An 83,362-nucleotide genomic window follows, 5' to 3' on the forward strand; every position below is an offset into this window, starting at 1 on the left:
TGCTCTGCCAGGCCGAATGGCCGTCGCCGGCCTATGCGGACGACGCGGCCGCCGACGAGATCAACTGGCTCGTCGAGCTCGTCTCCGGCATCCGCTCGGTGCGCGCCGAGATGAACGTGCCGCCGGCCGCGACCGCCCCGCTGGTCGTCGTCGGTGCCAACGCGCTGACGCGGAAGCGGCTGGAGACGCACGACGCGGCGGTGCGCAGGCTCGCCCGCGTCGACGCGATCCGCCTGGAGGACGCGGCGCCGAAGGGGGCGGCGCAGATCGTCGTCGGCGAGGCGACCGTCTGCCTGCCGCTCGGCAGCCTCATCGATCTCGCCGCCGAGAAGGCGCGCCTCGAGAAGGCGATCGAGAAGGCGAAGGCCGAGGCCGACCGTATCGAGGGCAAGCTCGCGAACGAGCGGTTCGTCGCCAATGCCAAGCCGGAGGTGGTCGAGGCCGAGCGCGAGCGCTTCGCCGAGCTCTCGCAGCAGCTCACGAGCCTCGCCGTCGCGCTGGCGCGGGTGAGCGAAGCCGGCTGACGGGGCCGCAGGCAAGACGATCGAAGCCGCGCCGGCCTCCGGCGCGGTTTTTTTGTCCGCGTCCCCGGAGAGTGGGTGTCCGCCGCTCACGAAATCTTAACCACGAGCAGGGAAACATGATGCGGTGCGGAGAGGTGCCGGGCGGCACCGGGAGGGTCGATGATCACCGCGATTTTCAGGACCGGAATGATGACCGCCATGGCCTTGACGGCGGTGGCCGGAGCGGCGCAGGCCGGCGGCTTCAGCCGCGGCGAGGCGGACACCGACATCCTCTACGAGGACGGCGCGGCGGCCTTCCGCATGAAGTCCACCTTCGTCGCCCCGCAACGCAGCTTCGAGACGATCAACGGCGTCTCCTCCACCGACGGCGACCACCTCGACGGCTACTTCGTGCCGAGCGTCGGCGTAATGGCGCGCATGTCGGACAATTTCGCCTGCGCCGGCACCTACACGCAGCCCTTCGGCGCCTCGGCGGACTACGGACCGCAGGCGCAGGCGGCGGACGCGGCCGCCTCGCCCACGGGCAATGCCACGATCGGCGCGAGCTTCACGACCCATGAATACGGCCTCACCTGCGCGGTGCGGACGGACCTGGAGAGCGGCCGCTTCACCTTCCTCGGCGGGGTGTTCCTGCAGAGCTTCGACTACACGGAAGTCTCGCGGCTCGGCACGCTGCGCCTGAAGGACGACAGCGAGCTCGGCTACCGGCTCGGCGCGGCCTACGAGATTCCCGACATCGCGCTGCGCGCCGAGCTGCTCTACCGCTCCGAGGTCCGCCACGAGGGCGACGGCGGCTTCACCGTCAGCGCCGCCGGCGCGCCGGTGCTGAGCGCCATCACCGGCACGGTCGTCCCGGCCGGGCTGGAGCTGCCGGCCGTCGGCGCCGGAACGCTGCCGCAGTCGGTGGAGCTCAGCCTGCAGAGCGGCATCGCCCCCGGCTGGCTCGCCTTCGGCTCCGTCAAGTGGACGGACTGGAGCGTCCTGCCGACGCTCGACTACACGATCACCGGCCTCGGCCCGCTGGTGAAGAACTTCCGTTTCCGCGACGGCTGGACGGTCACCGGCGGCATCGGCCACACCTTCACCGACACGATCTCCGGCGCCGTCAGCCTGACCTGGGACCGCGGCGTCGGCACGGGCGCCGACATCATGACGGACACCTGGACCGTCGGCATCGGCACCGCGATAAAGGCCGGCCCCGGCGAGTTTCGCGTCGGCGGCGCGGTGAGCTATCTGACCTCGGGCAGCCAGACGGCCGGCCCGACGCTTGCCGATTACAACGCCACGGTCGGCGGCGATTTCGCCTACGGCGCGAACCTCTCCTATCTCGTCAAGTTCTGAACGGCGACAGCCGCGGGCAAACGGGGTCCGCCGTCATGGCGGGCCCCGTTTCGGTCGGTGCCCGCCCGCCGCGCGGCCATGCGGATGGGGAAAGCCCGACGGCTGCGCAAGACCTGTGACGGAATCGCAACAGATTTTTTCCACGCGTTTGCTACACAGCCCGGGAAGCGACGATATGTCCATTTCCCGCCACAAACGGGGCGCAGCGATAGGGGCATCAAGACGCGTGGAACCGCGCCCGAAGGAAACGATGAGCCAGCCCATGTCAACGACGCCGGACCTGCCGGGACATCGCACGCGCCCCGTGCGGCTTTCCCGATCCGGCACGGGACGGACGGCCCGGCGCGGAATTGAAGAAGTGATGCCCAGGTCCGAGTTGTTGCCGATGAAAGTCATGGTATTGGGGCTTTGCCTGTCGCTCTCCTGCGGGATGGCGACCGCGGCCCTCGCATTCGATCCCCAGTCCGGCGTCAGCAAGGAAAGCGGCCCCTTCGATCTCTTCAAGTTCGGCTTCTTCTCCTACAAGGAAGGCCGCAAGAACGACGCCGTCGAGGCCTACCGCTACGCCGCCGAGAAGGGCCATACCGGCTCGCGCTGGGCGCTCGCCAACATGTATGCCGACGGCGACGGCGTGCCGGAAAACGACCTGGAAGCCTTCAAGATCTACAGCGACATCGCGCGCGCCGGCGTCGAGCCGGGCTCGGAGGACACCGGCTATTTCGCCAATGCGCTGATCGCGCTCGCGAGCTACTACCGCCGCGGCATTCCCGACAGTCCGGTCAAGGTCGACCTCAACCAGGCGCGCCAGCTCTATTTCCAGGCGGCCTCCGCCTTCGGCATTCCCGAGGCGCAGTTCCAGCTCGCCCGCATGATGCTGACCGGCGAGGGCGGCAATGTCAGCGTCCACCAGGCGAAGAAGTGGCTGAACCGCGCGCGCAACAACGGGCACGCCGGCGCCATGGGCCTGTTCGGCAGCATCCTCTTCCAGGAGGGCCAGACCGCCCGCGGCCTCGCCTTCATGACCGCCGCGCTCGACCACTGCGCGCCGAAGGACCGCGAATGGCTGCAGGCCATGCAGGAGGAAGCCTTCTCCGTCGCCAGCGAGGAGGATCGCCGCACCGGCGTCGCGCTCGCGCAGAACATCCGCTTCAATCCGGACGAGTAGGGGCGGCCGCCCCTCATCCCCCAGCCGGGACCTTCTCCCCGCAAGCGGAGAGAAGGGGGAATGCGACCGCGGCATCCGTTCCTTGCCCCGCTTGCGGGGAGAGGATGCCGGCAGGCAGGTGACGGGCCGCTCCTACGCCGCGAAGTCGAAGACGCCGACCACGGGCACGTGGTCGGAGGGCTTTTCCCAGTTGCGCACGTGCTTTTCGACGGCCGTCGAGATGAGCCGGTCTGAGGCTTCCGCCGAGAGCATCAGGTGGTCGATGCGGATGCCCTTGTTCTTCGGCCAGCAGCCGGCCTGGTAGTCCCAGAACGTATAGAGCGGCACGGCGTCCGTGGTGGCGCGCACGGCGTCCGTGAGGCCGAGGTTCTCCAGCCGGCGGAAGGCCTGCCGCGTCTCGGGCAGGAAGAGCGCGTCGCCCTCCCAGGCCCTGACGTCGAAGCAGTCGTGCGGCTCGGGGATGACGTTGTAGTCGCCGGCGAGCACCAGGGGCTCCTCCAGCGCCAGCCGGTCCTCGGCGAAGGCCAAGAGCCGGTCCATCCAGGCGAGCTTGTAGGGATATTTCACCGGATCGCCCGGCGGGTTGCCGTTCGGAAGATAGATCGAGCAGACGCGGATCGCGCCGCCGTCCACGGAGAAGACGCCCTCGATGAAGCGGGCCTGCTCGTCCTCGCCGTTGCCGGGAAGGCCGCGGCTGATCTCGTCGGGGCGGATCTTCGAGAGCAGCGCCACGCCGTTGAAGCCCTTCTGGCCGTGCGTCTCTACGTGATAGCCGAGCGCCTCGATCTCCAGCCGCGGGAAACCCTCGTCGAGCGTCTTGATCTCCTGCAGCGCGACGATGTCCGGGACCGATTCCGTCAGCCAGGCGAGGAGGTTGTCGATGCGGGCGCGCACGCCGTTGATGTTCCAGGTGGCGATCTTGATCGGCATGCGGTCCCCGTGAGCGTGCGGTTCAGGTCAGATGGAGAAGCTGGTGCCGCAGCCGCAGCTCGCAATCGCGTTCGGATTGCGGATCTGGAAGGACTGGCCGAGCAGGTTGTCGACGAAGTCGATCTCCGAGCCGTCCATGTAGACGAGCGAGAGCTGGTCGATCAGCACGCGGGCGTCGCCCTTCTCCAGCACGAGGTCGTCGTCCTGCCGGTCGGAGACGAGGTCGAACTTGTAGGAGAAGCCGGAGCAGCCGCCGCCCTCGACGGAGACGCGCAGCGCCTGCTTGTCCGGATCGGCGCCGAGGATCGAGGCGATGCGGCGGGCGGCCGCGTCGGAAATGGTGATGGACGTGTCGGTCATGTCTGCCTCCTTCCGGGTCGGTGCCCGGAGAGAATCGCCGGTCTCGCGGCGGCGGCGGACAAGCCGCCCGCCGGTCCGCCGCAGGTGGAGGGGTTGTCGTAAGCAGGTGAAAAGACTTGCATTCCCCGTTCGCCTTGCAGCCGGACTTGCCGCTGTGCACACTATAGGTATGAAGGCAGCGAGGCCGCGTCAATGGGCGGCGTGAAGACGGAGACGGAATGACCCTGGACAGACATGCGCTCGGCTTCGGCGCCGGACAGCGCGCGCTCTATGCCTCCGATCCCTGGGCGAGCCGCGGCCGGCTCTTCCCCGAGGCCGAGAGCCCGACGCGCTCCGACTTCCAGCGCGACCGCGACCGCATCGTCCATACCACCGCCTTCCGGCGCCTGAAGCACAAGACGCAGGTCTTCATCGCCGCCGAGGGCGACCATTACCGCACGCGCCTCACGCACACGATCGAGGTGGCGCAGATCGCCCGCGCGCTCGCCCGCGCCCTCAAGCTCGACGAGGATCTCGCCGAAGGCGTGGCGCTGGTGCACGATTTCGGCCATACGCCCTTCGGCCATACCGGCGAGGACGCGCTGCACGAGGTGCTGGAGCCCTTCGGCGGCTTCGACCATAACGCCCAGTCGCTGCGCATCGTCACCAAGCTGGAGCGCCGCTACGCCGATTTCGACGGGCTGAACCTCACCTGGGAGAGCCTCGAAGGCCTCGTCAAGCACAACGGCCCGCTGATCTCGCCTTCGGGCGAGGGCACGCGCGGCCTCGTGCCGCGTCCGATCCTCGACTATTGCGCGATCCACGATCTCGAAATCGGCAGCTTCGCGAGCCTGGAAGCCCAGGTGGCGGCGATCGCCGACGACATCGCCTACAACACCCACGACATCGACGACGGCCTGCGCTCCGGCTATCTCACCTTCGAGATGCTGGAGGAGATCCCCTTCCTCGCGCGGCTGATGGCGGAGGTGCGCGCGCGCTATCCCGGCCTCGAACCCTCGCGCTTCACCCACGAGATCATGCGCCGGCAGATCACCGCCATGGTCGAGGACGTGATCGGCTATGCGCAGCGGGCGATCCGCGACGTGCAGCCGGAAAGCGCCGACGACGTGCGCCGCGCCGGCCGGCCGCTCGCCACCTTCTCCGAGGAGATGGCCGTCACCGACCGTGCGATCAAGGCGATGCTCTTCGCGCACATCTACCGCCACCCGGAGGTGATGCGCGTGCGCGCCAACGCCGCCTCGATCCTCACCGACCTCTACCATGCCTATATGGACGACCCGCTGCTCATGCAGGGTCACTACTGGGTGGACCGGATCGCCGGCATGCCGGAATCGGCCCGCGCCCGCCATGTCGGCGACTATCTCGCCGGCATGACCGACAACTACGCCATCAGCACCCACCGCCGTCTGTTTGACCACACCCCGGAATTGCGATAGTCAGCCGCCGACCCGAACTTCTTCACGTCGAGGCCCCTTGCGGCCCGGCGCGGACGGATGGAACGAGATGAACCTTTTTACAGACTTCGACAACAGAATCAAAAACGTGCTCGAAGGACTTGAGATCGTCCGTGAAAAGCGGGCCGAGCTCGATTTCGGCCGGATCAGCGTCGAGCCGCCGCGCGACGCGAGCCACGGCGACGTCGCGACCAACGCCGCCATGGTGCTCGCCAAGCCGCTCGGCCTCAATCCGCGCGCGCTCGCCGACCTGATCGTCGCCGAGCTGGCGAAGGACCCGGAAGTGGCCGACGTCGGCGTCGCCGGCCCGGGCTTCATCAACGTGCGCCTCTCCGTCGCCTACTGGCAGAAGCTGCTTGCCGCCATGCTGACGGCCGGCGCGGACTACGGCCGCGGCGCGCTCGGCGCCGGCCGCAAGGTCAATGTCGAATACGTCTCGGCCAACCCGACCGGGCCGATGCATGTCGGCCATTGCCGCGGCGCCGTCGTCGGCGACGCGCTCGCCAACCTGCTCGCCTTCGCCGGCTACGACGTGACGAAGGAATACTACATCAACGACGCCGGCTCGCAGATCGACGTGCTGGCGCGCTCCGTCTTCCTGCGCTACCGCGAGGCGTTGGGCGAGACGATCGGCGACATCCCGCCGGGCCTCTATCCGGGCGACTATCTGGTCCCGGTCGGCAAGGCGCTCGCCGACGAATACGGCACGAGCCTGCGCGGCATGTCCGAGGCGCAATGGCTGCCGATCGTCCGGGACAAGGCGATCGACGCGATGATGGCGATGATCCGCGAGGACCTCGCCGCCCTCAACGTCAGGCACGACGTCTTCTTCTCCGAGCGCTCGCTGCATGCCGGAAACGGCGCGCCGATCCGCACCGCCATCAACGACCTGACCTTCAAGGGCCATGTCTACAAGGGCGTGCTGCCGCCGCCGAAGGGCCAGCTTCCGGAAGACTGGGAGGACCGCGAGCAGACGCTGTTCCGCTCGACCGAGGTCGGCGACGACATCGACCGGCCGCTGATCAAGTCGGACGGCTCCTACACCTATTTCGCCGCCGACGTCGCCTATTTCAAGGACAAGTTCGACCGCGGCTTCGACGAGATGATCTACGTGCTCGGCGCCGACCACGGCGGCTACGTCAAGCGGCTGGAGGCGGTCGCCCGCGCGATCTCGGAAGGCCGGTCGAAGCTCACCGTGCTGCTCTGCCAGCTCGTGAAGCTCTACCGCAACGGCGAGCCGGTGAAGATGTCGAAGCGCTCCGGCGACTTCGTCACGCTGCGCGACGTGGTGGACGAGGTCGGCCGCGATCCGGTCCGCTTCATGATGCTCTACCGCAAGAACAGCGAGCCGCTCGACTTCGACTTCGCCAAGGTGACGGAGCAGTCGAAGGACAATCCGGTCTTCTACGTGCAGTATGCGCATGCGCGCTGCATGTCGGTGTTCCGCCAGGCGGCGGAGGCCTTCCCGGGCCTCGATGTCGCCGCGCTCGACCTTGCCGGCGCCGTCGAGGGCAACATCGCCGATCCGAGCGAGTTGCAGCTTCTGGCGAAACTGGCAGAATATCCGCGGATGATCGAGGCGTCGGCGGCGGCGCAGGAGCCGCATCGCATCGCGTTTTACCTCTATGATCTTGCCAGTGCATTCCATGCGCACTGGAACAAGGGCAAGGAACAGCCGGAATTACGGTTTGTTAACGATAAAAATAGAGAATTAAGCATTGCCAGACTTGGGCTGGTGCATGCTGTCGCTTCCGTTCTCAAGTCGGGCCTGGCCATTACAGGCACCGCAGCCCCGGACGAGATGCGATAACGTCACCATTTGCCCACAATAAGCTGGCAAACGCGTCTTTGTAGCTTGTGAGTGGGAAGCAGTATGGCAGACAAGAACTTCGCGCGAAGCGGCGCCGCCGGCAATGACTTTCTGGCGGACGACGATCCGTTGAGCGAGCTTGCCCGTCTGGTCGGCTACGAGCCGCGTCCGGTCCAGCCCGTCGTAACCCCGCTCGTCGAGCCGGTCCAGCCGGTCGAGCGGCACGCCAATCCGGTCCTCGCGCTCGAGGACGAGCTGATGCGCGCCTTCGAGCAGTACGACGCCCCGCGCCGCCGTGCCGCCGTCGAGCCCGTGCTGCCGCCGGAGCCGGAAAACCGTCCCGTCGAGCCCGTCTTCGAGGCGCCCGCGCCGGAAGCCGAGGATCGCGATGCCGTGCTCGACGCCGTGCCGGACCGCGACGAGGCCCATGCGCCGGCGCTCTCCCGTGAATATGAAGAGGACTATCGCGAGCGCGCGCCGGAATACGATACGGGCCTGCTGCTTGCCGACGAGGTCGAGGGCGTCGCGGACGAGGTGCCCGCCGTCGATCCCGTGCCGGTGTCCGAGCCCTTGGGCCGCCATATCGAGCCCGCGTTCGAGGCGTTCGCGCCGGAAGTCGACCATCGCGATGCTGACGCGGCGCCGGGCTATGGCGAGGCCCATGCGCCGGCGCGCTCCCATGAACATGAAGAGGACTATCGCGAGCCGGCACCGGAATACGATGCGGGCCTGCTGCTTGCCGACGAGGTCGAGGGCGCCGTGGACGAGGTGCCCGCCGTCGATCCCGTGCCGGTGTCCGAACCCGTGGGCCGCCACGCCGAGCCCGTCTTCGAGGCGTTCGCGCCGGAAGTCGAACATCGTGATGCCGTCCTCGACACGGTGCCGGGCTATGACGAGGCCTATGTGCCGGCGCTGTCCCGTGACGACGAAGAGAATTATCGCGAGCCGGCGCCGGAATACGATGCGGGCCCGCTGCTTGCCGACGAGGTCGAGAGCGTCGCGGACGAGGTGCCCGCCGTCGATCCCCTGCCGGTGTCCGAACCCGTGGGCCGCCACGCCGAGCCCGCGTTCGAGGCGTTCGCGCCGGAAGTCGAACATCGCGATGCTGATGCGGCGCCGGGCTATGACGAGGCCTATGCGCCGGCGCTCTCCCGTGAACATGAAGAGGACTATCGCGAGCGTGCGCCGGAATACGATGCGGGCCTGCTGCTTGCCGACGAGGTCGAAAGCGCCGTGGACGAGGTGCCCGCCGTCGAGGCCGGGCATCCCGGGCACGCCTTCGCCGAACGGCTGGAGCCGCGCTTCGAGGTGTCCGAGCCGCTGGTGGAGACCGTCGAGGACGAGGTTCCGTCTCTCGGAGCCGCGCAGGAGCCGGTCTTCCTCGGCCTGCAGCCGGCCGACGACGGGGTGCCGGATATCGGCGCCGATCTGGAGCGCGAGCTGGAGCTGTCGATCGGCGAGGGCTTTGCCGCGGCGATGACGCCCGGGCCGGACGTGCCGGCGGGCGAGGCCGCGTGGCTCGACGAGCCGCCGGCCGATGCGGAGCCCTTCCTCGCCGCGGAGCCGGCCTATGCCGAGGCCGCGCCGCAGTTCCTCGCCGAATTGCCGCGCGAGGCGCCGGAGGAGCATGCCCGCGCCAGGGCGGAGGCCGAGGCGCAGTGGCAGGCCGACGCCGAGCCCGCTTTCGAGCCGGAGCCCGCCTATGCCGTCGAGACCGTCGCCAGGGGCGGCGGCTACGACCACGACGAGCTGCTGGCCGAGGTCGAGCGCTTCCCCGTTCCCGAGGCCCGTTCGCCGCTTTCGGGCGTGACGCCGGTCGCCGACGCCACGCTGCGCGCCGCCTCGATCTTCAGCCGCGCCACGCCGGTGGTACACCGCGAGCCGGTGCGCCGCGAGCCGGAGGCGGAGCCCGTCGTCGCCGGGGCGCCCGAGCCGGCCGAGGCCGAGCCGGAGATCGATTTCGACAATTTCGAGCTCGATCTCGCCGACATCGACCTGGACCTGGATCCGGCCGAGCTGATGGTGGATCCCTTCCCGCAGGCCGCCGAGGCCGAGGCGCCGGTGGAGGAGGAGAAGCCGGCGCCCGTCGTCGCCGTTCCCGTCTCGACCTATACCGCCCCGCAGCCCGTGGCGGCCGAGACCGCCGACGGCGCGCTGCCCTTCGATCCGACGATGATCGCCGAGACCGACGAGGGCGTCACGCCCGTCACGGAACTCGACGTGCCGCAGCTTCCCGTTATCGAGAAGGAGAAGCCGCCGGTCCACCACGCCGACTACGACTTCGACATCGACGCCGAGATGGCGCAGCTCTTCGCCGCGCCGGACGGCAAGCCCGCCGAGGATGCGGCCTCCGCGGCCCATCCGGCGGCGCACATCGCCGAGGTCGACGATTTCGAGCGCGCGCTGGAAGAGGATTTCCGCCGCTCCCTGAGCGAGCCCGAGCGCATGGCCATCCCGGTCGATCCGGGTCCGGCCGACGGCCTCTACGCCGGCGACGGCTATGACGAGGTGCCTCCGGCGGCCCGCCGCGGCCTGCTGATCGCCGCCTCGCTCGCCGGCCTCCTGCTTGTCGGCGGTGGCGGCGTCTATGCCTGGATGTCCCTTGGCGGCGGCGTCGTCGGCTCCGGCGAGCCGCGCGTCATCCTCGCCGACAAGGAACCGGTGAAGATCGTGCCCGAGGAGAAGGGCGGCAAGACCGTTCCCAACCAGGACAAGGCCGTCTACGACCGCGTCGCCGGCAACACCGACGCCACGCCGCAGCAGGACCAGCTCGTCACCACGACGGAGGAGCCGGTGGACGTCGTCCAGCGGACGCTGACGCCGGAGACGCTGCCCTTCGACGGTCCGGCCGAGGACGACGGCCCCGTGGCGGAGGACGACGAGGGCCGCCTGCTTCCGGGCGTCGACGAGCCCGCGACGGCCGGGGCCGAGGACGGACGCACGCCGCTCGTCTCGCCGCGCAAGGTCAAGACGATGATCGTCAAGCCGGACGGCACGCTCGTCGCCCGCGAGGTGGACGCGCCGGAAACCGAGGTCGCAGCGGCCGAAGCCGCCCCCATCGACGCCAAGGCGACCGCCACGACGGCAGGTGCCGCCGCGGAAGCGGTGGCGACGGTCGACGAGACCGCGCGGCTGGCGGCCGACGCCGACGCGTCGCTGCGTGCGGAACAGGAGGCCGCCGAGGCGGAACCGCGCTCGGCGCTCGCCGAGGTCGCCGACATCGAGGTCGAGGACACCGCGCCGGTGCGCGTCGTCAAGACGACCACCGTCGGCAAGACAGACGGCAAGGCGCCGGTTCCGGAGACGCGGCCGGTCGACCAGCCCGTCACCGTCGTCGGCACGGTCACCGAGAACGGCAATCTCGCCGCCACGCCCGCGGCGGACGCCACGCCGACGGCGACGTCCGGCGAGACGCAGGTCGCCGCCGTCAGCCCCGGCGGCTACGTGGTCCAGATCGCCTCGCTTCCCTCCGAGGCGGAAGCGCAGAAGAGCTACAACACGCTGTCGGCCAAGTTCGCGAGCGTCATCGGCGGTCGCGGCGTGGATATCCGCAAGGCGGAGATTCCGAACAAGGGCACCTATTACCGCGTGCGCATCCCGGCCGGCTCCCGCGAGGAGGCGAATTCGCTCTGCAACCGCTACAAGAGCGCGGGCGGAAGCTGCCTCGTCACCCGCTGAGAAACGGGCTATAGCATCACGGGGAGGCGCGGGCTGCGGTCCGCGCCTCTTTTCCATCTGCCGCCGTCCCCACCGTCCCCGAACCGCTGTGTTTTCCATGACCCATTCGAAATCCTTCATTTCCGGCTGCAAGGGCCTGCGGCTCACCGAAGACGAGAAGGCCTTCTTCCGCGCCGAGCGGCCCTGGGGCTTCATCCTTTTCGGCCGCAACATCGGCGAGCCGGCGCAGGTGGCGGAGCTGACCGCCGAGATGCGCGACTGCGTCGGCGGCGACGGCAACGTGCCGGTGCTAATCGACCAGGAGGGCGGGCGCGTGCAGCGCATCAAGCCGCCGCACACGCAGCAGTACCCGAATGCCGCGGCGCTCGGCGCCATCTGGCGCGCCGACGAGGCGAGGGGGCTCCGCGCCGCCTGGCTGATGTCGCGCCTCCATGCCTTCGATCTCCTGCGCCTCGGCATCAACGTCGACTGCCTGCCGGTGCTCGACGTCGCCGTGCCGGGCGTGCACGACGTCATCGGCAACCGCGCCTACGGGCAGGACCCGGAGATCGTCTCGGCGATGGGCAAGGCGGCGGCGGAGGGTCTCAAGGCCGGCGGCCTGCTGCCGGTGATGAAGCACATGCCCGGCCACGGCCGCACCATGGTCGATTCGCACCACGACCTGCCGGTCGTCCATGCCTCCCGTGACGAACTGGAGGCCTGCGACTTCGTGCCCTTCCGGCGCATGAGGGACGAGCTGATGGCGATGTCCGCCCATATCGTCTTCACGGCCATCGACGCCGACAACCCGGCGACGACCTCGGCAAAAGTGGTGCGGGAGATCATCCGCGGCCATATCGGCTTCGACGGCCTGCTGATGTCGGACGACGTGTCGATGAACGCGCTTGCGGGCGACATGGCGGAAAGAACGAAGGGCATAGTTGCCGCCGGCCTCGACATGGTGTTGCATTGCCATGGCATCATGGAGGAAATGAAGGCGGTGGCGGAGAACGTGCCCGTGCTTGCGGGCGACAGCCTCCGACGGGCCGAGGCCGTGCGGGCCGGCTTCGGGGCGCCGGACGGCGCGGACGAACGGGCGCTGCGCGAGGAGTTCGATGCGATGATCGCGGTGGCATGAGAGAAGGATGGACGTGACGGGACCGGGTCCGAAGCCGCAGAAGAGGCCGCGCGCCGCAGGGGCTCCGCTTGGGGCGCCGATGGACGGCCTGTGGCAGGAGGACGCCGGGGAGCGGGCGAGCCACGAGGAAAGCCTCGTCGTCGACCTCGCCGGCTTCGAAGGCCCGCTCGACCTTCTCCTGCATCTCGCCCGCACGCAGAAGGTCGATCTCACCCGCATCTCCGTGCTGGCGCTCGCCGAGCAGTATCTGCAGTTCATCGACAGCGCTCGGCGCATCCGCATCGAGCTTGCCGCCGACTACCTCGTCATGGCGGCCTGGCTCGCCTATCTGAAGTCGCGCCTGCTCATCCCGAAACAGGCGAAGGACGACGGGCCGTCGGGCGAGGAGATGGCGGCGAGCCTCGCCTTCCGCCTGAAGCGGCTGGAGGCGATGCGCGACGCCGCCACGCGCCTCGTCAACCGCAACCGGCTCGGGCGCGACGTCTTCGTGCGCGGCATGCCCGAGCACATCCCGACCGAGCGCCATTCCGCCTTCGAGGCCTCGCTCTACGATCTGGTCAGCGCCTATGCGGCGCTGCGCCAGCGCCAGGCGATCACCCAGGTGACGATCGAGAAGCGCACCGTCTGGTCGCTTGCCGACGCGCGCGAGATCCTCGCCCATCTGATCGGCGGCGGCTTCGACGACTGGACGGCGCTCGACCGCTTCCTGCTGCGCTATCTCACCGACCCGGCCGAGCGCACGACGGCGATCGCCAGCGCCTTCGCCGCGACGCTGGAGCTGGTGCGCGAGGGGCGGCTGGAACTCAGGCAGGACGGCGCCTTCCAGCCGATCTACCTGCGCCGCGGCCCGCGGCCGGAGGGCGACGGTGACTGAGACGGTGGACGACAGCCTGCTGCCCGAGGCGACGGGCGAGACGGTGGCCGAGGCGCGCCGCATGCGCGAGGCGCTGCGCATCGCCGAAGCCCTCGTCTTCGCCTCCGCCGGGCCGGTGTCGGAGAGCTATATCGCCGACCGCCTGCCGCGCGGCGTCGAGGCGCATGCGGTGATGCGGCAGTTGCGGGCGCTCTATGCCGGGCGCGGCGTCAACCTCGTGCAGGTCCACGACCACTGGGCCTTCCGCACGGCGCCGGACCTCTCCTTCGTCATCCGCACCGACGAGATGGAGGTGCGCAAGCTCTCGCGCGCCCAGCTCGAGGTGCTGGCCATCATCGCCTATCACCAGCCCGTCACCCGCGCCGAGATCGAGGACATCCGCGGCGTGCAGACCTCCAAGGGCACGCTCGACGTGCTGATGGAGGCGGGCTGGGTGCGTTTCCGCGGCCGCCGGCGCTCGCCGGGCCGGCCCGTGACCTTCGGCACGACGCGCGATTTCCTCGACCATTTCGGCCTGGAGGAGCTGCGCGACCTGCCGGGGCTGGAGGAGCTGAAGGGCGCCGGCCTGCTGTCCGGCCGCATCCCCCCCGGCTTCCAGGTGCCGCTGCCGCTCGGCGAGGACGAGCTTGCCGAGGACGAGGACCCGATCACCCAGCTCGACCTGGAGGAGCTCGGACTCTTGACACCGGGCGGAAAAGAGGACGAATAGGCGAAGGTTATAGAGCCTTACCGCTTTTCCCCGAATCGCGAAAAAGCTCTATCGCATTGGTTCTACGCAATTCCGGACGCGAAACAGCTACGCGCCTTCACCGGAATTGCCCTGGGAAACTTCGCATGGCTTCGGACCCCTCGGGCTCCAACGGTATCGGGACGAGACGGGCACCGGCCGCCACCTTCGCGGCGCGGCTGACCTTCGAGGACGTCCATCACAGCTACCACAGCAGGGAAACGATCCGCGGCATCACGCTGACGGCCGAGCCGGGCGAGGTGCTGTGCCTGCTCGGCCCCTCCGGCTCCGGCAAGACGACGCTGCTCAGGATCGCCGCCGGCATCGAGGCGCAGACCGCGGGCCGGGTGCTGCTCGACGACCGCGAGATCGCCGGCCCCGCCGTCTTCCTGCCGCCGGAGCGGCGCGGCGTCGGGCTGATGTTCCAGGATTTCGCGCTCTTCCCGCATCTTTCGGTGCTCGACAACGTGCGCTTCGGCCTGACGGCGCTGCCGCGCGCGGAAGCCGAGGCCGAGGCGAACGTCGCGCTCGAACGGGTCGGCCTTGCCCATTACGCGCAGAAGTTCCCGCACCAGCTTTCCGGCGGCGAGCAGCAGCGGGTGGCGCTCGCCCGCGCGCTCGCGCCGCGCCCCTCGGTGCTCCTGATGGACGAGCCCTTCTCCGGCCTCGATTCGCGCCTCAAGGATTCGATCCGTGCCGACACGCTGACGATCCTGCGCCAGTCGCGCGCAAGCGCCATCGTCGTGACGCACGACGCCGAGGAGGCGATGCGCATGGGCGACCGGATCGCGCTGCTGCGCGACGGCCGGCTCGTGCAGGTCGGCACGGCGGAGGAACTCTATCTCAACCCGACGGATATCTTCACCGCCGCCTTCTTCTCCGAGATCAACGAGTTTCCCGGCCGCGTGCGCGGCGGCGTCGTGGAGACGCCGCTCGGCAATGTCGACGGCCGGCGCTTTGCCGACGGCGAGACGGTGCGCGTCGCGGTCCGCCTGTCGGGATTGAGGGTGCTGGAGGAGGGCGGAGCGATGCCCGCGCGCATATTGTCGCGTCGTTTCCTCGGTGTTGTCGAACTTTTGAACCTGGCGATACCCGGTACGGATCAACCGGTTAGGGCGCGCGTGCGGGCCGATCTGCTAGCTCATGGATTGCGCGACGTCACGCTTTCGGTTAACGAGCGCGACATACTGGTATTTGAAAAAGACGACCGAACGTCTTAAATCGGGGAAACAGTCCTCGTAAGGAGCAAGGTAATGGGTTCTTTCAGCATCTGGCATTGGCTGATCGTTCTGGTGGTGGTGCTGCTGCTGTTCGGCCGCGGCAAGATCCCCGAGCTGATGGGCGATGTCGCCAAGGGCATCAAGAGTTTCAAGAAGGGCATGACCGACGACGAGGCCGCCGCCGACAAGGCGAAGACGGTCGATCACAAGGCCGACGAGGTCAAGTGACCGGCATCGGGCCGCGGACGGCCGTCCGCTGTCGTTTCTGCGGCCATTGAGGACAGTACCCCATGCTGGATGTCGGCTGGACCGAAATACTCGTCATCGCGATCGTGCTGATCGTGGTCGTGGGCCCGAAGGATCTACCGCAGATGCTGCGCACCTTCGGCCGCATGGTCACGAAGATGCGCGGCATGGCCGGCGAGTTCCGCCAGCAGTTCGACGAGGCGCTGCGCGAGGCCGATCTCGACGACGTCCGCAAGACGATCAGCGACGCGCAGAAGCTCAATCCGCTGAACACGATCCGCGACGCGGTCAATCCGCTGCGCCAGGCCGGCAACGAGATCAAGGCCGACCTCGACAAGGCGACCCGCGAGGTCACGGCCGCCGGCGCCAAGCCGGTTGCCGCGTCTGAGGCGGCTCCGTCCGAGCCGCTCGCCGTGCCGTCCGAGGCGCCGAAGCCGGCCTCCGCCGAGCCGGTCGCCGCCGCACCGCTGAAGACTGGCGCCGTTTCGAAGACGGAGAAGCCGGCCGACAAGGCCGCCAGGGCCCCGCGCAAGACGGCGTCCGCGACGAAGGCCAAGGCTGAGAAGGCCGCCGACAAGCCCGCCAGGAAGGCCGCCCCGGCCAAGGCGAAGGCCGCATCCAGGACCAAGAAGGACGAGGCATGAGCGGCGACATCGAAGACAAGCCCCAGCCGCTGATCGAGCATCTGATCGAGCTGCGCCGCCGGCTGATGTGGGCGATCGCCGCCTTTTTCGTCGCCTTCCTCGTCTGCTTCTATTTCGCCAAGCAGCTCTTCAACCTGCTCGTGCTGCCCTTCAAGTGGGCGGTGAGCTGGGCGGGCCTCGAGCACCGCAACGTCGAGCTGATCTATACGGCGCCGCAGGAATTCTTCTTCACGCAGATCAAGGTCGCCATGTTCGGCGCGCTCGTCATCGCCTTCCCGGTGATCGCCCAGCAGATCTACAAGTTCGTCGCCCCCGGTCTCTACAAGAACGAGCGCGCCGCCTTCCTGCCCTTCCTCATCGCCTCGCCGATCCTGTTTTTGATCGGCGCCGCACTCGTCTATTTCTTCTTCACGCCGATGGTGATGTGGTTCTTCCTCGCCATGGAGCAGGGGGGCGGCGAGGGGCAGGTGGCGATCCAGCTTTTGCCGAAGGTCTCCGAATATCTCGGCCTGATCATGTCGCTGATCTTCGCCTTCGGCCTCGTCTTCCAGCTTCCGGTCGTCTCCTCGCTGCTGGTGCGCGCCGGCTTCATCGATACGCAGGCCCTCGTCAACAAGCGCAAGTACGCGATCGTTATCGCCTTCGTGGTGGCCGCCGTGCTGACGCCGCCCGATCCGGTCTCCCAGATCGGCCTTGCGCTGCCGGCCATCCTTCTCTACGAGATTTCCATATTTACGGCCCGACTCATCGAACGGCAGCGGGCAGCCGCCGCGAAAGCACTGGATGCGGAAAGCGGGGCGGGCGAGGCCGACAAGGCATAGTCCTTGGGCGTTGCCGCAGGCGCTGCCGGGCGTGACTGGCTCCCGACAACCCGACGCCTGGAACGACAATGCTTGACATCAAATGGATCCGCGACAACGCCGACGCCCTCGACGCCGCGCTGGAGAAGCGCGGCGCGGGCCCGCTCGCAGGAACGCTGATCGACCTCGACGAGAGGCGCCGCGCCGTCATCCAGAAGGCGCAGGACATGCAGTCGCGCCGCAACGCCGCCTCCAGGGAGATCGGCGCGGCGATGGCGGCGAAGAATTTCGGGCTCGCCGAGAAGCTGAAGGCCGAGGTCGCCGAGATCAAGACCCTGCTCCCCGCGGCGGAAGAGGAGGAGCGCCAGGTCACCGCCGAGCTCAACGACGCGCTGTCGCGCATCCCCAACATCCCGCTCGACGACGTGCCGTTCGGCCGCGACGAGGCGGACAATGTCGAGGCGCGCAGGGTCGGCGAGAAGCCCGCCTGGAACCACAGGCCGCTGGAGCACTACGAGATCGGCGAGGCGCTCGGCTGGATGGATTTCGAGGCGGCGGCGAAGATCGCCGGCAGCCGCTTCACGGTGCTGAAGGGCCAGCTCGCGCGGCTGGAGCGCGCGCTCGGCCAGTTCATGATCGACCTGCACACGGGCGAGCACGGCTACACGGAAGTACACGCGCCGCTGCTCGTGCGCGACGACGCAATGTACGGTACCGGACAGTTGCCGAAATTCTCCGAGGACCTGTTCCGCACCACCGACGGCCGCTGGCTGATCCCGACGGCGGAGGTCTCGCTCACCAACCTCGTGCGCGAAGAAATCCTCGACCAGGAGAAGCTGCCGCTGCGCTTCGTAGCACTCACGCCCTGCTTCCGCTCGGAGGCAGGCTCGGCGGGGCGCGACACGCGCGGCATGCTGCGCCAGCACCAGTTCATGAAGTGCGAGCTCGTCTCGATCACCGATGCGGAGAGCTCGATCGCCGAGCACGAGCGCATGACGGCCTGCGCCGAGGAGGTGCTGAAGCGCCTCGGCCTGCACTACCGTGTCGTGACGCTCTGCACCGGCGACATGGGTTTTGGCGCACGAAAAACCTATGATATCGAGGTCTGGCTGCCGGGGCAGGACACCTATCGCGAGATCTCCTCCTGCTCGGTCTGCGGCGACTTCCAGGCGCGGCGCATGAACGCGCGCTACCGCGGCAAGGACGACAAGGCGACGACCTTCGTGCACACGCTGAACGGCTCGGGCGTGGCCGTCGGCCGCGCGCTGATCGCCGTCATGGAGAACTACCTCAACGCCGACGGCACGGTCACCGTGCCCGACGCGCTCGCCCCCTACATGGGCGGCTTGAAGACGATCGGAAAGGCCGGCTGATGCGCATCCTCCTCACCAACGACGACGGCATCCATGCGGAGGGCCTGGCGATCCTCGAGCGGATCGCCCGCTCGCTGACGGACGACGTGTGGATCGTCGCGCCCGAGACCGACCAGAGCGGCCTTGCCCATTCGCTGACGCTCTCCGAGCCGCTTCGGCTGCGCAAGGTGGCCGACAAGCATTTCGCGCTGCGCGGCACGCCGACCGACTGCGTCATCATGGGCGTGCGCGAGGTGCTGGACGTCAAGCCGGACCTCGTGCTCTCCGGCGTCAATGCCGGCGCCAACATGGCCGACGACGTCACCTATTCCGGCACGATCGCCGGCGCCATCGAGGGCACGCTGCAGGGCATCAAGTCGATCGCGCTCAGCCAGGCCTTCAGCCATGCCGGCGGCCGCACCGTGCCGTGGGAGGTGGTGGAGAGCTTCGCGCCAAAGCTCATCGAGCAGCTCATCGACGTGGAGCTGCCGGACGGCACCTTCTTCAACCTCAACTTCCCGAACTGCTCGCCGTCGGAGCTGCAGGGCATCGAGGTGACCGGCCAGGGCAAGCTCGACTTCGGGCTGACCATCGACGAGCGCCAGGACGGCCGCGGCTTTCCCTATTACTGGCTGCGTTTCGGCGAGCGGCACGGCGACTTCCGCGCCGGCACGGACATCCACGCGCTGAAGAACAACCGCATTTCCGTGACGCCGCTGAAGCTCGATCTCACGGACTATACCGTGCTCGACCGGGTGAAGCGCGTCCTGATCGGCGAGGGCGACGATTGACCGGACGGGTGATCGAGAAGGAGGGCTTTGCCGCGCTGGCGCTGCGCCTGCGGGGCGAGGGCATCAGCGATCTCGAGCTCCTGACGGCCGTCGAGCAGACGCCGCGCACGCTGTTCGTGCCGCCGCAGTTTTCCGGCGACGCCTATTCGAGCCGGCTCTTGCCGCTCGACTGCGGCGCCTTCATGGAGGGTATCGACCTTGCCGTGCGCCTCCTCTACATCCTGAACCTCAAGTCCGGCCAGCGCGTGCTGGAGGTCGGCACCGGCAGCGGCTTCACCGCCGCCGTCATGGGCCGTCTCACCGAGCGCGTGCTGACGATCGACCGCTATCGCACCCTCGTCTCCGGCGCCCAGCAGGCGATCGAGAAGGCGGGGCTTCGCAACGTCGTCGTCCGCCAGGTCGACGGCTCGAACGGGATGACGGGCGAGGGGACCTTCGACCGCATCCTCGTCACCGCCGCCTTTCCCGCGCTGCCGCGCTTCTTCGCCGAACAGCTCGTCTCCGGCGGCATGCTCGTCGCCCCCGTCATGGTGAGCGAGACGGAATGCCGGATGCTGAAGCTCGTCAAGACCGGCAGCCGCTTCGACCGTGAGGACCTGTTCACGGTCCCCTATCTGCCGATCGTCCCGCACGTCGCCCAGGCGATCTGAGTCTCTCCGATTCCCTTTTCCGGCCGCATTCGCCCGCCCGCGGGGCGGGAGACGATTCCCGCCGCCTGATTTTCCGCGGGAATCCAGCGCGTTAACCTTTCGTTAACCGACGCAAGCCTCGCGCAAGCTTCGCGGCGTAGGCCCGGAGGCGAAGCAGGGTGTTTTCCACGCAGAGCGGCGGTTCTCAAGGGTTTCGGGCCGGCCGTTCCGATGGAGAGGGGAATGTACGTCTCGAACAGGATCGCCAGCAGCTCCACCAGCGACAGCCTTGCCTACCTGGCGACGCGCGCCGCCGGGAAGGCCGTGGAGGAAGCGGCGGACGCCGACACCGCCGCGCATCTTGCCGGCGGCAGCTCCGATCCCTCCGCCCATGTCTCGCTTTCCGTCGAGGCGCTCCTGGTGCTGAGCGGCGTGCGCGAGGAGGAGACGGCGGCGCTGCCGGCGCTCTCGGAGGCCGAGCGCAACAACCGCGACACCGAGGCGCTGGAGCGGCGGGAATACGACGCCTTCCGCCACTATCTCGACCAGGGCGACGAGAAGAACTATTATCGCGCCTACATCGAATATTTCGACAGCATGCCGCCGCAGGACCAGCGCAGCCCGCGCTATGCGGGAACGCGCGAGAACGCCGTGGCGGCGCTGCGCACCATCGCCTACAACGAGCGGGTGGCCGACATGGTCGCGCCGGAAGCCGCGGAAGCGGCGCGCCGCGCCACCCCGGTCTCCGCCGTCTTCCAGCCGAGCCGGCAGGATTACGAGAACGCCGCGCGCGTCGGCGCCCGGATATCGCGCGCCACCAGCATGTACTCGCTCGGCTTCTGATCCCGCTCAGGCGGGGCTGCATGGTTATCAATTCGCCAAAAACCGCGCACGGATAGCCCGCCCTTAACCGGGCGGTAACTCTAACGCGCTTTAATCGATCCACATCAGTAGCGTACCGAGTGGGTTGGGTCATGCGTAAGAGTGTATCGCCGGGTTTTGGTAGGACGGCTCTCCGCCTGTGTGCGGCGGCTCTGCTGGCTAGCGTGGCGACCGGGTGCAGTTCGGACGTGTCGCGCTTCGGCGGGCTCTTCTCCGGCTCCGACAACATCACCACCAATTCGATCCCGCGCCGCTCGCTCCTCGGCGGCGATCCGGTTCCGCGCGGCGACGTCGGCAACGGCGGCGGCTACGCCACGGCCGGACGCGCGGTCGACCAGCCGTTCCCCGGCGAGGGCGCGGTCTCGCACGATCCGATCGACACGGCCGCCAATGGCGGCTCCGGCACGCGGCTCGCCACCACGCCGATGCGCGTGCAGCGGGGTGACCTCGGCGATCCGACGCAGTCGGGCGGGCTCGGCGAGCGCGAGACCGCCCTTGCGCAGCCGCTGCCCGAGCGCAGGGCGGGCGCCGAATCCGGCGCCGACCAGCTCGTCACCGGAACGGTCGGCAAGTCGAAGGGCGGCTGGTCCACCAACAACGCGCCGGTCGTCATGCTGCGCCAGGGCGAGAGCGTGAAGACGCTCGCCAACCGCTACGGCGTGCCGGAGAAGGAGATCCTCGCCGCCAACGGCCTGAAGCGCGCCTCCGACGCCGAGCCCGGCCAGAAGATCGTCATCCCGACCTTCTCGACCACCGGCAGCGTCGCCAAGGCCTCGACCGACAGCACGATCACGGCCGACGGAAAGCTTCCCGTCCCCGAGCGCAAGTCCGAGGACAAGGTCGCCATCCTGCCCGGCTCCTCGAGCCGCGACAAGGCGAAGGCCGAGAACGGCGGCAGCGCCTCGAACGTCGCCGACGCCGGCGAGGGCAAGAAGAAGGCCGACGGTCCGCTCTACGAGGTGCAGCCGGGCGATTCGCTCGCCCGCATCGCCGGCAAGACCGGCGTGTCGGTCGACGCGCTCAAGAAGGCGAACGGGCTGGAGACCGCCTCCATCCGCATCGGCCAGAAGCTGACGATCCCCGCCGGCGGCGGCGTCGAGGGCACGGCCGACCGGACCGTGACCGCCTCCGTCCCCGCCCGCGCCACGCAGAAGGACGCCGACGAGAAGAAGCCCGAAAGCTACAAGGCGCCCGTCAGGACCGTCTCGGTCTCCGAGGCGACGGCGAAATCCGACGTCACCGACGAGGCGCCCGAATCGACCGGCATCGGCAAGTACCGCTGGCCCGTGCGCGGCGCGGTCATCGCCGGCTACGGCGCCAATGTCGAGGGCAACCGCAACGACGGCATCGACATCTCCGTGCCCGAGGGCACGCCGATCAAGGCGGCTGAGAACGGCGTCGTCATCTATTCGGGCAGCAGCCTGAAGGAGCTCGGCAACGCGGTGCTCGTGCGCCACGACGACGGCACCGTCACCGTCTACGGCCATGCCGGCGAGCTCAACGTCCAGCGTGGCCAGAAGGTGCAGCGCGGCCAGACCGTCGCCACCTCCGGCATGAGCGGCAACGCGACGCGGCCGAAGGTCCACTTCGAGGTGCGCAAGAACGCCACCCCGGTCAACCCGATGACCTTCCTGGAATAGGCGGGCGACAACGCCATCCTTTTGACGGGCCCCGGCAAACCGGGGCCTTTGTCATTTCACCAGCGGCTTGCCGAGCCGGCCGGCGAGGTCCTGGATGAACTGCCAGGCGACGCGGCCGGAGCGCGAGCCGCGGGTCGTCGCCCATTCCAGCGCCTCGGCGTGAAGCTGTTCCTCCGGCATGCCCAGCCCGAAATGGCGCGCATAGCCGTCGATCATCTCCAGATAGTCCTTCTGGCTGCACTTGTAGAAGCCGAGCCAGAGGCCGAAGCGGTCGGACAGCGAGACCTTCTCCTCGACCGCCTCCGACGGGTTGATCGCGGTCGACTGCTCGTTCTCCATCATGTCGCGCGGCAGGAGGTGGCGGCGGTTGGAGGTGGCGTAGAGCAGCACGTTGTCCGGCCGGCCCTCGACGCCGCCGTCGAGCGCCGCCTTCAGCGACTTGTAGGACGTGTCGTCGTGGTCGAAGGAGAGGTCGTCGCAGAAGACGATGACCGGGAAGGGCGCTTCCTTGAGGATCTCCATCAACACCGGCAGCGTGGCGATGTCCTCGCGGTGCACCTCGACCAGCTTCAGGTCGCTTCCCGTCTCGCGCGCGGCGAGCTGGTGCACGGATTTCACCAGCGACGATTTGCCCATGCCGCGCGCGCCCCACAGAAGCACGTTGTTGGCCGGCAGTCCGCGCGCGAAGCGCACCGTGTTGTCGACGAGGATGTCGCGCACGTGGTCGACGCCGCGGATGAGGCCGATGTCGATGCGGTTCGGCCGGCGGACCGGCTGGAGGTGCTGGCGGGCGGGCGCCCAGACGAAGCAGTCCGCCGCATCCCAGTCGTTGACGGCGGGGGCGGGGCCGGCGATGCGCTCGACGGCGGCATTCAGGCGGGCGATTTCGGCGAGCAACAGCTTGACGTGGTCTTCCTGCACGGTTCTTCTCCTCATGCGCTTCCGCCGGGTAGCATGGGCGGCACGGAGCGAAAAGGGTAAAGCGCCCGAAAAACCGGGATGCCGCCGTCGCGCGTGTTGCATTCGGCCCCTGCTTGCCTATATTCCGGCAACCGAATGGACCCCTCGGGGACCGAAAGATCCAAGACGTCAAGGAGTAGACGATGTTCATAACCGAGGCTTTCGCGCAGACGGCCGCACCCGGCGGGGCAGCGGGCGGCGCCGACATTCTGATGTCGATCCTGCCGTTCCTGCTGATCTTCGTGGTGATGTATTTCCTCATCATCCGCCCGCAGCGCGCCGCCATGAAGCGCCGCGAAGAGCTTCTGAAGAACATCCGCCGCGGCGATCAGGTCGTCGTCTCCGGCATCGTCGGCAAGGTGACGAAGGTCGTCGACGACAGCGAGCTGGAAGTGGAGATCGCCGAGGGCACCCGCGTGCGCGTGGTGCGCGGCGGCGTTAGCGAGGTCCGCGTCAAGGGCGAGCCCGTCAAGGAGTGACGCTCCGCCTGCCGCCCGGCCGGGGTTCCGGCCTGGCGGCGCGACTGGTTTTTCAGGGCAATTCCAGCAGAACTGTGTAGCGGAATTGCGCAGGAGCTCTAGACGAGACCGCGATGCAACGATCCGCCCGCTGGAAAACCGTCCTGATCTGGCTCGTCCTTGCGGCGAGCCTTCTTGCGGTCCTGCCGAGCCTGCTGCCGGCCTCCGTCGCCGCCGGCCTGCCGGCCTGGATCGGCGCGCACCGGCTCGTGCCGGGCCTCGATCTCACCGGCGGATCGCGCCTCACGCTCGACGTCTCGCGCAGCGAGGTGGAGGCCGAGCGCCTGCGCGCCGCCGTCGAGACCGTCGCGGCGGCGCTGCGGGCCGCCCGCATCCCCTATGCCGACCTCAGCGGCTCGGGCACCGCCGTCGAGGTCGCCGTCACGGCGGCCGACGGCATGGCGGCCGCCCGCGAGGCGCTCTCCGCGACCGGCCTCGGCGCCGTCACGGAGGCGGAGGGCGCGCGCCTGCGCATCGTGCTGCCGGACGCCGCCACCGACCTCGCCGTCGTCGAGGCCGCCGCGCTTTCCGTCGATGCGGTGCGCCGGCGGCTCGCGAGCCTCGCCATCGCGAACCTCCGCGTCGAGCGCGACGACAGCGGCCGCATCTCGGTCTCCATGCCCGGCCTCAGCGATCCGCAGCGCGTCAAGGACCTTCTCGCCCAGCCCGGCCGGCTCTCCGCCCGCCTCGTCGACACCAGCGTCCCGGTCAACACGGCGATCGAGGACGGCGCACCCGAGGGCAGCGAGATCCTCTATACGGCCGGCGAGCCCCCCGTCGGCTATCTCCTGCGCCGCGAGGCGCTCTTCACCGTGGCGGACGTCGCCGCGGCGGAACCCGCCGCCAACGACGAGCCGCGCGTCGACTTCCGCCTGACGCCGGAGGCGACCGCGCGCCTTGCCGCCTTCACCCGCGGCAACACCGGCCGGGCGATCGCCATCGTCCTCGACGACCAGATCATCTCGATCACCGACATCCAGCGCGTCGTCAGCGACGGCGCGGGATCCATCGCCGGCGATTTCGACGCCGAGGGAGCGGGCAACCTCGCCCGCCTCGTGGCGAGCGGGCCGCTCCCCGCGCCGCTGACGATCATCGAGGAGCGTTCGATCGAGCCGGTGCTCGGCACGGCCTCGAAGGGCGCGGTGATCGGCGCGGTCGTGGCCGCCGTCGTCGCCGTCGTCGCCTTCATCACGCTGTTCTATGGCCTGCTCGGGATCATCGTGGCGCTGTCGCTCGTCTTCAACGTCGTCGTCACCTTCGCGGTGCTGGCGCTCGTCGGCGCGCCGGTGTCGCTGTCGATGATCGCCGGCGTCGTGCTGACGGTCGGCGTGGCGGTGGATGCGAGCGTGCTGGTCTTCGAGCGCATCCGCGAGGAGGTGAAGGAGGGCCGCACGCTCGGCGAGGCGGTCGACGTCGGCTTCGCCCGCGCGCGCGCCACCGTCTTCGACGCCTCGGCGACGATGCTGATCGCCGTCGCCGTGCTGCTCCTCCTGTCGGCCGCGCCCGTGCGCGCCTTCGCGCTCGCCGTCGGCATCGGCCTCGTCGCGACGCTGTTCTCGACCTTCGGGCCGACGCAGGCGATGGTGCGCCGCTGGCTCGGCGAGAGCACGGCGCGCCACATGCCGAAGGGCGTGCACACCGCCGTCTTCGACCGGCTGAACCTGCGCTTCATGGCCGCCCGCAACGTCGTCTTCCTGCTGACCGCCGTCTTCTCGCTGGCGATCGCCGGCCTGCTCGTCTCGGGCAAGCTGAAGCTCGGCATCGATTTCACCGGCGGCGCGGCGCTGGAAGTGCAGGCGAAGAGCGGCCGGGCGGATCGCGCGGGCATCGAGGCGCAGCTGACCGAGGCCGGCCTCGACGTGCTCGATGTCGCCCGCCACGGCAACGCCTCGCGCGCGCTGGTGCGCCTCGCCGCCCAGGACCAGGGCGAGAATGCCGAGCAGACGGCGGTGCTCGTCGCCCGCGGCGAGCTGGAGGCGGAATACGACCTGCGGCGGGTCGAGGTGGTCGGCCCGGCGATCTCCGGCGAGCTGATCCATTCGGCGACGCTCGGGCTCCTGTTCGGCCTCGTGGCGCTCGTCGCCTATATCTGGATACGCTTCGAGTGGCATTTCGCCATCGGCGCGGTCATCGCGCTCGCGCACGACGTCTTCTTCACGCTGGGCTTCCTCGCCGTGGCGAAGATCGAATTCAACATCGCCGCGGTCGCGGCCCTGCTCACCATCGCCGGCTACTCGCTGAACGACACGATGGTGGTCTACGACCGTATCCGCGAGAACCTCCGGCAGTTCCGCCGGATGCCGCTGCCGATCCTGATCGACGACGCGATCAACCGCACGCTGTCGCGCACGGTGCTGACCTCGGCGACGACGCTGATCGCGCTCGCGGCACTCGCCGCATTCGGCGGCGAGGCGATCCGCACCTTCGCGCTGACGCTGCTCTTCGGGGTGGCGATCGGCACGATCTCCTCTATCTACATTGCCGGACCGATCCTCATCCTGTTCCGGCTCAGGCCGGAGCGCTACCGCCCGGGCAAGGGCAAGACGGAGGCATCCGAGGCGCATGGCTAACGGCATAGAAATGCGCGAGGCGCACTTTCCGGGGCGCGCGCCGATCGACGCCTACGGCAACGGCGGCTTCCGATTCGCCGACATGTCGCATCGCGGCTCCATCCTCTGCCTGCCCTCCGGCATCCACGGATGGGACAAGCAGGAGGGCACGCCGCTCTCGCTTTCCGATCTTTCGCGCGTGCTCGCCGAGGCCGAGGAGATCGAGGTGCTGCTGGTCGGGACGGGAACGGAGATCCGCCCGCTGTCCGCCGAGATCCGCACGGCGCTGCGCGCACGGCGGGTGAGCTCGGACCCGATGAGCACGGGCGCTGCCGTGCGCACATTCAACGTCATGCTCGCCGAGAACAGGGCGGTCGCCGCCGCCCTCATCGCCGTGTGAGAGGGAAGGCGGGCCGGCACGGTGAGCGACGACACGGATGCCCACGAGACGCACTGCCTGGCGGTGCTGCGCGAGACCGATCGCGACCGCTATCTCGCCTGTCTGCTCTCGCCGGCGGACAGGCGCGGGAGCCTCGCCGCGCTCTACGCCTTCCACGCCGAGATCGCCCGGGTCCGCGACCTCGTGCACGAGGCGCTGCCCGGCGAAATCCGCCTGCAATGGTGGCGCGAGGTGCTGGAAGGCGGGCGCCGCAGCGAGGCGATGGCCCATCCGCTCGCCGCCGCCCTTCTCGCCTGCGTCGAGACGCACCGGCTGCCCGTCGCCGTGCTGACGGACATGATCGAGGCGCGCATCTTCGATCTCTACGACGACCCGATGGAAAGCCGCACCGCGCTGGAAGGCTATGCCGGCGAGACGGCCTCCGCGCTGATCCAGCTTGCAAGCCTCGTGCTCGATCCCGGCCATGCGCCGCAATCGGCGGCGGCCGCGGGCCATGCCGGCGTGGCGCAGACCGTGGCCGGCGTGCTGATGCTGCTGCCGATCCACCGCCGGCGCGGCCAGGTCTACCTGCCCGCCGACCTGCTCTCGGCGACGGGGCTGTCTTCCGAGGCGCTGCTTGCCGGCAGCGACCGCGCGGCGGCCGCCCGCGCCGTCGAGGCCTTCGCCGGGCTCGGCCGCGAGCACCTCGCCAGGGCGCGCGCGGCGGGCGGCGTCTCGCCCGACAACCTGCCGGCCTTCCTGCCGGTCTCGCTCGTCGAGCCGGTGCTGAAGCGTGCCGAGAAGGCCGGTGCGGACGCACTCGACCGGCCCCTGCTGCCGCCGCAGTGGCGCCGGCAATGGTGGATGTGGCGGGCGCTCCGGCGCGGCCGCTTCTGACGCCACGCAAAACTGGCGCAAGCCTAGTGGGCTAGAGCCGTTCGGACGTCGCCCGTGGAGAGATTCGCGCAATGCTCTGGACCATCACCGCCCTCTGCCTGCTGCTCGCCGGCCTGATCTTCCGCCAGAGCTTCCGCCGTGACGAGAAGGCGGACGCCGCCGAGGACACCGGGCTTGCCATCCTGGAGTTCGGCCGCGCCTTTCCCGACGAGGCCATCCGCCAGGTGATCGCCACGGCGGACGGGCGCACGGTCTTCCTCAGGCTGCACGACGGCAAGGCGGGCTGCATGCACGCGCACGGCCATCATTTCGCCTGCCACCTGATCGAGCCCGGCACGGTGCGCGTGGAAAGCCGCGGCAACGCGCGGCTCGCCATCGCCTTCGCCAACGACGCCTTCGAGGGCGGCACCTTCACCTTCCGCAGCGAGGGCGATGCCGCGGAGGTCTCGCTCTGGCTGCTCGGCAGCTTCCTGCCGAGGAGCGCGGGCGGCGAGCCGCGGGCGAACGGCGGGGCGTCCTAGCAGACCTCAGAGGCCGAGCCAGCGGGCGCAGTCGGCAAGCGCGCGCGCGGCCGTCGCCTGCTTCTTGGCGAGCGCCTTGTCCTTGCCGCGGAAGCGCTTCAGGCCTTCGGGCCGGACGAGCGCGCCCGGCTCCAGCGGCGGGAACAGGCCGAAATTGACGTTCATCGGCTGGAAGGAGCGCTTGCCCGGCTCGTCGTCGGAAACGATGTGGCCGCCGGTGATGTGGCCGAGCAGCGCGCCGAAGGCGGTGGTCTCCGGCGGCAGCGACGGCGTCTCTCCGCGCCGCTCGGCGGCGGCGAAGCGGCCGGCGAGCAGGCCGATGCTGGCGCTTTCGACATAGCCCTCGCAGCCGGTGATCTGGCCGGCGAAGCGCAGGCCCGGCCGGCCCTTCAGCGTCAGCGACCGGTCGAGCAGCACCGGCGAATTGATGTAGGTGTTGCGGTGCAGGCCGCCGAGCCGGGCGAATTCGGCGTTCTCCAGGCCCGGGATGAGGCGGAAGATCTCCGCCTGCGCGCCGTATTTCAGCTTCGTCTGGAAGCCGACCATGTTGTAGAGCGTGCCGAGCGCATTGTCCTGGCGGAGCTGCACGACGGCATAGGGCTTGACCGACGGGTTGTGCGCGTTGGTGAGGCCCATCGGCTTCATCGGCCCGTGGCGCAGCGTCTCGCGGCCGCGCTCGGCCATCACCTCGATCGGCAGGCAGCCGTCGAAATAGGGCGTGCCTTCCCATTCCTTGAAGCCGGTCGTGTCGCCGGCGACGAGCGCGTCGATGAAGGCGTTGTACGCGGCCTCGTCCATCGGGCAGTTGATGTAGTCCTTGCCCGTGCCGCCCGGCCCGACCTTGTCGTAGCGCGACTGGTACCAGCAGATATCCATGTCGATGCTGTGGGTGTGGACGATGGGCGCGATCGCGTCGAAGAAGGCGAGCTGGTCGGCGCCCGTGCGCGCCTGGATGGCGGCGGCGAGCGACGGGGCGGTCAGCGGGCCGGTGGCGACGATCGCCTGGTCCCAGTCGTCCGGCGGCAGGCCGGTCACTTCCTCGCGCACGACCGCGATCAGCGGATGGGCCGCGATCGCCGCGGTGACGGCGGCGGAAAAGCCCTCGCGGTCGACGGCGAGCGCACCGCCGGCCGGCACCTGGTTGGCATCCGCCGCCCGCATGATCAGCGAGCCGGCGAGCCGCATCTCCGCATGCAGCACGCCGACGGCGTTGCTGGTCGCGTCGTCGGAGCGGAAGGAGTTGGAGCAGACGAGCTCGGCAAGGCCGTCCGTCTTGTGGGCATCCGTGCCGCGCACGCCGCGCATCTCGTGCAGGACGACGGGCAGGCCGCTTTCGGCGATCTGCCAGGCGGCTTCCGAGCCCGCGAGCCCGCCGCCGACGACATGGATGGGAGAGGGGAAGGAGGTCTTCGTCATGGCCGGTTCGTTAGCACGGCGCCTTGCGGCTTTCCATCGCCGCGAATCAAAAACGGCACCGGATGGTGCCGTTTGAAGCGTTCCTCGCGCATTGCCGTTTCCGGCCGCAGCGTCGGAAATCCGGTCTGCTTAGCGGAAGGAACGGGCAGCGATGTCGCGGATGTCGTAGCGGGTCAGGCCGATGTCCGAGAGCGTGTGGTTCGACAGGTTGCCGAGTTCGTTCAGGGTGCGGCGGTAGCTGATCCAGTTCTTGGCGATGCGGATGGGGTTCATGACATACTCTCCTCGATGATCTCGTCCGTGGCGTCCTCGCCCCGGCTGTTGATATCTGTCTACACGAAACCCTCTTCATGTTGCAGTGCAAAGAAGATGCATCTGCCATGCATTTGTGCATGACCGCGATCAAGGAACGGGCAGATGCCCGCGACAGCGCACGAAAGGACAAAAAAGCGCCTTTTGCCAGGAACTTGGCCGCGGAGCGGCGCGATGCCCGCCAGGGCCGCGGCGGCGGCCATGCGATGCAACATAAATCGGTCCCGGCCGCGCAAAAAGAAACGCCTCCCGGGAGACCCGGAAGGCGTTTGGGAAAGACCCGGAAGGGCCGTTCGGCTTACTTGACGGCGTTGCGGGCGACGTAGGGAATGTCGCTGCGGCCGATGCCGAGGTCGTTGAGTTCGCGGTCCGACATGCGGCCGAGTTCGTTGACGGTCTGGCGGTACTTGCGCCAGTTGTTGAAAGAGCGAGCCAGGTTCATGTTCATACCCCTTTCCTGCTGTGGCGGTCGGCGGCCGCTGCGCGGCGCCGCCCCTCGATTTCATGGTGACAATATATGCTGCGCTGCGAAAAATTACAGCGATATTGCCGTATGGCGACTATGCGTTTTGTGCATGTCAAGCGGAAATTTCGGCAAAATCCTGGCGAATTTGCGGGCAGGTCGCCATAAAGCCGTCGTGCTGGCGGCGAAGGCGTTGCCGGACGAAAAAGCGACGCCCGCCGGGGGAGGAGGTCCGGCGTGCGTCGCTGGTCTCGATCGGCGGTCCGGGAGGAGAAGCGATCGCCGACCTGGTCGGGGACGTGGGGAGGAGGAGATCGTCGCCCGACCGATGCGCTCCATATAGGGGGATGAGCGGCGGGGCGGTAGGGGACGGGCGGCATGGCAAGCATGCGGATATTGCATATGTCGTCCCGCCGACTCCGCAGGGATGCCCAAGGAATAGGCTTGCCCTGACGGATAGGGCGGCGGAAGCGGGGAAACCGGCGGCGCTTTCCGAATCCGCCATGCGGAAAACAATGACGCCCGCCGGGGGAGGAGATCCGGCGGGCGTCACTAAAGATGATTGGCAACCGGGAGGAGGAGTGTTGCCAATCGTATCGGAACGGCGTTGGGAGGAGGAGTACGCCGCTCCGAATTCCGTCGATCTCCTTGCGGCGACCGGGTCTTGCGGCATCATGCCGGGCGTTCGACCAATTCCGCCTTGTCGTTCGTCCTGTCGCTGAACCGATACGCTGCGCCGGGACGTTCGAGCCGGATCAATCCCGATCCGATGCTTGCAATATAGGCCGGAAGGCCGCTTTTGTGCAGTGCAATAAAAGCATGGAAGGTATGCGTCCCATGCATGCGCCGCTCGTCGCGTCCAGCCTGCTGCATTGCGTCAAAAATGACATGGATTTCTTTATTTCCCGTTAAGCTCCGCGTCGTTGGCGATTTTCGCCGGCTGGCGAATTTCCGCCGGCCCTGTATCGTCTCAATCCGGCAGGCGCGGATTCGTTCGCGCGACGGCGGCAAGGAACGGAGCGGCGCGGATGTACAGGGGACGGCTGGAGCGGGACCTGAGGCACTGGACGGCGGCGGGGCTTCTCGACGCGCCGACGGCCGCGCGCCTCCTGAAGGAATACGATTCGCGCGAAAGCGCCTTCAGCGTCGGGCGCGTGCTGATGATCATCGCGGCACTTCTCGTCTCCGCCGCGATCCTCCTGCTCGTCGCGTCGAACTGGGAGGCGATCCCGCGCCTTGCCCGGCTCGTCGGCATCGTCGGGCTGATCTGGGGCGCCTATCTCGCCGGCGGCCTGCTCCTGGCGCGCGGGGCGGGGCGGCTGGCGGCGGCCTTCCTGGTGATCGGCACGCTCGCCTTCGGCGGCGCCATCGCGCTCGTCGGGCAGATGTACCATCTTTCGGGCGACGCCACGCAGGCCATGCTGGTGTGGTTCGCCGGCGCCGTGGCGGCGGCCCTGCTCTTCCGCTCCGGCGCCGTGACGACGATCGCCGCCTTCCTCGCCTTCGCCGTCGCCGGCAACGAATGGACCCAGTCCGGCACCGACGAGGCCCTGCTCGTCTGGCTGATGCCGGCGATGGCGCTCGTCGTCGTCCTGCTCGTGCGCTATACGGGGGCCGAGCGCACCCGCCATCTCGCCTACCTGCTGCTCGTCGCCTGGCTCGGCCTCCTCTACGGCGAATACGAGCGTCCGGCGACGGCCGTCGCGATCGCCGCCGCCGGGGCCGCCGGCTACCTGCTCGCCGCCCTGCCGCAGTCGCCGCTCCGGGCGCTCGCGCGGAGCGCGGGTGCGGCGCCCGCCTTCTATTCCTATCTCGTCCTGCTGCTCGGCCTCCTCCTGCTGCACGCCGAATACGACGATGCCGGCGGCCGGCTTTTGCTCGGCGTCGTCACGCTCGCCGCGGCGATCGGCGGCATCGCGCTCTCCGGCCGCGAGAACGGCGCGGTGCGCTACCTCGGCTATCTCGCCTTCGCCGCCGAGACGCTCTATCTCGCCTCCGAGACGATCGGCTCGATCCTCGGCACCTCCGGCTTCTTCCTCGTCTCCGGCCTCGTCGTCGCGCTGATCGCCTGGGCCGTGATCGCGCTGGAGCGACGGTTTTCCGCACGCAACGCCGGGGAGGGAGCATGACCATGGCCAGGACCTTGCTGCGCATCCCGCCGCTTCTCGCCGCCATCCTCGTCGCCGTGCTGCAGACGGCGGTGATCGGCTACATGGTGGAAAGCCGCGCCTCGATCCTGCGCAGCGGCGCCGACATCCGCCTGAAGACGATGCCGGTCGACCCGCGCGACCTCCTGCGCGGCGACTACGTCACGCTTTCCTATCCGATCTCCGCGATCCCGGGCGCGATCGTCGCCGGCGCGGCGCCGGGGCAGGGCGAGCGCGTGCGCATGGCGGTGCGGCTGAAGCCGGGGCCGGACGGCCTCTGGACGGCGAGCGAGGCGAGCTTCGGCACGCTGCAGCCGCAGGAGGGCAGCGTCGTCCTGCGGACGCTGCCGTTCCAGTACTACCCGGGCTTCGAGGGCGCGCTGCCGGAGACGATCTTCGTCTCCTACGGCATCGAGCGCTACTACGTGCCGGAAGGCGAGGGCAGGGTGCTGGAGGAGGCGCGCAACCAGCAGGAGCTGGAGGTCGAGGCCCGCGTCTCGCCCGCCGGCACGCCGCAGATCGCCCGCATCCTGCTGCGCGGCGAGCCGGTCTACGACGAACCTCTCTATTGAGGCGCAAGAGGGCGGCAAAGCCCGCATTTTCCCTTTGATCCGCGCCGAACGGATGATATAGAGACGCCGCGCTCGGACGGCGCCGGAGGATCGCGGCCATGCCGCCCCGGCAGGCGGTTCCTGAGACGCGGGTATGGTGAAATTGGTAGACACGCCAGATTTAGGTTCTGGTGCCGCAAGGCGTGGGAGTTCAAGTCTCTCTACCCGCACCAGAGCCACGACAGCGGGGGACAGGAGGGTTCCGCGCGGCGTGGAATATGTTGAGAGCGCCATTTTGCTTGCCAAAAGGCCACCGAATTCAGTAAAGCCACTGCCGGCAAAGGACCCCGGCGGGGTGCTCGCCATAGAACCGGCCGGCCGGTTGAGCACCGCCAACTCGAAATTGAAGGTTTGAACATGCAGGTTATCGAAACGCTCGCTGAAGGGCTGAAGCGCGAAATCAAGGTCGTCATCCCGGCCAAGGACATGGAAGCTCAGATGAACGAGCGCCTCGAAGAGGCCAAGGGCCGTGTCCGCATCAACGGCTTCCGCCCGGGCAAGGTGCCCTTCGCGCATCTGAAGAAGATGTACGGCAAGTCCATCATGGCCGAGCTCGTCAACGAGATCATCCGCGACCGGCCGTCGGCGATCCTCACCGAGCGCGGCGAGAAGTCGGCGACCCAGCCCGAGATCGCGATGACCGAGGACCAGGCGGAAGCGGAGAAGATCCTCTCCGCCGAGGCCGATTTCGAGTTCACCCTGTCCTACGAGGTCATCCCGGCGATCGAGCTGAAGGACGCCTCCGGCATCGCCGTCACCCGCGAGGTCGTCGAGATCGACGACAAGGAAGTCGACGAGCAGATCCTCAGGATCGCCGAGAGCGCCCGTTCCTACGAGGCCAAGAAGGGCAAGGCCGCCGAGGGCGACCGCGTCACCATGGACTACCTCGGCAAGGTCGACGGCGAGCCCTTCGACGGCGGCAAGGACGAGGACGCCCAGCTCGTCATCGGCTCCAACCGCTTCATCCCCGGTTTCGAGGAGCAGCTGGTCGGCCTCAAGGCCGGCGACGAGAAGGTCATCACCGTGACCTTCCCGGCCGACTATCCGGCGACGAACCTCGCCGGCAAGGAAGCGACCTTCGACATCACCGTCAAGGAAGTCGCCGCCCCCGCCGACGTCGAGATCAACGACGAGCTCGCCGGGAAGCTCGGCCTCGAATCGGCCGACAAGCTGCGCGAGATCGTCCGCGGCCAGATCGAGAGCCAGTACGGCTCCGTCACCCGCCAGAAGGTCAAGCGGCAGATCCTCGACCAGCTCGACGAGCTCTACAAGTTCGACACGCCCGAGCGCCTGGTCGACGCCGAGTTCGAGAACATCTGGCGCCAGATCAACACCGACCTGCAGCAGTCCGGCAAGACCTTCGCCGACGAGGACACGACGGAAGAGGAAGCCCGCGAGGAATACCGCAAGCTCGCCGAGCGCCGCGTCCGCCTCGGCCTCGTGCTCTCCGAGATCGGCGAGAAGGCCGGCGTCCAGGTGAGCGACGAGGAGATGCAGCGCTCGCTGTTCGAGCAGTTGCGCCAGTTCCCGGGCCAGGAAAAGCAGATCCTCGAATATTTCCAGAAGACCCCGGGTGCGGCCGCCTCGCTGCGCGCGCCGATCTTCGAGGAAAAGGTCGTCGATCACCTGCTGAGCGAGATCAAGGTGACGGACAAGACCGTCTCGAAGGAAGAGCTGCTGGCCGACGACGACGCCGAGGGCGCCGTCAAGACCGAAGCCAAGAAGGCCGCCCCGAAGAAGAAGGCCGCCGCCAAGGCCGAGGCCGCCGAAGGCGAGGAAGCCGCCGCTCCGAAGAAGAAGGCCGCCTCCAAGAAGAAGGCCGCCGAGGGCGACGCCGAGTAATCGACGCATCGGGTTGAGAAATGAAAAAACCGCTCGCAGCGCAGGCTGCGGGCGGTTTTGCTTTTGAGGGCTGTGTGGCTACCCCCCTCTGGTCTGCCGGCCAGAGGGGGGTGAACGGCACCCAACGGCCTCACCCCTTCTGCGACATGTCTCCCATGCGGTTCCAGGCGTCGAGGCCGGCGATCTTGTAGGCTTCGGCAAGCGTCGGGTAGTTGAAGGTGTTCTCGACGAAATATTCGACCGTACCCTTGAGGTTCAGCACCGCCTGGCCGATATGGACCAGCTCGGTCGCCCCTTCGCCGACGATGTGCACGCCGAGCAGGCGCCGCGTCTTCAGCGAGAAGATCATCTTCAGAAGCCCCGAATCGAGGCCCATGATGTGGCCGCGCGAGGTCTCGCGGAAGCGGGCGATGCCGCATTCGTAGGGGATGCCGCGCTCCTTGACCTCCTCCTCCGTCAGCCCGCAGGTGGAAATCTCCGGCACGGCGTAGATGCCGTAGGGGAAATATTTCGGCGGCTCCTTGGCGATGGCGCCGACGGCGACGCGGGCGGCGATGCGGCCCTGTTCCATCGAGGTCGAGGCAAGCGCGGGAAAGCCGACGACGTCGCCGGCTGCATAGATATGCGGCACCTCGGTCTGGAAGGTTTCCGGATTGACGCTTAGGCGGCCGCGCGCATCGGCCGAGAGACCGGCGGCGGCAAGATTGAGGCTGTCGGTCGCCCCGACCCGGCCGGCGGCATAGAGCACCATGTCGCAGACGACGTGGCGGCCGTTGTCGAGCGTGATCGAACACTTGCCGTTGTCGAGCTTCTCCACCGTCTCGGCGACCTGGCCGAGGATCAGCTTCACGTTGCGGTCGCGCAGCTGGTAGATGAAGTCCTCGACGATCTCCTTGTCGATGAAGTCGAGGATCGTCGGCTTCGGATCGATGACCGTCACCTGCGTGTCGAGCGCGCTGAAGATGGTGGCGTACTCGATGCCGATGACGCCGCCGCCGATGACGGCGACCGAGCGCGGCAGCTCCTGCATCTCCAGGAGCTCGTCGCTGTCGAGCACGTTGACGCCGTCGAAGGGGATGTTCGCCGGGCGGAACGGCTTCGTGCCGACGGCGAGCAGGATGCTCCTGCCGTTGACGTGGATCGTCTCGCCGTCGTCCTTGACGATCTCCATCGTCTCGGGCGTGACGAAGCTCGCCTTGCCGCGCATGTGCTGCACGCGGTTGCGGGCGAACTGATGCTCCAGCACCTCCACCTCGTGGTCGAGCGTGATGATGAGTCGCCGGCGCAGGTCCTCGGCGCTGATCTCCTGCTTGACCCGATAGGCGCGGCCGTAGAAGCCGCGCTCGCGCCAGCCGGAAAGATTGAGCGCCGTCTCGCGCAGCGTCTTGGAGGGGATGGTGCCGGTATGGACCGACACGCCGCCGACGCGCTTGCCCTGCTCGATCACCAGCACCTTGCGGCCGAGCTTGGCCGCCTGGATGGCACCCCGGCGGCCCGCCGGGCCGCTGCCCACGACAATGAGATCGTATTCCTGCATGTAAGATTGCCCCAGTCTTCCGCCGGATGGATTATTGCAATGCAGCAATCATTCCCGCCCGGACATTCCACGTCAACCGCTTGTCGCACGAAACCGTTTCGGCGGGATGAAGGAAAGCGCCCTTTTTACATCAGCCTGAGGCCCTTGAGGCTGGCATGACCGTCCTTGCCGATGATGATGTGGTCGTGGACGGTGATGCCGAGCGGGCGCGCCGTCTCGACGATCGTCTTCGTCATGTCGATGTCGGCGCGCGACGGCGTCGGGTCGCCGGAGGGATGATTGTGGACGAGGATGATCGCGGTCGCGGAAAGCTCCAGCGCGCGCCGCACCACCTCGCGCGGATAGACCGGCGTGTGGTCCACCGTTCCCTGGCCCTGCACCTCGTCGGCGATCAGCGCGTTGCGCTTGTCGAGGAAGAGGATGCGGAACTGCTCGCGCTGCTCGTGCGCCATCGCCGCGTGGCAATACTGGATGACGGCGGACCAGGAGGCGAGCACCTGCTTGTTGCGGATCTCGCTCTTCAGCGCGCGCTGGGCGACGGCGGAAATCAGCTTGAGATCGAGCGCCACGGCCTCGCCGATGCCCTTGACCTCCTGCAAGAGCGCCGGCGGCGCGCCGAACACGCCGGAGAGCGTGCCGAACCGGTCGATGAGGGCCTTGGCCACCGGCTTGGTGTCGCGGCGCGGGATCAGGCGGAAGAGCAGGAGCTCCAGGATCTCGTAGTCGGCGAGCGCCCCTTCGCCGCTGTCGCGGAAGCGGGCGCGCAGCCGCTCGCGGTGGCCGTGATAGTGCTTGTCCTTGTCTCTGTCCGGGGCGGGCTCGGCCGCGCGCGGGCGCGCCGGCTGCTCGAAGAAATGGCCGCGCTCGTCGCCGCCCTCGAAAAGATCGTCGCTGCCATCCTGAGGTCGTCGGCGCGATCCGGTCATGGCGGCCTTAGGCGGCTAGGCCCGGCCGGTCGAGCCCGGCCGGCGACAGGGTGAAGATCTCGCAGCCGTCCGCCGTCACGCCGACGGTGTGCTCATACTGCGCCGAGAGCGAACGGTCGCGCGTCACCGCCGTCCAGCCGTCGGAGAGCACCTTCACATGCGGCCGGCCGAGATTGATCATCGGCTCGATGGTGAAGATCATGCCTTCCTTCATCTCCGGCCCCTCGTTGGCGCGGCCGTAATGGAGGATGTTCGGCGCGTCGTGGAAGAGGCGGCCGACGCCGTGGCCGCAGAAGTCGCGCACGACCGAGCAGCGTTCCGCCTCCGCATAGGTCTGGATCGCCTCGCCGATGGCGCCCGTGCGCGCGCCGGGGCGCACGGCGGCGATGCCACGCATCAGGCATTCGTGCGTCACCTCCAGGAGCCGCTCGGCGGCGCGCTTGATCTCGCCCACCGGATACATGCGGCTCGCGTCGCCGTGCCAGCCGTCGAGGATGTAGGTGACGTCGATATTGACGATGTCGCCCTCGCGCAGCGGCTTCTCGTTGGGGATGCCGTGGCAGACGACATGGTTGATCGAGGTGCAGGTGAAGCGCGTGTAGCCGCGGTAGTTGAGCGTGGCGGGAAGTGCCCCGTGGTCCATGCCGAACTCGAAGACGAAGCGGTCGATGACGTCGGTGGCGACACCGGGCTTCACCAGCGGATAGAGCTCGTCCAGGCAGCGCGCGGTGAGCTGGCAGGCCTTGCGCATGCCGGCGAAGGAGTCTGCGTCATAGAGCCGGATCACGCCGGTGTTGCGCAGCGGCGCGGCGGTTGCGTCGATATAGGTCACCATGGTCGAACTTTCGCTAGTCTTTCCGCACGTTCATAGATCAGCCGGGCCGGGTTCGTCCATGGCGATCAGCGCCACGGGCCGAATTTGCGCGGGCGTGACGGCGCATTTGACCGCATAGGCCTCGACGCCCCGCGCCCGGGCACGCAGGAAGCCTGCGGCATAGACGGGATCGAGGTCGTCGCAGATGCGGAAGGCCTCGCAGTCCTCGCGCTGCACGAGATAGAGCATGACGGCGCGGAAACCCGCCTCCGCCATGTCGCCGAGCTCCTCCAAGTGCTTGGCGCCCCGCGCCGTCACCGTATCGGGAAACTCGGCGATGCCTTCCCGGCGGCGGAAATGGACGTTCTTCACCTCGACATAGGCGGGTGGGCGCTCGCCGCCCGTGAGCAGGATGTCGATGCGCGAGTTGCGGCCGTATTTGCGCTCGCGCTCCAGCACCGGGTAGCAGGCAAGGTCGGCGACGAGGCCGGCACGGATCGCCTCCTCGGCGAGCCGGTTCGGCAGGCCGGTGTTGACGCCGACCGTTGTGCCGTCCGCCTCGACCAGCTCCAGCCGGTGGCGATGCTTTCGCATCGGCCCGTCATGCTCCGACATCCAGATGCGCGAGCCCGGCGCGGTCAGCCCGCGCATCGAGCCGGTGTTCGGGCAGGAGCCGGTGATCGCCCGCCCGTCGTCGAGAACGGCGTCGAACAGGAAGCGCTTGTAGCGCTGCACGAGCGTGCCGGAGACGAGCGGCGGATCGAACTGCATATGAGCCGGTTTCTAGACCCGCACGCGGACGTAGGAGCCCGGCGCTTCCTCGATGGAGTTCATCGGCCCGCCGGTCTTGCGCGCCGGCACCTTGCGGCCGTCCTGCTTGAGGATCCAGTCGTGCCAGTGCGGCCACCAGGAGCCGGGCGTCTCCTTCGCCTTCGCCACCCAATCCTCGTATTCGCCCTTGACCGGGCCGCCGGTCCAGTACTGGTACTTCTTCTTGTCGGGCGGGTTGACGACGCCGGCGATATGGCCGGAGCCGGAGAGCACGTAGGTCACCTTGCCGCCGAAGAACCGGCTGCCGACGAAGACCGATTTCGCCGGCGCGATATGGTCCTCTTTGGTCGCCAGATTGTAGATCGGGATCTTCACGTCCTTCAGGGAGAGCGTCTTGCCAGCAAGCTGCATCTTACCTTGCGTAAGGGTATTGTTCAGATAGCAATTGCGCAGATAAAACGAGTGGTTGGCGGCGGGCATTCGCGTGGAATCTGAGTTCCAGTAGAGCAGGTCGAAGGGCATCGGCTCCTGGCCCTTCAGGTAGTTGTTGACGAAATAGGGCCAGATCAGCTCGGAGGCGCGCAGCATGTTGAAGGCGGTCGCCATCTTCGAGCCGTCGAGATAGCCGGTCGCCTTCATGCCGCGCTCGATAAGGTCGATCTGCTCCTCGTCGGCGAAGACCTTGAGGTCGCCGGCATGGGTGAAGTCGACCTGGGTGGTGAAGAGCGTCGCGCTGCGGATGCGCCTGTCGCCCTCCTGGGCATGCAGCGCCAGCGTGGCGGCGAGCAGCGTGCCGCCGACGCAATAGCCGATGGCGTTCACCTCCTCTTCGCCCGTCGCCTGCTTGATCGTGTCGAGCGCGAAGCCGATGCCCTCGCGAGCGTAGGCTTCCCAGTCCTTGTCCGCGTGGCGCTCGTCCGGGTTCACCCAGGAGATGACGAAGACGGTATGGCCCTGGTCGACCGCCCATTTGATGAAGGATTTCTGCGGGTTGAGGTCGAGGACGTAGAACTTGTTGATCCACGGCGGGCAGATGAGGAGCGGGCGCTTCAGCACCTCGTCGGTCGAGGCGTCGTACTGGATGACCTGGCAGATGTCGCTCTGGGCGAGCACCTTGCCGGGGCTGAGCGCGATGTTCTCGCCGATCGCGAACTTGCTGGTGTCGGTCTGGCGCAGCTTCAGGTCGCCGCGGCCGGCGGCGATGTCCTCGGCCAGCATCTTCATGCCGCGCACGAGGTTCTCGCCGTTCGAGGCGACCGTCTCGCGGTAGAGCTGCGGATTGGTCGTGAGGAAGTTCGAGGGCGAGATGGCGCTCGCGATCTGCCTGACGTAGAAGGCCGCCTTGTGGCGGGTGTGCTCGTCGAGCCCCCGCGTCTCCGCGACGAGTTTTTCCGCCCAGTCGGAGGTGACGAAATAGGCGCGCCGGAGGAAATCGAAGAAGGGATTCTTCACCCAGTCCTCGTCGGCGAAGCGCTTGTCCTTCGCGTAAGGGTCCTCGCTTTCGTCCGCCGGCTGGCCGCCGAGGCGGTTCAGCGCCTTCTGCCAGATGTCGAAATAGCCGCCGAGCAGCAGCGTCTGCGCCTCGAGCGCCCGGCGCGGATCGGACAGCCAGTATTCGGAGACTTTCGACAGCGTCTTGACCATGTCGACCATCGGCTCGGCGACCGTGTCGACCTTCTCGCCGCTCTCGCGCGGCGCGAGCCAGGCGGAGGCGGCCTTGCCGAGCTGCTCGACGGTGCGGGCGAAATTGACCGTCAGCGCCTCCGGGTCCTTGACGATGTAGGGCTCGATCGCGGCAGGGTCGAAGCCCTGGAATCCGGGCTTGGCTCCGTCGGCATCGCGCTCCTTCGCCTTGTTTCGCCCAGACACCGTTTCCTCCGGATTTTATTGTTACTTTTGTATTTTTACATTCTGCCCGAAAAAGATTACAAGCGCCAGACAGCCCCGACCAAATGCCTATGGCGGGGCGCAACGGTTGAGGGTGCCCCATGGCGTTCCATTCCAGGCGTTGCGGCGCCGTGCTGATCGCGGCGGCGCTGCCGCTCCTTCTGTCCGCATGCAACTCGACGTCGCCGGACACGCCCGCCGCGACGGCGACGGCCGGCGTCGTCGACCGCTCCGACGTCTATCCGGAGATCACCGGGCGGAAGAACGCGGCGACCACGCAGATGAGCGACGAGGAGGCGGCCGCCCATGCCGCGCGCCTGTCGGCGCTCGCCGGAAGCCGGCGCTCCGGTGCCATTTCCGAGGCCGAATACCGCCGGCGGCTCGCCGAGCTCGACGCGCTCGGCGCCAACCATGGCCGCGATACGCTCGCCGAGATATCCGGCGCGAATTAGCGCTTGCGTTTCGGGCCGTTTGGCAGCAAAGCGGTGGGCGGTCGGAAGCGGCCGCCGGCGCGGCGAAGCGCCTTCATTTCGAACGCATTCGCCGCTATCCGGATTTGCGAATCGCGCGGGGTTTCGCGCCCTTCGGCAGGGCCGCCGGAGGGGCTTCGCGCCAACGGGGTTGAGAGATGGAAGAGTTTCATAAAGTCCGGCGCCTGCCGCCCTATGTTTTCGAACAGGTCAACCGTTTGAAGGCAAGCGCGCGAGCCGGCGGAGCCGACATCATCGACCTCGGCATGGGCAACCCCGACCTGCCGACGCCGAAGGCGATCGTCGACAAGCTCTGCGAGGTCGTGCAGGACCCGCGCACCCACCGCTATTCCTCCTCCAAGGGCATTCCCGGCCTGCGCCGCGCCCAGGCCGCCTACTACGCCCGCCGCTTCGGCGTGAAGCTCAACCCGGAGACCCAGGTCGTCGCCACCCTCGGCTCCAAGGAGGGCTTCGCCAACATGGCGCAGGCGATCACCGCGCCCGGCGACGTGATCCTCTGCCCGAACCCGACCTATCCGATCCACGCCTTCGGCTTCCTGATGGCGGGCGGCGTCATCCGCTCCATGTCGGTCGAGCCGGACGAGAGCTTCTTCCCGCCGCTGGAACGCGCCGTGCGCCACTCGATCCCGAAGCCGCTGGCGCTGATCCTCAACTATCCGTCCAACCCCACGGCGCATGTCGCCTCGCTCGACTTCTACAAGGACGTGATCGCCTTTGCGAAGAAGCACGACATCATCGTGCTCTCGGACCTCGCCTATTCGGAGATCTACTTCGACGGCGCGCCGCCGCCCTCCGTTCTGGAGGTCCCGGGCGCGATCGACATCACCGTCGAGTTCACCTCCATGTCGAAGACCTTCTCCATGCCCGGCTGGCGCATGGGCTTCGCCGTCGGCAACGAGCGGCTGATCGCGGCGCTGACGCGGGTGAAATCCTATCTCGACTACGGCGCCTTCACGCCGATCCAGGTGGCGGCGACCCATGCGCTGAACGGCGACGGCTCGGACATCGCCGAGGTGCGGGGCGTCTACAAGCGCCGCCGCGACGTGATGGTCGAGAGCTTCGGCAAGGCCGGCTTCGAGGTGCCGCCGCCGGCGGCCACCATGTTCGCTTGGGCGAAGATCCCGGAGAAGTTCCGCCATCTCGGCTCGCTCGAATTCTCCAAGCTGTTGGTCGAGAAGGCGGACGTGGCGGTGGCGCCGGGTGTCGGCTTCGGCGAGCAGGGCGACGACTACGTCCGCCTCGCGCTGGTCGAGAACGAGCACCGCATCCGCCAGGCGGCGCGCAACATCAAGAAGTTCTTCTCGACGGCGGACGAGACGATGCACAACGTCGTCTCGCTGAACGCCCGCCGCTGACCATCCCGCCCTCCGCATCCCGGGCGGAGGGCCCTTCCAGAACGTTAGGACATGACATGGCTGATGCCCTGAAGATCGGCATGGCGGGCTTGGGCACCGTCGGTGCCTCGCTCGCGAAGATTCTCGTCGAACGCAGGGACATGCTGGCGACGACGTGCGGCCGGCCGATCGAGATTACGGCGGTCTCCGCGCGTACGAAGGGCCGCGACCGCGGCGTCGACCTCTCGTCGGCCGCCTGGTTCGACGATCCGGTGGCGCTCGCCCGCGAGGCGGACATCGAGGTCTTCGTCGAGCTGATGGGCGGGGCGGGCGATCCGGCGCACGCGGCCGTCAGGGCGGCGCTCGCGCGCGGCATCCATGTCGTGACCGCCAACAAGGCGCTGCTTGCCGCGCATGGCGTGGAGCTCGCCGCGCTCGCCGAGGAGAACGGCTGCCTGCTCAACTACGAGGCGGCGGTCGCCGGCGGCATCCCGGTCATCAAGGCGCTGCGCGAGTCGCTGACCGGCAACACGATCTCGCGCGTCTACGGCATCATGAACGGCACCTGCAACTACATCCTGACCAAGATGGAGAAGGAGGGGCTCACCTTCGAGGCCTGCCTGAAGGAGGCGCAGCGCCTCGGCTATGCCGAGGCCGACCCCGCCTTCGACATCGAGGGCAACGACACCGCGCACAAGCTGTCGATCCTGACGACGCTCGCCTTCGGCACGAAGATTGCCGCCGACGACATCTATCTCGAAGGCATCGCCAACATCTCGATCGACGACATCCGCGCCGCCGCCGACCTCGGCTACCGCATCAAGCTGCTCGGCGTCGCCCAGAAGACCGAGACAGGCGTCGAGCAGCGCGTGCACCCGACCATGGTGCCGCTCGATTCCGTCATCGCCCAGGTCGACGGCGTCACCAACGCGGTGGCGATCGAATCCGACATCCTCGGCGAACTCCTGATGGTCGGCCCGGGTGCGGGCGGCAACGCCACGGCCTCGGCCGTCCTCGGCGACATCGCCGACATCGCCAAGAGCCGCCCCGGCGCCCAGACCGTGCCCGTGCTCGGCCGGCCGGCGGCGGCACTCCAGCCCTACAGGCGCGCGCAGATCCGCAAGCACCAGGGCGGCTATTTCATCCGGCTCTCGGTGGAGGACCGCACCGGCGTCTTCGCCAGCATCGCCAGGCACATGGCGGAGAACGGCATCTCGCTTGAATCGATCGTCCAGCGCGCCCAGGCGACGGCCGAATCGACCGACCCGAAGACGATCATCCTCGTCACCCATGCGACGATGGAGGATTCGGTGCGCAAGTCTGTCGCCGCGATCAAGGGCGAGGGCTATCTCGTCGGCGAGCCGCAGGTGATCCGCATCGAGCGGCCGAAGACGGCTTGATCGGTCGCTGCCTACTCCCCTCTGCCCTGCCGGGCATCTCCCCCTCAAGGAGGGAGATTGGATGGAGTACCGTTTCGCCCATCGCTGAAGGTGTAGTTTGAGCAAGGTTTCGGGTCTTGCCGATCTCCCCCCTTGAGGGGGAGATGGCCGGCAGGCCAGAGGGGGTATAATAAAGGCACGGCAGGAGTAGCGACACGCATGCTGGAAAACACCGACCCCGTCAGCAGGGCCTTCCTCAACGTCGAGCGTTCGGCGACGGGCCAGCGCTGGGTCGCGCGCCTCGACCAGGCGGGCGAGAACCGCGCGCTGGCGATGAGCCAGACGCACGGGCTTCCCGACCTGATCGCCCGCGTGCTCGCCGGCCGCGGCGTCGCTTTCGACGACGCCCCCGCGTTCCTCGACCCGACGCTGCGCCGGCTGATGCCGGAACCCTACGGCCTGATGGACTGCGAGGCGGCGGCCGAGCGGCTGGCGCGGGCCGTCGAGCGGCGGGAGCGGGTGGCGATCTTCGGCGACTACGACGTCGACGGCGCGGCCTCCTCGGCGCTCCTCCATCGCTTCCTCGCCCATTTCGACGTGCCGTCGGAAATCTACATTCCCGACCGCATCTTCGAGGGCTACGGGCCGAACCCCGCGGCGATCGGCCAGCTCGTCGACCGCGGCGCCGAGCTGATCGTCACGGTCGACTGCGGCTCGACCAGCCACGAGTCGCTTGCCGTCGCGCGCGAGCGCGGCATCGATGTCGTGGTGATCGACCATCACCAGGTCGGCGTGGACCTGCCGCCGGCGCTCGCGGTCGTCAATCCGAACCGCGAGGACGACCTGTCGGGGCAGGGGCATCTCTCGGCCGCGGGCGTCGTCTTCCTCGTGCTCGTCGCCGTGCAGCGGCTCCTGCGCAGGCGGGGCGATACGCGCGCCGACGCCTTCGACCTCCTCTCCATGCTCGACCTCGTGGCGCTCTCCACCGTCTGCGACGTCGTTCCGCTGAAGGGGCTGAACCGCGCCTATGTGGTCAAGGGCCTCGTCGCCGCGCGCCATCTCGGCAATGCCGGGCTGACGGCGCTGCTCCGGCAGGCCGGCATCGGCGGGCCGGTGACGCCCTACCATCTCGGCTTCCTCGTCGGCCCGCGCATCAATGCCGGCGGGCGCATCGGCGACGCCGCGCTCGGCAGCCGCCTGCTGACGCTCGCCGAGCCCGGCGAGGCCGAGGCGATCGCCCGCCAGCTCGACGAGCTGAACCGCGAGCGCCAGGCGATGGAGACGGCGATGCTCGCCGAGGCGGAGGCCGAGGCGCAGGCCGAATACGGCACGGGCGAGGGCGCCTCCGTCATCCTCACCGCGCGCGAGGGCTGGCATCCGGGCGTCGTCGGGCTGCTCGCCTCGCGCCTCAAGGACCGCTTCCGCCGCCCGGCCTTCGCCATCGCCTTCGACCCTTCCGGCAAGGGCACGGGCTCGGGCCGCTCGATTGCCGGCTTCGACCTCGGCCGCATGGTGCGCGCCGCCGTCGAGGAGGGCATCCTCGTCAAGGGCGGGGGACACGCGATGGCGGCGGGGCTGACGGTGGAGCGTACCAATCTCGGCCGGCTGCGCGCCTTCTTCGAGGAGCGCGCCGCGCGCACCGTGCGCGACCTCGTGGCGGTGGAGACGATGAAGATCGACGGGGCGCTCTCCGCCAGCGGCGCGACGCTGGCGCTCGCCGATCAGCTGGAGCAGGCCGGCCCCTATGGCTCCGGCCATCCGCAGCCCGTCTTCGCGCTGCCCGCCCATCGCCTGCGCGACGTGCGGCCGGTCGGCACCAATCACCTGCGCGTGGCGCTGGAGGGCCCGGACGGCGGCCGGCTCGACGCCATGGCCTTCCGCGCCGCCGAGGCCGATCTCGGCCTCTTCCTCACCAGGGAGCGCGGTCAGGCCGTCCATCTCGCCGGCACGCTGTCGGCCGACAGCTGGCAGGGAAACCGGCGCATCCAGTTCCGCATCCTCGACGCGGCCAAGGCCTTCTGAGAGACAGCACGATAATAGAAGTTGGCGCACTCCTCGAACCCATAGGGTTCGCAAGGCCGAACGGCCGTCGCCGGTCGTCCGGCGCCCCCTCCGGAGCGGAGCGGCCGCAGGCCGCGGCAGCGTGAGGAGAAAGAAGAGATGGCACGCCCTAGGGGAGTCGAACCCCTCTTTCCAGAATGAAAATCTGGCGTCCTAACCGATAGACGAAGGGCGCGTGCGGTGGGCGTCTTATAAGAAAGCGCTCCGGCTTCCGCAAGCGGGAAAAGGCCTTCGCGACAAAAAAATCAATCCGCCCCCGCAGCCGGCTCCGCTTGGAAAAGCGACAGGATTCCAGAGGCTTGGCAATCGGGCCTATTTCCGACGCCGGCAGCGCCAGTTCCAGTCCCGCTCCGGGCCGATGTCGATATGGACGGACTCCGTGTGGCAGTAGGTGCCGACGCCGCCGCGGCCCGGCATGCTGCGCAGATATTCGGCGAGCTCCCACTTGCCGACGCCGGCGATCTGGATGTCGGCCGCCTCGCAGCGTGTGTGCAGCGATTGCCTGGCGCGGTTGCGCTTCATGCCGCGCAGGCCCGAGGTGACGATCACCGGCTTGCCGTAGTGCTGCTCGACCGTCTTGAGCACGCTCAGGAGCTCCGGCTTGAAGCATCCGGTGCGCACCTTCTCCGTCTGCAGCCAGAGCCCGTTGGGCGCGAGCCGGGCGAGGCCGGCGAGCGAGGCGACTTCCTTGAAGCGCGGCTCGTCGTCGTCGAAGGCCTCCTCCGCCTCGCTGTGGCTGTCGTCGGCCGCCGGCAGGTCGGCGACGGAAACGCCGGGGAGGCTGGCGCCCCCGAGGGAGGCGGTGCGCAGGGCGCCGGCGCTGTCGCGGTTGATCACCCGGCGCGGCTGCGCGGCTTCGGCATTGGCGTCGATCTGCGCGCCTGCCTGGCGCTTGGCGCCGAACAGCGAGGAGAGCGTCAGCTTCCTGCGGCCGGCCGTCCCGGTCGTCGCCGTGAGGGGTGTCACGTCCGCTTCCTCCCGGCGGTCGGTGGCCGAGGACAGGGCCTCCTGGGCGGGATTGGCGGCGGTATCCTCGTCGACCAGCGCCGTGCGTGCGGTCTTCTCGGCGGGAATCGCCGCCGGATCGGCGGAAGACTGGTCGTCGCCGGCAAGCGGCAGGCTCTGCCGCTGCGCCGCGGGGTCCAGCGCCGGCATGTCCTCGACGGGGAGGCGGCCGCCCTGCGTGGCGTCCTCGCTCGCCGCCGAACCCGCATAGATGCTGTTGACGGCGGCGTTGCGGGCGGAGGTCTGCGTCGTGTAGGCGGGAACGGCCGACCCGGCCGTCGCCTGCCCGCCGGTGGAGTAGATGCTCGCCTGGCCGGCATTGAGCGTCGTCGGCTGCATGACGAGGCCCGCCATGTCCGCGCCGTCCGCCCCGGCCTGCGTCTCCGTCATGCCGGCGGTGTCCGCAGCCGCGCCGGTCGCCGCATGGGCGTCGGGCGTCTGTGCGGTCTCCGTTGCCGCGTCGGAGAGGCTTGCGGTCGCGCTGCCTTCGTCGTCGGCGCCCGCCTGCGCGGGGGCCGCCACGTTCTCCGCGCGCATGTCGGTCGTCATCGCGGAGACGCAGCCCGTAAGGGCGGCGAGCGAGACGGCGAGGAGCAGGCCGCGACTGTACGGCTTCAGACCCTGCCTCGGTCCCGGCTTGTCCTGCAAAGGCCTGTCCCCCGCTTTCGACGTTTGCGCCCGTCGGTCTTGCCGCCGGTCGGGCCTGTTCGAGCGATCGCAACCACATCGAGAAAGGCCCGGAGGCCCGATCTGCGGTTGCACGATGTTAACCTTTCGGGCCGGCCTGTAAAGACGGGCCGGGCATCACGGAGCCGTGCCGACGCGAAACGGGGAGGCGAGATGGCCTCGCGATCGGCCGAACGCGCCCCTCACGCGGACGATCGGCCGGAACGACGAGACTTTTCCGGCCGAATGCGGCGAAAGGATGTTGCAGGAGATAGCCCGCGGGCTTTGCCCGGAGCTTGCGTCCCGCCTCACCAGCTGCCGGTATTGCCCATGGACGCCCAGGGCTCGGCCGGCGCCAGGCTCTCGCCCTTCTGCAGGATCTCGATGGAAATGCCGTCCGGCGAGCGCACGAAGGCCATGTGGCCGTCGCGCGGCGGGCGGTTGATGGTGACGCCGTTGTCCATCAGCCTCCGGCAGGTGGCGTAGATGTCGTCGACCTCGTAGGCGAGGTGGCCGAAATTGCGCCCGCCGGTATAGTCCTCCGTGTCCCAGTTGTAGGTGAGCTCCAGGCAGGGCGCCTTGTTTTCCCGCGCGGCCGCCTCGTCCTCGGGTGCGGCCAGGAAGACGAGGGTGAAGCGGCCCTTCTCGTTGTCGATGCGGCGCACTTCGACGAGGCCGAACAGCGTGCCGTAGAAATGCAGCGCCTGTTCGAGGTCCTTCACGCGGACCATGGTGTGGAGATAACGCATTGGAATATCCTCTGAATGGGGAATCGCCCGGAAGATTAGGCCTTTGTCCGCCGGTAGCAACCCTGGGGCGCCGGCAAAACTTTCAAAGGGGCTTGCGCATTCGCGTCGCGACAATGTTATCCTGCGCGACAAGAATCAGTTAACCGTAACTCATGTGACGCGTAAACGAGGGGCTGGCAGATCATGGCGGAAAGGGTGTCTTCGAAGGAAATCACGACGAGTGATGACCAGAGCAGCGACGCCGTCGATCTGATCGAGATCACGGGCGTCATCAAGTGGTTCGACGTCGCCAAGGGCTTCGGCTTCATCGTCCCGGACAACGGCATGCAGGACGTCCTGCTGCACGTCACCTGTTTGCGGCGCGACGGCTACCAGACCGTCCTCGAGGGCACGCGCGTGGTCGCTCTGATACAGCGGCGCGAGCGCGGCTATCAGGCCTTCCGCATCCTCTCCATGGACCAGTCGACGGCCGTGCATCCCTCGCAGATGCCGCCGGTCAAGACCCACGTGCAGGTGACGCCGACGAGCGGGCTGGAGCGCGTGCTGGTGAAATGGTTCAACCGCACCAAGGGCTTCGGCTTCCTCACGCGCGGCGAGGGGACCGAGGACATCTTCATCCACATGGAGACGCTTCGTCGCTTCGGACTTACGGAGCTCAGGCCCGGGCAGGTGGTCCTCGTGCGCTTCGGCGACGGCGAGAAGGGCCTGATGGCGGCGGAAATCCATCCCGACGTGCCGGTGCCCGGCAACCGGGCGCATTGATGCGGGCCCTTGCCCGGACGGCGGGGATCGCGCGGCTGGCTCTTGCCTTCGCCGCGCTTTTTTTCGTGCTTTCGACGGCCGCGTCCGCCGCGGAGAATTTCGAGACGCAGCCGCTCACCATCGTCACCCGCGACGGCAAGGCGCACGCTTTCGTGGTCGAGCTGGCGGTGACGCCGCGCCAGCGCGAGCAGGGGCTGATGAACCGGCACGAGATGGCGCAGGACCACGGCATGCTGTTCGCCTTCGGCGAGACGCGCCAGGTCCTGATGTGGATGAAGAACACCTATCTGCCGCTAGACATGCTGTTCATCGGCGGCGACGGCCGGATCCGCACGATCCGCGAGAATGCCGAGCCCCTCTCGGAGGCGATCATCGATTCGAAGGTGCCGGTCGACTTCGTGCTGGAGCTCAACGGCGGCACGGTGAAGCGCCTCGGCATCCGCACCGGCAACCGCGTCGAGAGCCCGCTGATCGAATCGCTGCGCAAGGCGCAGTGACGCGCCGCTTTCGCCCGTCCGCCCGCCATTTGCTGTTGCGGCGGCGTGCGGATGCGTGTATCCCGGCAGCGCCGGAAGGGACGGAGTGTAGCGCAGCCTGGTAGCGCATCTGGTTTGGGACCAGAGGGTCGGGAGTTCGAATCTCTCCACTCCGACCAGTCCGGCGCCATGTCCTTGTGCAAAGCGGATGCCGGTCATTTCCCCTTTACGGAATCCGGGTTATGCATGGGGTGGGCGGCCGGCGGGCCGGCGCCCGGGTGCAAGAAGTGTGGAGCCGTTCGATGTCCGCGAAAATCTATCGTCCCGCCAAGACCGCCATGCAGTCCGGCAAGGCCAAGACCAATCTCTGGGTGCTCGAGTTCGATGCCGAGAAGCCGCGCACGATCGATCCGATCATGGGCTATACCAGCTCGGGCGACATGTTCCAGCAGGTCAAGCTGACCTTCGAGACGCGCGAGCAGGCGATCGCCTATGCCGAGCGCGAGGGCATCGAATACCGCCTCATCGAGCCCAAGGAGCCGACGCGCAAGCGCGTCGCCTATCCCGACAATTTCCGTTTCAACCGCATGCAGCCCTGGACCCATTGAGATCCGGCCGGCGCCGGCCCCTTAGCTCAACTGGATAGAGCAACTGCCTTCTAAGCAGTAGGTCGCAGGTTCGAGTCCTGCAGGGGTCGCCAAAGTCCCATACGGTCCATCGCATGCGAAAAAGGGCGGCCCCGGGGCCGCCCTTTTCGTCTTTCCATGCCCGCCGGTTCAGCGCCCGTAGGGCGAGATGCACTGCTGGCGCGGACCGTTGTAGGGCTGGAACGTGTTGTCGTAGGCGCGGTACGAGCGATAGCGGTTCGCACACCAGTTGACGTGGGCGTTGCCGCCGGCCGCCGGCTGGTTGGCGATCGCGCCGCCGACGATCGTGCCGATGCCGAAGGCCGCGAGCGGATACCACCAGCCGTCCGAATGGCGGCGATAGCCCGGGCGATGGTGGCGGTAGCCGCGATGGCCGCGCCAGTGGTGGCGTTCCTTGATGATGCGCCGGCCGTACTGGACCTGCTCGACGTCGGAGACCTTCGGAACCGGCACCTTCGGGAAGGTCACGGCGCCGGCGGGGACCATGGAGGTGACGCTGACGGCGATCGAGAGCGCGCCGACGGCGAGGCAACGTTTCAGCTTCAACATGACGAAACCCTTTCCTTTTTGCATTCTGCCGCAGAACGCGCGAGGCCGCCGAGGGTTCCGCGAACGGGGCCGGAAAAGGAAAGAGGCGGGCCTGTCCTGGCCCGCCTCCGGCATGTCGGACATGCGGCCGCGCTCAGTGCAGGATCTGGCTGAGGAAGAGCTTGGTGCGCTCGTGCTGCGGATTGTCGAAGAATTCGGCCGGCGAATTCTGCTCGACGATCTGGCCCTGGTCCATGAAGATGACGCGGTTGGCGACCTGGCGGGCGAAGCCCATCTCGTGCGTCACGCACAGCATGGTCATGCCTTCCTCGGCGAGCGACACCATGGTGTCGAGCACCTCCTTGACCATTTCCGGGTCGAGCGCGGAGGTCGGCTCGTCGAACAGCATGATCTTCGGCTTCATGCACAGCGAGCGGGCGATCGCCACGCGCTGCTGCTGGCCGCCGGACAGCTGGCCGGGATATTTGTGCGCCTGCTCGGGGATCTTGACGCGCTTCAGGTAGTGCATCGCCACTTCCTCGGCGTCCTTCTTCGGCATCTTGCGCACCCAGATCGGCGCCAGCGTGCAGTTCTCGAGGATCGTCAGGTGCGGGAAGAGGTTGAAGTGCTGGAACACCATGCCGACCTCGCGGCGCACCTCGTCGATCTTCTTGAGGTCGTTGGTGAGCTCGATGCCGTCGACGACGATCTGGCCCTTCTGGTGCTCTTCCAGGCGGTTGATGCAGCGGATCATCGTCGACTTGCCGGAGCCCGACGGGCCGGCGATGACGATGCGCTCGCCCTTCATCACTTTCAGGTTGATGTCGCGCAGCACGTGGAACTCGCCGTACCACTTGTTCATGTTGATGATTTCGACGGCGACGTCGGTGGCCGATACGGTCATCGCGCTTTTCTGGGCGCTCGACGGGTTTGCCATGGTCTTTTCCCCTTTTGTTATCTCGTCTGGCTCTTGTCGAGCCGGCGCTCCACGAACGCCGAATAGCGCGACATGCTGAAGCAGAAGATCCAGAATACGAAGCCCGCGAAAATAAGCCCCGTCAAGGGCGTCACGGGGGTGATCCAGCCCGAATCGCCGAAACTCGCCTTCACGATGCCGAGCAGATCGTACATCGAGATGATCGTCACCAGCGAGGTGTCCTTGAACATGCCGATGAAGGTGTTGACGATGCCGGGGATGACGAGCTTCAGCGCCTGCGGCAGGATGATGAAGGTCATCTTGTGGAAATAGTTGAGGCCGAGCGCGTCGGCCGCCTCGTACTGCCCCTTCGGGATCGCCTGAAGGCCGCCGCGGATGACTTCCGCCATGTAGGCGGAGGCGAAGATCGACACGCCGATCAGCGCGCGCAGGAACTTGTCGATGTTGTTGCCGGGCGTGAGGAAGAGCGGCAGGAGCACGCTCGCCATGAACAGCACGGTGATCAGCGGCACGCCGCGGATCAGCTCTATGAAGACGATGCAGGCCGTCTTGACGATCGGCATCTCCGACCGCCGCCCGAGCGCCAGGAGGATGCCGACGGGCAGCGACACGGCGATGCCGACGAAGGAGATGATCAGCGTGACCATCAGCCCGCCCCACAGCGAGGTCTCGACGTGGCGCAGGCCGAACCATCCGCCGAGCAGCAGCACGTAGGAGACGATCGGCAGGGCGACGAGCAGGAGGAGCGCGTTCAGCCCCTTGCGCGGCACCTTCGGGATCAGCAGCGGCACGAGCAGCGCCACGAACAGGACGACGACCGTCAGCGGCCGCCAGAGCTCGTCGCGCGGATAGGAGCCGAACATGAACTGGACGAAGCGGTCGCCCACATAGGCCCAGCACGCGCCGCTCCAGCCGGCGGGCAGCTGCCCGCCCTGCTCGACGGTGAGGCAGGCGGTGCGGTCGGCGCCCGTCCAGACGGCGGAGACGAACAGCCAGTTGATGGCCGCCGGCAGGAAGTAGGCGAGGGCGGCGGCGGCGAGGATGGTGAGCGCGCCGTCGCTCCAGGAGGCGAAGAGGTTGCGGCGCATCCAGCCGATCACCGAGGAATCGGAGACCGGCGGGGCTTCCGGCGCGAGGAAGCGGTCGCGGACGTAGATCGTGGTTTCAGCCATCTTACCGCTCCACCAGGGCCATCTTGGCGTTGAACCAGTTCATGAACAGCGAGGTCACGAGGCTGATCGAGACATAGATCAGCATCCAGATCGCGATGATCTCGACCGACCGGCCGGACTGGTTGAGGATGGTGCCGCCGACCGCCACGAGATCGGCGTAGCCGACCGCCACGGCGAGCGAGGAGTTCTTGATGAGGTTGAGGTACTGCGAGGTGAGCGGCGGGATGATGATGCGCAGCGCCTGCGGCAGCACCACGAGCCGGGTCGCCTGGCGCGGGCGCAGGCCGAGCGCGTAGGAGGCCTCCGTCTGCCCGCCGGGCACGCCGCGGATGCCGGCGCGCACGATCTCGGCGATGAAGGAGGCCGTGTAGAGCGACAGCGCCAGGTAGAGCGCCAGGAATTCCGGCCCGACGACCATGCCGCCGCGCATGTTGAAGGAGCCCGGCACCGGATAGTCGAAGGAGAGCGGCCTGCCGGAGGCGAGGAACACGGCGAGCGGCGGCAGCAGGATCAGCGCCAGGTTGATGCGCGCCACGGGCGGGCGCTTGCCGGTCGCGCGCTGCCGGGCGTTGGCCCAGAGCGTGAAGGCGATCGCCGCGACGACGCCGAGGGCGAAGGCCGCGACGACGAGCCCGAAGCCCTCGCCGAACACCGGCGCCGGCATGTAGATGCCGCGGTTGGAGATGAAGAACACCGCGTCCGGGTCCTCCTCCAGGTGCTGGAAGATCGAGCGGATCGACGGCAGCAGCGCCAGCACGCCGAGATACCAGAAGAAGATGACGAGGAGCGGCGGGATGTTGCGGAAGATCTCCACGTAGACCGTGCACAGCCGCGCGATCAGCCAGTTGTGCGAAAGCCGCCCGGTGCCGATCAGGAGCCCGACGATCGTCGCCGTGACGATGCCGGCGGCGGCCACGACCAGCGTGTTGATGAGGCCGACCTGCAGGGCGCGCATGTAGGTCGAGTCGCTCGTATAGGCGATGAGGCTCTGGGCGATGTCGAAGCCGGCGCGGCTGTTGAGGAAGCCGAAGCCCGCCGTCATGTTGGCGCGCGCGAGGTTCTGCGCGGCATTGTGCCAGGCGTACCAGATCACCCAGACGATGACGACGAGCGTCAGGACCTGGAAGACGCCGCGCCGGACGGCCGGATTGTAGAGAAGAGATACCTTCGGCGGGTCGCCGGACCCTGTTCGGGTGTCCGCAAGTGCCATACGATTCCCCATGTGTTCGTTGCGTCCGCCCTGTTTTCCGGGCGTTTGGCGGTGGGGGAGGGCGTGGCCGCCCTCCCGGGTTCAAGTGTCAGGCCGGAAGGCCGCTCAGCGGACCGGCGGGGCGTATTGCAGGCCGCCCTTCGTCCACAGGCCGTTGAGGCCGCGGTCGATCTTCAGCGGCGAGCCCTGGCCGACGTTGCGCTCGAAGATCTCGCCGTAGTTGCCCACGGCCTTGATGATCTGCACCGCCCAGTCCTTCGGCAGGCCGAGGTCCGCGCCGATCGTCGAATCGGCTTCCTCGCCGAGGAAGCGCTTGATGTCGGGGTTGGCCGAGCCCTTCATCTCCTCGACGTTCGCCTGGGTGATGCCGAACTCCTCGGCGGCCACCGTGGCGTAGTGCGCCCAGCTGACGATGTCGAGCCAGCGCGAGTCGTTCTGGCGCACGGCCGGGCCGAGCGGCTCCTTGGAGATGATCTCCGGCAGGACCATGTGGTCGTCCGGATTGGCCATCTTCAGGCGGATCGAGTAGAGGCCCGACGCGTCGGTGGTGTAGGCGTCGCAGCGGCCGGCATTGTAGGCGGCGTCCGCCTCGTCCTGCGCTTCGAAGACGACGGGCTTGAAGTCCATGTTGTTGGAGCGGAAGTAGTCGGCGAGGTTCAGCTCGGTCGTCGTGCCGGACTGCACGCAGACGGAGGCGCCGGACAGTTCCAGCGCGGACTTCACGCCGAGTTCCTTCTTCACCATGAAGCCCTGGCCGTCGTAGTAGTTCACGGCGCGGAAGTCGAAGCCGAGCTGCGAATCGCGGCTGATGCTCCAGGTGGTGTTGCGTGCCAGGAGGTCGATCTCGCCCGACTGCAGGGCCGGGAAGCGGTCCTTCGCCGAGAGCGGCGTGAACTTCACCTTCGTCGCATCGCCGAAGACGGCTGCGGCCACGGCCTTGCAGAGGTCGACGTCGAGGCCGGCCCAGTTGCCGGCCGAATCCTGCGCGCCGAAGCCGGCGAGGTTCGAGCCGTTCACGCCGCACTGGACAAAGCCCTTGGCCTTGACGTCCGAAAGGGTATCCGCGTTAGCCGCCGTTGCGCCAAGCCCCAGAACCGCAGCACCAACGAGCGCTGTCACGATTTTCTTTGCCATGTTTTTACAACCTTTTTCCGTTGTCTTTGTTTTGTCCGCGGGAACGCGGCCTTGCGGTCGCGTTGCGGAACTCGCAACCCTCCCGGTGCGAGATTGCCTAACATCATGCTGAAATCGACGCAGGGTCAAGTGACCGGACCCATTTTCCGCCCATCGAAGGGAATTTGGCCGTTTCTGGCGTAAATTTGGGCAGAAAATCGGCCTTGCGGATATCCGAAACGCTTTGGATATGGGCAATCGGCGTCCGGCGCGGCAGTTTTGGCTTGACCTCGCGCAGGCGTGGGACGAAGACTCCGCCACATCCTTCCCTCGATCTTCCTTCGGACCCATCATGAAAGACAGAGACGAAATCCTCGCCGGCGCCGGCGTGAACACCCGCCTTGCCCATGCCGGAAACGACCCGGCCGACTATCACGGTTTCGTCAATCCGCCGGTCGTCCACGCCTCGACGGTGCTCTTCCCCGACGCGGCGACGATGGAAGGCCGGGCGCAGAAATACACCTACGGCACGCGCGGGACGCCGACCACGGACGCGCTCGCAGCGGCGATCGACGAACTGGAGGGCTCCGCCGGCACGATCCTCGTGCCCTCGGGGCTCGCCGCCGTCACCGTTCCCTTCCTCGCCTTCCTGTCCTCCGGCGACCATGCGCTGATCGTCGATTCGGTCTACCACCCGACCCGGCATTTCTGCGACACGATGCTGAAGCGCCTCGGCGTCACCGTCGAATACTACGATCCGGCGATCGGCGCGGGCATCGAGGCGCTGATCCGGCCGAACACGCGGCTGGTCCACACGGAGGCGCCGGGCTCCAACACCTTCGAGATGCAGGACATCCCGGTGATCGCCGCCGCCGCCCACCGGCACGGCGCCGTCGTCGCCATGGACAACACCTGGGCGACGCCGCTCTATTTCCGCCCGCTCGACTTCGGCGTCGACATCTCCATCCACGCGGCGACGAAATATCCGGCCGGCCATTCCGACATCCTGTTCGGTACGGTCTCGGCCAATGCCGCCCACTGGCCGCAGCTGCACGACACGCAGATCACGCTCGGCACCTGTGCCGCGCCCGACGACGCCTACCAGGTGCTGCGCGGCCTGCGCACGATGGGCGTGCGGCTGGAACGCCACCAGGAAAGCGCGCTCACGATCGCCCGCTGGCTGGAGGGCGTCGACGGCGTTTCGCGCGTGCTCCATCCGGCGCTCCCGTCCTTCCCCGGCCACGACCTCTGGAAGCGCGACTTCAAGGGCGCGAGCGGCATCTTCTCCGTCGTGCTCGACGGCGGCGCGCCGGAGCGCCACCGGGCGAAGGCGCATGCCTTCCTCGATGCGCTCCGGATCTTCGGCCTCGGCTATTCCTGGGGCGGCTACGAATGCCTCGCCGTGCACGTCAACCTCGCCGACCGCCGAGTGGCGAAGGGGCCGACGGAAGGGCCGGTGATCCGCCTGCAGATCGGGCTGGAGGACGTGAAGGACATCCGCGCCGACATCGAGCGCGGGCTCGCGGCGGCAGGGGCCGTCTGAGTCAGTCCGGCGTGCGGTAGCCGTAGAGCCAATCGAGGTCGGCGGCGAGGCGCTCCGGTCCGCGCGCCGACAATACGAGGTCGCGGGCAAGCGCCACCGGCCCGCGCGCGTGATAGGCGAAGCGGTTGAACGCGCCGCGCCCGCGCACCCGCGCGACGCGGGCGCGCCGGGTCTCCTCGAAGGAACGCAGGGCCGCGGACAGGTCCGGCGCGCCGGCAAGGCGCCCGGCCAAGAGAGCCGCGTCCTCGATCGCCATCGCCGCGCCCTGGGCGGCGAAGGGCGTCATCGCATGGGCGGCGTCGCCGATCAGCACGAGCCTGCGACCGTCCGTCCACGGCCCGTCGGGGCAGCCGTGGAGCGGCCACATCATCGGGTCGCGCGCGCTGGCGATGAGCCGCCGGAGATCGGCGTGCCAGCCGGCGAAGGCGTCCTGCAGCCGCGCCTGCGCCTGCGCGTCGCCGCGCAGCGCCCAGCCCTCCTCGGGCGGCGTGTCGGACTGGTGGATCGCCACGATGTTGAAGGCGCCACCTTCGGCGAGCGGATAGGCGACGAGATGGGCGCGGGGCCCGAGGAAGGCCGTGACGCTGCGCGGATCCAGGGCGGCCGGCGCCTCCGCCTGCGGCACCAGGAAGCGCCAGGCGACATTGCCGGAATAGCGCGCGGGCAGGGCACCCGGTACGGCACGGCGCAGGCGCGACCAGACGCCGTCGGCGCCGATCGTCACATCCGATTCCGGCACGTCCGCCGGCGTCCCGACCCGCACGCCGGTCGAAAGCCGGCAGAGCGGCTCGCCGCGCACGGCCTGAAGCAGGATCCCGTGCAGCGCGGCCCGGTGCAGCACGCCGTAGGGCGAGCCCCAGCGGCGTCGCGCGGCCTCGCCCGCGGGCACCGCGGCGAGGGGGGCGAGCGAGGCCCCGGAGGCGAGCGCGATGCGGTCGGGCTCGCACCAGCGGGCGGCAAGCGCGTCGAGAAGGCCGAGCCCGGCGAGGATGCGCGTGGCGTTGGGGGAGAGCTGCAGGCCGGCGCCGACCTCTTCGAGCGAGGCGGCCTGTTCGAGGACGTGGCAGGCGATGCCCCTGCGGGCGAGCGCGAGGGCGGCCGTCAGCCCGGCGATGCCGGCGCCGACGATCGTCGCGGTCTTCACCGACGGCATGACGGCAGTCCCCGCGGACGGCATGGCGGCAACCCGCCGGTCAGGCGGCGGCCGGGTTGGTGAAGGTGCAGCCGACCGGCTCCGTCTGGGTCGCCTTGAGGGCGGGATTGAAGCGGTAGAGCGTCGAGCAGTAGGGGCAGACCTTCTCGTTGTCGTCGCCCATGTCGAGGAAGACGTGCGGATGGTCGAACGGCACCGAGGCGCCGACGCACATGAATTCCTTCACGCCGATCTCGATCGACCGATGGCCGCCGTCGTTCTGGAAATGGGGAATGCTGTGGCCAGCCATGTCATGCTCCGTCGGATGCTTTTTCGTGCGGCGGACCATAGTCGCCTTGCGGGCAAATGTGTAGATGCAAAACCGCCGCCCGGCGCGAGATTTCGGCGCCTGCGGCGTTTTCTCCGCGGCGAAAGCGCATTATGAGCGGAGCCATGAGAATGAAGGAAGGTCCGCGATGAACCTCGATGCCCCGCCCTTTTCCCGTTTCGTCCACGACGGGCTCGAACTCGCCTATTTCGACGAGGGCGATCCCGCGGGCCCGCCGGTGCTGCTGATCCACGGCTTCGCCTCGACGGCGAGCGTCAACTGGGTGTTCCCGGGCTGGCTGAAGACGCTGGGCGAGGCGGGCTTCCGGGTGATTGCCATCGACAACCGCGGGCACGGCGCAAGCGACAAGCCGCACGATCCGGCCGCCTACCGCGTGCCCCTGATGGCGGGCGATGCCGTAGCACTCCTCGATCATCTCGGCATCCCCGAGGCGCACGTCTTCGGCTATTCGATGGGCGCACGCATCGCCGCCTTCACGGCGCTGCTCCACCCGCACCGCGTCCGCTCTGTCGTCTTTGGCGGGCTCGGCATCGGCATGGTCACGGGGGTGGGCGACTGGGACCCGATCGCCGACGCGCTGCTCGCGCCCTCGCTCGAAGCGGTCACGCACGAGCGCGGCCGCATGTTCCGCGCCTTCGCCGACCAGACGAAATCCGACCGCCTGGCGCTCGCCGCCTGCATCCGCACCTCGCGCGATCTTTTGACGGCCGAGGACGTGGCGCGCATCGACGTGCCGGCGCTGATCGGCGTCGGCACGAAGGACGACATCGCAGGCGCGCCGCAGCCGCTCGCCGAACTGATGCCGCACGCGCGCGCGCTCGACATCCCGGGCCGCGACCACATGCTCGCCGTCGGCGACAAGGTGTTCAAGCGCGCGGTCCTGGATTTCTATGCCGAAATCGGCGGCGACTGACGCGGCGTCGACGAGATCGGCGCGCATGCCATTCCGCTTGCGCGCCGATTGCTTTATATAACGAGTGCGAAGGACGATAAGGAGTGCGGCGATGGTCGCGATGAACGAACGCCGGGCCGGCGAGAAACTGAAGGCGATGGACCCGATCTGGGACAGCCTGCGCGAGGAGGCACGCCTTGCCGCCGAGAGCGAGCCGCTGCTCGCGGCCTTCCTCTATTCGACGGTGATCAACCACCGCACGCTGGAGGAAAGCGTCATCCATCGCGTCTGCGAGCGCCTCGACCACCCGGACCTTCAGGCGAACCTCCTGCGCCAGATCTTCGAGGAGATGCTCGAGGACTGGCCGGACTGGGGCACCGTGCTGCGCGTCGACATCCAAGCCGTCTACGACCGCGACCCCGCCTGCCTGCGTTTCCTCGACGCCGTGCTCTACTTCAAGGGCTTCCACGCGATCCAGACCCACCGCCTGGCGCACTGGCTGCACGAGAGCGGCCGGCGCGACCTCGCGCTCTACCTGCAGAGTCGCTCCTCCAGCGTCTTCCAGACCGACATCAACCCGGCGGCGCGCATCGGCAAGGGCATCTTCCTCGACCACGCCACCGGCCTCGTCGTCGGCGAGACGGCGGCGATCGGCGACAACGTCTCGATCCTCCACAACGTCACGCTCGGCGGTACCGGCAAGGAGGGCGGCGACCGCCATCCGAAGATCGGCGACGGCGTGATGATCGGCGCGGGCGCAAAGATCCTCGGCAACATCCATATCGGCCATTGCTCGCGCATCGCCGCCGGCTCGGTCGTGCTCAAGGCCGTGCCGCCGAAATCCACCGTCGCCGGCGTGCCGGCGCGCGTGGTGGGCGAGGCGGGCTGCTCGGAGCCGTCGCGGGCGATGGACCAGCTCCTCGCCGCCTTCGACTACGATCTGTGACGGGAAAAGTCGAAGGCCGGTCGCCGTCGAGGGTTTACAGGACCGGAGGCAGGTGCGAGAAGCGCGCCAAGCCACCCTTTGCCAAATCAACCTTCGACGGAGACCGATCGTGAAGCCCGAAGAAATCAGGAAGCTCGAGGCCTATTTCAAGCGCAATCTCAACAAGGAGATCGTCGTCAAGGCCCGTCCGCGCAAGGACGAATCCGCCGAAGTCTATCTCGGCGACGAGTTCCTGGGCGTGATCTTCCGCGACGACGAGGACGGCGAGCTGTCCTACAATTTCTCGATGGCGATCCTCGACATCGACCTCTGAGATGCCGCGCCGCCGGCGCGACAGACCACCGACCCGGCGCCCGCCCGCGCCGGGTTTTTCTTTGCCCGATGCGACATCCTGTCCGCTCCCGCCTGATATCCGTCAGGCCGTCCGGGCAAGGCCTTGCTTTGCCTCGGCATTATTGCGTCGCAGCATGATTATTGACTTTTTTGTGCATTGCACATACAGTCGCGCCATATCCGGACCTTATCCAAAGGAGACGCAGATGTTCAATTTCGAGGAAGCCAACAAGAAGAGCAAGGAAACGGTCGACACGCTGGTCAAGAGCTACGCGAATGTCGCCAAGGGCATCCAGGCGATCGCCGCGGAGACCGCCGACTACTCCAAGAAGTCCTTCGAGGATGGCCTCGCCCATTTCGAGAAGCTCTCCACCGTCAAGAGCGTCGAGGCCGCGCTGGAGCTCCAGTCCTCCTACGTGAAGTCCTCCTACGAGAACTTCGTCGCCGAGGCGACCCGGATCGGCGAGCTCTATGCCGACCTCGCCAAGGGCGCCTACAAGCCCTACGAGGCGCCGGTCGCCGCCGCCGCCAAGGCTCCGGCCTCGGCCGCGAAGGCTGCCGCCTGAGTTTCATAGCCGCGTAAGCTATCCCGCGTACAGGAAGGCCGGCCTGCAGGCATCTGCAGGCCGGCCTTTCCGCGTCTTCGGGCCTGCGGGCGTTGCGCGAGGCTGGCGCGCGGCCGTCCGGCGGGAAATTTGCCTATTCCTTTCGGAGCGGGCGCGATTATGATTGCAGAGCGGTGCCGTGGTCTTACAATCGCGCTTCGACACACTAGATAACGGACCATACGGCAGCCAGCGCGCAACGGCTCGCGAAAAGGACGCGACCGTCGGTCAGGCAGGAGAATGAAGACGAATGAAGGCGATTGGGGTCCGGATGCAGGGCAACGAGGGAAGCGGCGACACTCCCGGTCGCGGCACATCCGTCATTACCCGCACGAAACCGAAGACGAAGAAGCCGAGTCTCTACCGCGTCCTGCTCCTGAACGACGACTACACGCCGATGGAATTCGTGATCCACATCCTGGAGCGCTTCTTCCAGAAGGACCGGGAAGCGGCCACGCGGATCATGTTGCATGTGCACAATCACGGCGTAGGCGAGTGCGGCGTTTTCACCTACGAGGTTGCCGAAACCAAAGTGACACAGGTGATGGATTTCTCCCGCCAGCACCAGCACCCGCTGCAATGTGTCATGGAAAAGAAATGAGGAACGAACGTGCCGACATTTTCTGCCAGCCTTGAAAAGGCCCTCCACCAGGCACTGACCTACGCCAACGAGCGCCACCACGAATATGCGACGCTCGAGCACCTCCTGCTCGCGCTGATCGACGACGCCGACGCGGCCGCCGTCATGGGCGCCTGCAACGTCAACTTGGACGTCCTGCGCAAGACCGTCGCCGACTACGTCGACAACGACCTCGCCAATCTCGTCACCGGCTACGAGGAGGATTCGAAACCAACCTCCGGCTTCCAGCGCGTCATCCAGCGCGCGGTGATCCACGTCCAGTCCTCCGGCCGCGAGGAGGTGACCGGCGCCAACGTGCTCGTCGCGATCTTCGCCGAGCGCGAGAGCCATGCCGCGTATTTCCTGCAGGAGCAGGAGATGACGCGCTACGACGCGGTAAACTTCATCTCCCACGGCATCGGCAAGCGGCCCGGCGCCTCCGAGCCGCGACCGGTGCGCGGCGCCGAGGAGAACGAGAGCGAGCAGAAGCCGCAGCGCGGTGCTGCCGGCGGCGAGGAGGAGGCGGCCAAGAAGCAGGACGCGCTCTCCGCCTATTGCGTCAACCTCAACGAGAAGGCGAAGAACGGCCGGATCGACCCGCTGATCGGCCGCCATGCCGAGGTCAACCGCACGATCCAGGTGCTCTGCCGCCGCTCGAAGAACAACCCGCTCTATGTGGGCGATCCCGGCGTCGGCAAGACCGCCATCGCCGAGGGGCTCGCCAAGCGCATCGTCGAGGGCAAGGTGCCCGAGGCGCTCGCCGACGCCACCATCTTCTCGCTCGACATGGGCACGCTGCTCGCCGGCACTCGCTATCGCGGCGACTTCGAGGAGCGCTTGAAGCAGGTCGTCAAGGAGCTGGAGGACTATCCGGGCGCCGTCCTCTTCATCGACGAGATCCACACGGTGATCGGCGCCGGCGCCACCTCCGGCGGCGCGATGGATGCCTCCAACCTCCTGAAGCCGGCGCTCTCCTCCGGGGCGATCCGCTGCATCGGCTCGACCACCTACAAGGAATACCGCCAGTTCTTCGAGAAGGACCGGGCGCTGGTGCGCCGCTTCCAGAAGATCGACGTCAACGAGCCGACCATCGACGACACGATCGAGATCATGAAGGGGCTGAAGCCCTACTTCGAGGAGTATCACAAGCTGAAATACTCCAACGAGGCGATCAAGACGGCGGTGGAGCTTTCGGCCCGCTACATCAACGACCGCAAGCTGCCGGACAAGGCGATCGACGTGATCGACGAGACGGGGGCCGCGCAGATGCTGCTGCCGGCCGGCAAGCGGCGCAAGCTGATCACCGAGAAGGAGATCGAGGCGACCATCGCCACGATGGCCCGTATCCCGCCGAAGACCGTGTCCAAGGACGACGAGCAGGTGCTCGCCAACCTGGAGCGCGAGTTGCGCTCGGTCGTCTACGGCCAGGACCTCGCCATCGAAGCCTTGGCCTCGTCGATCAAGCTCGCCCGCGCGGGCCTTCGCGAGCCGAACAAGCCGATCGGCTGCTACCTGTTCTCGGGTCCCACCGGCGTCGGCAAGACCGAGGTCGCCAAGCAGCTCGCCGCCTCGCTCGGCGTGGAACTGCTGCGCTTCGACATGTCGGAATACATGGAGCGGCACACCGTCTCGCGGCTTCTCGGCGCACCTCCCGGCTATGTCGGCTTCGACCAGGGCGGGCTGCTCACCGACGGCGTCGACCAGCATCCGCATTGCGTGCTGCTGCTCGACGAGATCGAGAAGGCGCATCCGGACCTCTACAACATCCTGCTGCAGGTCATGGATCACGGCTCGCTCACCGACCACAACGGCAAGAAGATCGACTTCCGCAACGTCATCCTGATCATGACGACCAACGCGGGCGCCTCCGACATGGCCAAGGCCGCCATCGGCTTCGGCTCGTCGAAGCGCGAGGGCGAGGACATGGAGGCGATCAACCGCCTGTTCACGCCGGAGTTCCGCAACCGCCTCGACGCGATCATCCCCTTCGGCTCGCTGCCGACGCCGGTGATCCACCAGGTCGTGCAGAAGTTCGTCATGCAGCTGGAAACGCAGCTTGCCGAGCGCAACGTTACCTTCGACCTCAAGCCGGACGCCATCGCCTGGCTGGCCGAGAAGGGCTACGACGAGAAGATGGGGGCGCGCCCGCTCGCCCGCGTCATCCAGGAGCACATCAAGAAGCGGCTCGCCGACGAGATCCTGTTCGGCAAGCTCAAGAAGGGCGGCGTCGTGCGCGTCTCCGTCGAGACGAAGGAGGACGGCTCGAAGGGCCTTCTCCTCGACGCCGTGCCGGAGACCGCGCCGATCAAGCCGAAGGCCGAGATCGCCGCGCGGCAGGCAAAGCCCCGCAAGGCGCGCGAGACGGTCTCAGCCGATGCCGCGCCGGCACGGGCGAAGGGCCGCAAGGCCGCCGAGCCGGAGGCGGATACCGGGGCCGAGGCGCCGCGCAAGTCCGGCATCGTGCCCAAGGTGCCGCGCAAGAAATGACGGCTTTGCCGTCGCCGTGAGCCACCGGGCGGGTTTTTCCCGCCCGGCTTTGTTTGTGAAAGCCCCCTCATCCGCCTGCCGGCACCTTCTCCCCGCGGGGGAGAAGGGTGAAAAAACGAGACGGTGGCGGATATTCCCTTCTCCCCGCGGGGAGAAGGTGGCCCGAGGGCCGGATGAGGGGGATTTCGTTGACCGTGCACACAGCGCCTGAGCACCTGTCCCGGACAGACTGCTTCCTCCTCGGCATGCGCGGCATCTTCAGCCTGCCGTCCTTCATCCTCATGCTGTCCTTCGTCGGCTTCGCCGCTTTCACGGCGGAGGCGGGGATCCCGGTCGGGCAGGTGATCTTCATGACCGGCATGGTCTGGGCGCTGCCGGCCAAGGTGATCCTCGTCGGCTCGATGCTCTCGGGCACGCATCTCGCCGCCGCCTTCCTCGCCGTCACGCTCTCCTCCGTGCGGATGATGCCGATGGTGGCGTCGCTGGTGCCCGAGATGCGCACGCGCCGCACGCCGACCTGGCTCCTGCTCCTGCTGTCGCATTTCATCGCCATCACCGCCTGGGTCTTCGCGATGGAGCGCATCCACGCCGTGCCGCGGGCGGGCAGGGTCGCCTTCTTCGCCGGCTTCGGCATCACGCTGACGACGGTGAACACGGCGCTGGTCGGCCTCGCCTACGGCGCGGTCACGACCTTCCCGCCGCTCGTCTCCGGCTGCCTGTTCTTCCTGACGCCGGTCTATTTCCTCACCTCGATCTGGGTGTCGGCGCGCCACCGGGTCGTGCACTTCGCGCTCGGCGCCGGCCTCGTGCTCGGCGGCGTCTTCGCGGCCGTCGCGCCGGAATACGACATCCTGCTCGCCGGCCTTCTCGGCGGCACGCTCGCCTGGTGGGGCGAGCGCACGGCGCGGGCGAAGGGGGAGCGGCAGGGATGAGCTTCGACGGTCTGTGGCCCTATATCTACATCGCCGTCGCGGGCTGGCTCGCCACCGACATCTGGCGCTGGCTCGGCGTCGTCGCCGGCAACCGGGTGGACGAGAATTCCGCGCTGATCAACTGGGTGAGGGCGGTCGCCACCGCCCTCGTCGCGGCGGTGATCGCCAAGATGATCCTCTTTCCGACCGGCGCGCTCGAAAGCTCGCCGGTCGCGCTCCGGCTCGCCGCCGTGCTCTTCGGCGCGGCCTGCTTCTTCCTCGCCGGCCGGCGCCAGATCGCCGGCATCGCCGGCGCGATCGCCTTCCTCGCCGCCGGCCTCGCGCTCACCGGGCCCTGATCAGCGTGCGGTGAGGCCGAGGCTCTGGCGCAGGTCGAAGCCGTTTTCGACCGGATAGCGCACGTTGGCGATCCTCCAGGCCCCGCCGTCCTTGACGAAGTCGATCTCGACCGGCTTCGTCTCGCCGAAATTCGTAACCTCGGCGCGCACCACCGCGTCCGCGTCGCTCTCGGAGACGAGGCTGACCGTCGCCGAGACGGTGTCGAAATCCTGCGCGTCGATGAAGAAGTCGAAGCCCGGGTGATCCTTGCCGGAGAGTTTCTCGGCGACATCGGCGGTGTAGGGCAGGTCCTGCGGGCCGTTGCCGTTGCCGTCATAGGCGGCGTAGATCGCCGCGACGATCTCCTCCGGCCGTTCGGCGGCGAAGGACGGCGCGGGCAGGACGGCGAGGAGGGCCGCACCGGCGACGAGGGCCGCACCGGCGACGAGGGTGCGGCGGGTGAGGGCGAGGGTCATTGCGCCAGTGCCTTCCTGAGCTTCTCCGCATTGGCGGCGAGCACCGCCTGATCCTCCATCGTGCCGGAATGCGGCTTCAGGGCCACGCCCTCCATGCGCGGGATGACGTGGAAATGCAGGTGGTAGACGGTCTGGCCGGCCGCCGGCTCGTTGAACTGGACGACGGTGACGCCGTCGGCCGAAAAAGCCGCCTTCGCCGCGATCGCCACCTTCTGCACGACCGGGATCAGCCGGGAGAGCGTTTCCGGGTCGGCGTCGAGGATGTTGCGCGAGCCCTGCTTCGGGATGACCAGCGCATGGCCCGCCGCCTGCGGCATCACGTCCATGAAGGCGAGGCTGTGCTCGTCCTCGTAGACCTTGTGCGAGGGAATTTCGCCGCGAAGGATTTTTGCGAAGATGTTGTTGTCGTCGTAGCTCATGCGCGTCTCCGATCGTTCAGTCCGTGTCGTTTTCCGGTCCGCGGCGGAAGGGGCCGTGGTCGGCGAGATAGTCGCCCATCGCCTCCACCTCGCGCCGCTCGTGCTCCAGGTAGTCGGCGACCGCCCGGCGCAGGCCGGCATGGGCGATGTAGTGGGCGGAATGGGTCGTCACCGGCAGGTAGCCGCGCGCCAGCTTGTGCTCCCCTTGCGCGCCCGCCTCGACGCGCTTCAGGCCGCGGGCGATGGCGAAGTCGATCGCCTGATGGTAGCAGACCTCGAAATGCAGGAAAGGGTGATCCTCGATGCAGCCCCAGTGGCGGCCGTAGAGCGCGTCGCCGCCGACGAAGTTGATCGCCCCGGCGACGTAACGGCCGCCGCGCTTGGCCATCACCAGCAGGATGTCGTCGGCCATGCGCTCGCCGATCAGGCTGTAGAAGCGGCGGTTGAGATAGGGCCGGCCCCACTTGCGGCTGCCGGTGTCCATGTAGAAGGCGAAGAACTGGTCCCAGATCTCCTCGGTCAGGTCGGACCCCGTCAGCCAGTCGATGGTGATGCCGTTCTCCAGCGCCGCGCGCCGCTCCTTCTTCAGTGCCTTGCGCTTGCGCGAGGCGAGCGTTTCGAGGAAGTCCGCGTAGGCGCCGTAGCCGGCATTGAGGAAATGGAACTGCTGGTCGGTGCGGTGCAGGTAGCCCGCCGCCTCGAACGCCGCCATCTCCGCCTCCGGCACGAAGGTCGCGTGCGCGGACGAGATGCCGTGCCGGCGCGTCAGCTCCTTCAACCCTTCCGCGAGCGCCGCCCGGATGTCGGGCGCCGGCCGGCCGGAACGGTGCATCAGCCGCGGCCCGGTCGCCGGCGTGAAGGGTACTGAGGCCTGCAGCTTCGGATAGTAGCGCCCGCCGGCGCGCTCGAAGGCGTCGGCCCAGCCCTGGTCGAAGACGTATTCGCCGCGGCTGTGGCTCTTGAGATAGGCGGGGAGCGCGCCGAGAAGCGTGCCGTCCTCATCCTGCAGCAGGAGATGCTGGCCGAGCCACCCGGCATCGGCGACGGCGCAGCCCGAATCCTCCAGCGCGGAAAGAAAGGCGTGGCTTACGAAAGGATTGTAGGGTGCTGCCGGATCGCCGCGCGAAGCGCCGGCAAGCCGCGCCCATTCCTCCGCCGGGACGGCGGAAAGGCTGGTCTCGATGCGGATCGCGAGCGGCCCTGCCATGTCAGGCCGTGAGCGCCTCGCGCGGATCGAATCCCTCGAAGGTCATCTGGTCCGCATGAAGCGCCGTGATGGTGCGGGCCTCGTCGTCCTGCACGGTCCAGGTGATGACCGGCCGGCCGAGGGCGCGTTGCCTGTCGACGAAGGCGTTCGGCAGGTGCTCGTAGTTGTAGGAGATGAAATCGAGGCCGAGGCGCATGGCCTCTTCGTGCGATGCGAGTTCCTCCGGCGTCGTGCCCTCGGCGGTCAGGCCGACGGGGCAGGGCGGGTCGAGCGCCTTCAGGTCCGCGAGCAGCCAGCGGTCGAAGCTCATCAGCGCGACAGGGCCCTCGTAGCCTTCCAGCACGTCGAGCACCGCCATGGCGAAACCCTCGTCGTCGCCCGTGCGTCCCTTGAGCTCGATGATCAGCGGCACCCGGCCGTCGACGAGGGCTAGCAACTGCCGGAGCGTCGGCACGCGGTCGGCCGTGCCGCCGACCGACAGCAGCCCGAGTTCGGCCGCCGTGCGCTTGCGCACGTCGCCGTCGATGCCGCAGACCCGCTTCAGCGTGCCGTCATGGAAGACGACCGGAACCGCGTCCGCGGCATATTGCAGGTCGCATTCGATGGAAAAGCCGGCCTCGGCCGCGCGCGCGAAGGCGGTAAGCGTGTTCTCCCAGACGGTGCGGTTGCGGTCGTGGAAGCCGCGGTGGGCGATCGGCCTTTCCGTCAGCCAGCCGAGCCCGCCCATCAGGCGATTTCCATGATGGCGTCGATCTCGACGGCGGCGTTCAGCGGCAGCGCCGCCATGCCGACCGCCGCCCGCGCGTGCCGGCCGGCGTCGCCCAGCGCGCCGACGAGCAGGTTCGACGCGCCGTTGATGACGAGGTGCTGCTCGACGAAGTCGGGGGCGGAGGCGACGAAGCCGTTGATCTTGATGACGCGCCTGATGCGCGAAAGGTCGCCGAGCGCGGCCTTGGCCTGGGCGAGCAGGTTGACGGCGCAAAGCTCCGCCGCCTTCTGGCCGGCGGCGACGTCGACGTCCCTGCCGAGATGTCCGGTGACGGCGAGCTTGCCTTCGAGCATCGGCAGCTGGCCGGCAATGTGCAGGATCGAGCCGCTGACGACATAGGGCACGTAGTTCGCGGCCGGCGCTGCGGCCACGGGAATGTCGTAGCCCAGTTCCTTGACGCGGTTTTCGATTTCAGCGGACATTCCGGTTTCCTCTTGCGACATGACAATGTGATGCGGGCGGCGATATTGCCTCGCTTTTGCCGGAAGAGTTCTTATAACATCCCGACCGAGTCCAACAGGAGGAAACGGATGTTTCGTTCAGCCTTTGCCGCGGTCGTCCTGGCCGGGGCATGCACCGTCGTCATCGGCGCGCCCGCCCGGGCCACGCCGGCGCCCGGGCTCGCGCCGCACCGCGCCGTCTACGATCTCCAGCTGAAGGATGCCTCCGAGCGCTCCGGCATCGCCGGCATGTACGGCCGCATGGTCTACGAGTTCAACGGCAGCCCCTGCGAGGGCTATACCGTCAGCTTCCGCTTCGTCACCCAGGTCGACACCGGCGAGGAGACCCGCCTCACCGACCAGCAGACGACCACCTACGAGGACCTGAAGAGCGGCAGCTTCCGCTTCCTCACCCGCTCCTTCACCGACGAGAAGCTGGACAAGGAGGTGCGCGGTTCCGCCCACGAGAACAAGGGCGGCGTCAGCGTCGATCTCTCCGCTCCGGAAAAGCGCCAGGTGGAGCTTGCCGAGAGCCGCTTTCCGACCGAGCACATGATCGAGGTGATCGAGCGCGCCCGCAAGGGCGACCGCTTCTTCGAGTCGCGCATCTTCGACGGCTCGGATTCAGGCGACAAGACGCTGATCACCACGACGGTCGTCGGCAGGAAGGAGATGCCGGAGGCGGGCGATCCCGACGCCGACCGGGCCGGCAGCTTCTCCGCCCAGGCCTTCTGGCCGGTCTCGATCGCCTATTACGACGACGTGAGCAGCGGCGGCGACGCGCTGCCCGTCTACCGCATGTCCTTCAAGCTCTACGAGAACGGGATCACCCGCGACCTCACCATGGACTACGGCGAGTTCGTCATCTCCGGCAAGCTCGCCAAGCTGGAGATGTTCAAGCAGGAAGAGTGCCGGTAGGGCATTCCTCGCGGCTTACCCCTCGCCCTAACCCTCTCCCCGCGGGCGGGGAGAGGGGACCTGCCCCACGAGACAATGGCGGTTCGGGAAAACCATGCGGCTTGTTTCCTTCTCTCCGCTTGCGAGGAGAAGGTGGCCGGCAGGCCGGACGGGGGCACATTTTTACCCCGCTGCCCTTGATTTGCCGGAAAACTGCGGTTAAGGGGCAGCCATTCCACACGTAAGGCATGGGACGGTCCGGGAGACATCCGGACGGTTCCGCCGGTGGCGGACCCGGTGAGGGTCGGCTGATCGCCTTGCGGAGGTTCAACCGGAAAAGGAGAAAAAGGCATGTCCTTGCCTGATTTCAGCATGCGCCAGCTTCTGGAAGCCGGCGTTCACTTCGGCCACCAGACCCACCGCTGGAACCCGAAGATGAAGCCGTACATCTTCGGCGACCGCAACAACGTCCACATCATCGACCTCGCCCAGACGGTCCCGATGCTGAGCCGCGCCCTTCAGGTCGTCAGCGACACCGTCGCCGGCGGCGGCCGCGTCCTCTTCGTCGGCACCAAGCGCCAGGCGTCCGAGATCATCGCCGACGCCGCCAAGCGCTCGGCCCAGTATTACGTCAACGCCCGCTGGCTCGGCGGCATGCTGACGAACTGGAAGACGATCTCCAACTCGATCCAGCGCCTGCGCAAGCTCGACGAGATCCTCTCCTCGGAATCCTCGGGCTACTCCAAGAAGGAGCGCCTGAACCTCGAGCGCGAGCGCGAGAAGCTGGAAAAGGCCCTCGGCGGCATCCGTGACATGGGCGGCACGCCGGACCTGATGTTCATCATCGACACCAACAAGGAATCGATCGCGATCGAGGAAGCCAAGCGTCTCGGCATCCCGGTCGTCGCCATCATCGACTCCAACTGCGATCCGGACCCGATCGACTTCCCGATCCCCGGCAACGACGACGCCTCGCGCGCCATCGCGCTCTATTGCGACCTGATCGCTCGCGCCGCCATCGACGGCATCGCGCGCCAGCAGGGCGCTTCCGGCCGCGACATCGGCGCGTCCGCCGAGGCTCCGGTCGAGCCGGCGCTGGACGAAACCGAAGCCTGATCGGCCGAAGTCTGATCGGACAGGGCGGCGGCGGTTCCCGCCGCTTCCCGTTGAAAAATCAGGACAAGGCCGTTCTCCGCCGAAAGGTCGAGCGGCCTTGTTCGTTTCCGGCGCCGCGATGGCCGCCGGGAGCGCGAAGGATGATCCGTTCATCATACCGTTACATCCAGGGGCCATCCCTGCCGAAAACCGGGACCAGCGGAGCGCAGCGCCCGCCGGCTTCCCCCAGAACCCGCAAAGAGGCGATACGATGACTGTTACTGCAGCAATGGTGAAGGAACTGCGCGAGAAGACCGGCGCAGGCATGATGGATTGCAAGAAGGCGCTCGCCGAGACCAACGGCGACATGGAAGCGGCCGTCGACTGGCTGCGCGCCAAGGGCATCGCCAAGGCCGACAAGAAGTCCGGCCGCACCGCCGCCGAGGGCCTGATCGGCATCGCGGCCGCCGGCACCAGGGCCGTCGTCGTCGAGATCAACTCCGAGACCGACTTCGTCGCCCGCAACGACGCCTTCCAGGACCTCGTGCGCGGCGTGGCCTCCGTGGCGCTCGGCACCGACGGCTCCGTCGAGGCGATCTCCGCCGCCACCTATCCGGCGACCGGCAAGTCTGTGCAGGAGACCATCACCGACGCCATCGCTACAATCGGCGAGAACATGAACCTGCGCCGTGCCGCGCTGCTGTCGGTCGATGACGGCGTCGTCGCCACCTACATCCACAACGGCGTCGCCGACGGCCTTGGCAAGCTCGGCGTGCTCGTCGCGCTGAAGTCGACCGGCGACAAGGAAGCCCTTGCCGTGATCGGCCGCCAGGTGGCCATGCATGTCGCCGCGACGAACCCGCTCGCCATCCGCGCCGAGGAAGTCGACGCGGCTGTCGCCGAGCGCGAGCGCAACGTCTTCATCGAGCAGTCGCGCGCCTCCGGCAAGCCGGACAACATCATCGAGAAGATGGTGGAAGGCCGCATGCGCAAGTTCTTCGAGGAAGTCGCCCTTCTCTCGCAGGCCTTCGTCATGAACCCCGACCTCACGGTCGGCGCGGCCGTCAAGGAAGCCGAAAAGACCGTCGGCGCGCCGATCGAGGTCACCGGCATGGCCCGCCTGCTGCTGGGTGAAGGCGTCGAGAAGGAAGCGACCGACTTCGCCGCGGAAGTGGCCGCCGCCGCCAAGGGCTGATTTTCTTCAACCCTGTCGGGGAAAAGAACGGGGGCGCCGCGTGACAACGCGGCGCCCTTCGTGTATCGGGCATGCCGGGCTGCGGGGGCCGAAACTTCAGGAGCGACGATGACTGCCAAGCCACTCTACAAACGTGTTCTCTTGAAAGCCTCCGGCGAGGCGCTGATGGGATCGCAGGGTTTTGGCATCGACGTCGCGGTCGCCGACCGCATCGCCTCCGACATCGCCGAGGCGCGCGCGCTCGGCGTGGAGGTGGGAGTCGTCGTCGGCGGCGGCAACATCTTCCGCGGCGTGGCCGTCGCCTCCAAGGGCGGCGACCGGGTGACCGGCGACCACATGGGCATGCTCGCCACCGTCATCAACGCGCTCGCGCTCGCCACCTCGCTGCGCAAGCTCGACATCGACACGGTCGTGCTCTCGGCCATCGCCATGCCGGAGATCTGCGAGAGCTTCTCGCAGCGCGCCACGCTCCATCACCTCTCGCTCGGCCGCGTCGTGATCTTCGCCGGCGGCACCGGCAATCCCTTCTTCACCACCGATTCCGCCGCCGCGCTGCGCGCGGCCGAAATGGGCGCGGAGGCGCTCTTCAAGGGCACGCAGGTCGACGGCATCTATTCCGCCGACCCGAAGAAGGACCCGGCCGCGACCCGCTTCGACCGGCTCACCCACAGCGAGGTGCTGGAGAAGGGCCTTGCGGTGATGGACGTCGCGGCGGTGGCGCTGGCGCGGGAGAACGCGATCCCGATCGTCGTGTTCTCGATCCACGAGAAGGGCGGTTTTGCCGAAATATTGACCGGTGGCGGACGCGGTACCATCGTAACCGACAACTGATTCTGAGTCGGCGCGCACGGTCCGCGCGCAGCCGCTTTCTGAAAATGGGAGTATTCCGATGAGTGAAGGTGTTGACATGACGGAACTGAAGCGCCGCATGGAGGGCGCCGTTTCCGCGTTCAAGAACGATATCGCCTCGCTGCGCACGGGGCGCGCGTCCGCCAACGTGCTCGATCCGGTCCTCGTCGAGGCCTACGGCTCGCGCGTGCCGCTGAACCAGGTCGCCAACATCTCCGTGCCCGAGCCGCGCATGCTCTCCGTCTCGGTCTGGGACAAGGGCATGGTCGGCGCGGTCGAGCGCGGCATCCGCGAATCGAACCTCGGCCTCAACCCGATCATCGACGGCCAGAACCTCCGCATCCCGCTGCCGGAGCTGAACGAGGAGCGCCGCAAGTCGCTGGTCAAGGTCGCCCACGACTATGCCGAGAAGGCGAAGGTGGCGATCCGCCACGTGCGCCGCGACGGCATGGACGACCTGAAGAAGGCGGAGAAGGACGGCGAGATCGGCCAGGACATGTCCCGCAGCCAGTCGGAAAAAGTCCAGAAGATGACCGACGAGACGATTGTCGAGGTCGAGCGCTTGCTCGCCGAGAAGGAAAAGGAAATCATGCAGGTCTAGGCTGCGCCCGGCCTTTCCCGTCTCCTCCCGCTCCGGATCGCTCATGTCGTCTCTTCCGCCCAGCACCGTCCCGGCCCATGTCGCCATCATCATGGATGGCAACGGACGCTGGGCGAACGCCCGCGGCCTGCCGCGCACCATGGGCCACCGCAAGGGCGTGGAGACGGTGCGCGAGGCCGTGCGCACCGCGGCGGAATGCGGCGTCGCCTATCTCACGCTCTTCGCCTTCTCCTCCGAGAACTGGAACCGGCCGCAGAGCGAGATCTCCGACCTGATGGGCCTGCTCAAGACCTTCATCCGCCGCGACCTCGCCTCGCTCCATCGCGAGAACGTGCGCATCCGCGTCATCGGCGACCGGGCCAATCTGAGAAGCGACCTGCTGCCGCTGCTCCTGGAAGCGGAGGAGACGACCCGGCTGAACACCGGCATCACGCTGGTCATCGCCTTCAACTACGGCGCCCGCGACGAGATCGCCCGCGCCGTGCGCAAGCTCGCGGGCGAGGTGGCCGCCGGCCGGCTCGATCCGTCCGCGATCACGCCCGAGCGGATCGGCGCCTCTCTCGATACCGCCGGCATTCCCGATCCCGACCTCATCATCCGCACCAGCGGCGAGGAGCGGCTGTCGAACTTCCTGCTCTGGCAGGCCGCCTATTCCGAGCTGATGTTCGTGCCGGACTTCTGGCCCGATTTCTCGCGCGAGACCTTCCTGGCGGCGCTCGCCCGCTATTCGATGCGCGAACGCCGCTTCGGCGGGCTGCAGCCGACGCTGGCGGTGGGTTCGTGATGTCGAGCGAACTGCGCCTGCGCATCGCCTCCGCCGTCGTGCTCGCCGCCGTTGTGCTGGCGGCGACCTGGGCGGGCGGCCTGGCCTTCCGGCTGTTTTCGGCGGCGATCGCCCTCCTTCTCTATTACGAGTGGTCGACGATCACGCGCATCGCCGAGAAGGACCGCGTCGGCAACGTCGCCGGCTGGTGCGTCGTCGCGCTCGTCGCGCTCCTCACCCTCTTCGACTATGTGAATGCGGGGGCGGGCCTGCTGCTCCTCGTGCTCGTCGCGGGCCTTGCGGAAATGGCGGTCTTCCGGCGCGCCGACGGCTGGCTCGTCGGCGGCATCATCTATGCCGGCCTGTCGGGGCTCTCGCTCGCGGCGATCCGCGGCGGCGACCCGTCGGGCCTTGTCGCGATGCTGTTCCTCTTCGCCGTCGTCTGGGCGACCGACATCTGCGCCTTCTTCATCGGCCGGGCGCTCAGGGGCCCGAAGCTCGCGCCGCCGATCTCGCCCGGCAAGACCTGGTCCGGCGCCATCGGCGGCACGATCTGCGCGGTGATCGCCGGCACGCTCCTCCATGCGGCGTTCTACGGCGCGGACGGCCTGCGCATTCCCGTCCTCGCGCTCCTGCTGTCGGTCTGCAGCCAGATCGGCGACCTCGGCGAATCCTTCATCAAGCGGCGTTTCGGCGTCAAGGATTCGAGCCGCCTCATTCCCGGCCACGGCGGCGTGATGGACCGCGTCGACGGCCTTGTTTTCGCCTGTTTCGCCGCGTTCATCGTCATCCTCGGCGAAGCCCTGATCATGGGCGGGGCGGGCATGCCGGCAGGCGCGCTGCTTCTGGGCCGCTGACCCCACGAAAGGGAGGACGATCTCCATGGAATTCCTGTCCGGCTCGGCCGGCTTCCTGACGGGCTACATCCTGCCCTTCCTGATCGTGCTGACGCTGATCGTCTTCGTGCACGAGATGGGCCATTATCTCGCCGGCCGCTGGTCCGGCATCGGCATCACCGCCTTCTCCGTCGGCTTCGGGCCTGAGCTCTTCGGCTTCACCGACCGGCACGGCACCCGCTGGAAGCTCTCGGCGATCCCGCTCGGCGGCTACGTGAAATTCCTCGGCGACGAGGACGCCGCCTCGACGCCGGACTACGATGCGCTCGCCGCGCTTCCGGAGACGGAGCGAAAGCGGACCTTCCTCGGCGCGGCGCTGTGGAAGCGCGCCGTCACGGTCGCCGCCGGCCCGATCGCCAATTTCGTCCTCGCCATCGCCATCTTCGCCGTGATGTTCTCCATCTACGGCCGGCAGATCGCCGATCCGGTCGTGGCGGAGGTGCGCGCGGGAAGTGCGGCGGAAGCCGCGGGCGTGCGCCCCGGCGACCTGCTCGTGGCGCTCGACGGCCATCCGGTCGCCACCTTCGACGACGTGCGCCGCTACGTGAGCGTGCGCCCGGAGATCGAGATCCTCGTCACCATCAGCCGGAACGGCGAGACGCGTGACCTGCCGATGGTTCCCGAGCGCACCGAGATGACCGACCAGTTCGGCAACAAGATGGAGCTCGGCATCATCGGCATCGTCACCAACCAGGAGGCGGGCAATTTCCGCGTCGTCGAGTACGGTCCGGTGGAGGCCGTGGGGCAGGGCGTGATCCAGAGCTGGCACATCGTCACCGGCACCTTCGACTATCTCGCGAATCTCGTGACGGGCCGCATGAAGGCCGATCAGCTCGGCGGGCCGATCCGCGTCGCCCAGGCGTCGGGCCAGATGGCGACGCTAGGTGTTGCCGCGCTGCTGCAGCTTGCCGCCGTTCTGTCTGTTTCCATTGGACTTTTGAACCTTATGCCGGTCCCGGTACTTGATGGGGGCCATTTGATGTTCTATGCGGTGGAGGCAATCCGGGGCAGGCCGGTCGGGCCGGGCGCGCAGGAGATCGCATTCCGCATCGGCATGGCGCTCGTGCTGATGCTCATGGTCTTCGCGACCTGGAACGACATCTCGATGCTGCTCGGCTGACCGCCGGCCGCGCGGATTGCGGCAGGAATTCGAGGGAGAGGCCGCAGGCCGGAAAGCAGGCTGCGCTAAAGGTCTGTTTACCCTGTTCCGACTGCGTAGTGACCTATGGGCCACGGTTGGAATTGAAGTAAACAGAAATTAACCCGCGCGCTTGCTTGTATGGCAAAAGCGGTTAAAACGGCAAACGTACCGGACTCGGGCGTATGCATTCCGGGGCGTTGAAACGAAGGTAAGTAGTGAAGATGAAAGCTGGTTCAAACCTTTTGAACGCGGTATCGGCCGTTGCGCTGTCGGCGAGCCTGGTTGTCACGGGGGGATCCGTCGCAACGCTTGTCTCCGCCACGGCCGCCGAAGCCGCCGTCATTCGCAGCATTCAGGTTCGCGGCGCAGAGCGCGTGAGCGCCGAGACGGTGAAGGCGAACGTCACCATCGTTCCCGGCAAGAACTTCACCAATGCGGACATCGACGCCTCGGTGCGCCGCCTGTTCTCGACCGGCTACTTCTCCGACGTCCGCATCGCGGTTTCCGGCAGCACGCTCGTCGTGACCGTCAACGAGAACCAGCTCATCAATCAGGTCGTCTTCAACGGCAACCGCAAGATCAAGGACGACAAGCTGCGCGGCGTCGTCCGCTCGCAGTCGCTCGGCCCCTATAGCGAGACGACGATCGAGGCCGACATCCAGGCGATCCGCGATGCCTATGCCGCGATCGGCCGCAGCGACGCGACCGTGACGACGCAGGTCCATCCGCTCGGCAACGGCCGCGTCAACCTCGCCTTCGTCGTCAACGAGGGCGACCGCACGAAGATCGGCAACATCAATTTCGTCGGCAACCAGGCCTACAGCAACAGCCGCCTCGAATCGGTGATCATCACCAAGGAATCCGGCATCTTCTCCTGGCTGACCCGCAAGGACGTCTACAGCGAGGACAAGCTGCGCGCCGACGAGGAGGCGCTGCGCCAGTTCTACTTCAACCACGGCTATGCCGACTTCCGCGTCCTGTCCTCCGAGGCGGTGCTCGACGAGTCGACGAACGAATACACGATCACCTTCACGGTCGACGAAGGCCAGCGCTACAATTTCGGCGAGGTCAACGTCGAATCGACCGTCGAGGGCGTCGATCCGGAGGAGCTGCGGGGCCTCATCGAATCGCGCCCCGGCAAGGTCTACCGCGCCCGTGACGTGCAGGAGACGATGTCCGAGATTTCCAGCCGCGTCGCCGCGAAGGGCTATCCCTTCGCCCGCGTGACGCCGCGCGGCAACCGCGACCTCGGCAACGGCACGATCGCCGTCGACTACCTCGTCGACCAGGGCGAGCGCGCCTATGTCGAGCGCATCGAGATCCGCGGCAACACCCGCACGCGCGACTACGTCATCCGCCGCGAGTTCGACATCGGCGAAGGCGACGCCTTCAACCAGGAGATGATCTCGCGCGCCAAGCGCCGCCTGGAGGCGCTCGGCTTCTTCTCGACCGTCAACGTCTCGACGGCGCCGGGCAGCTCGGCCGACCGCGTCGTCATCATCGTCGACGTGCAGGACCAGTCGACCGGCTCGTTCGGCATCGGCGCCGGCTACGAGACCGGCAACGACGGCGGCTTCAAGTTCGAGGCCTCGATCGAGGAGAAGAACTTCCTCGGCCGCGGCCAGTATATCCGCGTGGCGGCCGGTGCCGGCAGCAACTCGCGCGACTATTCGCTGTCCTTCACCGAGCCCTACTTCCTCGGCTACCGTCTCGCCGCCGGCTTCGACGTGTTCAGCCGCGAGAACGACAGCGAGGACTTCTACTCGGTCGATACCCGCGGCTTCACGCTGCGCGTGACCGCGCCGATCACCGAAGAGCTGTCCACGACGCTGCGCTACAACTTCACGGACTTCCGCTACAAGTCCAGCAACCTCGCCAAGCTGTCGTCGCCCTATCAGGACGTCGTCAACGGCAGCCCGTGGGTTCGCTCCTCCGTCTCGCACAGCATCAACTACGATTCGACGGACGACCGCATCACGCCGCGCGAAGGCATCCTGGCGAATATCACGCATGAATTCGCCGGCCTCGGCGGCGATTCGGACTTCTACAAGATCACCGGTAAGGCCCGCTACTATCAGACGCTGATGGACGACGCCGACCTGATCGGCTCGCTGACGGTCGGCGGCGGCCACGTGATGGCGACGAGCGGCCGCCTGAAGGTCTACGACCAGTTCACGCTCTCGGCCAACGACCTGCGCGGCTTCGAGTCCGGCGGCATCGGCCCGCGCGCGACCTCGACCGGCGACGCGCTGGGCGGCACGACCTACTTCACCGCCTCGGCGGAAGTCACCTTCCCGCTGCCCTTCGTCGGCCGTGACTCCGGCTTCCGCGGCGCGTTCTTCGCGGATGCGGGGACGCTCTACGGCAACGACGTGCGGACGGTGGCTGCGGATGCCGTGCGCGGAACCGACATGTCGTGGCGCGCCTCCGTCGGTGCCAGCGTGATCTGGGCCTCGCCCTTCGGTCCGCTGCGCTTCGACTACGCGTTCCCGGTCAAGAAGGAATCCTTCGACGAGACCCAGCGCTTCAAGTTCGGCATCTCGTCGCAGTTCTGATGCTGTCGGTCCAGAACCGCGCGAACACGGACGTTCTGGAGCCTTGCTGATGGAGCACAACTGGTTCTTTCCGCCGCATGACGGCGTGCGTCTCGCCGATTTCGCGCAGGCCGTCGGGGCGGAGCTCCTGGATTCCGCGCAGGGCGACCGGATCGTGCGCAGCGTGTCGCCGGTCGATCGCGCGCGGGAAGGGGACGTCTGCTACATCCTCTCCCGGCGGTTCCGTTCCGAGCTCGCCACCTGTCGGGCGACCGCGCTCATCTGCGAGCGCGCGCTCGCGCCGATCGTGCCGGCGCACATCGCCGTCCTCGTCACGTCCCGTCCGCACACCGCCTTCGCGCTCGCCGGCGCGCTGCTCTATCCGTCGGCGATGCGGCCCGAGCGCATGGTTTCCGATGCCGGCGCGGTGTCGCCGGCCGCCTTCGTCGATCCGACGGCGCGGCTCGAGGCGGACGTCTCGGTCGAGCCGATGGCGGTCGTCGGCCGCGAGGCGGAGATCGGCGCGGGAACGCGCATCGGCCCCGGCGCGGTCATCGGCCCCGGCGTGCGCATCGGTCGCGACTGTACCGTCGCCGCAGGCGCCACCGTGCAATGCGCGCTCGTCGGCAACGGCGTCATCATCCATCCCGGCGCCCGCATCGGCCAGGACGGCTTCGGCTACGGCCCAGGCCCGAAGGGCGGCATGATCAAGATCGTCCAGGTCGGCCGCGTCATCATCCAGGACAATGTCGAGATCGGCGCCAACACGACGATCGACCGCGGCACCATGGACGACACGGTGATCGGCGAGGGCACGAAGATCGACAACCAGGTGCAGGTCGGCCACAACGTCCGCATCGGCCGCCATTGCGGCATCGTCAGCAAGGTCGGCATCGCCGGCAGCACGCGCATCGGCGACGGCGTGATGATCGGCGGCGCGAGCGGCATCAACGGCCATATCACCATCGGCGACGGCGTCCAGATCGCCGCCATGAGCGGCGTCGTCTCCGACATTCCGCCGGGCGAGCGCTTCGGCGGCGTGCCGGCGCGGCCGATGCGCGATTTCCTGCGCGACATCGCCGAGATTTCCATGCGGTCCAGCAGTCGCGGTCGAAAAAAGGGGGACAAGGATGAGTGAGGACAGCAAGGCAACGCTCGGGATCGCCGACCTGCGGGAGATTCTGACGCTCCTTCCTCATCGCTATCCCTTCCTGCTGGTCGACAAGATCGTCGACATCGACGGCGACCAGTCGGCGGTCGGCATCAAGAACGTGACGGTCAACGAGCCGCATTTCACAGGCCATTTCCCCGACAATCCGATCATGCCGGGCGTGCTGCTGATCGAGGGCATGGCGCAGACGGCGGGCGCGATCTGCGCGCGCAAGGCCGGCACCGGCTCGAACCTCGTCTATTTCATGACGATCGACAATGCGCGCTTCCGCAGGCCGGTCGTTCCGGGCGACCGCGTCGAGTTCCACGTCGTCAAGCAGAAGCAGCGCGGCAATATCTGGAAGTTTCATTGCGATGCAAAAGTTGATGGGCATCTCGTCGCCGAAGCTGATATCGGCGCGATGATCGTCAACAAGGAAGACAGCAGCAGATGATAGCCGCCAGCGCGAAGATCCACCCGCTTTCCGTCGTGGAGGAGGGCGCGGTCGTCGGCGAGAACGTCGTGGTGGGGCCCTTCTGCCATGTGGGTCCGAGGGTCGTCCTCCACGATGACGTGGAGCTTCTGGCGCATGCCGTCGTCACCGGCCGCACGACCATCGGCCGCCGCACGCGCATCTTCTCCAACGCCGTGATCGGCGGCGACCCGCAGAGCCTGCACCACGACGGCGCCGAGACGACGCTTGTCGTCGGCGAGGACTGCACCATCCGCGAAGGCGTGACGATGAACACCGGCACGACCGAGGGCGGCGGCGAGACGGTGGTCGGCAACGGCAACCTGTTCCTCGCCAATTCCCACGTCGCGCACGACTGCCGGATCGGCAACGGCGTCATCCTGTCGAACAACGTCATGCTCGCGGGCCACGTCCGGGTGGACGACCGCGCCATCCTCGGCGGCGGCTCGGCCGTGCACCAGTTCACCCGCATCGGCCGCCAGGCCTTCATCGGCGGCCTCTCGGCGGTCTCCTACGACGTCATCCCCTACGGCATGCTCAACGGCAACCCCGGCATCCTCGGCGGCCTCAACGTCGTCGGCATGTCGCGTGCCGGCATGGAGAAGCCGGTGATCCACCAGGTCCGCCGCGCCTTCAAGCAGATCTTCGAGGCGGAAGGCTCGATCCGCGCCAATGCCGCGGCGATCCGCGGCGACTATGCCGATTGCCCGCCGGTGATCGAGATCCTCGATTTCATCGCCGCCGACAGCGACCGCGCGCTCTCCTCGCCGCATCGCGGCAAGGGCTGACCGGCATGCCGGCGGGCCGGCCCGGGACGCAGGACAGGCTGGCCATCATCGCCGGCGGCGGCCTCCTGCCGCGCTACGTCGCGGACGCGGCGCGCGCGCACGGCGAAAATCCCTTCATCTTCGCGCTGCGCGCCGAATCCACCGAGGACTGGGCCGGCTTCGAGCATCGGATAGTCTCCGTCGGCGATTATGCGGGATTGCGCGCGGGCCTTGCCGAGAACGGCATCGGCCGCGCCGTGCTCTCCGGCTGGGTGCGGCGCCGGCCGGAATGGCGCGACATCCGCGCACCGCTCGCCGCGATCGCCCGCCTGCCGGGCGTGGTGCGGACCCTTCTCAAGGGCGGGGACGACGCCGTCCTGAAGATGGTGATCCGCCTGCTCGAGGGCGAGGGCGTGCGCGTCGTCGGCGCGCACGAGATCGTGCCCGACCTTCTCGCCGCGCCGGGCCCGCTCGGCCGCGTCCGCCCGGATGCGGCGGCCGAGGCCGACATCGCCGCCGCCGCGGAGGCCGCGCTGGCGCTCGGCCGGCTCGACATCGGCCAGGGGGCGGTCGCCGTCGGCGGGCGCGTGGTGGCGCTGGAGGGGGCCGAAGGCACGGACGACATGCTGGAGCGCGTCGCGGCGCTGCGCGCCGAAGGCCGCATCTCCCGGCGCCGCAGGGGCGTGCTGGTGAAGCTCTGCAAGCCGGGACAGGATTTCCGCGCCGACCTGCCGGCGATCGGCCGCGAGACCCTGCGCCGCATCCGCGCGGCGGGGCTCGCCGGCATCGCCGTCGAGGCGGGGCGCTCGCTGGTGCTGGAGCGCGAGGCGCTCGCGGCGGAGGCGGATGCGGCGGGCCTCTTCGTCACCGGCATCTGCCCGCGGGAAAGGGGGAACGTGCCATGACGGACCGTCCGCTGAAGATCGCCGTCATCGCCGGCGAGGTTTCCGGCGACCTGCTCGGCGGCGATCTCGTGGCGTCCCTCCGCCGCCTGCATCCGGGGCCCGTCGAGCTGGTCGGCGTCGGCGGCGAGGCGCTGGAGCGGGAAGGGCTCGTCTCGCTCTTCGACTTCTCCGAGCTCTCCATCATGGGCGTGTCGCAGGTGCTGAAGCGCCTGCCGTCGCTGCTGCGGCGCATCCGCCAGACGGCGGATGCGGTTATCGCCGCGCGCCCCGACCTGCTCCTCATCGTCGACAGCCCAGACTTCACCCACCGCGTCGCCCGCCGCGTGCGGAAGGCCCTGCCGGACCTGCCGGTGGTGGATTACGTCTGCCCCAGCGTCTGGGCCTGGAAGGAGGAGCGCGCGCCGCGCATGCGCGCCTATGTCGACCACGTGCTGGCGCTGCTGCCCTTCGAGCCCGAGGCGATGCGGCGCCTCTCCGGCCCGCCGACCACCTATGTCGGCCATCGTCTGGCCGGCGACCCCGCCATCGCCCGTATCCGCGCCGCGCGGCTTGCGCGGCCGGACAGCGCGGCGAAGACCTGCCTGCTGCTGCCGGGCTCGCGCGCCGGCGAGATCAACCGGCTGCTGCCGGTCTTCGGCGCGGCGGCGCAGGAGCTCTCGCAGCGCAATCCCGGCATCCGCTTCCTGCTGCCCACCGTGCCGCGCCAGGAGGCGCTGGTGCGGCGCCTCACCGCCGGCTGGCCCGTCCCGCCGGAGATCACCACCGCGCAGGACGCCAAGTGGCGCGCCTTCGCGGAGGCCGATGCCGCCATCGCCGCCTCCGGGACCGTCATCCTCGAGCTGGCGCTCGCCCGTGTCCCCGTCGTCTCCGCCTACAAGGTCGACTGGCTGATGAAGCTCCTTGCCGGCCGCATCCGCATCTGGACGGCGGCGCTGCCGAACCTGATCGCCGACTACACCATCGTCCCGGAATACGTGAACGAGGTCGTGCGCCCGGGCAGCCTGACTCGCTGGTTCGAGCGGCTGTCGGCGGACACGCTGCAGCGCCGCGCCATGCTGGAGGGCTTCGACGCCGTCCATGCCCGCATGCAGACGGAAAGGCCGCCCGGAGAGACGGCCGCCCGCGTCGTCCTCGATCTCCTGCAAACGAAAAAGCCCGGTCGCGATTGACCGGGCTTTTCTTTCTTGGGCTGCGTGCGGCTCAGCGCTTGGAGACCGGCACGTAGTCGCGCTTCGGTGCGCCGACATAGAGCTGGCGCGGACGGCCGATGCGCTGTTCCGGATCCTCGATCATCTCGTTCCACTGGGCGATCCAGCCGACCGTGCGGGCGAGCGCGAACAGCACCGTGAACATCGTCGTCGGGAAG

82 protein-coding genes and 4 tRNA genes (1 of these 86 only partly in view) are annotated in these 83,362 nt (G+C 68.0%); 59 read left to right on the top strand and 27 right to left on the bottom strand.

What is annotated here, in order from left to right:
* The 3 genes from NNZ72_RS12935 to exoR form a co-directional block, all read left to right on the top strand.
* On the top strand, positions 1–524 hold the end of the coding sequence (locus NNZ72_RS12935) for a valine--tRNA ligase (RefSeq protein ID WP_257315729.1). It extends 2,320 nt beyond the left edge of the window; 524 of the gene's 2,844 nt are visible here — the last part of the coding sequence; its start codon lies beyond the left edge, outside the window; its stop codon occupies positions 522–524.
* Between the two features lie 159 nt (positions 525–683).
* Positions 684–1,865 (top strand): outer membrane protein transport protein, encoded by a 1,182-nt coding sequence (locus NNZ72_RS12940; RefSeq protein ID WP_257315730.1) that lies wholly within the window; start codon positions 684–686, stop codon positions 1,863–1,865.
* 361 nt (positions 1,866–2,226) lie between these two features.
* The gene (exoR, locus tag NNZ72_RS12945; protein ID WP_257315731.1) at positions 2,227–3,030 is read left to right on the top strand and encodes an exopolysaccharide production regulator ExoR; all 804 of its coding nucleotides are present in this window, start codon (positions 2,227–2,229) and stop codon (positions 3,028–3,030) included.
* 132 nt (positions 3,031–3,162) lie between these two features.
* Here exoR and xth read toward each other — a convergent pair whose 3' ends face one another.
* A complete protein-coding gene (gene xth, locus NNZ72_RS12950; RefSeq protein ID WP_257315810.1) occupies positions 3,163–3,954 on the bottom strand; it encodes an exodeoxyribonuclease III in 792 nt (263 codons plus the stop codon).
* A gap of 33 nt (positions 3,955–3,987) precedes the next feature.
* The gene (erpA, locus tag NNZ72_RS12955) at positions 3,988–4,320 is read right to left on the bottom strand and encodes an iron-sulfur cluster insertion protein ErpA (RefSeq protein ID WP_257315732.1); all 333 of its coding nucleotides are present in this window, start codon (positions 4,318–4,320) and stop codon (positions 3,988–3,990) included.
* A 218-nt stretch (positions 4,321–4,538) separates the two neighbouring features.
* Between erpA and NNZ72_RS12960 the strand changes: the two genes are divergently transcribed.
* The 15 genes from NNZ72_RS12960 to NNZ72_RS13030 all read left to right on the top strand — a co-directional run bounded on the left by NNZ72_RS12960 (position 4,539) and on the right by NNZ72_RS13030 (position 22,184).
* Entirely contained in the window at positions 4,539–5,756 is a 1,218-nt protein-coding gene (locus NNZ72_RS12960; protein WP_257315733.1) for a deoxyguanosinetriphosphate triphosphohydrolase, read from the top strand.
* Positions 5,757–5,823: 67 nt separating this feature from the next.
* Entirely contained in the window at positions 5,824–7,584 is a 1,761-nt protein-coding gene (gene argS, locus NNZ72_RS12965) for an arginine--tRNA ligase (protein ID WP_257315734.1), read from the top strand.
* Between the two features lie 63 nt (positions 7,585–7,647).
* Positions 7,648–11,262: an SPOR domain-containing protein gene (locus NNZ72_RS12970; protein ID WP_257315735.1), complete on the top strand. Its 3,615-nt coding sequence runs from the start codon at positions 7,648–7,650 to the stop codon at positions 11,260–11,262.
* A 97-nt stretch (positions 11,263–11,359) separates the two neighbouring features.
* Positions 11,360–12,379, top strand: a complete 1,020-nt coding sequence (gene nagZ / locus NNZ72_RS12975; protein WP_257315736.1) for a beta-N-acetylhexosaminidase — start codon at positions 11,360–11,362, stop codon at positions 12,377–12,379.
* 79 nt (positions 12,380–12,458) lie between these two features.
* Positions 12,459–13,253: a segregation and condensation protein A gene (locus tag NNZ72_RS12980; RefSeq protein ID WP_257315737.1), complete on the top strand. Its 795-nt coding sequence runs from the start codon at positions 12,459–12,461 to the stop codon at positions 13,251–13,253.
* A 61-nt stretch (positions 13,254–13,314) separates the two neighbouring features.
* Positions 13,315–13,962, top strand: a complete 648-nt coding sequence (gene scpB / locus NNZ72_RS12985) for an SMC-Scp complex subunit ScpB (RefSeq protein WP_257315811.1) — start codon at positions 13,315–13,317, stop codon at positions 13,960–13,962.
* Between the two features lie 125 nt (positions 13,963–14,087).
* Entirely contained in the window at positions 14,088–15,200 is a 1,113-nt protein-coding gene (locus NNZ72_RS12990; protein ID WP_257315738.1) for an ABC transporter ATP-binding protein, read from the top strand.
* A 33-nt stretch (positions 15,201–15,233) separates the two neighbouring features.
* Entirely contained in the window at positions 15,234–15,428 is a 195-nt protein-coding gene (locus NNZ72_RS12995; RefSeq protein WP_257315739.1) for a twin-arginine translocase TatA/TatE family subunit, read from the top strand.
* A 62-nt stretch (positions 15,429–15,490) separates the two neighbouring features.
* The gene (tatB, locus tag NNZ72_RS13000; protein WP_257315740.1) at positions 15,491–16,090 is read left to right on the top strand and encodes a Sec-independent protein translocase protein TatB; all 600 of its coding nucleotides are present in this window, start codon (positions 15,491–15,493) and stop codon (positions 16,088–16,090) included.
* On the top strand, positions 16,087–16,911 hold the full coding sequence (tatC, locus tag NNZ72_RS13005) for a twin-arginine translocase subunit TatC (protein WP_257315741.1): 825 nt from the start codon (positions 16,087–16,089) through the stop codon (positions 16,909–16,911). The genes tatB and tatC overlap by 4 nt, the downstream gene beginning before the upstream one ends.
* Positions 16,912–16,979: 68 nt before the next feature.
* Positions 16,980–18,263 carry a serine--tRNA ligase gene (serS, locus tag NNZ72_RS13010; protein WP_257315742.1) on the top strand — a complete coding sequence of 428 codons (1,284 nt, stop codon included), beginning with the start codon at positions 16,980–16,982 and terminating at the stop codon, positions 18,261–18,263.
* Positions 18,263–19,033 carry a 5'/3'-nucleotidase SurE gene (gene surE, locus NNZ72_RS13015; protein WP_257315743.1) on the top strand — a complete coding sequence of 257 codons (771 nt, stop codon included), beginning with the start codon at positions 18,263–18,265 and terminating at the stop codon, positions 19,031–19,033. The genes serS and surE overlap by 1 nt, the downstream gene beginning before the upstream one ends.
* On the top strand, positions 19,030–19,683 hold the full coding sequence (locus tag NNZ72_RS13020; protein WP_257315744.1) for a protein-L-isoaspartate(D-aspartate) O-methyltransferase: 654 nt from the start codon (positions 19,030–19,032) through the stop codon (positions 19,681–19,683). The genes surE and NNZ72_RS13020 overlap by 4 nt, the downstream gene beginning before the upstream one ends.
* A 222-nt stretch (positions 19,684–19,905) precedes the next feature.
* A complete protein-coding gene (locus NNZ72_RS13025) occupies positions 19,906–20,505 on the top strand; it encodes a hypothetical protein (RefSeq protein ID WP_257315745.1) in 600 nt (199 codons plus the stop codon).
* 131 nt (positions 20,506–20,636) lie between these two features.
* Positions 20,637–22,184 (top strand): peptidoglycan DD-metalloendopeptidase family protein, encoded by a 1,548-nt coding sequence (locus NNZ72_RS13030; protein ID WP_257315746.1) that lies wholly within the window; start codon positions 20,637–20,639, stop codon positions 22,182–22,184.
* A gap of 51 nt (positions 22,185–22,235) precedes the next feature.
* On the opposite strand, the gene NNZ72_RS13035 is transcribed toward NNZ72_RS13030, so the two are convergent.
* The gene (locus tag NNZ72_RS13035) at positions 22,236–23,120 is read right to left on the bottom strand and encodes an ATP-binding protein (protein WP_371747754.1); all 885 of its coding nucleotides are present in this window, start codon (positions 23,118–23,120) and stop codon (positions 22,236–22,238) included.
* Positions 23,121–23,287: 167 nt separating this feature from the next.
* Between NNZ72_RS13035 and yajC the strand changes: the two genes are divergently transcribed.
* The 5 genes from yajC (at position 23,288) to NNZ72_RS13060 (ending at position 28,008) form a co-directional block, all read left to right on the top strand.
* A complete protein-coding gene (gene yajC / locus NNZ72_RS13040; RefSeq protein WP_257315748.1) occupies positions 23,288–23,623 on the top strand; it encodes a preprotein translocase subunit YajC in 336 nt (111 codons plus the stop codon).
* 113 nt (positions 23,624–23,736) lie between these two features.
* A complete protein-coding gene (secD, locus tag NNZ72_RS13045) occupies positions 23,737–26,232 on the top strand; it encodes a protein translocase subunit SecD (RefSeq protein WP_257315749.1) in 2,496 nt (831 codons plus the stop codon).
* Entirely contained in the window at positions 26,225–26,611 is a 387-nt protein-coding gene (locus NNZ72_RS13050) for an Mth938-like domain-containing protein (protein ID WP_257315750.1), read from the top strand. Before secD ends, NNZ72_RS13050 begins: the two co-directional genes overlap by 8 nt.
* A gap of 21 nt (positions 26,612–26,632) precedes the next feature.
* The gene (locus tag NNZ72_RS13055; protein WP_257315751.1) at positions 26,633–27,487 is read left to right on the top strand and encodes a phytoene/squalene synthase family protein; all 855 of its coding nucleotides are present in this window, start codon (positions 26,633–26,635) and stop codon (positions 27,485–27,487) included.
* Positions 27,488–27,558: 71 nt separating this feature from the next.
* Positions 27,559–28,008 carry a hypothetical protein gene (locus NNZ72_RS13060; RefSeq protein ID WP_257315752.1) on the top strand — a complete coding sequence of 150 codons (450 nt, stop codon included), beginning with the start codon at positions 27,559–27,561 and terminating at the stop codon, positions 28,006–28,008.
* Positions 28,009–28,014: 6 nt separating this feature from the next.
* Here NNZ72_RS13060 and trmFO read toward each other — a convergent pair whose 3' ends face one another.
* The 3 genes from trmFO to NNZ72_RS13080 form a co-directional block, all read right to left on the bottom strand.
* Complete coding sequence (gene trmFO / locus NNZ72_RS13065) at positions 28,015–29,424, bottom strand: methylenetetrahydrofolate--tRNA-(uracil(54)-C(5))-methyltransferase (FADH(2)-oxidizing) TrmFO (protein ID WP_257315753.1); 1,410 nt, start codon at positions 29,422–29,424, stop codon at positions 28,015–28,017.
* Positions 29,425–29,553: 129 nt separating this feature from the next.
* Complete coding sequence (locus NNZ72_RS13070; protein WP_257315754.1) at positions 29,554–29,697, bottom strand: DUF1127 domain-containing protein; 144 nt, start codon at positions 29,695–29,697, stop codon at positions 29,554–29,556.
* A 337-nt stretch (positions 29,698–30,034) separates the two neighbouring features.
* Positions 30,035–30,178 carry a DUF1127 domain-containing protein gene (locus tag NNZ72_RS13080; protein WP_257315812.1) on the bottom strand — a complete coding sequence of 48 codons (144 nt, stop codon included), beginning with the start codon at positions 30,176–30,178 and terminating at the stop codon, positions 30,035–30,037.
* 1,049 nt (positions 30,179–31,227) lie between these two features.
* Here NNZ72_RS13080 and NNZ72_RS13085 point away from each other — a divergent pair.
* The 4 genes from NNZ72_RS13085 (at position 31,228) to tig (ending at position 34,799) form a co-directional block, all read left to right on the top strand.
* The gene (locus NNZ72_RS13085; RefSeq protein WP_257315755.1) at positions 31,228–32,328 is read left to right on the top strand and encodes a DUF2157 domain-containing protein; all 1,101 of its coding nucleotides are present in this window, start codon (positions 31,228–31,230) and stop codon (positions 32,326–32,328) included.
* 2 nt (positions 32,329–32,330) lie between these two features.
* Complete coding sequence (locus NNZ72_RS13090; RefSeq protein ID WP_257315756.1) at positions 32,331–32,918, top strand: GDYXXLXY domain-containing protein; 588 nt, start codon at positions 32,331–32,333, stop codon at positions 32,916–32,918.
* 127 nt (positions 32,919–33,045) lie between these two features.
* Positions 33,046–33,130: transfer RNA gene (locus NNZ72_RS13095), tRNA-Leu, on the top strand.
* 184 nt (positions 33,131–33,314) lie between these two features.
* On the top strand, positions 33,315–34,799 hold the full coding sequence (tig, locus tag NNZ72_RS13100; protein WP_257315757.1) for a trigger factor: 1,485 nt from the start codon (positions 33,315–33,317) through the stop codon (positions 34,797–34,799).
* Positions 34,800–34,929: 130 nt separating this feature from the next.
* Here the strand turns inward: tig and sthA are convergent, their stop codons facing one another.
* The 5 genes from sthA to NNZ72_RS13125 all read right to left on the bottom strand — a co-directional run bounded on the left by sthA (position 34,930) and on the right by NNZ72_RS13125 (position 40,716).
* Entirely contained in the window at positions 34,930–36,336 is a 1,407-nt protein-coding gene (gene sthA / locus NNZ72_RS13105; RefSeq protein WP_257315758.1) for a Si-specific NAD(P)(+) transhydrogenase, read from the bottom strand.
* A 125-nt stretch (positions 36,337–36,461) separates the two neighbouring features.
* The gene (gene radC, locus NNZ72_RS13110; protein WP_257315759.1) at positions 36,462–37,262 is read right to left on the bottom strand and encodes a RadC family protein; all 801 of its coding nucleotides are present in this window, start codon (positions 37,260–37,262) and stop codon (positions 36,462–36,464) included.
* 7 nt (positions 37,263–37,269) lie between these two features.
* Positions 37,270–38,097, bottom strand: a complete 828-nt coding sequence (map, locus tag NNZ72_RS13115) for a type I methionyl aminopeptidase (RefSeq protein ID WP_257315760.1) — start codon at positions 38,095–38,097, stop codon at positions 37,270–37,272.
* 30 nt (positions 38,098–38,127) lie between these two features.
* Entirely contained in the window at positions 38,128–38,847 is a 720-nt protein-coding gene (gene sfsA / locus NNZ72_RS13120; protein WP_257315761.1) for a DNA/RNA nuclease SfsA, read from the bottom strand.
* Between the two features lie 12 nt (positions 38,848–38,859).
* Complete coding sequence (locus NNZ72_RS13125) at positions 38,860–40,716, bottom strand: PHA/PHB synthase family protein (RefSeq protein ID WP_257315762.1); 1,857 nt, start codon at positions 40,714–40,716, stop codon at positions 38,860–38,862.
* A 119-nt stretch (positions 40,717–40,835) separates the two neighbouring features.
* Between NNZ72_RS13125 and NNZ72_RS13130 the strand changes: the two genes are divergently transcribed.
* The 4 genes from NNZ72_RS13130 (at position 40,836) to recJ (ending at position 45,960) form a co-directional block, all read left to right on the top strand.
* Positions 40,836–41,186: an SHOCT domain-containing protein gene (locus NNZ72_RS13130; protein WP_257315763.1), complete on the top strand. Its 351-nt coding sequence runs from the start codon at positions 40,836–40,838 to the stop codon at positions 41,184–41,186.
* Positions 41,187–41,362: 176 nt separating this feature from the next.
* Positions 41,363–42,580 (top strand): LL-diaminopimelate aminotransferase, encoded by a 1,218-nt coding sequence (locus NNZ72_RS13135; protein WP_257315764.1) that lies wholly within the window; start codon positions 41,363–41,365, stop codon positions 42,578–42,580.
* A 56-nt stretch (positions 42,581–42,636) separates the two neighbouring features.
* On the top strand, positions 42,637–43,959 hold the full coding sequence (locus tag NNZ72_RS13140; protein WP_257315765.1) for a homoserine dehydrogenase: 1,323 nt from the start codon (positions 42,637–42,639) through the stop codon (positions 43,957–43,959).
* Between the two features lie 198 nt (positions 43,960–44,157).
* The gene (gene recJ / locus NNZ72_RS13145; protein ID WP_257315766.1) at positions 44,158–45,960 is read left to right on the top strand and encodes a single-stranded-DNA-specific exonuclease RecJ; all 1,803 of its coding nucleotides are present in this window, start codon (positions 44,158–44,160) and stop codon (positions 45,958–45,960) included.
* 139 nt (positions 45,961–46,099) lie between these two features.
* Here the strand turns inward: recJ and NNZ72_RS13150 are convergent.
* The 3 genes from NNZ72_RS13150 to gloA all read right to left on the bottom strand — a co-directional run bounded on the left by NNZ72_RS13150 (position 46,100) and on the right by gloA (position 48,419).
* Positions 46,100–46,174, bottom strand: a tRNA-Glu gene (locus tag NNZ72_RS13150).
* 137 nt (positions 46,175–46,311) lie between these two features.
* A complete protein-coding gene (locus NNZ72_RS13155; protein WP_257315767.1) occupies positions 46,312–47,652 on the bottom strand; it encodes a YcbK family protein in 1,341 nt (446 codons plus the stop codon).
* A gap of 326 nt (positions 47,653–47,978) precedes the next feature.
* On the bottom strand, positions 47,979–48,419 hold the full coding sequence (gene gloA, locus NNZ72_RS13160; RefSeq protein WP_257315768.1) for a lactoylglutathione lyase: 441 nt from the start codon (positions 48,417–48,419) through the stop codon (positions 47,979–47,981).
* Between the two features lie 183 nt (positions 48,420–48,602).
* Here gloA and NNZ72_RS13165 point away from each other — a divergent pair, with 183 nt between their 5' ends.
* The 5 genes from NNZ72_RS13165 to NNZ72_RS13185 all read left to right on the top strand — a co-directional run bounded on the left by NNZ72_RS13165 (position 48,603) and on the right by NNZ72_RS13185 (position 50,357).
* Complete coding sequence (locus tag NNZ72_RS13165) at positions 48,603–49,181, top strand: cold-shock protein (protein WP_257315769.1); 579 nt, start codon at positions 48,603–48,605, stop codon at positions 49,179–49,181.
* Positions 49,181–49,678, top strand: a complete 498-nt coding sequence (locus NNZ72_RS13170) for a DUF192 domain-containing protein (RefSeq protein WP_257315770.1) — start codon at positions 49,181–49,183, stop codon at positions 49,676–49,678. Before NNZ72_RS13165 ends, NNZ72_RS13170 begins: the two co-directional genes overlap by 1 nt.
* Before the next feature lie 81 nt (positions 49,679–49,759).
* A tRNA-Pro gene (locus NNZ72_RS13175) sits at positions 49,760–49,836 on the top strand.
* 123 nt (positions 49,837–49,959) lie between these two features.
* A complete protein-coding gene (locus NNZ72_RS13180) occupies positions 49,960–50,265 on the top strand; it encodes an ETC complex I subunit (protein ID WP_257315771.1) in 306 nt (101 codons plus the stop codon).
* Between the two features lie 15 nt (positions 50,266–50,280).
* Positions 50,281–50,357: transfer RNA gene (locus tag NNZ72_RS13185), tRNA-Arg, on the top strand.
* A 76-nt stretch (positions 50,358–50,433) separates the two neighbouring features.
* Here NNZ72_RS13185 and NNZ72_RS13190 read toward each other — a convergent pair.
* From NNZ72_RS13190 to NNZ72_RS13210, 5 genes are all read right to left on the bottom strand, one after another.
* Positions 50,434–50,853, bottom strand: a complete 420-nt coding sequence (locus tag NNZ72_RS13190; RefSeq protein ID WP_257315772.1) for a BA14K family protein — start codon at positions 50,851–50,853, stop codon at positions 50,434–50,436.
* Positions 50,854–50,986: 133 nt separating this feature from the next.
* Positions 50,987–51,769: an amino acid ABC transporter ATP-binding protein gene (locus tag NNZ72_RS13195; protein WP_257315773.1), complete on the bottom strand. Its 783-nt coding sequence runs from the start codon at positions 51,767–51,769 to the stop codon at positions 50,987–50,989.
* A 17-nt stretch (positions 51,770–51,786) separates the two neighbouring features.
* Positions 51,787–52,941, bottom strand: coding sequence for an amino acid ABC transporter permease (locus NNZ72_RS13200; RefSeq protein WP_257315774.1), 1,155 nt, complete (start codon positions 52,939–52,941; stop codon positions 51,787–51,789).
* 1 nt (position 52,942) lies between these two features.
* Entirely contained in the window at positions 52,943–54,151 is a 1,209-nt protein-coding gene (locus NNZ72_RS13205; RefSeq protein WP_257315775.1) for an amino acid ABC transporter permease, read from the bottom strand.
* A 105-nt stretch (positions 54,152–54,256) separates the two neighbouring features.
* A complete protein-coding gene (locus NNZ72_RS13210; protein WP_257315776.1) occupies positions 54,257–55,285 on the bottom strand; it encodes an amino acid ABC transporter substrate-binding protein in 1,029 nt (342 codons plus the stop codon).
* A gap of 331 nt (positions 55,286–55,616) precedes the next feature.
* On the opposite strand from NNZ72_RS13210, the gene NNZ72_RS13215 reads away from it, so the two are divergent.
* Positions 55,617–56,807, top strand: coding sequence for a cystathionine beta-lyase (locus tag NNZ72_RS13215; protein WP_257315777.1), 1,191 nt, complete (start codon positions 55,617–55,619; stop codon positions 56,805–56,807).
* 1 nt (position 56,808) lies between these two features.
* Here the strand turns inward: NNZ72_RS13215 and NNZ72_RS13220 are convergent, their stop codons facing one another.
* Positions 56,809–57,960 (bottom strand): FAD-dependent monooxygenase, encoded by a 1,152-nt coding sequence (locus NNZ72_RS13220; protein ID WP_257315778.1) that lies wholly within the window; start codon positions 57,958–57,960, stop codon positions 56,809–56,811.
* 40 nt (positions 57,961–58,000) lie between these two features.
* Positions 58,001–58,249, bottom strand: a complete 249-nt coding sequence (locus tag NNZ72_RS13225; RefSeq protein ID WP_257315779.1) for a zinc-finger domain-containing protein — start codon at positions 58,247–58,249, stop codon at positions 58,001–58,003.
* A 166-nt stretch (positions 58,250–58,415) separates the two neighbouring features.
* Here NNZ72_RS13225 and NNZ72_RS13230 point away from each other — a divergent pair, with 166 nt between their 5' ends.
* The 8 genes from NNZ72_RS13230 to NNZ72_RS13265 all read left to right on the top strand — a co-directional run bounded on the left by NNZ72_RS13230 (position 58,416) and on the right by NNZ72_RS13265 (position 65,440).
* Positions 58,416–59,201 (top strand): alpha/beta fold hydrolase, encoded by a 786-nt coding sequence (locus tag NNZ72_RS13230; protein WP_257315780.1) that lies wholly within the window; start codon positions 58,416–58,418, stop codon positions 59,199–59,201.
* A 91-nt stretch (positions 59,202–59,292) separates the two neighbouring features.
* Positions 59,293–60,126, top strand: a complete 834-nt coding sequence (gene cysE, locus NNZ72_RS13235) for a serine O-acetyltransferase (protein ID WP_257315781.1) — start codon at positions 59,293–59,295, stop codon at positions 60,124–60,126.
* Positions 60,127–60,235: 109 nt separating this feature from the next.
* A complete protein-coding gene (locus NNZ72_RS13240) occupies positions 60,236–60,439 on the top strand; it encodes a DUF3126 family protein (RefSeq protein ID WP_064330164.1) in 204 nt (67 codons plus the stop codon).
* A gap of 226 nt (positions 60,440–60,665) precedes the next feature.
* Positions 60,666–61,025, top strand: coding sequence for a phasin family protein (locus NNZ72_RS13245; protein WP_257315782.1), 360 nt, complete (start codon positions 60,666–60,668; stop codon positions 61,023–61,025).
* A gap of 289 nt (positions 61,026–61,314) precedes the next feature.
* On the top strand, positions 61,315–61,665 hold the full coding sequence (gene clpS / locus NNZ72_RS13250; RefSeq protein WP_257315783.1) for an ATP-dependent Clp protease adapter ClpS: 351 nt from the start codon (positions 61,315–61,317) through the stop codon (positions 61,663–61,665).
* Positions 61,666–61,674: 9 nt separating this feature from the next.
* Positions 61,675–64,170, top strand: coding sequence for an ATP-dependent Clp protease ATP-binding subunit ClpA (clpA, locus tag NNZ72_RS13255; protein WP_257315784.1), 2,496 nt, complete (start codon positions 61,675–61,677; stop codon positions 64,168–64,170).
* Positions 64,171–64,415: 245 nt separating this feature from the next.
* The gene (locus tag NNZ72_RS13260) at positions 64,416–65,102 is read left to right on the top strand and encodes an AzlC family ABC transporter permease (protein ID WP_257315813.1); all 687 of its coding nucleotides are present in this window, start codon (positions 64,416–64,418) and stop codon (positions 65,100–65,102) included.
* Entirely contained in the window at positions 65,099–65,440 is a 342-nt protein-coding gene (locus NNZ72_RS13265) for an AzlD domain-containing protein (RefSeq protein WP_257315786.1), read from the top strand. Before NNZ72_RS13260 ends, NNZ72_RS13265 begins: the two co-directional genes overlap by 4 nt.
* Here NNZ72_RS13265 and NNZ72_RS13270 read toward each other — a convergent pair whose 3' ends face one another.
* From NNZ72_RS13270 to NNZ72_RS13290, 5 genes are read right to left on the bottom strand one after another with little or no spacing between them, the layout of a single operon-like run.
* Positions 65,441–65,896 carry a YqhG/Tai3 family protein gene (locus NNZ72_RS13270; protein WP_257315787.1) on the bottom strand — a complete coding sequence of 152 codons (456 nt, stop codon included), beginning with the start codon at positions 65,894–65,896 and terminating at the stop codon, positions 65,441–65,443. It abuts the gene before it with no gap.
* Complete coding sequence (locus NNZ72_RS13275; protein ID WP_257315788.1) at positions 65,893–66,315, bottom strand: HIT family protein; 423 nt, start codon at positions 66,313–66,315, stop codon at positions 65,893–65,895. Before NNZ72_RS13275 ends, NNZ72_RS13270 begins: the two co-directional genes overlap by 4 nt.
* A gap of 16 nt (positions 66,316–66,331) precedes the next feature.
* Positions 66,332–67,522 (bottom strand): GNAT family N-acetyltransferase, encoded by a 1,191-nt coding sequence (locus tag NNZ72_RS13280; RefSeq protein ID WP_257315789.1) that lies wholly within the window; start codon positions 67,520–67,522, stop codon positions 66,332–66,334.
* A 1-nt stretch (position 67,523) separates the two neighbouring features.
* Positions 67,524–68,249 (bottom strand): glycerophosphodiester phosphodiesterase, encoded by a 726-nt coding sequence (locus NNZ72_RS13285; protein WP_257315790.1) that lies wholly within the window; start codon positions 68,247–68,249, stop codon positions 67,524–67,526.
* Positions 68,249–68,713: a RidA family protein gene (locus tag NNZ72_RS13290; RefSeq protein WP_257315791.1), complete on the bottom strand. Its 465-nt coding sequence runs from the start codon at positions 68,711–68,713 to the stop codon at positions 68,249–68,251. Before NNZ72_RS13290 ends, NNZ72_RS13285 begins: the two co-directional genes overlap by 1 nt.
* 108 nt (positions 68,714–68,821) lie before the next feature.
* Here NNZ72_RS13290 and NNZ72_RS13295 point away from each other — a divergent pair, with 108 nt between their 5' ends.
* From NNZ72_RS13295 to lpxB, 14 genes are all read left to right on the top strand, one after another.
* Positions 68,822–69,649 (top strand): cell envelope integrity EipB family protein, encoded by an 828-nt coding sequence (locus NNZ72_RS13295; protein WP_257315792.1) that lies wholly within the window; start codon positions 68,822–68,824, stop codon positions 69,647–69,649.
* Between the two features lie 330 nt (positions 69,650–69,979).
* A complete protein-coding gene (gene rpsB, locus NNZ72_RS13300) occupies positions 69,980–70,744 on the top strand; it encodes a 30S ribosomal protein S2 (RefSeq protein WP_257315793.1) in 765 nt (254 codons plus the stop codon).
* 250 nt (positions 70,745–70,994) lie between these two features.
* A complete protein-coding gene (gene tsf, locus NNZ72_RS13305; RefSeq protein ID WP_257315794.1) occupies positions 70,995–71,918 on the top strand; it encodes a translation elongation factor Ts in 924 nt (307 codons plus the stop codon).
* Positions 71,919–72,026: 108 nt separating this feature from the next.
* Positions 72,027–72,749, top strand: a complete 723-nt coding sequence (gene pyrH, locus NNZ72_RS13310) for a UMP kinase (protein WP_257315795.1) — start codon at positions 72,027–72,029, stop codon at positions 72,747–72,749.
* A gap of 58 nt (positions 72,750–72,807) precedes the next feature.
* Positions 72,808–73,368, top strand: coding sequence for a ribosome recycling factor (gene frr, locus NNZ72_RS13315; RefSeq protein ID WP_257315796.1), 561 nt, complete (start codon positions 72,808–72,810; stop codon positions 73,366–73,368).
* Between the two features lie 43 nt (positions 73,369–73,411).
* Positions 73,412–74,152, top strand: a complete 741-nt coding sequence (locus NNZ72_RS13320) for an isoprenyl transferase (RefSeq protein ID WP_257315797.1) — start codon at positions 73,412–73,414, stop codon at positions 74,150–74,152.
* Positions 74,152–74,988, top strand: coding sequence for a phosphatidate cytidylyltransferase (locus tag NNZ72_RS13325; RefSeq protein ID WP_257315798.1), 837 nt, complete (start codon positions 74,152–74,154; stop codon positions 74,986–74,988). The genes NNZ72_RS13320 and NNZ72_RS13325 overlap by 1 nt, the downstream gene beginning before the upstream one ends.
* Before the next feature lie 25 nt (positions 74,989–75,013).
* Positions 75,014–76,147 carry an RIP metalloprotease RseP gene (gene rseP / locus NNZ72_RS13330; protein ID WP_257315799.1) on the top strand — a complete coding sequence of 378 codons (1,134 nt, stop codon included), beginning with the start codon at positions 75,014–75,016 and terminating at the stop codon, positions 76,145–76,147.
* 242 nt (positions 76,148–76,389) lie between these two features.
* A complete protein-coding gene (bamA, locus tag NNZ72_RS13335; RefSeq protein WP_257315800.1) occupies positions 76,390–78,723 on the top strand; it encodes an outer membrane protein assembly factor BamA in 2,334 nt (777 codons plus the stop codon).
* Positions 78,724–78,772: 49 nt separating this feature from the next.
* Positions 78,773–79,840 carry a UDP-3-O-(3-hydroxymyristoyl)glucosamine N-acyltransferase gene (gene lpxD / locus NNZ72_RS13340; RefSeq protein WP_257315801.1) on the top strand — a complete coding sequence of 356 codons (1,068 nt, stop codon included), beginning with the start codon at positions 78,773–78,775 and terminating at the stop codon, positions 79,838–79,840.
* Positions 79,833–80,306, top strand: coding sequence for a 3-hydroxyacyl-ACP dehydratase FabZ (gene fabZ / locus NNZ72_RS13345; RefSeq protein ID WP_257315802.1), 474 nt, complete (start codon positions 79,833–79,835; stop codon positions 80,304–80,306). The genes lpxD and fabZ overlap by 8 nt, the downstream gene beginning before the upstream one ends.
* A complete protein-coding gene (lpxA, locus tag NNZ72_RS13350; protein ID WP_257315803.1) occupies positions 80,303–81,112 on the top strand; it encodes an acyl-ACP--UDP-N-acetylglucosamine O-acyltransferase in 810 nt (269 codons plus the stop codon). Before fabZ ends, lpxA begins: the two co-directional genes overlap by 4 nt.
* A 5-nt stretch (positions 81,113–81,117) precedes the next feature.
* Entirely contained in the window at positions 81,118–81,996 is an 879-nt protein-coding gene (locus NNZ72_RS13355) for an LpxI family protein (RefSeq protein WP_257315805.1), read from the top strand.
* The gene (lpxB, locus tag NNZ72_RS13360) at positions 81,993–83,165 is read left to right on the top strand and encodes a lipid-A-disaccharide synthase (protein WP_257315806.1); all 1,173 of its coding nucleotides are present in this window, start codon (positions 81,993–81,995) and stop codon (positions 83,163–83,165) included. The genes NNZ72_RS13355 and lpxB overlap by 4 nt, the downstream gene beginning before the upstream one ends.
* Before the next feature lie 31 nt (positions 83,166–83,196).
* Here lpxB and NNZ72_RS13365 read toward each other — a convergent pair.
* The coding region (locus NNZ72_RS13365) for a citrate/2-methylcitrate synthase (RefSeq protein ID WP_306766300.1) at positions 83,197–83,362 on the bottom strand (166 nt) is incomplete at its 5' end.

It is taken from the genome of Shinella pollutisoli, from assembly GCF_024609765.1.
GTDB classification, from domain to species: domain Bacteria; phylum Pseudomonadota; class Alphaproteobacteria; order Rhizobiales; family Rhizobiaceae; genus Shinella; species Shinella pollutisoli.

Bases quoted from the DNA above. Each gene is read 5' to 3' on its own strand.
- NNZ72_RS12940 (WP_257315730.1), top strand. From the start codon at position 684: ATGATCACCGCGATTTTCAGGACCGGAATGATGACCGCCATGGCCTTG.
- exoR (WP_257315731.1), top strand. From the start codon at position 2,227: ATGCCCAGGTCCGAGTTGTTGCCGATGAAAGTCATGGTATTGGGGCTT.
- erpA (WP_257315732.1), bottom strand. From the start codon at position 4,320: ATGACCGACACGTCCATCACCATTTCCGACGCGGCCGCCCGCCGCATC.
- NNZ72_RS12960 (WP_257315733.1), top strand. From the start codon at position 4,539: ATGACCCTGGACAGACATGCGCTCGGCTTCGGCGCCGGACAGCGCGCG.
- argS (WP_257315734.1), top strand. From the start codon at position 5,824: ATGAACCTTTTTACAGACTTCGACAACAGAATCAAAAACGTGCTCGAA.
- NNZ72_RS12970 (WP_257315735.1), top strand. From the start codon at position 7,648: ATGGCAGACAAGAACTTCGCGCGAAGCGGCGCCGCCGGCAATGACTTT.
- nagZ (WP_257315736.1), top strand. From the start codon at position 11,360: ATGACCCATTCGAAATCCTTCATTTCCGGCTGCAAGGGCCTGCGGCTC.
- NNZ72_RS12980 (WP_257315737.1), top strand. From the start codon at position 12,459: ATGGACGGCCTGTGGCAGGAGGACGCCGGGGAGCGGGCGAGCCACGAG.
- scpB (WP_257315811.1), top strand. From the start codon at position 13,315: ATGCGCGAGGCGCTGCGCATCGCCGAAGCCCTCGTCTTCGCCTCCGCC.
- NNZ72_RS12990 (WP_257315738.1), top strand. From the start codon at position 14,088: ATGGCTTCGGACCCCTCGGGCTCCAACGGTATCGGGACGAGACGGGCA.
- NNZ72_RS12995 (WP_257315739.1), top strand. From the start codon at position 15,234: ATGGGTTCTTTCAGCATCTGGCATTGGCTGATCGTTCTGGTGGTGGTG.
- tatB (WP_257315740.1), top strand. From the start codon at position 15,491: ATGCTGGATGTCGGCTGGACCGAAATACTCGTCATCGCGATCGTGCTG.
- tatC (WP_257315741.1), top strand. From the start codon at position 16,087: ATGAGCGGCGACATCGAAGACAAGCCCCAGCCGCTGATCGAGCATCTG.
- serS (WP_257315742.1), top strand. From the start codon at position 16,980: ATGCTTGACATCAAATGGATCCGCGACAACGCCGACGCCCTCGACGCC.
- surE (WP_257315743.1), top strand. From the start codon at position 18,263: ATGCGCATCCTCCTCACCAACGACGACGGCATCCATGCGGAGGGCCTG.
- NNZ72_RS13025 (WP_257315745.1), top strand. From the start codon at position 19,906: ATGTACGTCTCGAACAGGATCGCCAGCAGCTCCACCAGCGACAGCCTT.
- NNZ72_RS13030 (WP_257315746.1), top strand. From the start codon at position 20,637: ATGCGTAAGAGTGTATCGCCGGGTTTTGGTAGGACGGCTCTCCGCCTG.
- NNZ72_RS13035 (WP_371747754.1), bottom strand. From the start codon at position 23,120: ATGAGGAGAAGAACCGTGCAGGAAGACCACGTCAAGCTGTTGCTCGCC.
- yajC (WP_257315748.1), top strand. From the start codon at position 23,288: ATGTTCATAACCGAGGCTTTCGCGCAGACGGCCGCACCCGGCGGGGCA.
- secD (WP_257315749.1), top strand. From the start codon at position 23,737: ATGCAACGATCCGCCCGCTGGAAAACCGTCCTGATCTGGCTCGTCCTT.
- NNZ72_RS13050 (WP_257315750.1), top strand. From the start codon at position 26,225: ATGGCTAACGGCATAGAAATGCGCGAGGCGCACTTTCCGGGGCGCGCG.
- NNZ72_RS13060 (WP_257315752.1), top strand. From the start codon at position 27,559: ATGCTCTGGACCATCACCGCCCTCTGCCTGCTGCTCGCCGGCCTGATC.
- trmFO (WP_257315753.1), bottom strand. From the start codon at position 29,424: ATGACGAAGACCTCCTTCCCCTCTCCCATCCATGTCGTCGGCGGCGGG.
- NNZ72_RS13070 (WP_257315754.1), bottom strand. From the start codon at position 29,697: ATGAACCCCATCCGCATCGCCAAGAACTGGATCAGCTACCGCCGCACC.
- NNZ72_RS13080 (WP_257315812.1), bottom strand. From the start codon at position 30,178: ATGAACCTGGCTCGCTCTTTCAACAACTGGCGCAAGTACCGCCAGACC.
- NNZ72_RS13085 (WP_257315755.1), top strand. From the start codon at position 31,228: ATGTACAGGGGACGGCTGGAGCGGGACCTGAGGCACTGGACGGCGGCG.
- NNZ72_RS13090 (WP_257315756.1), top strand. From the start codon at position 32,331: ATGGCCAGGACCTTGCTGCGCATCCCGCCGCTTCTCGCCGCCATCCTC.
- tig (WP_257315757.1), top strand. From the start codon at position 33,315: ATGCAGGTTATCGAAACGCTCGCTGAAGGGCTGAAGCGCGAAATCAAG.
- sthA (WP_257315758.1), bottom strand. From the start codon at position 36,336: ATGCAGGAATACGATCTCATTGTCGTGGGCAGCGGCCCGGCGGGCCGC.
- radC (WP_257315759.1), bottom strand. From the start codon at position 37,262: ATGACCGGATCGCGCCGACGACCTCAGGATGGCAGCGACGATCTTTTC.
- map (WP_257315760.1), bottom strand. From the start codon at position 38,097: ATGGTGACCTATATCGACGCAACCGCCGCGCCGCTGCGCAACACCGGC.
- sfsA (WP_257315761.1), bottom strand. From the start codon at position 38,847: ATGCAGTTCGATCCGCCGCTCGTCTCCGGCACGCTCGTGCAGCGCTAC.
- NNZ72_RS13130 (WP_257315763.1), top strand. From the start codon at position 40,836: ATGGCGTTCCATTCCAGGCGTTGCGGCGCCGTGCTGATCGCGGCGGCG.
- NNZ72_RS13135 (WP_257315764.1), top strand. From the start codon at position 41,363: ATGGAAGAGTTTCATAAAGTCCGGCGCCTGCCGCCCTATGTTTTCGAA.
- NNZ72_RS13140 (WP_257315765.1), top strand. From the start codon at position 42,637: ATGGCTGATGCCCTGAAGATCGGCATGGCGGGCTTGGGCACCGTCGGT.
- recJ (WP_257315766.1), top strand. From the start codon at position 44,158: ATGCTGGAAAACACCGACCCCGTCAGCAGGGCCTTCCTCAACGTCGAG.
- gloA (WP_257315768.1), bottom strand. From the start codon at position 48,419: ATGCGTTATCTCCACACCATGGTCCGCGTGAAGGACCTCGAACAGGCG.
- NNZ72_RS13165 (WP_257315769.1), top strand. From the start codon at position 48,603: ATGGCGGAAAGGGTGTCTTCGAAGGAAATCACGACGAGTGATGACCAG.
- NNZ72_RS13170 (WP_257315770.1), top strand. From the start codon at position 49,181: ATGCGGGCCCTTGCCCGGACGGCGGGGATCGCGCGGCTGGCTCTTGCC.
- NNZ72_RS13180 (WP_257315771.1), top strand. From the start codon at position 49,960: ATGTCCGCGAAAATCTATCGTCCCGCCAAGACCGCCATGCAGTCCGGC.
- NNZ72_RS13190 (WP_257315772.1), bottom strand. From the start codon at position 50,853: ATGTTGAAGCTGAAACGTTGCCTCGCCGTCGGCGCGCTCTCGATCGCC.
- NNZ72_RS13195 (WP_257315773.1), bottom strand. From the start codon at position 51,769: ATGGCAAACCCGTCGAGCGCCCAGAAAAGCGCGATGACCGTATCGGCC.
- NNZ72_RS13200 (WP_257315774.1), bottom strand. From the start codon at position 52,941: ATGGCTGAAACCACGATCTACGTCCGCGACCGCTTCCTCGCGCCGGAA.
- NNZ72_RS13205 (WP_257315775.1), bottom strand. From the start codon at position 54,151: ATGGCACTTGCGGACACCCGAACAGGGTCCGGCGACCCGCCGAAGGTA.
- NNZ72_RS13210 (WP_257315776.1), bottom strand. From the start codon at position 55,285: ATGGCAAAGAAAATCGTGACAGCGCTCGTTGGTGCTGCGGTTCTGGGG.
- NNZ72_RS13215 (WP_257315777.1), top strand. From the start codon at position 55,617: ATGAAAGACAGAGACGAAATCCTCGCCGGCGCCGGCGTGAACACCCGC.
- NNZ72_RS13220 (WP_257315778.1), bottom strand. From the start codon at position 57,960: ATGCCGTCGGTGAAGACCGCGACGATCGTCGGCGCCGGCATCGCCGGG.
- NNZ72_RS13225 (WP_257315779.1), bottom strand. From the start codon at position 58,249: ATGGCTGGCCACAGCATTCCCCATTTCCAGAACGACGGCGGCCATCGG.
- NNZ72_RS13230 (WP_257315780.1), top strand. From the start codon at position 58,416: ATGAACCTCGATGCCCCGCCCTTTTCCCGTTTCGTCCACGACGGGCTC.
- cysE (WP_257315781.1), top strand. From the start codon at position 59,293: ATGGTCGCGATGAACGAACGCCGGGCCGGCGAGAAACTGAAGGCGATG.
- NNZ72_RS13245 (WP_257315782.1), top strand. From the start codon at position 60,666: ATGTTCAATTTCGAGGAAGCCAACAAGAAGAGCAAGGAAACGGTCGAC.
- clpS (WP_257315783.1), top strand. From the start codon at position 61,315: ATGAAGGCGATTGGGGTCCGGATGCAGGGCAACGAGGGAAGCGGCGAC.
- NNZ72_RS13260 (WP_257315813.1), top strand. From the start codon at position 64,416: ATGCGCGGCATCTTCAGCCTGCCGTCCTTCATCCTCATGCTGTCCTTC.
- NNZ72_RS13265 (WP_257315786.1), top strand. From the start codon at position 65,099: ATGAGCTTCGACGGTCTGTGGCCCTATATCTACATCGCCGTCGCGGGC.
- NNZ72_RS13270 (WP_257315787.1), bottom strand. From the start codon at position 65,896: ATGACCCTCGCCCTCACCCGCCGCACCCTCGTCGCCGGTGCGGCCCTC.
- NNZ72_RS13275 (WP_257315788.1), bottom strand. From the start codon at position 66,315: ATGAGCTACGACGACAACAACATCTTCGCAAAAATCCTTCGCGGCGAA.
- NNZ72_RS13280 (WP_257315789.1), bottom strand. From the start codon at position 67,522: ATGGCAGGGCCGCTCGCGATCCGCATCGAGACCAGCCTTTCCGCCGTC.
- NNZ72_RS13285 (WP_257315790.1), bottom strand. From the start codon at position 68,249: ATGGGCGGGCTCGGCTGGCTGACGGAAAGGCCGATCGCCCACCGCGGC.
- NNZ72_RS13290 (WP_257315791.1), bottom strand. From the start codon at position 68,713: ATGTCCGCTGAAATCGAAAACCGCGTCAAGGAACTGGGCTACGACATT.
- NNZ72_RS13295 (WP_257315792.1), top strand. From the start codon at position 68,822: ATGTTTCGTTCAGCCTTTGCCGCGGTCGTCCTGGCCGGGGCATGCACC.
- rpsB (WP_257315793.1), top strand. From the start codon at position 69,980: ATGTCCTTGCCTGATTTCAGCATGCGCCAGCTTCTGGAAGCCGGCGTT.
- tsf (WP_257315794.1), top strand. From the start codon at position 70,995: ATGACTGTTACTGCAGCAATGGTGAAGGAACTGCGCGAGAAGACCGGC.
- pyrH (WP_257315795.1), top strand. From the start codon at position 72,027: ATGACTGCCAAGCCACTCTACAAACGTGTTCTCTTGAAAGCCTCCGGC.
- frr (WP_257315796.1), top strand. From the start codon at position 72,808: ATGAGTGAAGGTGTTGACATGACGGAACTGAAGCGCCGCATGGAGGGC.
- NNZ72_RS13320 (WP_257315797.1), top strand. From the start codon at position 73,412: ATGTCGTCTCTTCCGCCCAGCACCGTCCCGGCCCATGTCGCCATCATC.
- NNZ72_RS13325 (WP_257315798.1), top strand. From the start codon at position 74,152: ATGTCGAGCGAACTGCGCCTGCGCATCGCCTCCGCCGTCGTGCTCGCC.
- rseP (WP_257315799.1), top strand. From the start codon at position 75,014: ATGGAATTCCTGTCCGGCTCGGCCGGCTTCCTGACGGGCTACATCCTG.
- bamA (WP_257315800.1), top strand. From the start codon at position 76,390: ATGAAAGCTGGTTCAAACCTTTTGAACGCGGTATCGGCCGTTGCGCTG.
- lpxD (WP_257315801.1), top strand. From the start codon at position 78,773: ATGGAGCACAACTGGTTCTTTCCGCCGCATGACGGCGTGCGTCTCGCC.
- fabZ (WP_257315802.1), top strand. From the start codon at position 79,833: ATGAGTGAGGACAGCAAGGCAACGCTCGGGATCGCCGACCTGCGGGAG.
- lpxA (WP_257315803.1), top strand. From the start codon at position 80,303: ATGATAGCCGCCAGCGCGAAGATCCACCCGCTTTCCGTCGTGGAGGAG.
- NNZ72_RS13355 (WP_257315805.1), top strand. From the start codon at position 81,118: ATGCCGGCGGGCCGGCCCGGGACGCAGGACAGGCTGGCCATCATCGCC.
- lpxB (WP_257315806.1), top strand. From the start codon at position 81,993: ATGACGGACCGTCCGCTGAAGATCGCCGTCATCGCCGGCGAGGTTTCC.